This window comes from Aromatoleum anaerobium (assembly GCF_012910705.2).
GTDB classification, from domain to species: domain Bacteria; phylum Pseudomonadota; class Gammaproteobacteria; order Burkholderiales; family Rhodocyclaceae; genus Aromatoleum; species Aromatoleum anaerobium.
Genome location: NZ_WTVG02000038.1, coordinates 1 through 112749, shown reverse-complemented (window position 1 = coordinate 112749; position 112749 = coordinate 1). Strand labels below are relative to the sequence as shown.

Genomic DNA, 112749 nt, shown 5'->3' with positions numbered 1-112749 from the left:
TAGCGATTTCCCATGCGCTCGCTGCGCTGACGAGGATGGCGTTCGCGTCGTCCGCGATCGCCTCGCGTGCGGCCGGTGACAGTCGCGGGTCGTCGGTGAACCACCAAAGCAGAGCGTGGGTATCGAGCAGATACCTCATCGCCCTTCCCATGCGTCCAGTTCCCTGTCGGGCAGCGGCTCGAAGAATTCGTCCCCGATGCGCCCCGCAAGGCGTCCCGGCCGGCGGCCCGAAGTCGCCGGGGCCAAGGGCATCAGCCGCGCATACGGCTTTCCCGCCTTGGCCAGAATGATCTCCTGTCCCGCATGGGCCTGTTCGAGCAATCGGGAAAAGTGCGTCTTGGCTTCATGGACGTTGACGACAACCGGCATCGGGCGCTCCGTTTAATGGTTGAGCAGCTGGACTAAGTCTAGAGCCGAAAACGGGGTCAGACCACCTTTTTCTCCGTTTGCGTATCGGCCTGCTTGCGCGGCCGGCCCGAACGTCCCGGCGTTGCGCGGCGCCCGAGCGCCTCTTCAATCTGGGCAGTGAAACGAGGCTGCCCCAGCGCGAAGTTGCCGTTCGTCGCGACGCGGATCGCGTCCAGGATTCCGGGCTCGAGCAGATGCTGGAACAGTTCTTGGTACGCTCGGACGCGCTCGGCCTCGTCGCGTCCGAGGGCGTGGTACGCCGCATGCGCCATTAATAGCGGGTCGACGGATTTCGCATCCGCATTGCCGCGATAGCTGGACCACCGGTATTCGCCAGGGTGCGCGACCATCCCGGCGCGGACGGGATTCAGCTCGATGTAGCGGTGGCACACCAGCAGGTAAGTCTCGTTCTCGACCGGGCAGGACCGGAAACGACCTTCCCATAGGGTGCCGCTGCGCCGGTAGGTGCGATTGACATACTGCACATACCGTTGCCCGAGCGCCTTCATCATCTTCCCCGCGCTGTCGGCGCGCGACGGCGTCAGCAGCAGGTGCACGTGATTCGTCATCAGGCAGTAGGCGTGCACCGCACAGCCGTGCGCTTCCGCCTGTTCGGCCAGTTGATGGAGGTAATAGCGGAAGTCGTCCTCGCAGAAGAAGCAGGCGGAGCGATTGTTGCCGCGCTGGATCAAGTGCAGCGGCACACCAGGGATAAGAATTCGGGGGCGTCGTGGCATGGTCTGGCTGAAGGTGAACCGGGACGTTCGAACATACCACCAGATCGCCTGAAAATGCTGAAAGCATTATATGGGGCTTCGAGAAAAACGGGTCTGTCCCCGGTTTCCAAGAGAGGCGGAAAACGAAGAAGACCGCCTGGGCGGTCTTCTTCAGGCAAAGTACCTGCGGCACCACCCGTAAAGCCAGCTGCCGCTCCACCAACTGCACGGCAGCGCCAGGCTAAGGAATCGTTGGGCGGCGTGAATGTTGCTGCCCCAGCAGGCAGGGCGGTGCCAATCGGCGCATTCGGAGTAAAGGTAAGGGTTCCACCTCCAGCTGCAGCAGTCATGGTCACAGTGATCACGCCAGTGGCCGGGGTAATTGCAACACTTGTCACGTTGGCGGTAGCAGTCGGGCTCGTGTAGCCGGTGTTATAGCCCGTAGCCAAAGCTTGCGGGTTACCCGACGCCAGCACGTCGGCGACATTGATTTTTGCGGCCGACGCCGCGGCCAAGCCCTCGCTCACGCGCGCCCGAACCGTGTAATCCTGATACGCTGGTAGCGCTACCGCCGCCAAGATCCCAATGATCGCCACAACGATCATCAGTTCGATCAGCGTGAAACCCTGTTGTGCCTTTTTCATGATGTTCCCCTTTGAACAGCGGAAAGCCCGCTTGGCAGGGGTAACGCAACGGCCGTGCCAGAAGTCCTGAGGCCGGAATTACAGGGGCATGCCCCCGAAAAGCCGGGCCGGAGCGTCAAGGTGTGACGAGAGGGCGTGACGGATTGTCAAAAAATGACAGAGCAGGAATCGCCGCGCCGGAAGCCGGGGCACGAACCGCAAGTTGGAAGCGCTCCGCGTCCGACCCCTGCTCCTTGCCCCGCGCGGCGCAACCGGCACCTATAATTCCCACCATGCGACTCACCGACACTCAAGCCGCTGCGATTCGGCAATTGACTGCGGAACTGGCCGGGCCGTCTGCCAGCGTTCGCCTTTTCGGCTCGCGGCTCGACGACGCAGCGCGGGGGGGCGACGTCGATCTTTTTCTCGAGGTGCCGACACCGGTCGACGAACCGGCATTGCTCGCTGCAAGGCTTGCCGCCCGCGTGTCGCGCGCGCTGGACGATCGCCGCGTCGACGTGCTGATCGGCGCGCCGAACCTCGCTCGTTTGCCGATCCATGAACTCGCGTCTAAAACGGGGCGGAGGTTATGACGGTCGATGCTGGGCGTTTGCTTCGGCTGCAGTTTCTCGTCCGCGTGGTGCGCCGCGAATGTGCCCATCTCGCGACGACCGACCGTCGTCTTTTTGATCAGCCATTCACGCCGGACCGCGCACGGCAGCTCGCGACCGACCCGGACCTTGCGGAACGGGTGGATGCTTTCGTAGGACGCTTTGCCCGGCTTCAGGACACGCTCGGCGACAAGTTGCTGCCGCAGATTCTTGCCGCCCTCGAAGAAAAGCCGGGCGCCGCGATCGATAACCTGGATCGCGCGGAGCGTTTGGGTTTTATCGAGTCTACCAACGAATGGATCAGCATTCGAAAGCTCAGGAACCAGATGGTCCACGAGTACGTAGAGGACATGCTCGTCCTGTCGGACGCATTGCAGTCCGGCCACCGGTTCGTTCCGGTGTTGATCGGCGCAGCCGATGCGATGGAGGCTGAAGCGCAGCGTCGCGGGTGGATCTGATCGCGGAAAGTCAGAGGGTGAGCGATTGCGACCTACGCGTGTCGAGGCGTTCCGTCACTCCGGCTTCGCCGACGCAGCCAGCGCGTCGCGCGCCCGCAACCGCGCCACGTGCCGGCCATGCAGCACATAAAACACGGGCATGCCCAGGACGGCGAGCGCTGCCATGCTGCCGTAGAGGCTGCGGTAGCCTATTTCCGAGATCGCCAGGCCAAGGAGGTAAGGGCCGAAGCCCAGGCTCGCATCCATCGAGATATAGAAAGTCGAGGTCGCCAGCCCCATGCGCTGGGGCGCCACCACTTTGACGGCGACGGCATAGAGCGCCGATTGCAGGTTGCCGAATCCAATGCCGATCAATACCGCCGCCACCAGCAACCCCATGCCGGTCTGGACATTGGCGAGCACGACCAGGCCGAGCGCGAGGAACAGGCAGGACGGGAAGACCACCGTGTTCGAGCCTTTCCGGTCCAGCAGCCGTCCCGTCAGGGGGCGCGACAAAAGCACGACTGCCGAGTACACGATGAAGAAGAAACTCGCGGCCGTGACCAGGTTGAGTTCGACGGCGTAACCATTGATGAAGGCCAGCACGCTCGCATAGCACAAGCCGTACAGGAACGTGACCACGGAGATCGGAATCGCGCGGGCCTCGACCAGATTGGCCAACGAGAACTGGAATCCCCTGAGGCCTGCATGCGATGCCCCTTCCGGCACCTGCGCCCACATCGCAGCAAGCAGCCCGAGGGTCGCGACGGCCACGCAAGCGGCGAATATCCAGTTGAAGTTGGTGTGCTGCAGCAGCCACACTCCGAGGAACGGGCCGATTGCCGCAGACAGCGTCGTGCTGAGGCTGTAGTAGCTGATGCCCTCGGCCCTGCGGTCGCGGGGGATGATATGGGCCACGGCAGTGCCGGCGGCCGTGCTGCTGACGCCGAGCGCGAGGCCGTGTACGAAACGCACGGCAATCAGCGTGGCTATGGAATCACTGAGGAAATACAGGCCGCTGGCGATCGTGAAGGCGATCATGCCGATGACCATCGTTTTCTTCCGGCCCAATGCGTCGACGAACTGGCCGATGATCAGCCGCCCCAGCAAGGTGCCGATGACGAAAATCCCGGCGACCAGTCCTGCCTGGCTCAGCGAGGAACCGTATTCCTGCATCGCATGCGCGCCGATCACGACGATCAGCATGTAAAACACCAGGGCCAGAAAAAAATTGACCGCAAAAACGATCACGAAGTCGCGGGTCCAGAGTTTTGTCGGTTGCATGATGAGCCCGGGGGAACGCTATTTGAGGTTGCCGAGCAACTGCTGGAACACCGTCACTGTCTGTTCCAGTTGCTCGGTGGCGATGCCGGCGGTGGCGCGTCGCTCCAGCGCCGTGATCTGCTGGCGGCACTCCGAGTAGATGCGCTGCCCTTCGGCAGTCAGGGCAATCGATTTCTCGCGACGGTCATTGCCGGGCGCACTCGTCAGATACCCCAGCTCCTCCAGACGCTGCACGCGACGGGTGATGCCGGGCTTTTCGATGCCGTAATAAGCGGAAATTTCCACCAGCGAAGCCTGCTCGTGCTCGTGCAGATAGAACATGACCTGCCACAGTGAATAGGACAATTCATAGGGATGGAGCAGCTGATTCAGGGCCTGGATCATAGGCCGATACAGTGACAGGTAGTATCTGAAAAAGCCCTGCATGGCGCAGATGGTTGCCTTGAGTAATAGTAAACTAAGGCAACTATATTTGAGCGGCAATTCTGCTGTCAATCGCCCGGCGCAGGAGGCACGCTATCGCTCTTTTGAAACTGCAGGGTCGACGGAGGGCAGAGGTCGGATAATGAAAACAGGACCTGCACGTCTTGCAGGGAAAACTTGGAGAGCGGGAACGCATCCCCGCGAAGGTCGGGAGCCATGATGCCGAGTACTGAAGCCGGGCGCCCCGAGGTGCCGGACGAGCACGGAGCGCGAGAGGCGCGGCCGGTTTTCACCGAGGGCTGGCTCGCGGACGCCGAGCGCTGCGAGTCGCCGAATTTCGATGCGCGGCCCGAAGGCTGCGACGTGCGGCTCGTCGTCGTGCATGCGATCAGCCTGCCGCCGGACGAGTTCGGCGGGCCGGGCGTTTCGCAGCTGTTCACGAACGCGCTCGACCCGGCGGCGCACCCGTATTACGCGACGATCCGCGACCTGCGCGTGTCGGCGCATTTCTTCATCGCGCGCGACGGCCGGCTGATGCAGTTCGTGGCGGCGGACAGGCGCGCGTGGCACGCGGGGGCGTCGAGCTGGCGCGGGCGCGAGCGGTGCAACGATTTTTCGATCGGCATCGAGCTCGAAGGCTGCGACACGTTGCCGTTCGAGGCGGCGCAGTACGAACGGCTCGCGGCGCTCGTGCGCACGCTCTGTGCGCATTACCCGATCGAGGAGGTCGTCGGGCACTCGGACGTCGCGCCGGAGCGCAAGACCGATCCGGGGCCGTTTTTCGATTGGGAGCGGTTGGGCGGGCTGCTCGCGGTGCCGCCCCTTCTTGCCGATGGAGTCCCGAACGCAAAGTGAGGTCAGGGATGACTCGTTCTCGTGGGCGCCCGCCTCAGCTTTCTCGCAGCCATTCATCGATGCACCTGCTCGCCCACGTCAGGATGACTGCGAGCCGCGCATCCAGTTCGTTGCGTGTCATCGTCGAGACGATTTCGTCGTCATAGCGGAATTCGACTGCGAAGGGGTTGAGGACGCGCAGTTCATCGAGCGACACGGGCAGTGCGTCCCCCGCGTCGAGAATAGCCTGGCCCAAGGCGGCGAGGTCATGGGTCCGTCGGACCTCGATGCCGTGCAAGGTGCAGACGGCCTTGAGGGCTTTTTCAATGGATTGCTGGGCATGAAAACCCAACGCCGCGACGCTTGCCCTCGACAAAGGCATCAACAGTTCGAAAGTCTCGCGGTCGCGGCGAGCCAGACGCAGGAGCCTGGAGGCTTCTTCAAGCGCTGGCGTCATACAGAAGCTTGCCTTCCCTGGCCGCCCAGTAAGGGAGCGTTCCCGGCACTTGGCTGCGCCGGGCGAATTCCTCTTGCGAAAAAATAAGGACATCCACGCCGACGCCGAGCGAGCCAATGGCTCGGTGAAGCCTCAGGTACTCGCTGGCCTTGTCCGGCACTTCGCTTTCGATCACGAGCAAATCCAGATCCGATCCCTCGTCGGCATCACCGCGCGCATAGGAACCGAAAACGACCACTCGGGCCGGACTGCTTGCCGCGGCCGCCGCCCGCCGGGCCGCGTCGAGAATGGATTGCGGAGCTAGCATCGTAGAGCTCCTTGAGAAGAGCTGTCGGAGGGGAGGTCGATTGTAGCTCAGCGGATCGGGATGACGATCGGCGGGACGCTGACGCCGATGACGATCGCGGGGTCGCGCGAATATACCGGTGCCGGCGGCACGTAGTACGACGGGCGCTCGTAGTAGCGGTATTCCCGCACCACCGGGCGGCGCTCGACGATGCGTTCGCGGATCACGACGCGCTCGTGATCGTGCTTCCAGTGCTTCTTGTAGTGGCCGTGGCGATGGCCGCGGTCGTCATCGCGCCATTCGCGGTCATGACGGCGCCAATCCCGGTCATGGTCACGCCATTCGCGGTCGTGGCCGCGCCATTCGCGGTCGCCGCGGTCGGCGTGTGCGGGTAACGCGGTGAGCATTGCGCCGCCGGCGACGAGTGCGGCGAGCAGTTTGAGCGTGTGCGATTTCATGGCTGTCTCCTTGTTGGGCCGGATACGAGCAGCCGGCGCGTGTCGCACCGGGATCCTCTTGCCGATTAAACGCGAGCCGGAGACGAAAGGTTGGCGCGGAGTTGTAAGTGAATATGGGTACGGCTCAGCCGACGAGGATCACATGCACGCGACGCGGGCCATGGGCGCCGAGCTGGATCGTCTGCTCGACGTCAGCGGTGCGCGACGGACCGGAGATGATGTTCGTCGCCCGCGGCATGCCTTGCGGGCGGGCGCGCAGCAGGTCCCACGCGTCCTCGAAGTGGTCGACGATGCGGGTGGCTTCGAGCACGACGACGTGGTCGTCGGGAACGAAGTTGTGCGTCGTCGGGCTGTCGGGGCCCGACGCGAGCATCAGGCTGCCGGTTTCGGCGATGCCACACAGCGCCGGCGACACCGCGAGCGCTTCGGTGATGCCGGCTGCTTCATGATGGATCAGCCAACCTTCGGGCCACGCGAGATCCTTCAGCGCGGCGCCGACGGCGGCGCGTTGCGGCAGGCGGTGCGCGAGCCGATAGGCTTCGACCGCGGCGGGAAGTGCGTCGCGCGAGGCGACACGCTCGACCGTCCCGGCGCGGCTTTCGAACTTGCGCATGAAGCGCGTGACGAGGTCTTCGTCGTGCGCGGGGCGGGTGTGCCGCGGCACGCGCGCGTCGAGCGCGGCGACCTGCGTCGCGTCGAGGGGATCGCGGCGCAGCGCGTCGCGGACGGATTTCAGGATCGCATCCCGGGCATTGCCGCTTGCGTTTGCTGGTGCGTTCATTGCTGGCCTCGCTTGCCTTGCCACAGTTCGAGAAAAGTGCGTCCGGTCGGCGCCGGCAGGTCGCGCGAATCGGTCCAGCCGCCGGCGAACGGGAGGCGCCGGATGCGCCCGCGCCGCGCGATGCCCGACAGCGCGCGGGCGGCGATCTGCTCGAGCGCGTGGTAGAGCTTCGGCCGCGTCGCGACCCACCGCCACACGCCGAGCGCGCGCTTTTGCATCACCGGCGTGATGTTCTGCTGGTGCTGCAGGTGGCGCAGCTCGCGCAGCAATTCCGGCAGCGGGATCTTGACCGGGCACACCGACTGGCAGCGGCCGTTCAGCGTGCAGGCGTTCGGCAAGTCGTAGGCGGCGTCGAGGCCCTTGATCAGCGGCGTCAGCACCGAGCCCATCGGGCCGGGATAGACCCAGCCGTAGGCGTGACCGCCGACCGCGCCATACACCGGGCAGTGGTTCATGCACGCGCCGCAGCGGATGCAGCGCAGCATGTCGCGGAAGCGCCCGGCGAGCATCTTCGAGCGGCCGTTGTCGACGAGCACGACGTGGTATTCCTCGGGCCCGTCGAGGTCGTCGGCGCGGCGCGGGCCGGTCGAAATCGTCGTGTAGGTCTCGGTCTCCTGGCCGGTCGCGCTGCGCGCGAGGAGGCGCAGGAACAGCGTCGCGTCGTCCAACGTCGGCACGACGCGCTCGATGCCGGAGGTGACGATGTGCACCTTCGCCAGCGTCTGCGTCAGGTCGCCATTGCCTTCGTTGGTGACGATGATCGACGAGCCGGTCTCGGCGACGAGGAAGTTGCCGCCGGTGATGCCGACGTCGGCGCGGAAGTACTTGTCGCGCAGCACGCGGCGCGCTTCATCGACGAGCTCGGGGATCTGCGTCTTGCGCGGGCCGCCGTGCGCCGCTTCGAAGAGGTCCGACACCTGGTCCTTCGTCTTGTGCACAGCCGGCGCGATGATGTGCGACGGTGGCTCGTGCGCGAGCTGGATGATGTATTCGCCCAGATCGGTCTCGACGACTTCCATGCCGTGCTCGATCAGCGCGTCGTTGAGATCGATCTCCTCGGACACCATCGACTTGCCTTTCGTGACCGTCCTGGCACCGACCCGCTTGCAGATGCCGAGGATGATCTCGCGCGCTTCGGCCGCGTCGCGCGCCCAGTGCACGCGCCCGCCGGCCGCCGTGACCGCCTGTTCGTAACGCTCGAGATAGTGGTCGAGGTGGTCGAGGACGTGGTTCTTGAGGTTCTTCGCCTCCTCGCGCAACTGCTCGAATTCCGGCAGCTCGGCGACCTGCAGCGCGCGCTTGCCGACGAAGCCGTAGCGCGCGCGCCCGAGCGCGGTCTGCAGGTTCGCGTCGTGGATCGCGAAGACCGAGCGCTCCTTGAATTCGTTCGAACGGATTTCCATCAGCGCGACTCCTTCGGCGCGTCGGCGAGACCTGGCCCGTCGGCGAAGCCGGCGAGCACTTCGGCGGCGTGGTACACCTTGACCGGGGCGTTGATGCGCTTCAGGCGCCCGGCGATGTTCATCAGGCAGCCCAGATCGCCGCCGAGCAGCGTGTCGGCGCCGGTGGCGAGGATGTTGCGCACTTTGTCATCAACCATTTTCTCGGAAATTTCCGGGTATTTGACGCAGAACGTGCCGCCGAAGCCGCAACACACTTCACTGTCTTCCATCTCCTTGACCTTGAGTCCGTCGACTTCGCCGAGCAGCGCGCGCGGCTGGCCCTTGATGCCGAGCCCGCGCAGGCCCGAACACGAGTCGTGGTAAGTCGCGGTGCCCGCGTAGCGCGCATCGACCGTGACTGCCGCGCCGCGCACGTCGGCGAGGAACGACAGCAATTCGAAGCTCTTCCTCGACAACGCCTCGGCGCGCGGCAGCCACTGCGCGTCGCCGGCGAACAGCGCCGGATAGTCGTGGCGGATCGTCGCCATGCACGAGCCGGACGGCCCCACGACGTAATCGAAATGCTCGAACGCCTCGATGACCTGCCGTGCCAGCGCGCGCGCCGCGTCATAGTCGCCGCTGTTGTAGCCGGGCTGGCCGCAGCAGGTCTGGCTCGCCGGCACCTCGACGCTGCATCCCGCGTCTTCGAGCAGCTTGACCGCGGAAAAACCGACATTCGGCCGGAACAGGTTCATCAGGCAGGTGGCGAACAGTCCGACGCGTGGCCCGGCGGTGGGCGATGGGGTCATGGGGCGGTCTCCGGTTTTTTGTTCGGGATGGGGTGAGCGATGAGGGCAAAGCGATGGTAGCAAGCGCCGCCGCGATGCAGGGCGAGGGATTTTCAGGCCGGCGATGAGCGCGTTTCATGCCAGCGGCAGCATAGCAGAGGCCCGGGGCGGCGACGGGCCGCCGGTCGTGGCACACGGCGCCGGTCGCGCCGGCCGGATCGTCCCCACTGGACGATTGCCGGCGGGGCGATGACAATCCCGCTGCGCGCCCGCACGTCCGGCGTCCGCCGTGGTTGCTGCGCGCGTTCACTGAACGAGAAGATAATCCCGCATGAAGCGTCTCCTGTGCCTTGCCTTGATATTGTCGGCGCTGTTGCCCCGCTTTGCGGCGGCTGCCGAATGGTCAGCCCGCCCGTTGTCCGAAGTCGCGGTGTATCCCGAATTCCGCGCCTCGGCGCACGTGGTGGCGGTCGACGAGGCGCGCATCGCCGCCGAAGTCTCCGGCCGCATCGAGAGCCTGCCGAAGCGCGTCGGGCAGGCGGTCGCGAAAGGCGCGGAGCTCGCGCGCATCGACGACGCCGCGTACCGCATCGAGGTGGAGCGCGCCGCGGCGCAGAGCCGGCTGATCGGCGATCGTGCCAAGCTCGCCGAGGCGCAGCTCGACCAGGCCCGCGCGCTCGCCAACCAGGGTTTCATCAGCGCGGATGCGCTCAGAGTTTGTGAATCTTTCGTTCGCAGGACCGATTAGACGCGCGAGCGGGGTTAACGCCGTTTTGCTGGGCGCGATAGGGTTTTTGCATCGTTTGTGCTGCTATCGACGGTTCATTTGACGTTTTTCCCCATTTTTCGCCCCTTAAACCCCGATTCCGGGAACTGCGGACGCACCTGTCCCTACCCCGAGCAATTCCGGTGCGAGGCTGACCATGCGCATCAGGTTGTGCGCCAAAGCAAAGATCAGCATCACACACTTGACCTTCGCCAGACCCCGCACCCGGAACTGCTGCAGGCCGCGGTTGCGGCTGTGCGCATTGACGCATTCGGCCGTTGCCGCTCGCCGCTTGTAAATGACCTTGGCCTCGTCCGTGCCCATCCGCTGCCGCCAGGCCGCCACCGCTTCGCTGTCGCCGGCCTTCGCCTGGTGCGGATCGACCGCCTTGTCCTTGGGTTGCGGCACCGGCCCATAAACGACGGTGCTCCGGCTCGCCTGCTCGATCTGCTCGTGCCCGACGTAGCCGCCATCGACCAGCCAAGCCTCCGGGGCCTGACCACAGCGCGCGGTGACCTGCTCGATCATCGGCACCATCTGCCCTTGGTCGCTGCCGACGGTGGCCACCTCGACCCCCACGATCACCAGCGAGTCGGCGTCGCTCGCCAGCTGCGGGTTGTACGCCGGCCGAAAGCCGCCGTCGCCCATCTTCATCACCGTCGCTTCGGCATCGGTCATCGACGCGCGCGCCTGGTCGGGGTTTTTGCCTTGCCGCTGCTTGATCGCTTCGATCTCGGGCAGCCGCGCCAGCGCTTTCTCAAGACGCGCTTCACGCTCTTTCGCCGCCCGTAGCCGGGCCGCTTCCCGCGCCCGTTCGGCCTGCGCCGGGTCCGCCTCCACCTCGGCTTTGAGCCGCGCCACGGCCGCGCGCGCCGCCTCCAGGTAGCCTTCGAGCTTCTCCTTGCGGCGAAACGAGCCCGCCCCGGCGCTGGCGCGCACCCGCATCCCGTCCTGCGCCACCTGTTTGAGCTTGACCACCCCGGCCGCCATCAGGCTGGCGATGCTCACACTCAACAACTCGTCCAGCCCTTCGCCCTGATCCTTGCGAAAGTCCGAAAGGGTGTGGTGATTGACCTGAACCCCGCCGCACAACCAGCGGTAGGCGTCATGCGATTCGAGCAGCCGTGACACCGCCCGCGCGCTGCCCACCCCGTCGAGCGTGGCGTACAACCACAGCGCCAGCAAAATCTCCGGCGCGATTGCCGAGCGGCCCACCCCGCCATCGACCGCACGAATCCCGGCGTAGAACCGTGACAGGTCCTGCCGCTCGACGTACGCCCACACCAGGCGCGCCCGATGCCCCTCCGGCAGCAGTGACTCCAGGTCACTTGCCCGAAACTCCATCTGCCCCCGGTTGGGCAGCAGCACCCGTGCTCGCATCTTCGTCATCGGCGCAAATCCAGACCTCGTAGCAAGACCTAATTATAACAACGGCATATAACTGGCCGGGGATTTTTCACAGCCTCTCAGAATCCGGGAAACCGAACTCGCAGTGCTGAAAAGCGAACTCGCCGCGACGCGCCAGGGGGTCGAGGCGGCGCGCCTGCAACTCGCACGTACGACGATCCGCGCACCGTTCGCCGGTGTCGTGCGCGAGCGCCTCGCAAGCGTCGGCGACCTCGCGGCGCCGGGCACGCCGCTGCTGGTGCTGTCGGCGACCGGCAACACCGAGCTGCGGGCGCGCGTGCCGACGGCGCAGATCGGCAGCCTGCGCGCGGCCGGCAAGTGGGAGCTCGCGGCCGGCGGCGCGACGCACCCGCTGCGCCTGCTGCGCGTGTCACCGGTCGTCGAGCCGGGCGGGCAGGCCCAGGAGGCGGTGTTCTCGTCGAACGCCGCGCTCGCGCCGGGGCTCGCCGGCGAGGTGCGCTGGCGCAGTTCGGTGCCACATCTCCCCCCGGCCTTCCTGCAGCAACGCACCGGTGTGCTCGGCGCCTACGTCGAGCGTGACGGCAAGCCGGTGTTCGTTCCGCTGCCGGACGCCGAGGCGGGGCGGCCGGTGGCGGTCGACTGGCCGGCCGACACCGCAGTCATCGACGAAGGGCGCTTCGCGCTCGGCCTGGCCGCGGCCGATGCGGCAGGAAACGGCAAATGAGCGGCTGGTATCGGCGGCTGATCGACAATCACCCGCTCGCGAACATCGCGTTCGCCCTGGTGCTGCTCGGCGGCATCGTCACTTACCTGACGATGCCGCGCGCGCAGGACCCGGAGATCAATTTCAACTGGGTCAACATCATCACGACGCTGCCGGGAGCCTCCGCCGAGGATATCGAGCGCGAACTCACCGGCCCGCTCGAAGACGCGATCAAGCAGGTCAAGGACATCAAGTTCGTGTCGTCGTCGAGCCGCGAAGGTGTGTCGTCGCTGCTGGTGCGTTTCGAGGAGATCGGCGAGCAGGAGTTCGACAAGCGCGTGAACGACTTGCGCCGCGAAGTGCAGAACAAGGCCGAAGCCGAACTGCCGCCGGAGGCGAACGAGCCGGCGATCGTCGAGATCACGACGTCGAACGGCTTCCCGACGGCGGTGCTGGTGCTTTACGGTGCCGGCGGCGGCGAGACGCTGCGCAGCGCGGCGTTCGGCATCAAGAAGGATCTGGAGCGGCTCGCCGACGTCGACCAGGTCATCGCGGTCGGTTTCGACGAGCCGGAGCTGCACGTCGACTTCGACCCGGACCGGGTCGCCGCGGCGGGCCTGTCGCCGGTGCAGGTGTCGGACAGCGTCGCGGCGTGGTTCCGCAACACGCTCGGCGGGCGCGTGCGCGTGCAGGACCGCGAGTGGCTGGTGCGTCTCGAAGGCAAGACGCCGGACCCCGAAGTGCTCGCGCAGACGGCGATCGTCACGCCCGAAGGACGGATTGCGCTTGGCGAAGTCGCGCGGGTGGCGCGCGGCCACGAGCGCACCGGCCAGCTCGTCAGCTACAACGGCCAGCCGGCGGTGATGATGTCGATCACGAAGCAGGCCGGCAGCAACACGCTCGAGCTCGTCGACCGGTTGAAGCGCTTTGCCGCCGAGCGCAATCCGTTGTTGCTCGGCGAAGGCGTGCAACTGGTGATGGTCGACGACCAGACGCACATGACGCGCGACGCGATCGGCGTCATGGAGTCGAACGCGCTGTTCGGCCTGATGCTGGTACTCGGGCTGTGCTGGCTGTTCCTCGGCCCGCGGCTCGCGCTGCTGGTCGGGCTCGGCGTGCCGTTCGCGCTCGCCGGCACGTTCCTGCTCGTCGATCTGATCGGCTCGACGCTGAACCTCACGGTGCTGCTCGGCGTCGTCATTGCGCTCGGCATGCTCGTCGACGATGCAGTGGTGATCGTCGAGGCGATCTATTACCGGCTGCAGCGCGGCGAGGCCACGGAGGTTGCTGTCGTCGAAGGGGTGCGCGAAGTCGCGCTGCCGGTGATCTCGTCGGTGCTGACGACGATCGCCGCGTTCCTGCCGCTGATGCTGCTGCCCGGCATCCTCGGCAAGTTCATGTTCCTCGTGCCGTTCGTCGTCACCGCGGGCCTGACGGTCAGTCTCGTCGAGGCGTTCTGGATGATCCCCGCGCACATCCTCGCGCTGCGCCCGGATTTCATGCAGCGCCGCAGCCGCATGCAGGCGCGGCGCGAGCGCTTCACGCACTGGCTGCGCGTGAAGTACTCGCGCCTGCTGGTGCGCGTTTTCCGCCGGCCGAAGACCGCGCTCGCGGTGCTGGTGCTGGTGATGGCCGGCGCGGTCGGGGCGCTGGCGGGAGGGCTCGTGAAGATCCAGTTTTTCGCCTTCGACCCGGTGCGCCTGTTCTATGTCAGTCTGGACATGCCGGCCGGGGTCACGCTGCAGCGCACGCTGGCCGAGGCCGAGCGGGCGGCGCAGGTCGTGCAGCAGACGCTCGACCCGGCCGAAGTGCGTTCGGTGACCGCGTATGCCGGTATCAAGTTCACCGACACCGAACCGCTGTACGGCGACCAGTACGGCCAGGTGATCGTGTCGCTGAATCCGCGCCGGGGCGAACTGCGCGACACCGCCGAGGTGATCGCCGCGGTGCGCGAGCCGGTGCTGGCGCTGCAGGGCGAGGGGAAGTTCTCGTTTCTCGAACTGAAAGGGGGCCCGCCGACGGCGCGGCCGATCAGTGTCAAGGTCAAGGCCGACAACTACGAGGAACTGCGTGCCGCCGCCGACGCGCTGTTCGCCGAAGTCGCGAAGATCCCCGGCGTGAAGGACCTCACCGACGACGACGTGGCGGGCCGCGCCGAACTGCGGCTGGTGTTGAACCGCGAGAAGCTTGCGCGGGCCGGGGTCGCGCCGGGCGAAGTCGCGCGGCTGCTGCGCCTGTATGGCGAAGGCGAGGTGGTTGCGACGACGCGCGACGAGGGCGAGAAAGTCGAAGTCGTCGTGCGCGCGCGCCCCGAGACGCTGACCGATGTCAGCGAACTGTTGCAGCGGCCGGTGCCGCTGCCACGCGACGCAGGGGACGTGCGGCGCAGCGTGCAGCTCGGTTCGCTCGTCGACGCGGAAACGCGCATCTCGAAGGGCTACATACGGCACTACCAGCTGACGCGCGCGATCACCATCGAGGCCGGCCTCGACCCGGGCCGGATCGACACGCTGGAGGCGAACAACCGGCTCAAGGAAGCCTGGGCCGCGCTGCAACCGCGCTTTCCGAACGTCGAACTCGATTTTTCCGGCGAACTCGACGACATCCAGGAGAGTCTCGATTCGATGACTGCGCTGTTCGCCGTCGGCGTCGGCCTGATCTACCTGATCCTCGCAACGCAGTTCCGCAGCTATTGGCAGCCGCTGATGGTCCTCGTCACCGTGCCGCTCGCGTTCACCGGCGTGCTGCTCGGCCTTCTCGTATCGGGCAACCCGCTGTCGCTGTACACGATGTACGGCGTCATCGCGCTCGCCGGCATCGCGGTGAACTCGGCGATCGTGCTGATCGACGCGGCGAACGAGCGGCGCGCGGCCGGCATGACGGTGCAGCACGCGGCCATTTATGCGGCGAGGCGGCGCGTGGTGCCGATCCTGATCACCTCGACGACGACGATCGCCGGCCTGTTCTCGCTCGCCATCGGCCTCGGCGGCAAGTCGCTGATGTGGGGGCCGGTCGCGGCGAGCATCGTGTGGGGGCTGGGGTTCTCGACCTTGCTGACCTTGTTCGCGATCCCGCTGATCTACCGCCTGGTGATGGGAAGGAGACGGCCGGACCGCGGCGTTCCCGTCGCCCGCATTGCCGCGACCGGCTCGCCGCGGTGAGCGAGCGGGGCGGTCCTTGCCGGAGGAGCGGATGCTCGCGAGTTTCGCTGCCGATTTCGTCGTCCTGGTCCATTTCGCGTTCATCCTGTTCGTCGTCGCGGGCGGCGCGCTGGTGCTGCACTGGCCGCGCCTCGCGTGGCTGCACCTGCCGGTGGTCGCGTGGGGTGCGGGGATCGAGCTGATCGGCGGCGTGTGCCCGTTGACGCCGCTCGAAAACGCGTTGCGCCGCGCCGCGGGCGAGGCAGGCTACGGGGGAGGTTTCATCGAGCATTACCTGCTGCCGCTGATCTACCCCGCGGGGCTGACGCCGGCGATCGGCACGGTGCTCGGCGTTTTCGTGCTGGCCGTCAATGCCGTGTTCTACGGCGTGCTATGGCGCCGTCGCCGGCGAAGGGCCGGGCGAAGCGCATCGGACACCCGGCCGGGCGCCGGCGATTGAACCGAAGCGCGGCTCGGGGCGTCCCAGTACAATGCCCGCCACCATGCCTGCCGCTCCCGTCCCCAGCATTTTTGCCCGCGCCCGCCCCCGGCCAGCCCTGCCCCGTTCCTGCCGATGTCGCGCGCCGAGATGCGCGCGCTCGGCTGGGAGGAGTGCGATGTCGTCCTCGTCACCGGCGATGCGTACCTCGACCACCCGAGCTTCGGCATGGCGCTCATCGGGCGGCTGCTCGAAGCGCAGGGCTTTCGCGTCGGCATCATCAGCCAGCCGGACTGGAAGAGCGCCGAGCCGTTCCGTGCGCTGGGGCGCCCGCGACTGTTCTTCGGCATCACCGCGGGGAACATGGATTCGCTCATCAACCGCTACACCGCCGAGCGCAAGATCCGCTCGGAAGACGCCTATACGCCGGGCGCGCAGGCCGGCCGCCGGCCCGACCGCGCGGTGACCGTCTACGCCCAGCGTGCGCGCGAAGCCTTCCCCGGCGCGAATGTCGTCATCGGCAGCATCGAAGCGTCGCTGCGCCGCATCGCGCATTACGACTACTGGTCGGACAAGGTGCGTCGTTCGGTGCTCCCGGACTCGAAAGCCGACCTGCTGCTGTTCGGCAACGCCGAGCGCGCGCTGGTCGCACTCGCGCACCGCCTCGCCGACGGCGAGCCGATCGACGCGATCCGCGACCTGCGCGGCACGGCGTTCCTCGTCCGACCGGGCTGGCTGCCCGACGCTGACTGGACCGAGCAGGACTCGACCACGCTCGACCGCCCCGGCCGCGTCGAGCCCCATCCCGACCCGTACGCGATGGAGCCCGAAAAGCCGGCTACGGCCGGCGAAGGCGTTGCGCAGCCGGTGCGCATCGTCCCGGCGGCGGAACGCGCCGCGGCGCGGCGGCAGGCGCGCGGCAGGACCGTCGTGCGCCTGCCGTCGTATGAGACGGTCGTCGCCGACCCGGTGATGTACGCGCACGCTTCGCGCGTGTTCCACCTCGAATCGAACCCCGGCAACGCCCGGGCGCTGGTCCAGGCGCACGGCGACGGGCCGGGGCGGCGCGACGTGTGGCTCAACCCGCCGCCGCTGCCGCTCTCCACCCCCGAGATGGATTTCGTCTTCGGCCTGCCGTACGCGCGCCGGCCGCATCCGTCGTACGGCGACGCGCGCATCCCGGCGTGGGACATGATCAAGTTCTCGATCAACATCATGCGTGGCTGTTTCGGTGGCTGCACGTTCTGCTCGATCACCGAGCACGAAGGCCGCATCATCCAGAGCCGTTCGGAAGAATCGATCCTGCACGAGATCGAGGAGATCCGCGACCGGACGCCGGACTTCAAGGGGCACATCACCGACCTCGGCGGCCCGACCGCGAACATGTACCGCATGGCGTGCAAGGACAAGCAGATCGAGTCCTCGTGCCGGCGGCTGTCGTGCGTCTATCCCGGCATCTGCGAGAACCTGAAAACCGACCACGCGCCGCTGATCTCGCTGTACCGCAAGGCGCGCGCGATTCCGGGCGTCAAGCGCGTGACGATCGGCTCGGGGCTGCGCTACGACCTCGCGGTGCGCTCGCCGGAGTACGTGAAGGAACTCGTCACGCACCACGTCAGCGGCCTCTTGAAGATCGCGCCCGAGCATACCGAGGCAGGGCCGCTGTCGAAGATGATGAAGCCGGGCATCGGCACCTACGAGAAGTTCGCCGGGATGTTCGAGAAATACTCGCGCGAGGCCGGCAAGAAGCAGCACCTCGTGCCGTATTTCATCGCCGCGCACCCGGGCACGACCGACGAGGACATGCTGAACCTCGCGCTGTGGCTGAAGAAGAACGGCTTTCGGCCCGACCAGGTGCAGACCTTCATGCCGACGCCGATGGCGATGGCAACGACGATGTACCACAGCCGCCGCAATCCGCTGCGCAAGGTGTCGGCCGACTCGGAGATCGTCGAGACCGCGCGCGCCGGCAAGCTCAGGAAGTTGCACAAGGCGCTGCTGCGCTGGCACGACCCGGAGAACTGGCCGCTGATCCGCGAAGCGCTGCTCGGCATGGGCCGCGCGGACCTGATCGGCAGCGGACCGAACTGCCTCGTGCCGCGCCATCAGCCGGGCGTGCCGCTCGTCGCCGAGCGCTCGAAGCCTTCACGGCAACGGTCCCCGCGCCGGAAATCCCTTACCCCCCTGTAACAGGAGTCGTTATGAACACCCGTCCCGCCTTCCTCCGTCTCGTTTCCGCCCTCGGGCTGGTCGCCGCCTTCGCGGGCGGCCCCGTCTTCGCGGCCGGCGAGGAAGTCGTCATGTACAAGGATCCGAATTGCGGCTGCTGTGGCAAGTGGGCCGAGCACATGCGCGCGAGCGGCTTCGCCGTCAAAGAGGTCCGCAGCACCGCGATGAGCGCGGTCAAGCGCGACGCTGGCGTGCCGCAGGCGCTCGCTTCGTGCCACACGGCGAAGATCGGCGGCTACGTCGTCGAAGGCCACGTGCCTGCGGCGGATGTGCGGCGCCTGCTCGCCGAAAAGCCGAAAGTGGCCGGCATCGCGGCGCCCGGAATGCCGGCGGGTTCGCCGGGCATGGAAGGGGCGTATCCTTCCGAGCGTTACGAAGTCGTCAGCTTCGATGCGGACGGCAAGCACCGGCCGTTCGCGTCGCACTGACGCGGGTGCCGGGAGTTGACCAGGGAGTCAGTCATGAAAAAACTGTTCATCGCGAGCCTGGCGGCGGGCTTTCTTTCGTGGTCGTCGGCGCCGGCGTTCGCCCAGGCCGATGACGCCGTGCTCGGTGACCGCGGGAGCGACATGATCGTCGATCTTGTCCTCGTGCGGCCGCTGACCTTCGTCGGTTCGGTGGTCGGGGTTGCGGCCTTCCTCGTTTCCCTGCCGTTCACCGCGCCGAGCGGCTCCGCTTCCGATGCCGCGCGCGAGCTGGTCGGCAAGCCGCTCGAGTACACCTTCAACCGCCCGCTCGGCGATTTCCGCAACTGCGGCGCGGACCGCCACCCCTGCGGCGGGCGGTGACCGAGCCGCGGGGGCAGCGGTCCCGCGTCACGCGAGCAGGAAGTTCTCGTCGGGGACAGGCACCGGCGGCGGCTCTTCGCCGAGCATCTCGCGCAGGCTCGCGTTGACGCCAGCGACGAGCGCGTCGAGCGCGAGATCGTTCGCCATCGTGCCGAAAGGCTCCTCGATCTCGTCGCTGAGCGCTTCGAGCGCGAAGAACGTGTAGGACACGAAGCTCACGACCAGCGGCGTCATGAGGCCGATCGAATCGACCAGCCCGAAAGGCAGCAGCGCGCAATAAACATAGGCGCTGCGGTGCAGGATCACCGTATAGGTGAAGGGCAACGGTGTATTGGCGATGCGCTCGCAGCCGCCGAGCGACGACGACAGCCCGTTCAGCGACTGCTCCATCTGCTGCGCGAGCATCGTGTCAAGTTGTCCCGCTTCGCGGCGCTCGCGCAGCCATTGACCGAGCCACAGCAACACCAGCGCCGGCGCCGAGCGGGCGACGCGGGCGCGCTCGATGACGACAGCGGGAAGCAGACCGAGCAGATCGGCGTCGCGCGGCTGGTGGCGCAGCTGGTTGCGCATCGCCGCGGCGAAGCCGATGAGGCCGAGCACGAAAGGGCGGCTCTCGACGTTGCGTGTCGTCAGCGTCAGGGCCTGCCGCGCGAGGTTGCGCGTCTCGACGAGGACGTCGCCCCACAGCTTGCGCGCTTCCCAGTAGCGGTCATAGCTCGCGTTGATGCGAAAGCCGAGGAAGATTGCGAGCGCGACCCCCATCAGCGAGAACGGGTTCGCGTTGAGCGTCACCTTGAAGTGGAAAAGCTGGCCGTGCATCAGCACGACGCCGCACGACAGCGCGAGGATGAACAGCTGCTGCGGCAGGATGCGGGAAACGAGCGACCCGCGGCGAACGAACAGCAAATGCATCCAGTGCGGACGAGGGCGGACGATCACGGCTGGGAGAAGGGGGTCGGGCGGGGCGGGGTGCGATTTTCTCAGGTTTTGGCGGCGATGCTGCATTGCAAGAAAAAATCCGTGCCTACCCCGCCAGCCAGGCGAGCGTGCCGGTCAGGGCGAGCCCGGCGCTCGCGAGCAGCGTGAGCCTCCGCCGCGAGCCGTGCAGCCGCCCCCACAGCCAGAAGCCCGACAGGCCGAGGAACGCGAGGCCGAGCGCGGCGGCGTCGGATAGCAGGATCCACGCCGGCCCGGTACCGATCGACATGTGCAGGCGTGCCAGGTACAGCCACAGGTTCGGCTTCGTGCGCTTCACCTCGGCCTGGCGGCTGCCGAGCCAGTATTCGACCTGCACTGTCTCGGAAGGCGTATCGGCGCGCAGCGTCCAGCGCTCCGGCTGGCGTAGTTCGCCGTCACCCCAGCTCACGGCACGCGAAGGCTCGATGCGCGGCTTCAGCGCCCCGGCCTCGACGCCGAGCGCCGGAGCGAGCGCCGCGGCGAGCGCCTGCGGATCGGCGGGTCCGGCTTCGAGCGGCAGTATCTGCGTCACCTCGCTGCGGTCGAGCGCGGGAATCTTCATCACCGCGCGGTGGTTCAGCAGGAAGCCGGTCACCGCGAACAGCAGCAGCATCGCCGCGATCGCGAGGCCGAACCACGCATGAATGCGGCGCAGCCACTTTTGCACGTTGCCGCGCTGCGCAGCCGGGCGGGGATGAAGGTGGATCACGAAAGGCTCTCTGGCAACAGGGACCGGTCAGGAGGGATCAGAACGAGAGTTTCGCCGACAGCCGCAGCGTGCGCGGCATGCCGACTGCGAGCAACGGAGAGTTCGAGTTCACCCGGCTGTCGCCGGCCGCAGCCCAGTAGCGCTTGTCGGTCGCGTTCTCGAGGTTCGCGACGAGGTCGAGCTGGTTCGTGCCGAGCTTCGTCCGATAGCGCGCGCCTAGGTCGTAACGGGTGTAGCCGGCCACGGTCGCCTGGTTCAGCGGGTCGACTTCGCGCTCGCCGGTGTAATACGCGCCCGCCGACAGCGCGAGGCCGCGGATCGCCGCGAGCCGGTGCTCGATGAACAGGCTCGCGGTGAACTCGGGCGTGTTCGCCGGCCGGTTGCCGACGAGGCGCGGATCGTTCTCGGCGTCGGTGAACTCGGCATCGAGCCACTGCGCGGACGCGAACACGCTCCAGCGTGGCGCGAACGGACCGCCCGCGGACAGCTCGACGCCGCGCAGGCGCGCCTCGCCCATGCGCTGAAAGACACGATCCACCTCGCCGTTCATCGGCCGCTCGATCTGGAACAGTGCCGCATTCGTCTGCAGGCCCATCCATTCGCTCTTGATGCCGGCCTCCCATTGCTCGCTCACCAGCGGCTCGAGGGATGTCCCCGCATTGACCGCTTCCGGCCGCGCAATGCCGCCGTCCTCGAGACCTTCGAGGTATCCGGCATAAACGTTCGTCGCCGGCGTGAGCTTGTAGACCGCGGCAATCGTCGGTGTCACCTTGCTCTTGCTGTAGTTCTGCGCCGGGCTCGTCGCGTGCTCGAACTCGAACTTGCTGCCGCGCGCGCCGGCCATGACGAGCCAGTCACCGAAGCCGATGCGGTCGAAGGCGTACCAGCCCTTGTCGTAGGTGCGCGAGTGCGGAGCACTTGCCGGATAGGTGACGGCTGTCTCCGGGATGTCGCGCGGATCGAAGAGGTTCTGGCGCACCACCACGGTGCGCGTCGCGCCGACCGTTTGGCGCAGCGTGTTCTGCGCATAGCCGAAAGTCGCGTCGTGCGTGACGGCGCCGGTCTCCACCAGGCCGGCGATTTCGGTGCGGGCATTGCGGTTCTCGTATTCCTGGCCCTTCGAACGCGAGATGCGCAAGTCGCCTTCGCCGGTCGCGAGATCGTAGTTCTGCATCTGCGAGAAGTTGCGGTCGCGCTCGAGCCATGCGCGGCCGGCTTCGACGGTCCAGATCCACGCGTCGTTGATCGCGAAGTCGCTGCGCACCTGCACGTTGCGCGCGCGCGCATCGTAGTTCGCCCAGTCCGGCGCGATCAGCTTCTCCGGGTCGGGGATGCGCGGCAGCGGGATCTTCCCGTTGACGGCGGGCAGCGCCAGGATGCTCGACTGCTCGACGACGTCCTTGGCGATGTCCTCGACGTCGAGCTTCAGCAGCCAGCGGTCGGTCACGTTCCAGTCGAACGCGCCGGCGACGAGATGGCGGTCGCCGTCGGCGCCTTCGACCGCGCTCTGGAGCTCGCCGCCGACGACGTTCACGCGTGCGCCGAACTCGCCGTTCGCGCCGAAGCGCCGGCCGACGTCGAGGCCGGCGACCGCCGTGCCGTTGTCATCGGTCGAGAGCTGGATCGCCGTGACCGGCGTGCTGCCGGCGCGCTTCGTGACCAGGTTGATGATTCCGGACGGCGGCACGAAGCCGTAGTACAGGCCGCCGACGCCTTTGAGCACCTCCACGCGCTCCTTGTTCTCCAGCGGCAGATCGATGAGGTTGACGATCGGCAGGCCGCCGTTCAGGCGGTAGTTCGAGCGGTTCTCGACGAGCAGGCCGCGGATCGACAGGTTGTCGTATGCGGTCGCACCGAGCTGGGCGCGCGTGACGCCGGCGGTGTTCTTCAGCGCCTCGTACAGGCCGTTGGCCTGCTGCGCGTCGAGCAGATCGCGGTCGATGACGTTGATCGTCATCGGCACGTCCTTCGCCGGCGTGTCGCGGAACGTGCCGACGCCGACGCTGCCGGCGCGCCAGCCGGAATCGGTGGCGAAGACTTCGACCGCTTCGAGCTGCTGGTCGGCGGCGAGGAGGGGGCCGTGCGCGGCGAGCAGCGCGGCGGCGGGAATCAGGCGGGCGAGGGTTTTGAGTCGCATGTCTGGATATTGGGTCGATGGAAAGGGAAGGTCGGAAAGCGGTCGGCAGCGCCCGCCGGCGCAGTAACGCCGGCGGCGCGGCAGGGCGGAAATCAGAAGCGGTAGGTCGCAGTCGCCTGCAGCGTGCGCGGGGCGCCCGGCTGGTTCAGGCCGTTGACGCTGCCGTGCGCGGACGCCCAGTACTCGCGATCGAAGACGTTCTTCAGGTTGAACGCGAGATCGTAGGCGCGGCTGCGATACAGCAGCGCGGCGTCGAACACCGCGAAGCCGGGCAGGCGCACGAGGTTGTCCGGTGACGCGAATTGCGACGACTGCGCGCGTACCCCGCCGCCGAGGCGCCAGCCGAGGCCGAGCTCGCGCATCACCCACAGCGACGCGCTGTGGCGCGGCGTCAGCGCCGCGTCCTTGCCTTCGAACGGCACCGTGACGCGGGTCGTGCCGAAGTTCGCGCCGCCGGTCGCGGTCGATTTGACGATCTCGGTGTCGAGGAGCGCGTAGCCGGCGTGAACCTGCCAGCCGGCGGCCGGACGGCCGGAGAGCGACAGCTCGAGGCCGTTCGTGCGCTGCTCGCCGGCATTGATCGTCAGGCGCGACACCGGCTCGGTGATCTTCATGTCGGTGCGTACGAGCTGGAACACCGACGCCCCCGCAGACAGCGCGCCGCCGAGGAGATCCCACTTCGCGCCGATCTCGTAGTTCGTCGAGATTTCCGGCTCGCTGTCGACGTTCGACGCATTGAGCTGGAACTGTTCGCCGGACGGCTGGAACGAGCGCGACACCGACACGTAGTACGACTGCATCGCGTCCGGTTGCCACACGAGCCCGGCGCGCGGGCTCCATTCGCGGTCGGTGCGTTCGAAGTCCGGTTTGCCGGGCTCGGTGGTTTCCTGCCGGTAGTCGTCGTAGCGCACGCCGACGAGCGCCTTCCAGTGCTCGCCGAACGCGATCTGGTCCTGCACGTACACGCCGGCACTGTCCTGCGTCGTGACGTTGTCGATCGTGCGCGAGTTCGGTGCGACGCTCCTGTAGGGCGGGATCGCGCCGCCGGGGTTGAACAGCGGGACCGTGTCGATGCCGATCCAGTTGTCGATGTCGAGCCGCTTCTCCTGGCTGCCGAGCTCGAGGCCGTACAGCAGCGTGTGGCGCAGGCCGCCGAGCGCGAGTTGCTGGGTCAGCTCGAACTGGTTGAACCAGCCGTCCTCGTCGCGCATGACGTGGCCGTGCGTGCGCTGCATGAAGAGCTCGCCATTGACGAGCGTGTAGGCACTGCCCGAGCGGTACAGCGTGTTGTTCCGGTCGAGCTTGAAGTCGTAGTAGCGCAGCACGTTGCGCAGCGACCAGTCGGTGTTGATGCGGTGCGCGAGCGTCGCCGTCGCGGTATTCATCGTCGCGCTCGTTTCGTCGTCGCGCTCGGCGTTGCCGGAGCCGTAATACGTGTCGTGATCGACGTCGAGCGGGCGGCCGTTGTTGTCGGGAATGCCGAAATCGGTCGGGCGCCGGTCGCGGTTGTGCGCGACCTGCAGCAGCAGTCGCGTGTCCTCGCCGAGCTTGAGGTCGAGCGACGGGGCGATCGCCTCGCGCTTCAGGAAGGATTCGTCGCGAAAGCCGGTCGAGTCCTCGAACGCGCCGGTCAGCCGGAAGCTGTGGCCGGCTTCGCCGAGTCCGCCGCCCAGGTCGAAGCTCGCGCGCCGCTCGCCTTCGCTGTCGAGCTGGACGGTGATGTCGCGGATCGCTTGCGTCGTCGGCATCTTGCTGACGCGATTGATGATGCCGCCCGACGAGCCGCGCCCGTACAGCACCGCCGCCGGGCCCTTGATGACTTCGATGCGTTCGGTGTTCGACAGGTCGCGAAAATACAGCGCGTCGTCGCGCACGCCGTCGAGGAAGTTGTCGCCGATCGCGGTGAAGCCGCGGATCGCGACCTGGTCGCGCTGGCCGTCGCCCATGTTCAGCGTCACGCCGGGCACGTTCTGCAGCGCCTCGGTCAGCGAGCGCACGCCCTGGTCGGCGATCAGCTCCGGGCCGACGACGTTGACCGTCTGCGGGATGTCGCGCAGCGGCGCGGTGCCTTTCGTCGCCGAGGAGGACACCAGCGGATTGTAGGACGGAGCGCTGGCCGTGTCGCCGGTGACGGTGACGGTTGGCAGCGTGACCTGGGGGGTGGTCTGGGCGGTCGCGAGCGCAGGCAGCGCGGCCGCGATCGCCACGCCGAGGGTGCGAAGATGCATCGGAACTCCGGTCGGAAGCGTTGGTGGCTGGCGATCCGGCCGGAGAGGGCGGAGTGGCTGGCTGGAATGTGGCGGGATTGTATTTCTATATATGAATGCGAATCAATCTTATTGTTACGGGTGCCCGGCGCAGGATTTCCGCGCCAAGGCGAACCCGCGGCGGCCGGGAGCGCGGCACCGCGCCCCCGTTGCGACCGTCAACCGCCGTGCCGCGAAGCGGCTTTAAAGTCCCGCGTCGGCACGCAGCGCCGCGGCCTTGTCGGTCGCTTCCCACGTGAATTCGGGCTCGTCGCGGCCGAAGTGGCCGTACGCGGCGGTCTTGCCGTAGATCGGGCGCAGCAGGTTGAGCTCCTGGATGATCGCCTTCGGGCGCAGGTCGAAGTGCTTCGCGACGAGTTCGGCAATGCGCTCGTCGCTGACCTTGCCGGTGCCGAAGGTCTCGACCATCATCGACACCGGCCTGGCGACGCCGATCGCGTACGCGACCTGCACTTCGCAGCGCTCGGCGAGCCCGGCCGCGACGATGTTCTTCGCGACCCAGCGCCCGGCGTACGCGGCCGAGCGGTCGACTTTCGACGGATCCTTGCCGGAGAACGCGCCGCCGCCGTGGTGTGCCGCGCCGCCGTAAGTGTCGACGATGATCTTGCGCCCGGTCAGGCCGCAGTCGCCGTGCGGGCCGCCGATGACGAAGCGCCCGGTCGGGTTGATCAGGTAGCGCACTTCGCCCTGCATCAGCTCTTTCGGCAGCACCGGCTTGATGATCTCCTCGATGACGAGTTCGGTGATCTGCGCGTGCGAGACTTCCGGGCTGTGCTGCGTCGACACCACCACGGTGTCGATCGCGACCGGCTTGCCGTCGACATAGCGGACCGTCAGCTGGCTCTTCGCGTCCGGGCGCAGCCAGTTGAGCCGGCCGTCCTTCCTCAGCTCGGACTGGCGCTGCATGATGCGATGTGCATAGTAGATCGGCAACGGCATCAGCGACGGCGTCTCGTTGCACGCGTAGCCGAACATCAGCCCCTGGTCGCCGGCGCCCTGGTCGAGGTCGAGGCCTTCGCCTTCATTGACGCCTTGCGCGATGTCGGACGACTGGCGGTTGATCGCGGTGAGGATCGCGCACGACCTGTAGTCGAAACCGATCGCCGAGTCGTCGTAGCCGATGCGACGGATCACGTCCTGCGCGATCTCCTTGTAGTTCGGGTGCGCGCTCGTCGTGATCTCGCCGGAGATGACCACCAGGCCCGTCGAAACCAGGGTTTCGCATGCGACGCGCGCATGGGGGTCGTCGGCGAGGATCGCGTCGAGGACGCCATCGGAGACTTGGTCGGCAACCTTGTCGGGATGGCCTTCGGACACCGATTCCGAGGTGAAGAGGTATTCCCTGCTCATGCGCTGCTCCTGAAAACGAAAAATCCCCAGAGTTTTCCGGCGTGGCCGGCTCCGGGGATTTCGTCGAGCAGGCGACGCTTTAGCAGTACTTGTGTGCCGTGACCGGTTAGGTGCGTTCGCGGCGCCGCCCTGCAAGTTGTCGTATTAACTCGGCGGCTGGGCGATAATTATATGCTTTGTGATCCGGCGGTCAAATGTGCGGGATCCGGAGCGGGCGAGCGGGCCTGGGTCCGGGCCTGTGCCGATTCCACCGGTGCCGATGCCCTCCTCGATGTGACCTCTTCGCGTGACCTTCCTCGTCAATCTGTCATTCCGCATTCTCGCCGGCTTGCCGCTGTCGTGGCTGCATCGGCTCGGCGGCTGGGCCGGCTGGGCCATCTGGCGCTTGTCGCCGTCATACCGGCGGCGCCTCGAGGACAATCTCGCGCAGGCGACAGGTCGCCGCGACGCCGCGCTACGCGACGCCGCGGTCGCCGAAGCGGGGCGGCAGGCGCTCGAACTGCCGTTCGTGTGGCTGCGTCCGCAGGACGAAGTGTTGGCGCGCATCGTGCGGGTCGAAGGGCAGGAACTGATCGCCCGGGCGCAGGCCGAGGGCGCCAGCGTGCTGCTGCTGACGGCGCACCTCGGCTGCTTCGAGATGTGCGCGCAGTATTGTTCGACGCACGGACCGATCACGGTGCTGTTCCGCCCGCCGCGCAAGCCCGCGCTGCAGCCGCTGATGGAAGCCGGGCGCGCGCGCGGCGCGATCCGCGTCGCCCCGGCCGACGTGTCCGGCGTGCGCCGGCTCGTGAAGGCGCTGCGCAGCGGCGAGATGGTCGGCATGCTGCCGGACCAGGCGCCGGCCGAAGGCGAAGGCGTGTGGGCGCCGTTCTTTGGCCGGCCGGCGTGGACGATGACGCTCGCGGCGCGCCTGTCCGAAGTGAAAGGCGTCAAGGTGGTGATGGTATGGACCGAGCGGCTGCCGCACGGCGCGGGCTATGTGCTGCGGCTTTCCGAACCCGTGGAGCCGATCGCGGGCTCGCTCGAAGAGCGCTGCGCCGCGATCAACCGTGAAATCGAACGCCTCGTGCTCGCGTGCCCGGCGCAGTACCTGTGGGGCTACAACCGCTACAAGCGTCCTTCGGGCGTGCCGCCCCCGCCGGGTGAAGCGCGATGCTGAGCCGCGCCCTGAGCCGCATTGCGAGTCACGCCGCGGTCGCGGTGTTCTGGCTGCTGCACTGGCTGCCGCTGCCGGTGCTGGCCTTCCTCGGCCAGGTGGTCGGCGAGGCGCTGTACTGGCTGGCACGCTCGCGGCGCCATATCGTCGCCGTCAACCTCGGGTTGTGCTTCCCCGAACTCGACGACGCGGCGAGGCGCCGGCTCGCGCGGGCGCACTTTCGCGCGGTTGGCCGCAGCCTGCTCGAGCGCGGCCTGCTGTGGTGGGCGAGCCAGCGGCGGCTGATGAACCTCATCCGGCTCGACGGTGCCGAGCGGGTCAGGGCGCTGCTCGACCAGGGGCGGCCGGTGATCCTGCTCGCGCCGCACTTCGTCGGCCTCGACACCGGCGGCTCGCGCGTCGCAATGGATTTTGATTCGGTCAGCATCTACGCGCAGCAGAACAACCCGGTGTTCGACCGCTGGCTGTTCCACGGCCGCAGCCGCTTCGGCGACCAGCGCCTGCTGTCGCGCCAGGACGGCGTGCGCGGCACGGTCAAGGCGATGAAGGCCGGGCGCCCCTTCTACTATCTGCCCGACATGGACTATGGCCGCAAGGACGCGGTGTTCGTGCCATTCTTCGGCGTGCCGGCGGCGACGATCACCGGCCTGCCGCGGCTCGCGCGGCTCGCCGGCGCGGCGGTCGTGCCGTGCGTGACGCGGATGCTGCCCCGCGGGCGCGGCTACGTCGTCGAGTTCGGCGAGCCGTGGCAGGACTTCCCGACGACGGACGCGGAAGCGGATACCGCGGCGATGAACCGCTGGATCGAAGCCGTGGTGCGGACGATGCCGGAGCAGTATTACTGGGTGCATCGGCGCTTCAAGACGCGTCCGCCGGGCGAGGCGCGGCCGTACTGAGAATGCGTACAGCGTGCTGTCGCTGGACCTTCCCCCGCGGCTGGGCCAGAATTCGGCGAGCCACCGCTTCCCTTACCCTCCACCTGAGCTGCGATTCCCCATGCGTCTGCGCTTCACGAAAATGCACGGCCTCGGCAACGATTTCGTCGTCATCGACGCCGTCCGCCAGTCCGTCGACCTGACGCCGGAGCGGGTCCGCCGTCTTGCCGACCGTCATTTCGGCATCGGCTGCGACCAACTGCTGGTGGTCGAGGAAGCGACCCGCCCGGACGTCGATTTCCGCTACCGGATCTTCAACGCCGATGGCGGCGAAGTCGAGCAGTGCGGCAACGGCGCGCGCTGCTTCGTGCGTTTCGTGCACGAGCAGGGGCTGACCGCGAAGCGCGAGATCCGCGTCGAGACGCGCTCCGGGATCATCGCGCCGCGGCTCGAAGACGATGGGCTCGTGACGGTCGATATGGGCGTGCCGGTGCTCGAAGCCGCGCGCGTGCCGTTCGTGTCGGATTCGGACGCTGTCGTCCAGCCGCTGCAGGTCGGCGACGCGAGCGTCGCGATCACCGCGGTGTCGATGGGCAACCCGCACGCCGTGCAGGTCGTCGCCGATGTCGACGCCGCCCCCGTCGCGGCGCAGGGTGCGCTGATCGAACGCCATCCGCGCTTTCCCGCACGCGTCAATGCCGGCTTCGTGCAGCTCGTTGATGCCCACCGCATCCGCCTGCGCGTGTTCGAGCGCGGCGCGGGAGAAACGCTTGCTTGCGGCACCGGCGCCTGCGCCGCGGTCGTGACCGTGATCCTGCGCGAACTCGCACAGTCGCCGGTGCGCGTCGAGACGCGTGGCGGAGAACTCGACATCGCGTGGGGAGGGCCGGGGCAGCCGGTGCTGATGACCGGCCCGGCGGTGACTGTTTTTGCGGGCGAAATCGACATCGACTGAGCACTCTTCAGTGAGCGCCCTCGAGCGAGCCGTTTCGCCGATTGCAACGAATACGAGGAGGCGCGCACGCGCCTGACGGGGAGCAGCTTTTCCATGAATGCCGCCGATGTCGCACGCTATCTGAAGGAACATCCGGACTTTCTTGCCGAACACGGCGAGCTGTTCACGCAGCTGACCGTTCCGCACCCGCACGGCGGGCAGGCCATCTCGCTGGCCGAGCGGCAGCTTCATGCGCTGCGCGACAAGATCCGGCAGCTCGAAAGCAAGCTCGCCGAACTGATTCGCTACGGCGAAGAAAACGACGAGATCGGCGAAAAAGTCCATCGCCTGACGCTCGCGCTGGTCGAAGCCGAAGACTACGATGCGCTGCGTTTTGCGCTGCTCGAAAATGTGCGCGACAACTTTTCGGTGCCGAACGTCGCGCTGCGCGTGTGGGCCGACGCGCAGCCTCGCGAAGGCGAGGATTTTTCGCCGGTGACCGAAGAGCTGCGCTTTTTCGCCACAGACCTGAGCCACCCATATTGCGGTGCGCCGGCGAATCTCGAAGTAATCAACTGGTTCGGTCCCGCCGCTTGTCATATTCGTTCGGTGGCGCTGGTACCGCTGCGCCGGGACGACCAGGTGCTCGGCCTGCTCGCGCTCGGCAGCGAAGAGGCCGAGCGCTTCTACCCCGGGATGGGAACGCTCTACCTCGCGCGCATCGGTGACCTGGTCGCGGCGGCGCTGCGACGGCAACTGGGCTGAAGGTGAGCGCCGCGGGTCGGGAGGCCGCGGCGCCGCGAGTATTTGCAGCACACCGGTCCCTACGCACCCCGACTTCCTGCATCTGGCCAAGGTGCACGACGCGGCGCACCCCCGCGCAAGGAAGCGCTGAACCGACGACGGGGCGAACGGACCGTCCCGGAGGCCGCAATGGGTGTCGCATGCCCTGGATCAACGGTCGTTCGTGACTTTTTACCCAAACCGGGCAGCAAGATCTCAAGTCGCTTGCGGCCATTCAGCTATCCTGAAACATCTCTTAACAAATCTTCCCTCGGGTCCAGCGCCGCAGACTGTGGGAGCAAGGCAGCAATGCCAGACATTCCTGATCCTGAAACTCCTGGCGCCGATGCGCCCGACAGCCCCGACGCCGGGCCCGGGCAGGGTCGGGCTCGCGGGCTGCGCAATGCGGCGGTCCTGCTCGCCCGCTACCAGGTTCGCAGTCTGAGGCGCCTGTTCGAGGAGTTCGAGCGGGAATCCTCCTGCCGATCCTGCTCGGCGAGATCGCGCTGCACAACATCGGCGCGCTCGAACATGGCGACGAAAGCGATCGCCTCGCGGCGGACGAAGCCGAGAGCGACTCCGACGAGGTGCATATGTCCCGGCTGCGGCCGTGCAACGCTTATTCGATTGCCGCGGCAACCGGCTTGCCGCGCGAGACGGTCCGGCGCAAGATCGGGCGCCTCGTCGATCTGGGCTGGATCCGCAAGGAGCAGAACGGCCACCTGTATCTCACGCCGCGGGCGTTGAAGCATTTCGGCACGCTGCTGTGCTCGCGCGATCTGCCGGAGTTCCTCGAAACCGCGGATCGCGTGCGGAATCTGCGGCACGACTGAGGCCGGGCCGATCGCGACAAGGCGTGCGCTGCGGCGACGGTGCTGGTGAGCGGGCGCCGCGCGCCTTACACTCTCGCGCCTGACTTTTCTCGTTGCGGTCCGCCTCCCGATGTCCAAGCTCGTTCTCCATCCCGGCAAGGAACGTTCGCTCCTGCGCCGTCATCCCTGGGTCTTCGCCGGTTCGGTGGCCCGCCTCGAAGGGCGCGCGCGTCCCGGCGACACCGTCGAGGTCGTCGCCGATGATGGCCGCTTCCTCGGCCGTGCCGCGTGGTCGCCGGAATCGCAGATCCGCGCGCGGATGTGGTCGTTCGCCGCCGACGTCACGATCGACCACGCATTCTTCAAGCGCCGCGTCGCCGAGTCGGTCGCGCGCCGCGCCGCACACCCGCTGCTCGCGGGCGAGAGCGGCCTGCGGCTGATCCATGGCGAGTCGGACGGCCTGCCCGGCGTCATCGCGGACCGCTTCGGCGACGTCGTGGTCGTGCAGCTGACGAGCGCCGGCGCCGAGAAATGGCGCGAGGCGATCGTCGCCGGGCTGGTGCAGGCGAGCGGCTGCACGGCGGTGTACGAGCGCTCCGATTCCGACGTGCGCGGCCTCGAAGGGCTCGGGCCGAAGACCGGCTGCGTGCATGGCGAGCTGCCGAAGGACGTGCTGACGATCGTCGAGAACGGCGTGCGCATGGAAGTCGACGTCATCAGTGGCCACAAGACCGGCTTCTACCTCGACCAGCGCGACAACCGCCGCCTGACGGGCCTGCTCGCGGCCGGGCGCAGCGTGCTGAACTGCTTCTGCTACACGGGCGGGTTCTCGCTGCAGGCGCTCGCCGGGGGCGCGACGTCGGTGCTGTCGATCGATTCGTCCGCGCCGGCGCTCGACGGCGCGCGGCGCAATCTCGCGATGAATCCGCAACTGGACGCGAGCCGCGCCGAATGGCTGCAGGCCGACGTGTTCGAGGCCTTGCGGGCACTGAAAGGCGAGGGGCGGTGTTTCGACCTGATCGTGCTCGATCCGCCGAAGTTCGCACCGTCCGCCGCGCACGCCGACCGGGCGTCGCGTGCGTACAAGGACATCAACCTGTTCGGCTTCCGCCTGCTCAATCCCGGCGGCATCCTGATGACGTATTCCTGTTCCGGCGGCATCGGCCTCGAACTGTTCCAGAAGATCGTCGCCGGCGCGGCGAGCGATGCCGGCGTCGATGCGCGCATTCTGCACCGGCTGTCGGCGGCGGCCGATCACCCGATCGGCCTTGCGGTGCCCGAAGGCGAATATCTGAAAGGGCTCGCGCTTCAGGTCGGCTGAACGCCTTCGCTCGCCGGCGCACGCCAGTCCGGGTTCGGCCCGCGCTCGCCGATCGTGAAGGCAGTGCTGGCGAGACCCAGCGCGAGCAGGATCAGCAGGAAATAGCGCAGCTGCCAGCGGGGCGGCGCGGCCCGGCCGTCGCCGCGCCCGGCTTGCCGGCCGGCCATCAGGCCGAGCGCGGCGACGACGACGAGGCCGGCGCCGAGCAGCCGCGACGACAGTCCGCCGAGAAGCACGCCGTGGGACGGATCGAAGCGATCAGGCCAGAAGAACGCCGGCCCCTGCAGCAGGTGGATCGCGCCGAACACGCACAGCACGATCGCCAGGGCCTGGAACGTGCGCATCGCGGCCGATCAGGGTGTGGAGAACAGTTCCGCGCCTTCGTCGCCGGCGCGCCGCGGCAGGGCGAGGCCAAAATGCTGCCAGATCGAGGCGCTCGCGATGCGCCCGCGCGGCGTGCGCTGCAGGTAACCCTGCTGGATCAGGTACGGTTCGAGCACGTCCTCGATCGTGTCGGACGACTCGCCGATTGCCGCCGCGAGGTTGTCCAGGCCGACCGGACCGCCGCCGAACTTCTCGAGCATCGCGCCGAGCAGCTTGCGGTCCATCAGGTCGAGGCCGAGGTGATCGACGTCGAGCATCAGCAGCGCGGCATCGGCGACGGCGGCAGTGATGTCGCCGTCGGCTTTGACCTGCGCATAGTCGCGCACGCGGCGCAGCAGCCGGTTCGCGATCCGCGGTGTGCCGCGGGCGCGCCGCGCGATCTCGACCGCCCCCGCGTCGTCGATCGCGACATCGAGCAGGCCGGCGGAGCGCCCGACGATGTATGCGAGCTCCTGCGGCGTGTAGAACTCGAGCCGCGCCGCGATGCCGAAACGGTCGCGCAGCGGGTTCGTCAGCATTCCGGCGCGCGTCGTCGCACCGACCAGCGTGAAGGGCGGCAGGTCGAGCTTGACCGAGCGCGCCGCCGGGCCTTCGCCGATCATGATGTCTATCTGGAAGTCCTCGAGCGCCGGGTAGAGGATCTCCTCGACGACCGGCGACAGGCGGTGGATCTCGTCGATGAACAGCACGTCGTGCGGTTCGAGATTCGTCAGCAGCGCAGCAAGGTCGCCCGCCCGCTCGAGCACCGGCCCCGAAGTCTGGCGCAGGTTCACGCCCATCTCGGCGGCGACGATATGCGCGAGCGTCGTCTTGCCCAGTCCCGGCGGACCGAACAGCAGCACGTGGTCGAGCGCCTCGTTGCGGTTGCGCGCGGCCTGGATGAAGATCTCGAGCTGTTCGCGGATCTTCGCCTGGCCGACGTATTCGGCCAGGCGCTTCGGACGCAGCGCGCGCTCGACGGCGTCTTCCTGGCGGTCGGCGGTCTGCGCGGAAATCACGCGTGGCGCCTGCAGTTTGTCGGTTTCGATCATCGCGAGAGTTTAGCCTGAGCGGCGCGTACGGCGGAACTCGCTTGCCTCGCCGCCTCAGGCTTTCGACAGCAGCTTCAGCGCCTGGCGGATGCCGTCGGAGACGCCCGCCTCCGGCGGGATCGCCTTCAGCGCCGATTGCGCTTCCTTGTCGTTGTAGCCGAGCGCGAGCAACGCATTGAGGATGTCGCTGCGGCTGTCCGCGGGCTGCGCCGTAGCGCCCGGAACAATGCTTGCGCCGAGCCCGGGCAGCGCCCTGCCGAGCTTGTCGCGCAGTTCGAGCAGCAGGCGCTCGGCGGTTTTCTTGCCGATGCCGGGGATTTTCACGAGGCGGCCGGTTTCCTGCAGCGCGACCGCCTGCGCGAGGTCGCCGACCGACAGGCCCGAGAGCACCGACAGCGCGGTGCGCGCGCCGATGCCGGACACCTTCAGCAACTGGCGGAACGCGGCGCGTTCGTCGGCGGTCGCGAAGCCGTACAGGAAATGGCCGTCTTCGCGGATCGCCAGATGCGTGAACAGCGACAGCGACTGGCCGGTCGCGGGCAGGCCGTAGAACGTGCTCATCGGCACGTCGATTTCGTAGCCGACGCCGTGCGTGTCGACGACGATCTGCGGCGGGTTCTTTTCCAGCAGGATGCCGGTGATGCGTCCGATCATGGGTGGTGGTCCGGAAGTATGGGTTTGCCCGGTCAGCTGTGCGCGCCGAACGCGAGCGTCGCCGCGAGCACCAGGCCGTGCAGGTTCGTTGCGGCGATCGTCAGCCTGATCGCAGGCGCGAGTTCGGACGGTTCACCGGCGTGCTCGCGCAACTGCCGCGCAGCGTGAAATGAGAGGACCAGCGTCAGCGCCGCGGCGGCGCACGCCTGGGGCAGGTTGTTGCGGCCGATCTGCAGCACGAGCCAGCCGTAGGCGACCAGCGCGATGCCGAAATAGCCCCATTTCGCGGTGTCGGCGCCGAGGCGCACGACGAGCGTGCGCTTGCCTGCTGCGGCGTCGGCGGCGCGGTCGGGGAACTGGTTGATGTAGAGGAGGTTCGCGACGAGCAGCGCAAACGACAGTCCGGCCGCGACCGGCGTCCATGCGAACGCGCCGCGCTGGACGAAATCGGCCCCGACCGCGACGAGCAGCCAGCACGCCGCGACGGCAAATTCGCCCAGCCCGCGGCTCGCGAGCTGCAGCGGCGGCGCCGAATATGCCCAGCCGAGCACCAGTCCGGCGAATCCGATTGCGATCAGGCCGGCCCCCGCGCCGAGCGCGAGCCACAGCCCGGCCGGGATCACCAGCGCGAACAGTGCGTAGCCGAATGCCGCCGTCTCGCGCAGCGTGAGCACGCCGTTCTGGATGAAGCGGCTGCCGCCGGTGAACGGATAGATGCGCTCCGAGTTCGCGGCGTCGGCGCCGCTCGCCGCATCATGGTAGTCGTTGAGCACGTTCGCGCCGGCATGCGCGAGCAGCGCGAACAGCACCGTGATCACCGCCCGCACGCCATCCAGCGCGACGCCGTCCGCGTGCGCCGCGGCGAGTCCGATCAGGCAGCCGGCGAGCGTGACGCTGAGGAACGCCGGGCGCGTCGCCGCGAAATAGCGCCGCGACGCGCTCGCGTAGCGTTGCGGCGTCGGCTCGGCGGGGCTCACCGCAGTATGATGTCGAATAGATAGTGAGTGCCGTACATTATTCTTGCAATATCAATATGTTGCGACGCATGCACGCCTCTTGATCTGTCGCCAGCTACCCATCTGGCCACCCGCAAGCTGCGGGCTCCCGATGGACCGTCTGCGACGGTTTGAGTCGAACCCAGCATTCAGGGCAGTTTGCGGTTCCCTGAGGACATTACCCTCTTTATTACATCCTTTCACGCTAATTACCTCTTCTTTGCCAAAGCGCACCGGGGCCTCGGCCGATGCAGTCGACCGACTGCCCCTTCTGCGTATTGAGCACCCGCCGGATCATGTCGCGGCTCACCCCCGGGCAGGCACGCTCCAGGTCGGCCAGGGAAAACGTTCCCGGCATCTTGGCGATCGCCTCCAGCACCATCTGGGTTTTCGATCCCCGCGGCTCCGAGGTTTCCCCAACGCGCTCGACGAATTCGCGATAAGCGCTCTTGAGAATGAACAGCACGTAATTGATGTAGGGCCATGGGTCGTGCTTGCCCTCGTGCCAGCGCTGCGAGCTCAGTTCCAGGATCTCGTAGTAACGCTCCTTGTTCTGCTCGACCAGGCGCTCAAGGCTGATGTAGCGGCCGACCTCGAAACCCAGTTGGTAGCTCTGCAACAGCCAGAGCAGTCGGGACACCCGGCCATTGCCATCGCGGAACGGATGGATGCACAGGAAGTCGAGATTGAACGCGGCCAGCGCGATCAGCGGCGGAACCCAGCGCTCTTCGAGGCAGGCCTGCCAGTCGCCGACCAACCGGGCCATGGCTGCCGGCGTTTCCTTGGCCGGTACGGTGCGAAAGCGCAGCCGCTCGCGCCCATCGGGATGGCGCTCGATGATGTCGCCATCCTTCTCCTTGTACAGACCGGCATCCCAGATCTCTCCCCGCGTCATCGCGTGGAGGCGCTGGATGGTTTCATTGGCAACCGGGAGGCGCTGGGCATCCTGGTGAATCCAGGTCAGGGCGTCGCGGTAGCCGCGCACTTCTTCCTCGTCGCGATCCCGGAACAGCGGTCTGGGCGATACGAGCACATCGCGCACCCGCGACGGCTCGACGGAAACACCCTCGATGCGGTTCGACGAGACGGCGCTTTCGATCAGCGCATGTTCGCGCAAGGCTTTGAGGCGCTGCGGCGACTGCCGGGTGTAAAGCTCCTGCTTACCGCGGAATTCGCCGAGGTCGGAGAGATACCAGGCCGTGGCGGGAGGTATAGACGATCTTCCAGCGGCAAACAGTTTCAGCGTACTCGTCATGGCTTATCCTCTTCTGCCGATTCGACAGACAGGTTGAAGAGGAATAAATGAACAGTGACCTCATGCCCATCGTCCTCGGGAGAGCGAAAAAGCATTCGCCACTCCCCTTGGGCAGAATCACTCGATATGTTTTGCAGAAACAACTTCCTTGTTTTATTGGCGTTTCCGGGTGGAAAGTGAGACGTGGTGAGACGCCATGAAACCTCACAGCAGAACAATGTCGAACTGTTCCTGCGAGTAGCTCGCTTCCGGATGCAGCGAGATCTTCTTGCCGATGAAGTCCGACAGCATCGCGAGCGACTGGGATTCCTCGTCGAGGAAGAGGTCGATGACGTTCGGCGCGGCGAGCACGCGGAACTCGCGGGCGTTGAACTGGCGCGCCTCGCGCAGCAGTTCGCGCAGGATCTCGTAGCACACGGTGCGCGCGGTCTTGACTTCGCCGCGGCCGTCGCAGGTCGGGCAGGGTTCGCACAAGAGATGGGCGAGCGACTCGCGCGTGCGCTTCCGCGTCATTTCGACGAGGCCGAGCGCAGTGAAGCCGTTGACGGTCATCTTGGTGTGGTCGCGCGCGAGCGCCTTCTTGAACTCGTCGAGCACCATGTCGCGGTGCTCGACGTTTTCCATGTCGATGAAGTCGATGATGATGATGCCGCCGAGGTTCCTCAGGCGCAATTGGCGGGCGATCGTCTGCGCCGCTTCGAGGTTGGTCTTGAAGATCGTGTCGTCGAAGTTGCGCGCGCCGACAAAGCCGCCGGTGTTGACGTCGACGGTCGTCATTGCTTCGGTCTGGTCGATGATCAGGTAGCCGCCGGATTTGAGGCTGACGCGGCGCGCGAGCGCTTTCTGGATCTCGTCTTCGACGTTGTGCAGGTCGAACAGCGGCCGCTCGCCGCTGTAGTGCTCGAGCAGCGGCAGCACCTTGGGGCTGTACTCAGCGGCGAAGGCGGCGAGTTTCTGGTGGTTCTCGCGCGAATCGACGAGGATGCGCGAGGTGTCGTCATCGACGAGGTCGCGCAGCACGCGCTGGCCGAGGCCCAGGTCTTCGTACAGCAGGCTGGGCGGAAAGCGCCCGGTCGCGCTGTTGCGGATCTCGTTCCACAGCTTGCGCAGGTAGGCGATGTCGGCGGCGAGTTCGTCGTCGGAGGCGGATTCGGCCATCGTGCGGACGATGAAGCCGCCGGCTTCGTCTTCCGGCACCAGCCGCGTCAGCCGTTCGCGCAGCGCCTCGCGCTCGGATTCGTCCTCGATGCGCTGCGAGATGCCGATGTGCTTTTCCTGGGGCAGGTAGACGAGCAGCCGCCCGGCGATGCTGATCTGCGTCGACAGGCGCGCGCCTTTCGTGCCGATCGGATCCTTCAGCACCTGCACCGTGAGGTTCTGGCCTTCGGCGAGGATGCGCTCGATCGGCCGGCCGGCGTCGCCGTTGTGGCGATCGCTCCAGATGTCGGCGACATGGAGGAAGGCGGTGCGCTCGAGGCCGATGTCGATGAACGCCGACTGCATGCCGGGCAGCACCCGGACGACGCGGCCGAGGTAGATGTTGCCGACGATGCCGCGGCTGGCAGTGCGCTCGACGTGCAGTTCCTGTACCACGCCCTGCTCGACGATCGCGACGCGCGTCTCCTGCGGCGTGAAGTTGATGAGAAATTCGATGCTCATTGGAAAACCGGTAATGGGAAATGCGCAATCGATGACATCGCGGTCATCGATTGCGCATTGCCCATCGCGCCTCGCGGACGAGCTGCCGCTGGCGGCTACAGAGGATAGCCGAAGCTTTCGAGCAACTGGGCGGTTTCGAACAGCGGCAGGCCCATGATCCCGGTGTAGCTGCCGCGGATCTCATCGATGAACAGCGCCGCTCGCCCCTGGATGCCATATGCGCCGGCCTTGTCCAGGGGTTCGCCGGTGGCGACGTAGTGGCGGATCTCGGCGTCGTCGAGAGGACGAAAACGCACTTCGCTGATGTTCGTCCGGCTGCGCGTGCGACTGCCGTCGCTCAGCGCGACCGCGGTCAGCACGCGGTGCGTGCGTCCCGATAGCCGCCGCAGGATCGCCGCGGCATCGGGGCCGTCGACCGGCTTGCCGATGATCTGGCCGTCGAGTTCGAGCGTCGTGTCGGCGGCCAGCACCGGCTGATGCGGCAGCGAGCGCCACTGCAGGCGCCGACACCCCGCTTCGGCCTTGGTCAGCGCGAGACGCTCGACGTAACGCTCGACGGGCTCGCCCGCCTGCGGGGTTTCGTCGACATCCGCATCCTCGCCGCGCTCGCCGCCGCGGAACACGAGCAGTTCGAATTGAACGCCGATCTGGCGCAGCAGTTCGCGCCGGCGCGGGCTGCGCGATGCGAGGTAGATGCGGGCTTGCAGGGTCGTCATGGGGCGAAGGGCGGCAGGGCGCCGAGTGGCTGCAGACCCGGCGAGTTTACCGCGTGCGGGTTGTGCTACTCGCGATGATAGGGATGATTTTTCAGCACGCTCCACGCGCGGTAGAGCGCTTCGGCGAGCAGCGGGCGGACCAGTGCGTGAGGCAGCGTCAGGCTCGACAGGCGCAGGCGTTCGTGCGCCGTCGCCTTGAGCGCCGGCGACAGTCCGTCCGGGCCGCCGACGATCAGCGCGAGGTCCTCGCCGCCGCTCTGCCAGGCTTCGAGGCGACGTGCGAGGCCCATCGTCGTCAGGTCTGCGCCGTGCTCGTCGAGGATCACGCGCCGGCAGCGCGCCGGCAGCGCCGCTTCGATGCGCGTTGCTTCGGCCGCCATCATCGCGTCGACGGTCTTGCCGGTCGTGCGTGGCTCGGCCTTCACTTCGACGAGCTGCAGCGGCAATTCGCGCGGCATTCGTCGCGCGAACTCGTCGAAGCCGGCCTCGACCCACGCCGGCATGCGCGTGCCGACGGCGACGATCAGCAGCTTCATCGGCGACGGCGGCCGCGGCAGCCGGTGGTGTCGCGCCGCGGGCCGCGGTTCATTCGGGCGCCAGGTGAGCCGTGCCCGCGGCGACGCGCGAGCGCTTCGGCGTCGTTGCCCACAGTTCCTCGAGGTTGTAATAGTCGCGGGTGGCCGGCTGCATGATATGCACGACGATGTCGCCGAGATCGACCAGCACCCATTCGCCGGTCTCCTCGCCTTCGACGCTGACGACGTGGCCGCCGGCTTCCCTGACCTTGTCCTGCACGTTGCGCGACAGCGCCCGTGTCTGCCGGTTCGAGTCGCCGCTGGCGACGACGATGCGGTCGAACAGCGACGTGAGCTTGGTGGTGTTGATGACCTCGATGTCCTTGGCCTTGATGTCTTCGAGGGCGTCGACGACGGTTTTCTGCAGTTTGCGTATGTCCATCAGGTTCCGCGATAAAGGTGATGCCGCTCGATATAGTCGAGGACCGGATCGGGCAGCAGATAGCGGGCACTGTGTCCCGCCTGGATCAGACTGCGCACCTGCGATGCAGAGATCGCGAGCGGCGTCATGTCGAAGGGAACGATCCGGCCGGCGGGTGACTCGCGCACGGCTCCCGGATCGTTGCCCATGTGATCGCTGCAGACGGCGTCGAGTTCCGGCGACAATGCGCCCGGGCGGCGATGGCCCTGCGGCGCATAGCCCGGGCGGTTCGCCACGGCGATATGCGCGAGTTGCAGGATGTCGCGCCAGCGGTGCCATGTCGGCAGGCCCTGGAACGCATCGGCGCCGAGGATCAGCACCAGCGAGCGCTGCGGGCCGAGCGCCGCGCGCAGGCGCTCGAGCGTCAGGGCGGTGTAGCTCTTGCCTTGCGCAAACACTTCGCTGTCATCGACCGTGAAGGCCGGATTGCCGGCGGTCGCCAGCCGCACCATCGCCAGCCGGTCGGCGGCGCGGGAACGCGGCGCGCCGCGGTGAGGCGGCTGGCCGGCGGGAACGAAGCTGACATGGCTGAGCCGCAGTGCTTCGTGCGCCTCCTGCGCGAGGCGCAGGTGACCGATATGGATCGGGTCGAAGGTGCCGCCGAAGATGCCGAGCGGCCCGGGCTCAGGGCTCGCGGCGCTCATCGAGGGCGTCACGGAAGACGTCGCGGGCGTTGGCATAGAAGCTCGCGAACACGATCGGGATCAGCAGCACCGGCAGCGGCACCGAAAACAGCGTCGCGAGCGTCGGCGAGACGAGCCCCAGCATGCCGATGACGAGGCCCGGCAGGAGCACGCAGAAGACCATCAGCGCGACCGAATAGGCCAGGAACGGGCGCCAGTTGCGCAGACACGCGATGAAGCTGAAGAACATCGCCTTCTGCGGCGGAATGTTCCACCAGCCGGCGAGGATCGGCGCGAACCAGTAGGCCATCATCACCGGCGTCGACAGCGCGATCGCGATCAGCAGCGCGAACGTGAAGCCGGGCGCGACGGCCGCCGCTTCGGGATCGACTTTCTCGCCGCCGGTCATGATCTGCAGCAGCGTGCCGCCATCGGCGATCGAGGTCAGGAACAGCACCAGCAGGCTGCCGGCAAGGTACAGCGCGCCGATCGTGACGAGCCCGCGCAGGTTCTGCTGGAAGCCGGAGAACAGCACGTCGGGCCCGGCCTTGCGGCCCGCGTCGATCTCGCGGCAGGTGTTGAGCACGCCGAGCGAGAACACCGGCATCAGCAGCGATGCGAGCGGCTGACCGATCAGCGGCACGACGCTGAGCAGGACCAGCATCAGCAGGTAGCCGAGCGAGGCGAAGGTCAGCAGCGCCGGGTTGCGGCGCCAGATCACGAGGCCTTCCCCGAGCCAGGCGAAGCCGCGGGCGAGCGGCAGTTGTCGTACTTGCATGCGGTCTATGACTCGTGGTCGAGGTCGGGCGCCGGACTGCGGTCCGGTGCGGAGGTGAGGCGGGGGCGGTAGCGCGGGGCGCTCGGCAAACGTGTCCTGCCAGGCGGCGTAGAGCGCGCCGGCGAGCACCAGGACGAGGATCAGCATGCCCAGTCCGGCAGGAAGCATCGCGACCCACGTCAGGACATACAGGATGACGCCGAGGACGACGAAAGTCAGCAGGTTCGACAGGCAGGCCTGCGCCGACAGCTTCATCGCGTCGAGCGGCGACACGTCCTGCAGCATCACCAGCGCCGGCGCGAACCACAGCGCCATCACGAGCAGTACCCACAGCACGGTGAACACGACGACCGCCAGCATCATGCCGCCGGCGGCCAGCCCCATGCCGGCGAATGCGCCGACGAGCATGCCGGTGAGCGCCGCGCTGCCGCCGACTGCCGCGGCGATGAGCGCCGCAAGCAGCGCGCCGAACAGATGGAAGGCGCCGATCATCAGCAGGTTGCCGGCGTGGCGGCGCAGCCCGTCGAAGAGATGGTCGATGCGCAGGGCCTGGCCGCGGTCCACCGCCTGAGCGCCGGCGAGCATGCCGGCGACCAGCACCGGGAAGGCCAGCGGCGCCACCGCCCAGCCGAGAAACGGCACGAAGCCGAGCGCGCTGAGGATGACGATCAGGATCACGGTCTGGATCATCCATACGCCGGGCCGGGCGGTGAACATCCGCCAGCCGGCGGCGAGCCACTGCAGCGTCTGCGCCGGCGTGACATGGCCCGGTTCGGGTAGCGGATGGCGTCGCCGCGAAGCGCAAGCGCCGGGATGCGGATCGGTCATCGTTCAGATGGGGAGGGAGTGGGGGGCGGCAATGTGCCGCCGCAAGATGTCGCGGTATTCGGCGGGCGGCTTGACGAGCACCATCTCGCCCGCTTTCGGCAGATGGAAGTCCTCGGCGCGCGACAGCCAGAACCGCAACGCCGCGCCGCGCAGCATCGCCGGCCAGCCGTCGCGCTCCGCGGCTTCGAACGGCCGCTCGGCGTGGTAGGCGGCGAGCAGCGCTCCGGCGCGGGACGTGTCGAGTTCGCCGCCAGGTGTTGTGCACCAGTCATTGGCGGTGACTGCGACATCGAACAGCAGCGCGTCATGGCCGGCGAAGTAGAAATCGATGACGCCGCCGATATGGCCGTCGTCCCACAGCACGTTGTCGCGGAAGAGATCCGCGTGGATCACGCCCTGCGGCAGCCGGTCGTAGGCGACGCGCGCCTGGAATGCGAGCTCGGCGTCGAGCAGCGCCTGTTCGTCGGCCGGCAGGAAGGGACGCACGCGTGCCGCCGCGGCATCGCGCCAGGCGGCACCCCGCGGGTTGTCCTGCCTGCGGCCGTAAGACAGGCCCGCCAGGTGCAGCCCGGCGAGCATCGCGCCGACGCGTGCGCAGTGGCTCGCGCCGGGAGTCATCTCGGAACGGCCGGAGAGCCTCCTGACGAGTGCGGCGGGCCGGCCGCTAAGAGTGCCGAGGTATTCGTTGTCGCGGTCGGCGATCGGCGCCGGCACCGGCAGGCCGTGACGCGCGAGGTGCGCCATCAGGTGCAGGTAGAACGGCAGCTCGGCGCGCGGAATCGCTTCGAACAGCGTCAGCACGTAGCGGCCGAGCGTCGTCGTAACGAAGAAGTTGCTGTTCTGCACGCCCCCCGAAATGCCCTGCAGTCCGACCAGCCGGCCGACCGCATAGCGATCAAGCCACGCGGACAGCTCCTCGGTCGAGACGGGGGTGAAGACGGACATGGGCTGGTGGCGGGCCGGTTCAGCGCACGTGCGTCACCAGGACTTGATGACCCACATCGGCACCGACAGCGTCGGCATGACGTCCTGGCGCGCCATGACGCCGTTGCCTTCGTGGTCGACGAGGTAGTAGGGCACGCCGTGCGGCGGCGTCACCTTGATCATGTAGAGGCGCCCGCGGATGCGGTATTCCTGCACCGTGTCTTCGCCGCTTTTCTTGATCGTGACTTCCGGTTCGAGCGATTCGTCGCTCATGCCGGGCGGAATCGGCGGCGGTTCGGGAATCGGTTCGAGTTGCGGCGGCTGCTGGGCGGCAACCGGGGCGGCGATGGCCATCAGCAGGACGATCAGGGTGCGGCGCATGGGGCTCTCCTTGGATGACGGCGATTCTAGCAGAGGCGCGCCGAAACGCCCGTGGCCCAAGGCGCTCGCGCCGGCGCAGGCCTCGCATGGCATGCCGCAGGCAAGGGCGCGCCTGCGGCGCCGGCGCGGGATTCTCTCGTCGCCCGTCTGCCCGGGCGGACGGACGCTCACAGGTTCAGCATCAGCTCGTGCTCTTCGGGCAGCGGCAGGAAGCCGCGGGTTTCGTAATGCTTGAAGATCGCCTCGACGACGTCTTCGGGCTTGTCGATCAGCTGGATGAGGTCGAGGTCCGCCGGGTTGATCATGCGTTCGGCAATGAGGCGGTCGCGGAACCAGTCGAGCAGCCCTCTCCAGAACGGTTCATGAACGAGGATGATCGGGATGTTGCGGCTTTTTCCCGTCTGGATCAGCGTCATCGCTTCCATCAGCTCATCGAGCGTGCCGAAGCCGCCCGGCATCACGACGTAGGCCGACGCGAACTTGACGAACATGAACTTGCGCGCGAAGAAGTGCTGGAAGGTCTGCGAGATGTCCTGGTACGGATTCGCTGCCTGTTCCAGCGGCAGCTGGATGTTGAGCCCGATCGACGGGCTCTTGCCGAAATATGCGCCCTTGTTCGCGGCTTCCATGATGCCGGGGCCGCCGCCGGAAATGACGGCGAAGCCGGCGTCCGACAGCAGCCGGCTGATGCGCTCGGTGAGCATGTAGTACATGTGGTCGGGCGGCGTGCGCGCGCTGCCGAAGATCGACACTGCCGGGCGGATCGCGTTGAGGCGTTCGGTCGCCTCGACGAACTCTGCCATAATTCCGAAGATTCGCCACGACTCGCGCGCATTGAAGCGCGGGGTCGTGCTGCTCGGGGCGCTGAGGGGGATTTTTTCTTTCGCCGTCATGTTGTTCTCGATTCTCGTCTCACGGGATCCGCCCGGGTATCGGTTTGATTCCCGCCGCATCGGCCCCGTTCTCCGAAGGATGTTTTTCCGATGCCCGTGCTGCTGCTTGTCGATGGTTCCAGCTACCTTTACCGCGCGTTCCATGCCTTGCCGGACCTGCGGACGTCGAAAGGGGAGCCGACGGGGGCGATTCGCGGTGTGCTGTCGATGCTACGTCGCCTCGAAAGCGACTACAAGGCGGAGTTCCGCGCCTGCGTGTTCGATGCGAAAGGCAAGACTTTCCGCGACGACTGGTATCCGCAATACAAGGCGCACCGGCCGTCGATGCCGGACGACTTGCGCGCCCAGGTCGAACCGCTGCACGAGGCGGTCAAGGCCGAAGGCTGGCCGCTGCTGTGCGTCGACGGCGTCGAGGCGGACGACGTCATCGGCACGCTGACGCGCCGCGCGCTCGAGCGCGGCTGGGAAGTCGTGATCTCGACCGGCGACAAGGACCTCACGCAGCTCGTGCGCCCCGGCGTGCGGTGGGTCAACACGATGAGCGACGAAGTGCTCGACGAAGCCGGCGTCACCGCGAAGTTCGGCGTGCCGCCGACGCGCATCGTCGACTACCTCGCGCTCGTCGGCGACACCGTCGACAACATCCCGGGCGTCGAGAAATGCGGTCCGAAGACGGCGGTGAAATGGCTCACCGAATACGGCACGCTCGACAACCTCGTCGCGAACGCGGACAAGGTCGGCGGCAAGGTCGGCGAGAACCTCAGGAAGCATCTCGAATTCCTGCCGCTCGGCAAGCGGCTCGTGACCGTCGCGACCGACCTCGCGCTGCCGATCCAGCTCGAGGACCTGCCGGCGCGCGACGACGACAAGGTCGCGCTGCGCGCGCTGTACGAGCGCTTTGAATTCCGCGGCTGGCTGCAGGCAATCGACGCCGCGGCGAAATCGGACGCTGGTGCCGATTTCGCGGAAAACAACGATGGCCCGTCCCCTGTTGCCGAGCCCGGTGCGCACCGCGCCGGCTACGAGAGCATCTTCGACTGGCCGACGTTCGACCGCTGGCTGGCGAAGCTCGAAGCCGCCGACCTCGTCGCGTTCGACACCGAGACGACCAGCCTCGACCAGATGGCCGCGCAGCTCGTCGGCATGTCGTTCGCGATCGTCGCGGGCGAAGCCGCATACCTGCCGCTCGCGCACACTTATCCGGCGGCGCCGGCGCAGCTGCCGCTCGCCGAAGTGCTCGCGAAGCTCAAGCCGTGGCTCGAGTCCGACACGCACCCGAAGCTCGGCCAGAACCTCAAGTACGACGCCCACGTGCTGGCGAACCACGGCCTGCGGCTCGGCGGCATCGCGCACGACACGCTGCTGCAGTCCTACGTGCTCGAGAGCGACAGGCCGCACGACATGGATTCGCTCGCGAAACGCCACCTCGGCCTCGACACGATTCCCTACACCGCGGTGTGCGGCAAGGGCGTCGGCCAGATCTGCTTCGACCAGGTCGCGATCGAGCGTGCGACCGAATATGCCGCCGAGGACGCCGACATCACGTTGCGGCTGCATCGCAAGCTGTGGCCGCAGCTGGAGGCGGCGCCGGCGCTCGCCGCGCTGTACCGCGACATCGAAATGCCGGCGATGGCCGTGCTGTTCGACATGGAGCGCACCGGCGTGCTGATCGACGCGTTCCTGCTCGCGCAGCAGAGCGAGGAGCTCGGCCGCCGGCTGATGACGCTCGAACGCGAGGCCCACGACCTCGCCGGCCAGCCGTTCAATCTCGGTTCGCCGAAACAGCTCGGCGAGATCCTGTTCGGCAAGCTCGGGCTGCCGGTCGTCAAGAAGACTGCCACCGGCCAGCCGTCGACCGACGAGGAAGTGCTCGCCCAGCTCGCCGACGACTACCCGCTGCCGAAGCTGCTGCTCGAGCACCGGGGATTTTCGAAGCTGAAAAGTACCTACACCGACAAGCTGCCGCGCATGGTCAATGCGAAGACCGGCCGCGTGCACACGAGCTTCTCGCAGGCCGTCGCGGTCACCGGCCGGCTCGCGAGCTCGGAACCGAACCTGCAGAACATCCCGATCCGCACTGCGGAAGGACGCCGCATCCGCGCCGCGTTCATCGCGCCGCGCGACCACGTCATCGTATCGGCCGACTATTCGCAGATCGAGCTGCGCATCATGGCACACCTGTCGAACGACGCGCGGCTGCTGCAGTCGTTCGCCGAAGGGGAGGACGTGCACCGCGCGACCGCCGCCGAGATCTTCGGCACGACGCCCGGCGAGGTCACCAGCGAGCAGCGGCGCTACGCGAAAGTCATCAACTTCGGCCTGATCTACGGCATGAGCGCGCACGGACTGGCGAAGAACCTGGGTCTCGAACGCGCTGCGGCAGCGGCCTACATCGACCGCTACTTCGCGCGCTACCCCGGCGTCGCCGCGTACATGGAACGGACTCGCAGCGAGGCGCGGGCGCGCGGCTACGTCGAGACGGTGTACGGCCGCCGGCTGTATCTGCCGGAGATCCGCGCGAGCCAGGCCGGGCGCCGGCAGGCCGCCGAGCGCGCCGCGATCAACGCGCCGATGCAGGGCACGGCCGCCGACCTGATCAAGAAGGCGATGATCGCGACGCGGCGCTGGCTCGCCGACGCGCAGCTGCGTTCGCGGCTCGTGCTGCAGGTGCATGACGAGCTCGTGCTCGAAGTGCCGCGCGACGAACTCGAAACGGTGAAGGCAACGCTGCCCGGCGTGATGACCGGTGTCGCCGACCTGTCGGTGCCGCTGCTCGTCGAAGTCGGCCACGGCGAGAACTGGGACGAGGCGCACTGAAGGTCGAAGGCGAGCAACGGGCGCGCGGGGGAGAAAGCCGTCGTTCGCCCGTTTTTCCCCCGCTTCCCCCGAGGCAGGCCGGAAACACGCGTTCGGCGATCCGCGTCCGCAAGGTATACTTACGCGTTTCGTCCGCCTGTACATTGCCGTTTCCCGATCCGCATCGGTGATTCGTATCTTGAGGCCTCTTCCTTGGCTCTGACCCTACTCGGATTGTCCGGCGCGCTGACCCACGACCCTTCGGCGGCGCTCTATATCGGCGGCCAGCTCGTCGCTGCAGCCGAAGAAGAGCGCTTCGTGCGCGACAAGCACGCGAAGAACCGGATGCCGTACGAAGCGGCGAAGTTCTGCCTCGAGTTCGCCGGCATCGGGCCGGACGACGTCGACGCGGTCGCGATCCCGTTCGCGCCGATCAGCATCATGGAGCCGGCGCGCTGGCACTACGCGAAGCGCTACTGGTACGCGCCCGATCGCGGCCTCGACGCCATCCTGACCGGCAACCGCCGCTTCCACCGCTACAGAAAGCGCATCGAATGGTGCCTGCAGCAGCTCGGCTTCGATCCGAAGAAGACGAAGATCGTGCCGGTCGAGCACCACCTCGCGCACGCATCGAGCGCGTACCACTGCTCCGGTTTCAAGGAGAAGACCGCGATCCTCGGCATCGACGGCAAAGGCGAATACGCGACGACGTTCTTCGGCTACGGCGAGAACGGCCGCATCCACAAGATCAAGGAATTTTACGACCCGGATTCGCTCGGCGGCCTGTACGGCGCGATCACCGAGTACCTCGGCTTCGAGATGCTCGACGGCGAATACAAGGTCATGGGCATGGCACCGTACGGCGACCCGGGCAAATACGACTTTTCGCGACTCGCGAAATTCGTCGACGGCGAACTCGTCATCGACACCGACTACGCGAACGTGATCGGCTTCCGGCGCTACAAGGAAAACGGCAAGGGCTACTACTTCTCGCCGAAGCTCATCGACTGGCTCGGGCCGAAGCGCGCCGGCGACATCGCCGACGAGCCGTACATCCATTACGCCGCGAGCATGCAGAAGCTGTTCGAGGACCTCGCGCTGCAGATGATCGACTATTACCTCGGCGACATTCTGCGCGACACCGGCCGCCTCGCGTTCTCCGGCGGCGGCGCGTTGAACGTCAAGCTGAACCAGAAAATCATCGCGCGCCCCGACGTGCGCGAACTGTTCGTGCAGCCGGCGTCCGGCGATTCGGGCACCGCAATCGGCGCCGCATCGTATGTATCGGTCGCGCGTGGCGTCCCGGTCGAGAAAATGGAACACGTCTATCTCGGCCCGCGCTACACGAACGAGGAGGTCATCGCCGCGTGCGCGAAGCACCCGTCGCAGCCGCGGTGGCAGAAGATCGCCAACGGCGACGCCGAGGTGCCTGCCCGCATCGCGCAGATCCTCGCCGACGGCAACCCGGTCGCGTGGTTCCAGGGGCGCATGGAGTTCGGCCCGCGCGCGCTCGGCGGGCGCTCGATCCTCGGCTGCCCGAGCGCCGCCGGCGTCGCCGACCGCATCAACGAGCAGATCAAGTTCCGCGAGCGCTGGCGCCCGTTCTGCCCGAGCATGCTCGACACCGTCGGCCCGCGGATGCTGCAGACCGACCACCCCGCGCCGTTCATGACCTTCACGTTCGAAGTCGCCGACGAGTGGAAGGCGCGCGTGCCCGAAGTCGTGCACGAGGACGGCACGTCACGCGCCCAGGTCCTGAAGCGTGAATTCAACCCGCGCTACTACGACCTGATGCTCGAACTCGAGAAGCTCACCGGCAACGGCGTCGTGCTGAACACATCGCTGAACCGCCGCGGCGAGCCGATGATCTGCTCGCCGACGGATGCGCTGAACATGTTCTACGGGTCGGACCTGGAGTACCTGGTGATGGAGGATGTGCTGGTCGTTAAGGGAATGGGCGGGCCGGACGCGGCAGAGGATCACGGATGAAGCCGTTACGGCTTCACTGGGCGAGTTCGAAGCCGAATTTCGGCGACGTGCTTTCTCCGCTGATCTGCGCCCGTGTGGCAGGGCGTTCCGTCGTCTGGGCGCCTGCCGGGGAGTGCGACCTGGTTGCCCTTGGCAGCCTGATGCAGCGCGTGAAGGAGCGCTTCTGGAACAAGCGCATCAGTGTCTGGGGGGCGGGATTCATCGCCGCCGAAAAACCTCATCGCAGCAGGCATCGCCTGTGCGCCCTGCGAGGCAAGCTCTCGGCGGCCATCGTCGGAGCAGGCGACGAGGTGGCGCTGGGCGATCCAGGCCTGCTGGCATCGTTGCTGATCGAACATGAACCCCCGCCCGCCACGCGCCGGGGTTGCCTGATCATCCCTCACTACAAGGATCGCGACTGCCCTGAACTGCTCGCCGCTGTCCGCGACTTGGCCGGGGTCGAACTGGTCGACGTATTCTCACCACCTCTCGAAATCCTCCGCCGGATTCGCGCGGCTGAAGTCGTGCTGTCTTCCGCAATGCACGGACTGATTGCCGCAGACAGTCTCGGGGTGCCGAACGCTTGGCTGAAGGTGTCGGACGCCCTGCGCGGCGGGGATTTCAAGTTCCGTGACTACTACAGCGTCTTCGGCATCGAGCCGCCCCAAATCGGGCTGAACGCCAACCTGCTGCATGATGCTTCCGTAATTGTCGACACGTACCGTCGCCCCGGCATCGAGATGATTAAGGACGGGTTGTTGCGCAGCTTTCCGCCTGATCTCGCAGGAGCCCCGGGCCGTCCACAGCGGGGATGACGGGGTGAGTCTTCTCGTGCAATATGTCTTCCGGCTATGCAGGCGGATAGATCCGGCTCCGGCAGCGTTCATCATCAGCCTCGCGTTGTCGGCGATCGCCGTGGGAGGCAGTAGCGAGCTAAACCGGGATGGAATGCTGTACGTCGATACCGCTCGAGTGCTCACGCTCGGCGGACTCGACAGTGGCCTGGCCCGTTTCGATTGGATCGTCCTTCCCGCGCTGATCGCGGGTTTGTCCACGCTCACCGGGCTCGGGTTCGAGAGCGCGGGCTATCTGCTCATGGCGTTGTTGATGGCGGGGACGTGCGCGATGCTGGTTCAGTGTCCGCGACGCCTTTTCCCCGAAACGGCGTGGGCAGCCTGCCTGGTTGCGCTGGCCCTGCCGGCGTTCAACGAATACCGCGACCATATTCTGCGTGAATTCGGTTTCTGGTTTTTCTCGCTCGTGGCGTTCTGGCTGGCCCTGCGCTGGGTTGACCGGCCACGCTGGTCGTTGGCTCTGGCGGAGCAACTGGCTGTCGCCGGTGCAATGGCGTTCCGGCTGGAGGCGGCTATCCTGTACCCAGCGCTGTGGTGGTGGCAGTTCCGGACGGCCCAAAGGGACAACGTGGCCAGCCCGCTTGCCTTTTCTTCAGGGCGACACGCGCTCATGCTCGGAGTCGTTCCGGGTCTGGTCCTGCTGATGTGGATGTTGACATACATGTCCGGTCTTTTCGAACTGAGCGGCCGTGCTGCCAGCTATCTCCATTCGGTGAACGTCGGGGCGAAGATGGAGCTGTTCACACAGCAAGCTGCGCGTCTGGCCGATGTCGTCCTCAACGATCTCTCGCGCGATGAGGCGACATACATCCTGTTCTTCGGCCTGCTGTCGATGATTCCGGTGAAATTTGCCGCAATGTCCGGGATTTTTCTCGTGCCGCTGGTATTCGGATTCTTGCATCGCTCCCCGGCCGCGCTGCTGGCTCGCTGGCAGCCTTTCGGCTGGGCCTTTGCCGCATATCTTCTTATTTTGGCTGCATTCGTCACGGATCGTTTTTTCGTAACCGGCCGGTATGCGAGTTTTCTCAACATGCTTGCCGTGCCGCTTTTCGCAGCGGGACTCGTCTGCATGATGGAACGCTGGCCGCGGTGGCGCCCGTGGCTGGTCGCCATTGCCGCGGTTTCCATGCTTGCCAATGTGATCTCGCTGTCGCCGGCGAAGAGGCAGTACGCCGAGGCCGGCGCCTGGTTGAAGGCCCGCCAGCCGGATGCCGCGCGGGTGTATATCGAGAGCCGGCGGGTGTCGTATTACGCGGGGAGGGGGTTCCTGCGGACGCCCATGGAACGCGCCGTCGCGCTGGAAGACTTGGCCGGAGAGCGTTTCGATCTGTTTGTCCTGGAGCACGAAGCCGCCGACGAGGCGGCGCTGGGGTCCTTTGTGCAAGGGCATCAGCTCATTTTGGTGACGAAGTTCGAGGGGCCTGGAATCGATGTGCTCGTTCTTGCCCCGCGTCGAGCCAACTCGCCGTCGCCAACCAGGTAGCGCGTTGCGGTTCCAGGTTCCAGGTCTTCAGCTGTCTGGCCGGCCTGCCGGCAGGCAACTGCGCAGCGACGACAGTGTGAAGACTCCCGGTGCATGGCCGAGATAGCCCCCGATGAGCGCACTTCCGCCGTCGCAAAGCAGCCACGCACGATCTTCGGCATAGCGAAACATGTGGCGGAAGTTGCGCCGGCGCTTCAGCCTTGAAAGAGGAGCGCGATGCACTTTCAGGTCGGCGATGTCGATCAGGCCGAAGGCGCCGCTTTCTCCGATGACGACGTTGCCCAAGTGGAGCGAGCGGAAGTAGATGCCTTGGCTATGCAACTCGGCGATGAAGGCCCCCAGCCGCACGCGCAACCGCGCTGAACGTTCGGGGTCTGGGGAGGAACGAATAAGCTGGCGCAGCGTCTGGCCGTGCAGCGGCCGATAGTGCACGGCGTCGCGGTCGATGCTCGGGAAGCGGAACACGCCAATCACTTGCGGACAGGGAATGTCGTGGCGTGCAAGAGCAGCGGCGTTGTCTGCGAAGCGCTGCGCGTACGGATGCCAGGCTGCGGACGACAACAGGCGCTTGCGGCGGAAAAGCTTGAGATAGGTGCCGTCGGGCAGTAGGAGCACTTTTTCTCCGTGCCGGTCGGACTCGATCACGGTGGCGCCAGCGCGCAGTGCACGATAGGCGTCTTGGCTCGACGGTGTCACGAAGGCTCCTGCTCGGGCAAAGTGCGAATCTTAATCGCGCGAGCAGTGAAATGTCCCCCAAAACGCCCGTGGTACCATCCAGCGATCCGCCGACATCCCGAATTTCATGCCCCCAGTTGCTGTCCCAGTTGTCTCCAGCATCCGTATCTATTTACGCCTGCTGAGCTACGTCCGGCCCTATGTCGGACTGTTCGCCATCAGCATCCTCGGCTACGTCATCTTCGCGTCCTCGCAGCCGATGCTCGCCGGGGTGCTGAAGTATTTCGTCGATGGCCTGACGCATCCCGACGCGGCGCTGGTCAGCGGAGTGCCGCTGCTCGACGGTATGGAGCTGATGCACGGCGTGCCGCTGATGATCGTGCTGATCGCGGCGTGGCAGGGGCTGGGCGGCTACCTCGGCAATTATTTCCTCGCGAGAGTTTCGCTGGGACTCGTCCAGGATCTGCGCCAGGCGCTGTTCGACAGCCTGCTGCGCCTGCCGAACAGCTATTTCGACCAGCACAGCTCCGGGCACCTGATCTCGCGCATCACGTTCAACGTGACGATGGTCACCGGCGCGGCGACCGATGCGATCAAGATCGTGATCCGCGAGGGGCTCACCGTCGTGTTCCTCTTCGCGTACCTGCTGTGGATGAACTGGCGGCTCACGCTGGTGATGGTCGCGATCCTGCCGTTGATCAGCCTGATGGTCCGGAACGCGAGCGGCAAGTTCCGCAAGCAGAGCAGGAAGATCCAGGTCGCAATGGGGGACGTGACCCACGTCGCGTCCGAAACGATTCAGGGTTACCGGGTTGTGCGCAGCTTCGGCGGCGAGCACTACGAGCGGGAGCGTTTTCGCGCTGCGAGCGAGGACAACACGCGCAAGCAGCTGAAAATGGTCAAGACTTCGGCGGTCTATACGCCGACCTTGCAGCTCGTCACGTACAGCGCGATGGCGGTGGTGCTGTTTCTCGTGCTGCGGCTGCGCGGCGAGGCGTCGGTAGGTGATCTCGTCGCCTACATTACCGCCGCCGGGCTGCTGCCCAAACCGATTCGCCAGCTCTCCGAAGTCAGTTCGACGATCCAGCGCGGCGTCGCTGGCGCCGAGAGTATTTTTGAACAACTCGACGAGAAACCGGAAGGGGACCACGGGCACGTCGAACGCGAACGTGTCAGCGGACGCATCGAGGTGCGCGAGCTGTCGTTCCGTTATCCCGGCGCCGACCGCGAGGTGCTCGACAACGTGAGCTTCACGGTCGAGCCGGGGCAGATGGTCGCACTGGTCGGCCGTTCCGGGAGCGGAAAATCGACGCTCGCGAACCTGATTCCGCGTTTCTATCACCACGACCACGGCCAGATCCTCATCGACGGTGTCGATGTCGAGGACTACACGCTGAAGAACCTGCGCCGCCACATAGCGCTGGTGACGCAGCAGGTGACCCTGTTCAACGACACGGTGGCGAACAACATCGCTTACGGTGACCTGGCCGGCCTCCCGCGCGCCGCTGTCGAAACCGCGGCGGAAGCAGGGTATGCGAAAGAGTTCATCGACCGGCTGCCGCAGGGCTTCGACACGCTGATCGGGGAAAACGGCGTGACGCTGTCGGGCGGCCAGCGCCAGCGCCTCGCGATCGCCCGCGCGCTGCTGAAAGATGCGCCGATCCTGATCCTCGACGAAGCGACGAGCGCGCTCGACACCGAATCGGAACGGCATATCCAGGCGGCGCTCCACCGCGTGATGCAAGCGCGTACGACGCTCGTGATCGCGCACCGGCTGTCCACCATCGAACAGGCGGACGTCATCATGGTGATGGACCACGGGCGCATCGTCGAACGTGGCAGCCATGCTGAACTCCTCGCCGCGGGCGGTCATTACGCACGATTGCACGCGATGCAGTTCCGCGAGGAGGTGACGGTCGCTGAGGATCGCTAGTTTGCGGGAGGAAGGTTCGCGTCGAGCCAGCCGCGCAGCGCACAGCCCTCCGGCCAGTTACGCAGCAGCCGGGCGCGGTCCTTGCGCCACGCCTTGGCGTGGGCGGCAGCGCTGGCGTGCTGGCGCATTGCGTCGAGGTCGATCAGTTTCACCGTTCCCTGGTCCCACAGCAGGTTCGTCGCCTTGAGGTCGCCATGGCTGATGCGCTCGCGATGCAGGGCGGCGAAAAGCTCGCGCAACGCTCGCGCCTCGGCAGGCGGCGGTTCGCGTCCGGCGTCGAGATGCTGCAGCAGGTGGGGCCCGTCGCAGGAATCGGTGACGAGCCACGCACGGCCGCGCAATGGCCCGAAGCGGCGCTCGATCAGCGCCAGCGGCTGCGGCGTTGCGATGCCGAGAAAAGCGAGGCGGTGCCCCTCGATCCACGAGTGCCAGGCGCGGCTCGGCCGCCACAAGCGCGACAGCGCGTGTGCGGTGCCCTTGATGTTGTAGCGCTTGATGACGCGCTTGCGGGCGCCGATGTCGATCCGCGCGACGGTGCTGCTGCCGCCGTCCTTCAGCAGGCTTCCGGCGGCGAGGAAGAGGTCGGGATCGGCGACGACGGGAGCGAGCCGCCCGGCCTCATGGCGGACGACCGAAACGAAGCGGTCGCGGCGCTGCTCGACGTGGAACAGGCTGCAGTCGCGCAGCGTCTTCGCGAGGTAGTCGCGCAGCCGCCAGCTCCGCACGCGGATGATTTCCTGGCGAAGCAATGCGGGATCGAAGGCCATGTCCGGATTTCCCGCATGGTAGCCGGCCAGCAGGTCCGGCAGTCGCGCATCGGCTTCGTGCGGCAACTGCGCGAGCAGGATCGCAAGGTTGCGCAGGGCGTCGCCGGCACCGAGAGGGAGACCGGGGCGGCGCGCACGGATCGCATCGCCGTCGATCGCATAGAGCACCCCGCGATGGCGCAGGAAATTGCCCAGATGCAGATCGGACTGCGCGAGCCCGCGCGCATGCATGCGGCCGAGCGTCTCGAGCGCGGGAGCGAGCACGGCGAGGGCGGCGCCGATGTCGTCGGGGTGCGCGGCGAGCGCTGCGTGCCAGCCATCGGCGAGATCCTCGGCCTCGTCGAGGAACTCGGTCAGCAGGTAATGTCCGCCGTCGAGCGGGCCGGCACCGAGCAGCCGCGGCGTCGCGATCGCCTGCGCCGCAAGGGCCGCGAGTCCGTCCCGTTCCTGCTCGAAGTGCCGCGCGCAGCCTCGGCGGGCGATGAAAAACTTCGCCAGCACCGCGTGCCCGCCGACTTCCGCTTCGCCCACCAGACGCTTGCCGGGCAACACGCGCAGCAGGCGCTTGACGGTCGCGACCCGTCCGCCGTCGAGCGCGATGCGAAACGGCACGGCCGGATGCCGGCCGGCCCGGCGCAGCGTCGCGGGAGTTTCGAGCGGAAGGTTCATTGATGTTTGCATATTCCGGAGCAGTCCGGCCTGCCGCGCGTTGAAGCGTCGCTCAACGCGCGGCCTGCGGAGCGTATTTGCGCAGATAGCGGGCGTGCAGGCGCCCTGCTTTCGCTTCAAGGCGGGCAAGCAGGGCCGCTTCGTCGCGCAGCACCTCGCGCAGGGCTCGGCCGAAGTATCGCCGCACGAAGCGAAGCTTGTCGCGCCGGGTCAGACCGATATCGAGCGCCGAAAAATACAGCCCCGCGAGGTCCTTGTCGCGCCAGCGCCGCGGCGTGCGGGGGCGGATCTGCGAGCGGTGCAGGTCGATCAGCGACAGGCGCAGCGCGCTCGGCGTGGGGGCCGGCTCGAGGTGCAGCAGGAAATGGCAGATGTAGAGGTCGCGGTGGTTCATGCCGCCTTCGTGCATCCGCCGCACCATGTCGGCGACCCGGTCGATCAGCGCATGCTTGAGCGCGCTGTCGGGCGGGAGCCGTCGCCAGTCGCGGCAGAAATCCTCGAGACTGACCGTCGGGGCGAGCTCCTCGGTGACGATGAACGAATGCTGCCGGGCCGGGTTGCACCCGCGCTCGCCGTAGGCAACCGCCTTCATCGTCGCGACGCCGAGCTCGTCGAGCCGCCGTATCGCCTGCCATTCGTTGCGCGCGCCGAGCACCGGGAGCCGCGCCGACAGCAGGTTCTTGAAGATTTCGCGCCAGCCGATGCCGCGGTGGATCTTGACGAAATAGCCGCGTCCGCCGGCTTCGGTGCGCAGCGTGCGGCGTCCCTCGAGTTCGCGGAACACTTCGCCCTGCAGCGCCTCGACCATGTCGAACGGATCCCGTCCGGCCCACAGCGAGCGGAACGGCTCGGCGACGAAAAGCGTTGCCGGCGTGCTCACCCGCGCCCCCGCAGGATCACGTCCGCGGCGCGCTCGGGCAGGCTGTAGAGGTCGGCGCTAGCGGCGAAAGCGAGCCCGTTTTCACTCCATCGTCTGCGCGCCGGCAGGTCGGCGAGCATGCGGGACAGGGCCTGATCGCAGGCAGCCTGCTCGAACGGCTCGGGAAGCACGATGCCGCAGTCCGCGTCCTCGATATGGTGCGCGAAACCGCACACCGAAGTCGTCAGCACTGGCAGTCCGGCGACGAGCGCTTCGAGCAGGACGATGCCGCCGGCCTCGTGGTAGGCCGGATGGATCATCAGATCGGCGCCGAGCAGGAAGCGCGGGATGTCGTCGCGTCCGCCGAGGATGCGCACCCGGTCGCCGAGGCCGAGCGTGTGCAACTGCACGAGGAACGGCTTGGGGTCGTCCTGTCCGATGGCGATCAGGCGCGTGCGCCCTTTCAGCATTTCCGGCAGCGCGGCCAGCGCCCGCAGGCTGCGGTCAAGGCCTTTGGTCTTGAAGCCGGAGCCGATCTGCACGACCAGGAGATCGTCCTCTCCGAGGCTGAACTCGCGCCGGAAGGCGGCACGGATCTGCGCGGCGTCGGGCGGAGCGCGCCGGTCGGGGGCGATACCGGGCGGCAGCAGGTGGAAACGGCGCGCCGGGGTGCCGTAGTGCGTCATGAAAAGCGGCTGCTGCGCGGCCGAGATCAGCAGGATCTCGGTGTGGACTTCAGGCGCGAACACCGCCCGCTCGTACGCCGAAAAGTGCCGATAGCGCCCGCTGATGCGGTACAGCGGGTTGCGCAGCGTGCGCGCCTTGTCCTCGAAGCACGGATCGGCGGCGTAATAGACGTCGAGCCCGGGCATCTTGTTGAAGCCGACGACCCGGTCGGCGGGGCGGCGCGCGAGGTCCTGCTGCACCCATGCGGTGAATTTCTCGTTGCGGCGCGGGTTCGTGATCGCCCGCACCGGGACCCGCAGCACTTCGAACCCGGCCGGGATTTCGCCGTGCCATCCGAGCGTGTAGACGCGGATCGCGTGGCCGCGCGCCTGGCACGCCAGCGCGATGCGCAGGAAGTCGCGCTGCAGGCCGCCGAACGGGAAGTACTTGTACAGGCAGAACGCGAGCTGCATCAGCCGGAGGCCTTGCGGTCGAACATCGTGTGGACGAGCGGCCCAGGCGACGGGTCGAAGCCGCCGGGCGCGCCGTCGGCGGCGAGCGGGTGGACGGCCGGCGCCCCCTCCGCGGACGTCTTGCCGTCGAGGATGCGCTGCAGTGCGCTCCACACCTGCTCCGGGCCGATGCGGGTGAAGCACAGCGGCTGTTCGGCGACGAGATCGAAGCGCGCGCGCTCGTCGGCAGTCGGCATGTGCGTACAGCGCCGCTGCAGGCAGGGGGCGCACGGCATGTTCGACGCGAGGTGGAACTGGTTCGGGCCCCAGGCGCCGGTGAAGCCGGGATTTGTCGGGCCGAACAGCGACAGCGTCGGCACGCCGAACGCGGCGGCGAGGTGGCCCAGCCCGGTGTCGACGGCGACGCACGCGCGTGCGCCGGCAATCTCGGCGGCGATGCCGGCGAGCTTCAGCTGCGGCAGCACCGTGACGGCCGGCTGGTCGGCGGCGAGCCGCTGCGCACGCGCCTCTTCGCCGGCGTTGCCCCACGGCAGACGGATCGCCCAGCCCGCCGCGGTCGCCAGCGCGATCAGCCGCTGCCAGTAGAGCTCCGGCCAGTGCTTGGTCACCCAGGTCGTGCCATGCAGCAGCAGCAGGTACGGTTCGGGGTTGTCCGCGCCGGCGAGCCGGTGCCGGTCGAGTCCGTACGTGACCGGCCCTTCCGGCAGCGGATAACCAAGCGCTTTTGCGAACAGTTCACGCACCCGCTCGACGGCGTGGCGGCCGACCGGCACCGCGTGCGCGTGCGTGTAGAAGCGGCTTGCGATCGGCTCGCGAGCGGAGTCCTCGTCGAGGCCATGCACCGGCTTGCTGCCGTAGCGCGTCAGCAGCGCGCTCTTCAGCAGGCCTTGCGCGTCGATCGTCACATCGTAGCGGGTCGCAGCGACCGCGCGCTTGAAGCGGCGCCACTCGCCGCTGACCAGCGCCTTCACTGGCGCCTTGCGCCAGCGCCGCACCGCGACCGGAATCACGCGGTCGACCGCCGGATGCCAGGACGGGATTTCGGTGAAGGCTTCCTCGACGACCCAGTCGAAGCGGATCCCGGGGATCGCGCGGGCGGCGTCGGTCAGCGCGGGAAGCGTGTGGATGACGTCGCCGAGCGAGGACGTCTTGACGATCAGCACGCGCATCAGGCCGTTCCAGCGGACCGGGCGAGGCGGAGCGGCGTGCCGAGGGCGAGGCTGTCCAGCGCGTTCAGCACGCTCTCGGGCGTGACCTCCGTGAGGCAGCGCGTGTGGCCGAGCGGGCACACCCGCGCGAAGCACGGCGAGCATTCGAGCCGCAGATAGCGCACCACGACACGGTCGGCGAGCGGCGGCGTGTGGTCCGGCGTCGACGAGCCATACACCGCGACCAGCGGCCGGTCGAGCGCCGCGGCGACGTGCATCAGGCCGGAGTCGTTGCTGACCGCGGCTTCGCTCATCGCGAGGAGATCGACCGCGTCGGCGAGCTGGGTGCGGCCGCACAGATTGACGACGCCCTCGCCGGCCGCTGCGACGATCTCGTCACCGGCCGGCGCGTCCTTCGCCGAACCGAGCACCCACACCTGCTGGCCGCGGGCGACGAGCGCGCGCGCCAGCGCGGCGAAATGCGGCAGCGGCCATTGCTTGGCCGGGCCGTATTCGGCGCCCGGCATGAAGCTGATCGCCGGCCGGTCCGCCGCGAGCCCGTGCGCGGCGCGCAGCCGGGCCTGGTTTGCGGGGTCGGCGACGAGGCGCGGGCGCGGCAGCGGCCGGGGCAAGGCGGCGCCCGCCGGCAGGCCGAGCGCGACGAAGCGCTGCACCGTCATCGGCAGCGCTGCCTTGTCGAGCGCGCGCATGTCATTGATCAGGCCGTAACGCATCTCGCCGCGGAACGCGGTGCGCTGCGCGATGCCGGCGAAGAACGGCACGAGCGCGGATTTCAGCGAGCCGGGAAGGACGATCGCCTGGTCGTAGCGGGCCTGGGCGAGTTCGCGGCCGAGGCGCCAGCGCATGCCGAGGCCGAACTGGCCGTGGCCGAGCGGCATCGCGATGCCGCGCCGCACTTCGGGCATGCGTTCGAGGATCGGCAGCGACCAGCCCGGCGCGAGCACATCGATCGCGCACGGGCCTTCGGCCTGCAGCGTCATGAAGAGGCTCTGCGCCATCACCATGTCCCCGACCCACGACGGCCCGACGACGAGAATCCGGCGAGTCGGCATCAGTCGCGCAGCGCGAGCCATTCCAGGTAGCGCGGCACGCCGACTTCGACCGGCATGAACTCGCCCTCGTAGCCCGCCTGGCGCAGCGCCGTGATGTCGGCCTGCGTGTAGCTCTGGTAGCGGCCTCTCAGGTGTTCCGGGAACGCGATGTAGTCGATGCCGCCGCCGGCGGTGCTGCCCTTGTGCCAGCTCAGCGCGGCGTGGGCGACTTCGTTGAAGCTCTGTGCGCGGCCGGTGCCGACGTTGAAGATGCCGCGCACCCCGGGGTTGTCGAGCAGCCACAGGTTCACCGCGACGACGTCGTCGACGTGGATGAAGTCGCGCTGCTGCTCGCCCGGGCCGTAGCCGTCGGCGCCTTCGAACAGGCGCAGGCGGCCGCTGTCGTTCAACTGGTTGTGAAAATGGTACGCGACGCTCGCCATGCTGCCCTTGTGCTGCTCGCGCGGCCCATAGACGTTGAAGTAGCGCAGGCCGGCGACCTGGCTGTCGATGCCCGGCGCGAACCTGCGCAGATGGCAGTCGAACAGGAACTTCGAATACGCGTACATGTTCAGCGGCCGCTCGAACTCGCGCGATTCGCGGAACGTCGGACCCATGCCATACACCGACGCCGACGACGCGTACAGCAGCGGCACTTTCCGCGCCACTGCCCAGGCGAGCAACGACTTCGTGTATTCGTAGTTCACCGCCATCACGAAGCGGCCGTCCCACTCGGTCGTCGAGGAGCACGCGCCTTCGTGGAAGATCGCCTCGACCGGTCCGAAGTCCTCGTCGGCGCGGATGCGCTGCAGGAATTCATCCTTGTCCATGTAGTCGCGGATGTCGGCGTCGGCGAGGTTCAGGCACTTGTGCCCGTCGGTGAGGTCGTCGACGACCAGGATGTCCGTGATGCCGCGGGCGTTGAGCCCCTGCACGATGTTGCTGCCGATGAAGCCGGCACCGCCTGTGACGATGATCATGTTTTCTCCTGAATGCACCCGCTCAGCCTGGCATGGCGGCGGGGCGGCCGGCTGCGATCGCCGCGCGCAGCGCGAGGTCGAGCTCGGCGATGCTGACCGTCGCCGTGCCGAGCTTGCCGACGACGACGCCGGCGGCGAGGTTCGCGAACGCGGTCGCGTCCGCGAGGGACAGGCCGCACGCCAGCCCGGCGCCGAGCACCGCGACGACGGTGTCGCCGGCGCCGGTCACGTCGAACACGTCGCGCGCCTGCGTCGGCAAATTCAGCGGCGCGGTGTCTTTCTGCAGCAGCGTCATGCCGCGTTCGCTGCGCGTGATCAGCAATGCGTCGAGGCCGAGGCTGTCGCGCAGCGCCTCGCCGCGCGACACGAGAGTCGCCTCGTCCGCACACGGTCCGACCACTGCTTCGAACTCGCTGAGATTCGGCGTGATGACGGTCGCGCCGGCGTAACGGCCGAAATCCGTGCCTTTCGGGTCGACCACGATCGCGACCGCATGTTCGCGCGCGACGCGGATCAGCTGGCCGACCTGGGCGAGCGTGCCTTTGCCGTAGTCCGACAGCACGACCGCCGCGCTGGCGTCGAGCGCGTCCTCGAACGCCTGCTCGATGCCGGCGCTCTCGAGCACCGCGAAGCTGTCCTCGAAATCGAGCCGGATCAGCTGCTGGTGGCGGCTGATGACGCGTAGTTTGGTGATCGTCGGGTGCTGCGGCGCGTCGAGCAGGCGGCACACGACGCCGCCGCCTGCGAGCCGTTCGCGCAACAGCCGCGCCGCCTCGTCGCAGCCGACGAGCCCGACGAGTTCGGCCCGGGCGCCGAGCGATGCAACGTTCAGCGCCACGTTGCCCGCGCCCCCGGCGCGGAACTCGTCCCCTTCGACCTTGACGATCGGCACCGGCGCTTCCGGCGAGATGCGCGTCGTCGAACCGTGCCAGTAGCGGTCGAGCATCACGTCGCCGGCGACGAGGATGCGGCCTTGGGAGAAGTCCGGCAGGGTGGGCGGCATGAGGCGGTAGGCGTCGAGAGCGTGTCGAAAAGTCCGCAATTATCCCACGAACGGCGGCGTCCAGCGTGTGCACGGGGCGGGCAGCGTCGTCGGGCGGGGAGCGAGGCCGGGCGAAAATGCTGTCCGGATCGTCGCGCCGGCGCGGCCGCAGCGGCTCCCGTTGCCGCGCCGGCGTTCCGGTTTCAGCGGTTGAACCACTTCAGCACGACGCCCCAGTCCTCGATGTCGAGCCGCGTCGCGTGGCCGCAGGCGAAGTCGAGCGCGAGCCAGCGCTGCGGCGGCAGGCCGAGCAGGTGGCCGGCGATCGCGCGCAGCGGCCCGCCGTGCGCGACGACGACGACCGGATCGGCGGCGCGGGTCGCGATGATCTCGTCGAGCCATTGCAGCACGCGCGTCGACATGTCGCGCGCCGACTCGCCGCCGGGGGCGCAGAAGCCGAGCGGGTCCGTCACCCACACGTCGATCGCGTCGCCGAGCTCGGCGTACGGTCGCAGCTCCCACGCGCCGAAGTGCATTTCCCTGAGCCGGTCGTCGAATGCCGGTGTGCCGAGTTCGAGCGCGAGCAGGCGGGCGCGCGCGAGCGGGCTCGCATGCAGCGCGTAGCGCGGCGGCAGCAGCGGCCGCAGGCGGGCGGCGACCGTTGCGGGGCATTCGGCGAGGCCGACGTCGGACTGGCCGTAGCACACCCCCGCCGCGACGTCCGGCCGCGGGTGGCGGATCAGATGAAGTTCCATGCGGCAAGGATCCCGAGATAGCACGCGAGTTCGCTGCCCTGCTGCGCAGCGCCGAGGCAGTCGCCGGTGTAGCCGCCGAGGCGGCGGGCGAACACGCGTGCCGCCCAGAGGGTTGCCGCCGCCGTCGCGGTCAGCGCGGCGAGCGCTTCGGCCGGGGCGAGCAGCGCCAGCGGTGCGAGGCCGAACACCGCCGCGACGGCGAGTTCGGTCGCGGACAGGCGGCGCGCAAGCGGCTTCGATTTCGCGCTCTCGTCCTCGCGCACGTACTGCATCGTGTGGATCAGGCTCGTCGAGGCCAGGCGCGACAGCGGGTGGGCGGCGATCAGCGCCAATGCGACCTGCAGATTGCCATGCGCGGCCAGTTCGACGAGCGCCGCGGCCTTCGCGAGCAGCATCAGCACGAGGCCGGCCGTGCCGTAGCTGCCGATGCGGGAATCCTTCATGATCGTCAGCACCTGCAACCGGTCCCACCCGCCGCCGAGCCCGTCGCAGGCATCGGCCCAGCCGTCCTCGTGGAACGCGCCGGTCGCGCGGATCGTCACCGCCATCGACAGCAGCACCGCGAGCGCAGGCGGCAGCAGCTGCACGAACGCGAGGTAGCTTGCCGCGCCGATCGTGCCGACGATCCCGCCGACGAGCGGGAAAAAGCGCGCGGCGTGATTGAGCCGCTCCGGCGACCACGGCACCCACGCCGGCACCGGCAGGCGCGTGAAGAAGCCGAGCGCGGTGAAGAACAGTTCGAACTGGTAGCGCATCGTGGTCATGTACGTTCTGGCTTCATGGGAGCTGTAGAATTATGATGCGCATAGGTGATGCGCAATTTACGTGGAGGTTCGAGATGCAGACTCATGCGGTTTCTTCCAAGAAAGCGACCAATCTAAGCCTTTCTGCCGATGTCCTGGCGGAAGCCAAAAGCCTGGGTATCAACATTTCCAAAGCCTGTGACGAATGCCTGCGTGAGCTCGTGCGGCGCGAGCGCGCCCGACGCTGGAAGGAGGAGTACGCGGAATTCATCGAAGCGTACAACCGCATCGTGGAGGCCGAAGGCGTGCCGCTGGCCGAATGGAGAAGCTTCTGACATGGCGCGCTTCGATGTTTACCGGAATCCTTCGGCGGGCGCCGCGGATACGCCCTATCTGCTCGATGTCCAGGCCGACCTGCTCGCTGAGCTCGAGACCCGCGTCGTGATCCCATTGCGGCGCCGCGACCGGTTTTCGGCGGTCCGGTTGCCTTCGGACCTGATTCCCTGTGTCGACGTCGAAGGCCAGTCCTGCCAGATCGAAACCCCGAAACTTGCGGCCATCCCGCTCCGTGTATTGAAGCCGCCGATCTGTTCGCTCGCGGACCGCCGGGACGACATCATCCGGGCCCTCGATTTCCTGTTCCAGGGCTACTGAACCCGCTCACACCATGTCGTCGACGCCAGCCGAATCGAAGCTCGCCATGTCGTTGAGGAAGTTCGCCGCCGCCTGCACCAGCGGGAACGCGAGCGCGGCGCCGGTGCCTTCGCCGAGGCGCAGGTCGAGCTCCATCAGCGGGTCGACGCGCAGGTGGGCGAGCTGGGTGGTGTGTCCCGGCTCCTTCGAGCGGTGCGCGAACACGCAGTAAGGCAGGATCGTCGGCGCAATCGCCTGCGCGACGAGCAGCGCGGAGGTCACGATGAAGCCGTCGATCAGCAGCGTCATGCGTTTTTCGGCCGCGCCGAGCATCGCTCCGGCCATCATCGCGATCTCGAAGCCGCCGTATTCGGCGAGCGCGCCAAGCGGGTCGGCAGGACGACCGCCGCGGGCGATGGCCTGCGCGAGCAGCCCGTGCTTGCGCGCGAGGCCGGCGTCGTCGAGGCCGGTGCCGCGGCCGGTCACGATGGCGAGGTCGATGCCGGTAATGCAGTGCGTCAGCAAGGATGCCGACGCGGTGTTGCCGATGCCCATCTCGCCGAAACCGACCAGGTTGCAGCCATTCGCGGCGAGCGCGTGCGCGAGTTCGCGGCCGCGCGCGAGGGCCGCGTCGCGCTGCTCCGCGCTCATCGCGGGCGTCTCGAGGTAGTTCGCGGTGCCGGAGGCGATTTTCGCGTCGACCAGTCCGTCGCGGCGGCCGAAATCGTGGTTCACGCCGCTGTCGATGACGGTCAGCGCGAGCTCCATCTGCCGGCAGAACACGTTGATCGCGGCGCCGCCGGCGAGAAAATTCTCGACCATCTGCCACGTCACGTCCTGCGGAAATGCGGAGATCCCGGCGCGCGCGGCGCCGTGGTCGCCGGCGAACACCAGGATGTGCGGCTGGCGGAGCCGCGGCGCCGCGCTCTGCTGGATCAGGCCCAGTTGCAGCGCGAGCGCTTCGATCCGGCCGAGCGCGCCGAGCGGCTTGGTCTTGCGGTCGATGCGGTGCTGTATCGCCGCAGTGAGGCCGGGGTCGGGCAGGGAAATCGCGAAGTCCATGATGGTCGTGACAATGTCCTGAGGGGGGCCGATCTTAGCACGGGGGCGAGGCGAGTCCGGCGGGGCTGTCGCGGTCTCCGTCACGCCGCCGAAGCCGTCGGGTCCGCCTGCCGGGGAGGCAGGTCCTTGCCACGCTTGGCACGGCGCATCAGCCTGCCGGCGTGGCGCAGCAGCCCGTCGGCGTCGGTCCCGCCGTCCGGATAGATCGCGCAGCCGATCGAAGCGCTGAGGGTGACCGCGTGGCCGCGCGCCTCGAATTCCTGCGAAAGCGCGGTGGCGGCCGCGCTCGCGACGCGCTGCACGTCCTGCGCGTCGAATACCTCTTCGAGCACGATGACGAACTCGTCACCGCCGGGGCGCGCGACCGTGTCCTGCTCGCGCACCAGGCCGCGCAGCCGTGCTCCGACGGCCTTCAGCACTTCGTCGCCGACCGCTTCGCCGAACGCCGCGTTGACGCGCCTGAAGTCGTCGATGTTGACCAGCACGACAGCGGTGCGGCAGTTGTGCCGCTTCGAGCGCGTGATGCCCTGTGCGATGCGGTCGCCGAGCAGCAGGCGGTTCGCGAGCCCGGTCAGCGGATCGTTGTGCGCGGCGTATTGCAGGCGATGCTCGGTTTCCTGCAGGCGCCGGGTCGCCGCTTCGAGTTCCTGGCTGCGCTGGGCGAGACCCTGGGTCAGCGCCTGCTCGGATGCCTGCAACGTCCGGATCAGCTGGTCGCGGCTCGCGAGGGCCTCGGCCTGGAGGCGCGCCTGTTCGCGCGCGAGCGACCGCCGGCGCACGATGAGCGCGATCGACAGCAACAGCACCGCGAGCGCGCCGGCATGGAACGCGAGGCCGAGGTGAGCCGCTTCGAGGCACTCGACAAGCCGTGCCGCGGGTTCGGCCGCGCGCGCGTCGGGCGGGGCCGCGAGCACGACGACCGCCGTGATGGCGACGCCGCTTCGCCCCGGCACCCGGGGCGCCCGGATGTCCGAGTTGCTTTTCAGTCGTGCCGCACGCTCCCGCATCATCCCTCCCGGCAAACAAATTGTTACACGACCTTTATTGTATGAGGCGTTGTGCGCAGTGCCGTGTGAAAAGGCGCAGCTCGGGCAAAAATCGATCGCGCGCGAGTGCGAGAGCGGCGCGACGCGTTGCAGGGCAGGGGTTCAGGGCGGGGGTTAAGGGCAGGGGTTCAGCGCTTCAACGCCAGCGGCAGGCCGGCGGCGACGAAAGTCACGCGCCCGCACAGCGCGGCGACGGACTGGTTGAGCCGTCCGGCCTCATCGCGAAAGAGCCGCCCGAGCGGCGTCTCGGGCACCAGCCCGAGGCCGAGCTCGTTGGCGACGAGCAGCACATCGCCGCGCAAGCCGGGCAGGCAGTCGAGCAGTGCGGCGCGTTCGGCGCGCAGTCGCGGCAGGGCGTCGGCATCGAGCGCAGATGCCAGCGTGTCGGCGTCCGCCATCAGGTTCATCAGCCACAGCGTCAGGCAATCGACGATGACGCAGCGCCCGGGCTGCGCTTCGCGGCGCAGCGCGTCGGCGAGCGCCAGCGGCGTCTCGACGGTACGCCACGCGTGCGGGCGGTCCTGCTGGTGGCGGCGGATACGGGACGCCATTTCGTCGTCGAGCGCTTCGGCGGTGACGATCACGGTGACCGGCAGCCCGGTCCCGAGCGCGAGGGTTTCGGCGTACCGGCTCTTGCCGGAGCGGGCGCCGCCGAGGATCAGGTGTGCGGGCATGTCGCGGATGGCGCAGCCTGCGCTGCGTGAAGTCGTGGAACGCGCTATTATCCGCCCCGCATCCGGTTTCCGGATGCGACGTGTTTCAGGTGCCCGAAGGCGAACCTCGCCGGAAGGTTAAACGGGAAACAGGTGCGCGAACGCTCGTCCGACAGGGCCTTCGCCATGCCTGTGCTGCCCCCGCAACGGTAAGTGGACGCAAGGCGCATCCAACCGCCACTGGACGATCAGTCCGGGAAGGCGATGCGACCGGTCCGGCATTCCCCGACGGGACGCCGGTCAGCCCACGAGCCCGGATACCGGCCCGAACGCGCTATGGCTGAAGTGCCGCGGGGTGGCGGCGACGGGCGCGGTCTTCTGCGGCTCTCGACGTATTCCCTGTAGCGGCGCTTCCTCGTGAAACATGCCACGGTGAGCGGGGACGCTACCGATGGCGCAGGGAGAATCCCGATGAATATCCGCTTGTCCGCGACGGCCGTCGCGGTTGCTGCCGCTTTTCCGTTTGTTGTTCCGGTTCCGGCCTCGGCTGCTGCCGAAGGCGAGACCGTCGTGGTGACGGCGACGCGAACGCCGACGCCGGTCAATGAACTGTTGAGTGACCTGATGGTGCTGGAACGCGACGTCATCGAGCAGGCGGGCCAGTCGACGCTCGCGGAATTGTTGGCGAGCCAGGCCGGCGTCCAGTTTTCGCAGGCGGGAGGCCCCGGTACGCAGACGGGTATCTACCTGCGCGGCGGCGCTGCGGGACATACGCTGATCCTGATCGACGGCATGCGCACCGGCTCTGCGACGCTCGGTGAGCCGTCGCCGCAGAACATCCCCCTCAGCCAGATCGAACGCATCGAAATCCTGCGCGGACCGGCGAGCGCGCTGTATGGCAGCGACGCGATCGGCGGCGTCATCCAGATCTTCACGCGACGCGGCGAACCCGGTCCGGTCCGCCCGAATGCGTTCGTCGGCGTCGGCAGCTACGGCCTGCGCGAGACGTCGGTTGGCCTCTCAGGCGGCGACGAGCGATGGATCTACAGTGTTTCGGGCGGGTACGCGGAGTCGGACGGATTCAGCGCACGGAGGAAGGCGGTCGCCGACCCCGACGACGATGGGCACCGCAACAGCAATTTCGCGGGCAGCGTCGCGTTCCGGCCGGCGTCGGGCCACGAACTGGGAGCATCGATGCTCTACAGCGATACCCGCACCTGGTACGACAACAGTTTTTCACCGGCGCCGGCGGATATCCACAGCAACAGCGAGATCGCGACCCTCAACGTATATAGCCGCAACCGCCTGACGACCAGCTGGGAATCGACGCTGCGGCATGGTCGATCGGTCGACAAGGGGACGGACCACTTCTCGGCGTTCTCCCCCGAATCGCATTTCGAGACGATTCAGGACCAGAGCGTCTGGCAGAACGACATCCGGCTTCCGATCGGACGCCTGTTGCTCGGATACGAGCATCTGAAGCAGCAGGTGGATACCGATCAGGTCCTTGAGGTGGACGAGCGCACGACCAATTCCGCCCTCGTGGGTTGGCAGGGCAGCTTTGGAAAGCATCGGCTGCAGGCGAACGCGCGCCACGACGACCACTCCGACTTCGACGACAAGGCGACCGGGTCGATCGCATACGGTTACCAGCTCACCGAGCAGCTGCGGGTGCACGCGTCCTACGGCACCTCATTCTCGGCGCCGACGTTCAATGATCTCTACTGGCCCGAGGACGTTTGCCCGGCTGCGATCTGCGGCGAGACTTTCATCACGCGCGGAAATCCCGACATCAAGCCGGAGGAAGGGCGGAATCGCGAGTTCGCGGTGCACTGGGAGGTCGAGTCGACGACGGCGTCGGTGACGTACTTCAACAACAAGGTGCGCAACCTGATCGATTGGCAATCCACGCAGCCTGCCCCCGGGGTGAACCTGCTGATGCCGGCCAACGTCAGTGCCGCGAAGCTGGAGGGCGTCAGCATGAGCGCGACGACCGAAGCGGGCGCGTGGCGCGCCTCTGCGACCCTGGACTTCCTGCGGGCGCGCGACGAGGAAACCGGAGATCACCTGCAGCGTCGGGCCGACCGTACTGCCACTTTCCGGTTGGCGCGCTCCTTCGGAGCCCTGTCGGTCGGCGGCGAAGTGCTGGCCAGCAGCTATCGCTACAGCAAGAACGCGAACGTCGAGCGGCTGAGCGGCTACGCGATCGCGAACGTCTTCGCGCGCTACGCGATCGATCGGGACTGGTCGCTCGAGGGGCGCGTGAACAACGTGTTCGACAAGGACTACGAGCTGATCAAGGACTACAACACGCCGCGCGCGAACGCTTTCGTCGGCGTGCGCTACGCACCGAAGTAAGCTCGCAGGGGTACATGCGCGGATAACCGCTGATGCTCCGATCGCTTCCGGCCCTTCGCACGATAGCTGCCTTGCTGCTGGCTGGCGCGCTCGCGCTCGTCTGGGCGCTCTCCGCCGGCGACCTGCCGATCCCGTTCTCCGACGTCGTCGGCGCGCTGTTCGGCGGCGCCGACGGCATGGCCGCGAGCGTCGTGCGCGAGCTGCGCCTGCCGCGCGCGGTCGCGGTGTTCGCGTGCGGCGGCCTGCTCGCGATTGCCGGTGCGCTGATGCAGGTGCTGCTCAGGAATCCGCTCGCCGACCCGTACGTGCTCGGCATCTCGGGGGGCGCGGCGGTCGGTGCGCTGGGGGCGATGCTGCTGGGCCTCGCGCCGTGGCTCGTCGATGCGGCAGCATTCGCCGGTGCGCTCGGGGCGATGCTGCTGGTGTTCGGGCTGGCGCACGGCGACGGTTCGTGGACGCAGACGCGCCTGCTGCTGACCGGCGTCATCGTCGCTGCGGGCTGCGGCGCGGCGGTGACGCTGATGCTGTCGCTCGCGACCGACACGCGGCTGCAGTCGATGCTGTTCTGGCTGATGGGTGACGCGTCGGGTGCCTCCCGGCCGTGGCCGGCGCTGGTGCTGATGGTCGTGGGGCTGGTCGCGGTGCTGCCGTTCGCGCGCGACCTCAACGTGCTCGCGCGCGGCGAGCTGTCGGCGCGTGCGCTCGGCGTGCGCGTCGAGCGGCTGCGCTATCTGCTGTATGTGCTTGCGTCGCTGCTGACCGCGGTGGCGGTGACGCTGATCGGTTCGGTCGGTTTCGTCGGCCTGATCGTCCCGCATCTGGTGCGCTTCGTCATCGGCAACGACCAGCGCGTGCTGCTGCCCGCCGCGATGCTCGCCGGCGGCACGCTGTTGACCCTCGCCGACACGGCAGCACGCACCGTGATCGCGCCGATGCAGCTGCCGGTCGGCGTGCTGACGGCGCTGATCGGCGTGCCGGTGTTCCTGTTCCTGCTGTCGCGCCACCCGCGATGAACGCTGCTGCCGAATTCCTCCTCGAAGCGGACCGCCTCGCACTGAAAGTCGGCGAGCGCTGGCTGTGCTGCGAATTCAGCCTGCGGCTGGCTGCCGGCGAATGCCTCGTGCTGCTCGGCCCGAACGGCGCCGGCAAGACGACGCTGCTGCATACGCTCGCCGGATTGCGCCCGCCGTCGGTCGGCGAAGTGCGGCTCGGCGGACGGCCGTATGCCCAGTGGGACGCGCTCGCCGCGGCGCGGTTTCGCGGGCTGCTGCCGCAACAGCAGCCGGACCATTTTTCCGCGACGGTGCTGCAGACTGCGCTCGTCGGCCGCCATCCGCATCTCGGGCGCTGGGGCTGGGAAAGCGACGACGACGTCGCCCTTGCACGTGCCGCGCTCGCCGAAGTCGGGCTCGCCGACATCGCGGAGCGCGACATCCTGAACCTGTCCGGCGGCGAGCGGCAGCGCGTGTCGATCGCGGCGCTGCTGACGCAGGCGCCGCGGCTTTTCCTGCTCGACGAGCCGACGAATCACCTCGACCTGCACTACCAGGTCGCGACACTCGAACTCTTCGCCCGGCTCGCCCGCGGCGGGCGTGGCGTCGTGATGGTGCTGCACGACATCAACCTCGCCGCGCGCTTTGCCGATCACGTGATCCTGCTCGACGGCCGCGGCGGCGTCGCTGCCGGGAGCCGCGACGAGGTGCTGCAGGCGGACCGCCTGAGCCACGCCTACAACCATCCGATCCGGCGTGTCTGCGGCGACGGCCGCAGGGTGTTTCTTCCGGACTGACAAAATGAACGAATCGACCCGATCGACCGGCCAGAACGGCTACCACGGCCCCAACAGGCGTCGCAGGAAGGCGGTGAGCGAGAAAAAAATCGCCGCTGCGCGGCTCCAACGCGGCGTGCTGTCGGGCGTAGAGTACTGACACCGCAAACCACTGCGAGACATCCCATGCCCATACCCGACATCGCGCATCCCCGGCCCGGCCCGACGGCGGGCCATGTCTATCTCGTCGGCGCGGGGCCCGGCGATCCCGAACTGCTGACCCTGCGCGGCGCGCGCCTTGTCGCCGGCGCCGACGCGGTGGTGTTCGACAATCTCGTCAGCCCGGCGATCGTCGACCTCGCCCCGGCCGGCGCCGAGCGCCATTACGTCGGCAAGAAGGCATCCGACCACACGCTGCCGCAGGAGGAAATCAACCGCCTCCTCGTGCGCCTCGCCCAGGCCGGCAAATGCGTCGTGCGACTGAAAGGCGGTGACCCGTTCATCTTCGGCCGCGGCGGCGAGGAGATGGAGGCGCTCCTCGAAGCCGGCATTACCGTCGAAGTCGTGCCGGGCGTCACCGCGGCGGCCGGCGTCGCGGCGTTTGCCGGCATCCCGCTGACGCATCGCGAACATGCGCGCTCGGTGGTCTTCACGACCGGCTTCCTGAAGGGCGGCGCGCTCGACCTCGACTGGCCGATGCTCGCCCGTCCCGGCCAGACGCTGGTGATCTACATGGGCATCTCGCGGCTCGCCGAGATCTGCCGCCAGCTCGTCGCGCACGGCCTGCCGCCCGCCACGCCCGCGTGCGTCGTCGAACGCGGCACGACGCAGGCGCAGCGGGTCGCCCCCGGCACGCTCGCGACGCTCGCGGACGTCGTGCGCGAGGCCGACATCCGGCCGCCGGCGCTGACGATCGTCGGCGACGTGGTCAGCCTGTATCCGCGGCTCGCGTGGTTTTTGCCGGCTGCGCCGGACGACATTCCGCATCCCCCGCATGTCGGCTGCACGGCAGTCCATCCGGATAAATCGCGGCCGGGGCCGATTGCATGAAAATCGCGGACGAGCCGATCCTCAATCGGAAGACCGGCCGCGAAACATCCGGCAGCCGCCTGGACCGCGGCGCCTCCACTGTTTCCACAAAGGGGAATATCCATGAGCAGTCCGATGCAGGCAAAGCAGGACCAACCTTCGTTCAGCGACGACGAGCGTGCCGCCGTCTATCGTGCGATCTACACGCGGCGCGACGTGCGCGGCCAGTTCACGCCGGAGCCGGTGCCGGACGCGGTGCTCGCGCGCATCCTCAATGCCGCGCACCACGCGCCGTCGGTGGGTTTCATGCAGCCGTGGGACTTCGTCGTCGTGCGGTCGCCCGAGGTCAAGCAGCGGGTGCATGACGCGTTCTGCACCGCCCACGCCGAGGCCGCGCTGATGTTCGAAGGCGACAAGCGGGACACCTACCGCAGCCTCAAGCTCGAAGGCATCCTCGAAGCGCCGGTCAACCTGTGCATCACCTGCGATCGCAGCCGCAACGGCCCGGTCGTCGTCGGCCGCACGCATATCAAGACGATGGACGTCTACAGTTCGGTGTGCGCGGTGCAGAACCTGTGGCTCGCCGCACGTGCCGAAGGCCTCGGCGTCGGCTGGGTCAGCATCTTCCACCAGAAGGCGCTGCGCGAGGCGCTCGGCATCCCGTCCGGCATCGTCCCGGTAGCCTATCTGTGCATCGGCCACGTGAGCCATTTTTACCAGAAGCCGGAACTGGAGTCCGCCGGCTGGCTGGCGCGCCAGCCGCTCGAAGCGTTGCTGCATTTCGACCGCTGGCAGGGGGCGGCGGACGATTCGGCCGCCGCGCTCATGGAGTCCGTTCGCGAAACGCAGGCGTCCGTCGGCGCCGCCAGCCGCTGATGCGGCGCGGGTGGCGATGACGGCGCACGCTGTCGAATCTGGTGCGCGCGCTGATGCCGGCTTCCGGCATGTCCATCAACTTCCGTCAGGCAGGGCCACGGATCGAGGTCGAGCTCGAGGTTCGGGTCGGCCGTCGGTGCTCGACAGCAGCCCGCGCATTCCGGCATATGCGTAATGCGTGACATATGATCTTTACGGCCTGCAAGGTCGCCTGTTACAGTTTCCCCGGCTGTAGTCCATCGGGCCCCAGACCCCCGCCCCGCTGTGCTTGTCATCATCAGCCTTGCCGGTGCTTCGCGTGGCGCCGAGGCGGCTGATGTCCGCGCGGGTTCTGGCCGGAGCGGCACGGAGCAGGTTGAAGAAAATTCGATGCTTTCCCTTACGTGTCGCACCGGACCGATGACATGACGCTCAGACGCACGTTCTTCACGCTGCTCGGCGCCTTCGCCGTGCTGTCGGCGACCGCCGGCCTGTGGCAGCTCGCCGACAGCCGCCAGAAGGCCGCCGCCGCCGAATGGATCGAGCTGACCGCACGCATGGGCGACGCCGCCCAGCGCGCGAGCGCCCAGCTCGCAATGGAGCGCGGGCTCACGGCGGTGATGCTGCCCCGTTCCGGCCAGGCCGACGAGATGCTGAAGGTCGAACTGCGGCAGCGGCGGGCGGCGGTCGATGAATCTCACGCGCAGCTTGCGGCGCTCGCCGACGAGCTCGCGCGGCGCGCGCCGGATCATCCGGTGGCGGCGGTGCTGGCTCAGGTGCGGCAGGATCGCGCCGAGATCGAGCGCCGGCGGGCGCAGCTCGATGTGCAGCTGCAAGGCGCCGCTGGCGCGCCGGCGGCCGCCGAGCGGTGGGTGGCCCTGACAACCGGCGCGATCGAGAATCTGGAAGGCCTGATCACGATCGGCATGCTGCCGCTGCGCGACAACATCTACACCTATGCGTCGTTGCCGGTGACCAAGGACCTGCTGTTTACGCTGGCCGAACATGTCGGACGCGAGCGCGCCGTGCTTGGCGTTGCAATCGCACAGGGGGCGCCACTCGGCGAACGGGACCAGGTACTGCTCGGGAACTATCGTGTGGTGGCGACTCACGCCCGGCGGCGCGTCGAGGTCATCCTCGAGCATCTGCCGGCGAGCCCGGAACTGAGCCGGGCGCGCGAGGTGTTCGAGCAGGACCTGCTGCAGCGCTACGAGGCGGTGCGCGCAGGCGTCTATCGGAGCGGCATCGAAGGGCTCGCGTATCCGCTGAGCGGGGAGGAGTGGTACCGCGAAGCGAGCCGCGGCATCGATGCCGTCATTGGCGTGTCGGAGGCCGTCGGTGCGCAGTTCGCGCGCGACATCGAGCGGCTGCGCCGCAACGCGCGGCACACCTTGGGGCTGGTAGTGCTCACCGTCGTCGTCCTGAGCGCGCTGTTCGGGTTCGCCGTGCGCACGCTGTGGCGGCGCGTGCTCGAACCGCTGAAAACCCTCGACGACGCCGCCCGGCGCATCTCGGGCGGGGATCTCGCGCAGCCGCTGGCGGGCGGCCGCGACGACGAATTCGGCCACCTCGCGCGCACCTTCGAGCAGATGCGCCAGGCCCTGCTCGACGACATCGCCCGGCGCGAGGCCGACGCCCGCGAGCTGCGCAAGCTCAACACCGTCGTCGAGCGCAGCGCGAGCGCGGTGGCCGTCACCGACGGTCAGGGCATCATCCAATACACCAACCCGCGCTTCCGCGCGGTTACCGGCTACACGAACAGCGAAGCGCTGGGGCGCAAGGCGGGATTCTGGCGCTCCGGGCTGAACTCGCCGGCGCAGTACCGCGACATGTGGGAGACGATCCTCAAAGGCCAGGTCTGGGAGGGCGAGCTCATCAACCGACGCAAGGACGGGAGCCTGTACTGGGCCGCGGTCCACGTCAGCCCGGTCGTCGACGACAGCGGTGCCCTGACGAATTTCGTCGCCGTGCAGCACGACATCAGCGAGCACCGGCAGCTCAAGAACCGGCTCGCCTTCCTCGCCAGCTACGATGAACTGACCGAATTGCCGAACCAGAACCTGCTGCGGGAACGCTTCGCGCAGGCCGCCGCGCAAGCGCACAACGACGGTTCGTGGATCGCGCTGGTGTCGCTGGGGCTCGGGCGCTTCAAGCAGATCAACGACAGCCTCGGCCGCAAGGCGGGCGACGATCTGCTCAGGATCATCGCCCGCCGCCTGAGCCAATGCATTCGCGAGCAGGATGCCGTCTCGCGCCAGGAGGGCACCGAATTCATCCTGATGCTCACGGGGCTCGGGCAGGCGCGTGAAGTGCAAGCGCTGCTCGAGCGCATCATCGACATCGTCCGCACGCCGGCCGTGGTCAAGGGCGAAAAGCTGCAGCCTTCGGCGGCAGCGGGCGTGAGTCTGTTGTCGGACGACGGCGACACCTTCGAAGCGCTGCTGCACAAGGCGACGATCGCGCTGCACCACGCCGAAGCGCAGGGTCTGAAGTATTGCGTGTTCAGCGAAGAACTGGACCGCGAAACCCGCGAGCGCATGTCGATGGAAAGCGCGCTGCGCCTTTCCCTCGCCGCCAACGCGCTGGAGCTCCACTACCAGCCCAAGGTCGATCTCGCAACCGGTCGCGTGGTTGCCGTCGAGGCGCTCGCACGCTGGCGCCACCCGGTCAGCGGCGAATACATCTCGCCGGCCCGCTTCATCCCGATTGCCGAGGAAAGCGGCCTGATCCAGCAGCTCGGCGCCTGGGCGCTGGGCGAGGCTTGTCGTCAGAACAAGGCCTGGCAGGATGCCGGCCTGCCGGTCATCATCGTCGCCGTCAATCTCTCCGCCGCCCAGCTGCATCAGCCCGATCTGGTCGAAATCGTTGCTGATGTGCTGGCCCGCAGCGAGCTCGACCCCGCCCTGCTCGAACTGGAACTCACCGAAAGCGCACTGATGGAGGACCCTCGTCAAGCCAATCTCACGCTAACCCGCCTCAAGCAGCTCGGCCTTCAGCTGGCTATCGACGATTTCGGTACCGGCTACTCCAGTCTGACTTATCTGAGCGAATTCCCCATCGATCAGCTCAAGATCGACCGGAGCTTCGTCATGGATCTACTCGTCAAACCCGCAGCAGCAGCGATTTCAAGCTCCGTGATTGCCCTCGCCCACAGGATGGGGCTGAAGGTCGTTGCCGAAGGAGTCGAAACTGCGGAGCAGCTCACCTTCCTGGAGCGCCACCATTGCGACGAAATGCAGGGTTACTATTTCAGCAAGCCCCTGCCGGCGGACGAGCTTGCTGCATTGTTGCGCAGCGGCCGCCGCCTCGCCAGTCCGGCTCACGCGAGCGGGCGCACAGTGCTCGTTGTCGATGACGAGAACTGCGAAATGAAGGCTCCCCCGCATGTCCTCCCGCATGCGGCCGCTTCGTCGCCGCACGTGATGCAGGACCCTGCCTGACGTCGCCCGCCCCGCGCTCGGCTCGGTGGTGACTGGCGGCGCCGTCAGGCTGGCGGGCAATCCGGTGAGCCTTCGGTGAGCTGTCGTAGCGGTCAACCGGAAGGCGGATGGGGATCCCGGCTCCGCGCGCTGTCCGCTGCGCCCAAACGCCAGGGATTGAACGGTACAATCGAACTCTGCCGCACCCTCCGCAGCGCCGATCCTGGCGTCCGCGTGTTCCGTGCGCACGTCCCCGTCGATGATCCACAAGGGCTTTGCTCAAGACTGGTGCCATTGGTGTCCGACTCCGATCTCGACCCCGATCTCGATGACCATCCGGTCGAGCGCTTTTGCCCTGATGCGGTCGCACGACTTGCCGGGGACGGTGGACGATGAGCAGCGTCGTGCGCCGCGTCCCGCCGATGCATGCGCTGGCCGCATTCGAAGCCGCGGCGCGGCTCGGCGGTTTCGCGCAGGCGGCCGACGAGCTGTGCGTGACGCCGAGCGCCGTCAGCCACCGCATCCGCCAGCTCGAAGCGATGCTCGGCACGCCGTTGTTCGAACGCACGCCGGCCGGGGTGCGCCCGACCACGGTGGGGCGGCTGTACCTCGAGAGCGTGCGCGAGGCATTCGACAAGCTCGCGCAGGCGGGCGCCGTGCTGCAGCCCGAGCGCGAGCGGCTGCGCGTGTCGCTGCCGCCGACTTTCGCGCGGCAATTGCTGATGGCGCGCCTGCCCGAATACCTGCGCTCGCACCCGGAAGTCGAAGTCGAGATGCATCTGTCGATCCCGCTGCAGGACGTCACGGCCGAGACCGCGGACGTCGAGGTGCGCTGGGGGCGTGGCGATTATCCGGAGCGCACCGTGTGCAAGCTGTTCGACGACGTCGTCATGCCGCTCGCCGCGCCGTCGTGGGTGGCGGCGCGCGCGCTGCGCGGCATCGCCGATCTCGGCCGCGCCGAACTGCTGCGTTCGCCCCTGCTGCCGTGGCGGCCGTGTTTCGCCGCGGCCGGGCTCGACTGGCCGGAGCCCGAGCGCGGCGCCGTGTTCAATGATCTCGGCATGCTGTTCGAGGTCGCTGCGGCCGGGCTCGGCGCCGCCGTCGGCACCCGCAGGCTGTCGGCAGCATGGGTCGACACCGGCCGGCTGGTGCCGCTGTTCGGCGTGACCGCGCCGGCGCCCTTCACCTATTACGCCGTGGCGACGCCGGCGCAGCACAAGCGGGCGGTGGTGCGGGATTTCATCGCCTGGCTCGCCGGCATCTTTGCATGAGCCTGTCCGACGATGAACTTCCTTGCGCATGCCTATCTCGCTGGTGACTCGCCGGCGGACCGGCTCGGCGGCCTGATCGGCGACTTCGTCAAGGGGCCGCTGCCCGCCGGTCTGCCGCCGGAGGTCGCCGCGGGGGTGCGGCTGCATCGGCAGATCGACGTCTTCGCCGATACGCATCCGGCCTTCGTCCGCAGCCGCTCGCGGGTGTCGAGCGCGCGCCGGCGGGTCGGTGGCGTGATGGTCGATATGTTCTACGATCACTTCCTCGCCCGTCACTGGGACGAGTTCCACGATATTCCGCTCGAGGACTTTGCAGCGCAGATGTACCGGCTGATGGACGAGCATGCCGCGCTGCTGCCGCCGCGCCTGCTCGATATCCTGCCGCGCATGCGCGAAGCGGACTGGCTCACGTCGTATCGATCTGCGCCTGCGACGGCGCAGGCGCTCGACCGCATCGCGCTGCGCCTGCGGCGCGCAAACCCGCTTGCGGGCAGCGGTGCCGAACTGGCCTCGGACTATGCCGGCTTCGAGGCGGATTTCTTCGAGTTCATCGCCGCGGCCCGCTCGTTCACCGCACGCTATCGCAGCGACAGGGATCGGAGCGCGGGCGGCGGCGCAAGCCCGCACTGACGACTTTCGTCGAGAGATTCGTGCGCCGTGCCGGTCGCGGTCTGGTGCCGATTCGGCGCCCCGCGGCCCCGGATCGGCCTGTCGCAACACTTCCTCACAATCGGACGGAAGCTTGCAGCCACGTGACGTAAGTCGCAAAACGTCGCTTGCAGACGACGATTACACGATCCCCCGGATTGACAATACCTGCGAACAAAAATAAATTGCGGACGTTGTTGCGTCGCAGCAAGCGTTTGATTTCATTCTATCCACCGGTGCGGCGCCGGTTTCCAGCTCATTGGAAACGGCGCATTCGACATGGCCGCTCGCACCGCGGGGCACCCCGTCAGGTTGCGGCGGAGTGCCTGAACGACCACTGACAACCGCCGGATTCCACCCCGAACATGGCGTCCCTGCCGTGTCCGGTTCCGTTGCCCGATGTCACGAAGGGCGCCTCCCGCATGCCTTCAGGGAGCGGGAAGTGGAAGCTTGCGGCCACAGAACGGAGGAACCATGGTTCACGCAACTGATGCCGGCAAAAGCACAAGCAAGGCCGGCGACCTGGTAGTTCATCTGACTCACGCCAAGCTTTTCACCGTCGGACTCGTCGCGGCGGCCTGGCTGGGGAGCACTTACCTGCAGCATGATCCGGTGGTGTTCGCGGACACCGGAATCATGGACGTCCGCGACGTCGCGCTGGAACAGGCGGTTGCGGTTCCGGTTCCGGTTTCCGTCGTCAAGGCGGTGCCGATAAGGAAGGATGTCGATGTGCTGTCGGACGAGATGGAGCGCGTGCGTGATTATGTCGCACGCCGCTACCGTGTATCGAGCGTGGCGCTGGAACCGGTGCTCGCCGCGGCCGAACATCGCGGGCGCAGCTCGGGCATCGATCCGCTGCTGATCGTCGCCGTGATGGCGATCGAGTCGAGCTTCAACCCGCTGGCTGTCAGCAGCATGGGGGCGCAGGGCTTGATGCAGGTGATTCCGCGTTTCCACATGGACAAGATCGGCGACAACCGGCGGAAAGACGCGCTGTTCGATCCGCTGCTCAACGTGCGTGTCGGCACCGAAGTGCTGGTCGAGGGACTGCGCCGTTTCGGCAGCCTGCAGACCGCGCTGCAATACTACGGCGGCGCGCTCAGCGACCCGAACGCCTCGTATGCGAACAAGGTGCTGGCGATGAAGAAGCGTCTCGTCGTCGCAGCCGGGCGGGGTACGGGCACCGACGTCTGACGCCTGCCGGCACGCCTCGCGGCGGCACGGGTTTTCCTTGCGCGGGGGACGTGCGGAATTCAGGCGGCTCAGGCGGCTGAAACGGCTGAAATGAAAAAAGCGCCGACGGATCGGCGCTTTTTCACGGGCTGCCGGAGCGGGGCCGGCAGCGGGCGTTACACCGCGAGCGTCAGTTCGAAGAGTTCGCGCTTGAGTACGAGTTCGCGCGGCAGGCGATCCTGCAGCTTGTCGAACCACTCCTTGTGCAGCGCGAGTTCCTTCTTCCATGCGTCGGCGTCGACCGTCGTCAGCGCTTCGAACTGCTCGCGCGTGACATCGGCGCCGGTCCAGTCGATGTCCTCGAACTTCGGCATCCAGCCCAGACCGGTTTCCTTGCCGCCGACGCGGCCGCGCACGCGATCGACGATCCACTTCAGCACGCGCATGTTCTCGCCGAAGCCGGGCCACATGAATTCGCCACGCTCGTTCATGCGGAACCAGTTCACGCAGAAGATCTTCGGCGTGTCTTCGACGACGTGGCCCATGCGCAGCCAGTGGTTGAAGTAGTCGCCCATGTGGTAGCCGCAGAACGGCAGCATCGCGAACGGGTCGCGGCGCACGACGCCCTGCGCGCCGAACGCGGCGGCAGTGGTCTCGGAGCCCAGCGTGGCGGCCATATACACGCCGAAATTCCAGTTGAACGCCTCATACACCAGCGGCACGGTGGTCGCGCGGCGCCCGCCGAAGATGAACGCCGAGATCGGCACGCCCTGCGGGTCTTCCCACATAGGATCGACCGACGGGCATTGCGCGGCCGGCGCGGTGAAGCGCGAGTTCGGGTGCGCCGCCTTGCGCCCGGTTTCCTTCGCGATCTCGGGCGTCCAGTCGTTGCCCTGCCAGTCGATCAGGTGCGCCGGCACGTCCTTGCTCATGCCTTCCCACCATACGTCGCCGTCGTCGGTCAGCGCGACGTTGGTGAAGATGATGTTTTCCTTCAGCGTCGCCATCGCGTTGAAGTTCGTCTTCTCGGAGGTGCCCGGCGCGACGCCGAAGAAGCCGGATTCGGGGTTGATCGCGTAGAACTTGCCGTCCTTGCCCGGCTTGATCCACGCGATGTCGTCGCCGATCGTCGTGATCTTCCAGCCGTCGAAGCTCTTCGGCGGGATCAGCATCGCGAAGTTCGTCTTGCCGCAGGCCGACGGGAACGCCGCGGCGACGTAGGTCTTTTCGCCTTCGGGCGACTCGACGCCGAGGATCAGCATGTGCTCGGCGAGCCAGCCTTCGTCACGCGCCATCGTCGAGGCGATGCGCAGCGCGAAGCACTTCTTGCCGAGCAGCGCGTTGCCGCCGTAGCCCGAACCGTAGGACCAGATCTCGCGCGTCTCGGGATAATGGACGATGTATTTGGTGTCGGGGTTGCACGGCCAGCGGCTGTCCTGCTCGCCGTCGGCGAGCGGCGCGCCGACCGAGTGCACGCAGGGGACGAATTCGCCATCGGCTCCGAGCACGTCGAACACCGCGCGGCCCATGCGGGTCATCGTGCGCATGTTGGTGACGACGTACGGGCTGTCGGAGATCTCGATGCCGATGTGTGCGATCGGCGAGCCGAGCGGACCCATCGAGAACGGGATCACGTACATCGTGCGCCCGCGCATGCAGCCGGCGAACAGGCCGTTGAGCGTCTCGCGCATCTTGGCCGGGTCTTCCCAGTTGTTCGTCGGGCCGGCGTCGCCCTTGTCTTTCGAGCAGATGTAGGTGCGGTCCTCGACGCGCGCGACGTCGGACGGGTCGGACCAGGCGAGGTAGGAATTCTTGCGCTTTTCCGGGTTCAGCTTGATCAGCATGCCCGCGTCGACCATTTCGGCGCACAGGCGGTCGTATTCTTCCTCCGAACCATCGCACCACACGACCCGCTCGGGCTCGGTCAGGGCCGCGATGCCGGCGACCCATTTCTTCAGGCCTTCGTGACGGACATAGGTGGGGGTGGCGGCCAGGGCGGCCTCGGAAAAGCGGTGATTCATGGCGACGAGCTCTCCAGATTACAGAAGCGGAACCGGTCCCGTCGGTCGAGCCTGTAGCCTTGCGGCCGGCGGGGACGAGGGGTCGTGGTGACCGCCCCGTTTCCCGAACTGTGGAAACTACTAGGGTTAACCGCAGTCGGCGAAAGCCTAATATTATGCCACGGGCCGGCAGATGCCCGAAACGGCATTGAAAGCTTTTCTTTCGCCACCGCTGGGTGTGGAGCCCGTCGCCGTACGACGTGGCGAAGCTGCCGCAGCATGGGCCGTGGACACGTGTCCGACCGCCGTGCACAACGACATGAGACAACCGAAGGGACCGTCATGGATGAACTGATTCGCAGCGCCGCTCTCGACTATCACCGCTACCCGCAGCCCGGCAAGATTTCGGTCACGCCGACCAAGGTCCTGTCGAACCAGCGCGACCTGTCGCTGGCGTACTCCCCCGGTGTCGCCGCGGCGTGCGATGCGATCGTCGCGGATCCGGCCGAAGCGGCGAACCTGACGGCGCGCAGCAACCTGATCGGGGTGGTCACCAATGGCACCGCGGTGCTTGGTCTCGGCAACATCGGCCCGCTCGCGGCCAAGCCGGTGATGGAAGGCAAGGGCGTGCTGTTCAAGAAGTTCGCCGGCATCGATGTCTTCGACCTCGAGATCGCCGAGAGCGACCCCGACAAGCTGATCGACATGATCGCCGCGCTCGAACCCACGTTCGGCGGCATCAACCTCGAAGACATCAAGGCCCCCGAGTGCTTCTACATCGAGTCGAAGCTGCGCGAGCGGATGAAGATCCCGGTGTTCCACGACGACCAGCACGGCACCGCGATCGTCGTCGGCGCCGCGGTGCTCAACGGCCTGCATCTGCTCGGCAAGGATCTGAAGACGGTCAAGCTCGTGACCTCCGGCGCGGGCGCCGCCGCGCTCGCCTGCCTGCGGCTGCTCGAGAAGCTCGGCATCCCGGTCGAGAACATCTGGGTCACCGACCTCGAGGGCGTCGTCTATGAAGGGCGCACCGTCCTGATGGACCCGATCAAGGCGCGCTACGCGAAGCCGACCTCGGCGCGCACGCTCAGCGAAGTCATTGAGGGCGCCGACGTGCTGCTCGGGTTGTCCGCGGGCGGCGTGGTCAAGCGCGAGATGGTCGCGAAAATGGCGGCGAAACCGCTGATTCTCGCGCTCGCGAACCCGACGCCGGAGATCCTGCCCGAAGAAGTGAAGGCGGTGCGCGACGACGCGATCATCGCGACCGGCCGCTCGGACTACCCGAACCAGGTCAACAACGTGCTGTGCTTCCCGTTCATCTTCCGCGGCGCGCTTGACGTCGGCGCGACGACGATCACCGACGAGATGCAGCTCGCCGCCGTCAAGGCGATCGCCGAGCTCGCGCGCGCCGAGCAGAGCGACATCGTCGCGGCGGCGTACGGCGAAAAAGTGTCCGGCTTCGGGCCGGAGTACATCATCCCGCGGCCGTTCGACCCTCGCCTGATCGTCAAGATCGCCCCGGCCGTCGCCATCGCCGGCATGGCCTCGGGCGTGGCGACGCGGCCGATCAGCGACTGGGAAGCGTACCGCAGCCAGCTCAACAATTTCGTCTGGCACTCCGGCATGATCATGAAGCCGGTGTTTGCCGCGGCGCGCGGCACGGCCAAGCGCATCATCTTCGCCGAGGGCGAATCCGAGCGCGTGCTGCGCGCCGTGCAGACGGTCGTCGACGAGAATCTCGCGCGCCCGATCCTGATCGGCCGCCCGGAAATCGTCGTCGCCAACGTCGAGCGTTTCGGTCTGCGCATCCGCGCCGAGCAGGACTTCGAGCTGGTGAACCCGGATTCCGATCCGCGCTTCAAGGAGCTGTGGACCGATTTCCACCAGATCATGGAGCGGCGCGGCGTGTCGGTCGATTACGCGAAGAAGGAAGTGCGCCGGCGCACCACGCTGATCGGCTCGCTGCTGTTGAAGCACGGCTACGGCGACGGCCTGATCTGCGGCACCTACGGCATGCACGCCCTGCACCTGAAGTTCATCGAGAGCGTCATCGGCCGCAAGCCGGGCGTGAAGAACTGCTACGCGCTGAACGTCGTCAACCTGCCCGGGCGCACGGTGTTCCTCGCCGATACCTATGTCAATTACGACCCGTCGCCGGAACAGATCGTCGAGATGACGCTGCTCGCGGCCGAGGAGATGTCGCGCTTCGGCCTGACGCCCAAAGTCGCGCTGCTGTCGCATTCGTCGTTCGGCTCGGCCGACTCGCCGACCTCCGAGAAGATGCGCGCGGCGCTGCGCCTGATGCACGAGCGCCATCCGGAGATCGAGGTCGAAGGCGAGATGCACGGCGACGCGGCGCTCGACGCCGAGCTGCGCCTGCGCATCTTCCCGAACGCGCGCATGCGCGAGCCGGCCAACCTGCTGATCTTCCCCACGCTCGATGCCGCCAACATCGCCTTCAACCTGCTCAAGACGGCGGCCGGCGAAGGCATGACGATCGGGCCGATCCTGCTCGGCGCGGCCAAGCCCGTGCATATCCTGACCCCCTCGGCGACGGTGCGCCGCATCGTCAACATGACCGCACTGACGGCGGTCGAGGCGGCGCAGGGCCAGTCCTGATGCCGCAGGCGGCGTGATTGCGGGGGTGCCGGCCGCAGCCACCCGCACGCCCGTGGCATCATTCCCCCGCAGGTTTGCGATCGACGCGGGGGGCGCATGACGGAAGGGAAGGCGGCGCTGGTATTGACGGGGGGCGGCGCACGCGCGGCCTACCAGGTCGGTGTGCTCGCCGCGATCCGCAAGATCAGGGGGCGGCAGCCGGGAAATCCGTTCCCGATCCTGTGCGGCACGTCGGCGGGCGGCATCAACGCCGCGGCGCTCGCGGTGTTTTCGTCCGACTTCAATGCCGGCGTGCGCAAGCTGGCGTGGATCTGGCGCAATTTCCACGTCGAGCAGGTGTACCGGGCCGACGCCGCGGCGCTGATGGGCACCGGATTGCGCTGGGGCGGCGCGCTGATGTTCGGCTGGGCGGTACGCCAGACGCCGCGCTCGCTGCTCGACAACAGCCCGCTGCGCGCGCTGCTCGAGCGCGTGCTCGACTTCTCGGCGATCCGCCGCGCGATCGAGGCGGGACATCTCCATGCGGTCAGCGTTGCCGCATCCGGTTACTCGTCCGGCGAGAACCTCGCATTTTTCGAAGCGGCCCCGGAAGTGCTGCCGTGGCGCCGCGCGCAGCGCGTCGGCATGCCGACGCGCCTCGGCATCGAGCATCTGCTCGCGTCGAGCGCGATTCCGTTCGTGTTTCCGGCGGTCAAGATCAATCGTGAATATTTCGGCGACGGCTCGATGCGCCAGCTCGCCCCGATCAGCCCGGCGATCCACATGGGGGCCGAGCGCATCCTGGTGATCGGTTCGGGCCGGCTCGCCGAAGAGGGGCGTCAGCGCACCGAAGACTATCCGCCGCTCGCGCAGATCGCCGGCCACGCGCTGTCGAGCATCTTCCTCGACGGGCTTGCCGTCGACCTGGAGCGCATGGAGCGCATCAACACGACGCTGAACGCCTTCACCGCGGCCGAGCGCGACGCGGCAGGCCTCGCGTTGCGGCCGATCGAAACCTTGGTGATCTCGCCGTCAAAACGGCTCGACGCGATCGCCGGCCGTCATCGCGACACGCTGCCGCTGGCATTGCGAACGCTGCTGCGCGGCGTCGGCGCGATGCGTCGCGAGGGTTCGACGCTGCTGTCCTACCTCCTGTTCGAGCCCGCCTTCACCCGCGCGCTGATGGAGATGGGCTTCCAGGACACCCTCGCGCGCCGTGACGAGGTGGCGGTTTTTCTGCGGTTATGAACTTTTTTTCAGGCAGGCATGTAAGCGCCCACCCATCCCTTCATGTTGATGTAACAATGTGTCTGAGGTCTTTTTGAATCCACTTCAAAAAAACTTGATATCTGCTTAATTTGATTAAAAATAAAAGTGTCGTCCCGCGCACTTTCCGGCTCGCCTACCATGACTTTCCGCCATCTTGTCATTGCCCTGCTGAGTCTTGCCCTGCTGCAGACCGGAGGGATCGAACCCGCTGCCGCCGCGACCGGGCAGGAGCGGGTCCGAACGGCCAAACCGACCGCGACCAAAAAGGCGCCGGTCCGCTACACGATACGCAAAAAAACCGCCAAGGCGACGACGCTGCGCAAGGCCGCGGTGCGCAAGCCGGCGTTGCGCAAGGTGTCCGCTCGCCGCTCGCTGGTCGCCCCCGTCGCGCCGATGGCACCGGTCCAGGTCCGGCCCGAAGTGGACCGGCTGGGTAACCCGCAGCTGCGCTCTGCGGCCTTCGTCGTCGTCAACCAGGCGACCGGCGAAGTGATCCTCGAGAAGAAGAGCGACTCGATACTGCCGATCGCATCGATCACGAAGCTGATGACCGCGATGGTGGTCCTCGACGGCGGGCAGAGCCTGTCCGAAGAGATCGTCATCACCGAGGACGACCTCGACACGATCAAGGGGACTGGGTCGCGCCTCGCGCTCGGAACCCGGCTCACGCGCGAGCAGTTGCTGCACCTGGCGCTGATGTCGTCGGAAAACCGCGCCGCTTCGGCGCTCGGCCGCAGCTACCCGGGCGGCATCGCTGCGTTCGTCCAGGCGATGAACGTCAAGGCCCGGCTGGTCGGGCTCGGCGACACGCATTTCAACGACAGCACCGGTCTCGATCCGGCCAATGTCTCGAGTCCGCGCGATCTCGTCCGCATGGTGTCGGCGGCGTCCACCTATCCGCTGATCCGCCGCTTTTCGACGAGCAGCGAAGACCATGTCGAGATCCGCGGCCGGATGCATCGCTTCGGCAACACCAATTCGCTCGTCCGCAGTCCCGAATGGGATATTGACGTGTCGAAGACCGGCTACATCCGCGAGGCGGGCCGCTGCCTCGTGATGCAGGCCCGGCTGCTCGACCAGCCGGTGATCATCGTGCTGATGGATTCCGATGGGCGCTACACGCGCACTGCGGATGCGGTGCGGATCAAGAAGTGGCTCGAGGCGGTGGGCGCCCAGCGCGTCGCGGGGCTCGTCCCCGGCGGGAACGGCTAGGCGCCCCGGGCTGCTCGCCGTCCGTCAGTGGGAGTTGCGGCTCGGGACGTAACCGAGCGCACGGGAGATTTCGTCGGCGGCTTCGCGCACGAGGGGGGCGCGGTCGGGATTGAAGCGCTCCGAAGGGGTCGACAGCGACAGGCCGGCGATCAGTTCGCCGGAATCGTCGCGGATGCCGGCAGCGATGCAGCGCACGCCATTTTCGACCTCGTCGAGGTCGAACGCGACGCCGTGCCGGCGGACCTTGTCGAGTTCCTTTTCCAGCGCGGCGGGGTCGGTGATGGAACCTGGCGTAGAGGCCGGCAGACCGGTGCGGCGCGCGTACTCGCGCACGCACTCCAGGCCGTCCTCTACGAGGAAGAGCTTGCCGGTGGCAGTGGTGTGCAGCGGGGCCCGTGCGCCGACGATATGCACGACGCGGACGGCCGAGCGGCCGCTCGACGTGCGGTCGACATAGACGATCTCGTCGCCGTCGCGAATGCCCAGATTGATGCTCTCGCCGGTTGCCGCGTGGAGCTTCAGCATCGCCGGCATCGCCGTCTCGCGCAGCGAGATGCGCGACTTTACCAGGCTCCCCAGTTCCAGCAGGCGGATGCCGAGACGGTAGGTGCCGCCATCGCCCCGCTCGACGAAACCGCTTTGCGACATCGCGCCGAGGATGCGGTGGGCGGTGGAGGGATGAAGCCCCGTCTCCTGTGCGATCTGCTTCAGCGGCGCGGGATCGGGGTGATGGGCGAGGACGTCGAGCAGCTTCATCATGCGCTCGACGACCTGGATCGGATTCTTGGTTTCGGGGGGAGAGGTCACGCGGGTCACTGCGGGTTTTCCTTAACTTGTACAGTTTACTCGGGCGTCGTAATTTCGCCTAGTGAAATGAAATGGCGTTTGTCGGAATGACGGAAGAGAAAATGCGCGTCGGCCTGTTCGTGACATGCCTGGTGGATCTGATGCGCCCGCGCATCGGTTTCGCCGCCCTGCGACTGCTCGAAGCGGCGGGCTGCGAGGTCGTCGTGCCCTCCACCCAGACATGCTGCGGACAACCGGCCTTCAACTCCGGCGACACCCGCGTCGCGCGCGCGCTGGCGCTGAAGCTGATCGCCGAATTCGATGGGCTCGACTACGTGGTCGTTCCGTCCGGGTCGTGCGGCGGGATGATCCGGGCCCATTATCCGCAGCTGTTCGACGACGATCCGGCCGCCGCGGCGCGTGCCCGGGCGCTGGCGGCGCGCACGTTCGAACTGACGGATTTTCTCGTCTCCGTGCTCGGCGTAGGCGGCGTGCCAGGCGACTTCGAAGGCACTGTGACCTACCACGACAGTTGCTCGGGGCTGCGCGAACTAGGCGTGAAGGCGCAGCCGCGCGCGCTGCTCGCGCACATGCCGGGCGTCGAGCTGAAGGAGATGGCCGCGAGCGAGGAGTGCTGCGGCTTCGGCGGCCTGTTCTCGGTGAAGTTCGGCGACATCTCGACGCGCATCGTCGATCGCAAGTGCGACAACATCCGGGCGACGGGAGCCGACGCGGTGGTGCTCGGGGATCTGGGCTGCATGCTGAACATCGAGGGCCGGCTGCGTCGCCGCGGCGACGAGCGCACGCGCGTGCTGCATGTCGCCGAGGTGCTGGCCGGGGAAGACTGATGCGCTCGCAGGCAATGTTCTTCAAGGCGCGGGCCGGCGACAAGCTCGCGGACCGCCAGCTGCAGGCGAACCTCGGCAAGGCCAAGAGCCGCTTCGTCGAGGGGCGGGCGCAGGCGGTGGCCGACTACGATGCCGCTCCCGGCGCCGACTTCGAGGCGCTGCGGGACGCGGCGAGCGCGATCCGCGACCGCGTGCTGGGCAACCTCGACGTCTGGCTCGAGACGTTCGAGGACAAGGCCCGCGCCCGCGGCGCCGAGGTGCTGTACGCGCGTGACGGGGCCGAGATCTGCCGGCTCGTCGTGGACATCGCGCGCCGCCATGGCGTGACGAAAGCCGCGAAGTCGAAATCGATGCTGTCGGAAGAGGCCGGCCTCAACGAGGCGCTCGCCGCCGCCGGAATCGAGCCGGTCGAGACCGACCTGGGCGAATACATCCTGCAGATCAACGACAACGAGCCGCCTTCGCACATCATCGCGCCGGTCTTCCACAAGTCGAAGGAGGAAGTGGCCGAACTTTTCGCCCGCACCCACCACACGCCGAAAAAGGACGACATCGCCGGCATGGCGCGCGAGGCGCGCGAAGTGCTGCGCGAGCATTTCATGAGCGCCGAAATGGGCATCAGCGGCGCGAACTTCCTCATCGCCGAGACTGGTTCGGTGGCACTCGTGACGAACGAGGGCAATGGGCGGATGGTGACGACGCTGCCGAAAGTGCATGTCGTCGTGACGGGGATCGAGAAGCTCGTCCCGACGCTCGAGGACTTCTCGACGCTGATGCGGCTCTTGCCGCGCTCGGCGACCGGCCAGCGCATCTCGAATTACGTGTCGGTGCTGACCGGCGTGAAGGGCGAGGACGATCTCGACGGCCCCGAACACCTCTACGTCATCCTCGTCGACAACGGCCGCGCGAGCCTCGTCGGCACCGAGTTCGAGCCGATGCTGCGTTGCATCCGCTGCGGCGCGTGCATGAACCACTGCCCGGTGTATCAGAGCGTCGGCGGGCACGCGTACGGCTGGGTTTATCCGGGGCCGATGGGCTCGGTGCTGACGCCGCTCTATACCGGCATCGAGAACGCGCTCGACCTGCCGCACGCCTCGACGCTGTGCAACCAGTGCGGCGTCGTCTGTCCGGTGAAGATTCCGCTGCCGGAGCTGCTGCGCAAGCTGCGCGAGAAGCAGGTCGAGCTGAAGCTGCGCCCGTGGCGCGAACGGCTCGCGCTGCGACTGTGGGGCTGGGTCGCGAGCCGCCCGGCGCTGTACGGATTCGCGGCGCGCACCGCGGTGCGGTACCTGAACCGGCTCGCCGGCGGCACGGACCGCATCCGGGCGCTGCGCGCCGCACCGGAGTGGACGGCAGGCCGCGATCTGGCCGCGCCGGAAGGGCGGACGTTCCGCGAGCTGTATGCCGAACGGGTTCGGCATGAGGGGAGGACGACGCGATGAGGTGCAGCGCGCTGCTCGAACACGGCGCGGCCGGTGCGCAATTGCGCCGCCCGCGGTCCTTCGCGGATGCCACCGGAGGCGAAGAATGAACGCGCGTGACGATATCCTGGGGCGCGTCCGCGCCGCACTGGGTCGCACCGAGCGCAGCCGGGAGGCGGCGCGGGCCGATGTGAAAACAGCGTTCAATGCGCCCGCCGCCGGCCCGCGCCCGCTGTTCGACGCCGATCTCGCGGCCCGCTTCCGGTGCGAGGCGGAGCGCATGTCGAGCACGATCGACGAGGTCGCGGCGCTCGCCGACGTGCCGGCCGCCGTTGCCCGCTATCTCGATGCCCGCGCGCTCGGTCGCCGTGGCGTCGTGTGGCCTTCGCTCGCCGGGCTGGACTGGGCGGCGGCGGGCCTGGCGATGGAGGCGCGCGCCGCCGGCGACGCGGATCTCGTCGGCGTCACCGGGTGTTTCTGCGCGATCGCCGAGACCGGCACGCTGATGACCTGTTCCGGCCCCCGCACCCCGGCGGCGACGAGCCTGCTGCCCGAGACTCATGTCGCGGTGGTGCCGATGTCGCGCATCGTCCCGGCGATGGAAGAGGCCTGGGCGCTCGCGCGCAGCGAAATCGGCGAACTGCCGCGCGCGGTGAATTTCATTTCCGGCCCGTCGCGCACCGGCGACATCGAAATGACGATCGTGCTCGGGGCGCACGGCCCGTACCGCGTGCATCTGGTCCTCGTGCGCGGCGAATAGCGCCTTTTGCGGCGGAAACGCGGCGCCCGACCGCCTATAATCGGGCGCTTCCGGTTTTTTGATGATGGCAAGGTCCTGAATGAATCCCTCGATGCTCGAAGTGGTCGGCACCGGCTTGTTCGCGGTGGCGGTCGCCCATACGTTCCTGACCAAGTACTTCGAGCATCTCGCTCACCTCCAGCCCAATCACGCCGGCATCTGGCACCTGCTCGGCGAAGTGGAAGTCGTGTTCGGCTTCTGGGCGTTCGTGCTGCTCATTTTCATGGCCGTGACCGGCGGTGCGAGCGCCCCGACGACGTATCTCGAAGGGCTGAACTACACCGAACCGGCGTTCGTGTTCATCATCATGGTGGTTGCCGCGAGCCGGCCGATTCTCGAGCTGTGCAAGATCGGCGCGCGTGCGCTGGCCCGTTACATTCCGCTCCATGACAGCGTCGCGTTCTACTTCGTGTGCCTGGCGGTGCTGCCGCTGCTCGGGTCCTTCATCACCGAACCGGCGGCGATGACGCTGGCCGCGCTGATGCTGCGCGACAACTTCTACGCGAAAGGGATCTCGCACCGGCTCAAGTACGTCACGCTCGGCGCGCTGTTCGTGAACGTGTCGATCGGCGGCACGCTGACGCATTTTGCCGCGCCGCCGGTGCTGATGGTGGCCGCGAAGTGGAACTGGGACATGTGGTACATGCTCGGCCATTTCGGCTGGAAAGCAGCGCTCGCCGTGTTCGTCAACGCCGGCATCGCGACCTTCCTGTTCGCGCGGGAACTGAAGGCGCTGAAGGTCGACGCGCGGAGCAAGGATCGCACCGTGCCGTGGGCGCTGATCACCGCGCACGTCGCGTTTCTCGTCGGCATCGTCTATTTTGCCCATCACCCGATCGTGTTCGTCGGCCTGTTCCTGCTGTTTCTTGGCGTCGCCGAAGGCTACCGGCATTACCACGACCGACTGATGCTGCGCGAAGGCCTGATGGTCGGCTTCTTCCTCGCCGGGCTGGTGACGCTCGGGGCGCTGCAGCAGTGGTGGCTGCAGGACATCCTTGCGGGCATGGACACGACCGCGCTTTATTTCGGCGCCACGGCGCTGACCGCGATCACCGACAATGCCGCACTGACGTATCTCGGCTCGCTCGTCGAAGGCACGGATGAGGCATTCAAGTATTCGCTGGTCGCCGGTGCGGTCACCGGAGGCGGCCTGACCGTGATCGCGAACGCGCCGAACCCGGCGGGCTTCGCGATCCTGCGCGGCAATTTCGACGACGAGGCGATCAACCCGCTGGGCCTGCTGGTCACCGCGCTGCCGCCGACCTTCGTCGCGATCCTCGCGTTCCAGTTGCTGTAAGGGAGCAGGGCGGCCGGACCGGGTTCGACGGGCGCAGCGAAGAATCGCCCCGGGAAGACAGACCGCGGCCGCCGCCGCGCGTATGATTCGGCACCGGCCCCGCGCGGCCGACTTTTTCTGATTGCAGGTTTCCATGAAACGCTCCCCCACCGCCGGAGATACCGGCCGGCCCGCCGCCGAGACGGACGACACGACAACCAAGCCTTCCCGCAGCGTTGCCCGCGACGAGGCCGCAACCGGCACCCGCCGCACGACCCTCGGCGTCAAGCCGGCTGAGGCCGCCGATGCGGTGGCCGCCGGCAACGACGTGCCCGCGAGAAAATCCGGATTGCGCACGCGCTTCCTGCCGTCGGCCGATCGCCGCGGCACGGGAAAGCCTCCCGAGCACCAGGCTGCAGCCCCATCGAAAGACTCCAATCGCAAGCCCGGGGGGCCGCGCAAGAATCCCCCTCATCCTCACCCCCCCGCTTCCGCAGCCGGCGAGGGTCCCGCGCGCAGGACCGCGAAGGCTCCCGCTGCCGGACGCACTTCGGACCGTCCGCGGCCACGGGCTCCCGATACTGTGCGTCCCCGGCCCGTCGCGCCGTCCGTTCCCGCGCCGGCGCTGGCCCAGAGCGACGCGCCGGAAGGGGTGCGGCTGTCGAAAATCATGTCCGAACGCGGCCTGTGTTCGCGTCGCGAGGCCGACGAGATCATCGAGCGCGGCTGGGTGTTCGTCGACGGGCAGCGGGTCAGCGAACTGGGCATCCGCATCGACCCGAACGCCGAGATCACGCTCGCCGCGCAGGCGAAGCGCCGTCAGATGGAGCAGGTCACGATCCTGCTGCACAAGCCGGTCGGCTACGTGTCCGGCCAGCCCGAGCCGGGCTTCGAGCCGGCGGTGTCGCTGATCGGGCCGGACAACCAGTTCGACCGCGCCGACGCGCAGCGCTTTCATCCCTCGCACCTGAAAGGGATCGCGCCTGCGGGGCGGCTCGACATCGACTCGACCGGCCTCCTGGTGCTGACGCAGGACGGACGGATCGCGCGCCAGCTGATCGGCGACGATTCGAAGGTCGAGAAGGAATACCTGGTGCGGGTCGAAGGCAGACTGGACGAACGCGGCCTCGCGCTGCTCAACCACGGCCTCGAACTCGACGGCCGGACGCTGCGTCCGGCGAAAGTCGAGTGGCTCAACGAGGATCAGCTGCGCTTCGTGCTGCGCGAAGGCCGCAAGCGCCAGATCCGGCGGATGTGCGAACTGGTCGGACTGAAGGTCGTCGGCCTCAAGCGCGTCCGCATCGGGCGCGTCAAGCTCGGCGACCTGCCGCTCGGGCAGTGGCGCTTCCTACGAGAAGACGAACGCTTCTGAACGTGGCTGCGCCTCGTCGCCGAGCCGGGTGCCGCGGACTTTCGGGCTTCGCGGCGGCGGCGCCCGCCGGCAGGGCAAGCTTGCCGGATCGGTGACGCCGGATTGTTCGGTGAAGATGCCTTTCAGCGGGCAGTCGAAGCCGGGCGGGCAACTGTGCTCGCACGCACATTCCTGCTGGGTTTCGTCCAGCAGCACCAGCTCCCGTACGGCCTCGCAGCGGCCGACGGGCGAGTCGAAGAAACACATGACAACCTCCATGTTGCAGTTGCGCGAAGAGTGAATCCGTCGATTCACTGTAGTCGCCGTGGACGGCGGTCGCCGCAGCCGATCGCAGACGTTTGATCTGCCGCAATGAAACTGCCGTGGACAAGCGCTTCGCCTGCGCTTCAGCTGTTCCGCTGTTCCGCTGTTTCTATTCGGCGCGCAGCGCTTGGACCGGATCGAGCCGCGCCGCCTTGCGCGCCGGCAGCACCCCGGCGAGCAGGCCGATGGCGATCGCCAGCACTTCGGCGACGACGACGAAATGCCACGGCGTGCGCACTGGCAGCGCCGGCACGAGCAGCCCGACGAGCTGCGCGAGCCCGGCCCCGGCGAGGAGGCCGAGCGCGCCGCCGATCGCAGCCAGCGCGACGGCTTCGCCGAGGAACAGGCCGAGTATCGTCGCGCGCCGTGCACCGAGCGCGACGAGCAGGCCGATCTCGTTGGTGCGTTCGGTCACCGCGATCGTCATGATCGTGACGATGCCGACGCCGCCGACGGCGAGCGAGATGCCGCCGAGCGCTCCAACTGCCGCAGTGAGAATGCCGAGGATGTTCGACAGCCGCGCGAGCATGTCTTCCTGCGTCGTCAGCGTCACGTCGTCCTGGCCGTGGCGCGCGGTCAGCAGTGTGCGGATCGCCTCCGCCACGGCCGCGGCCGGCGTCGTTTCCGCGTACGTGACGTCGATCTCCATCAGCCCTTCGCGGTTGTACAGCGCGAGCGCGCGCGCCGTCGGGATATAGGCGGTGTCGTCGAGATCGACGCCGAGGAACTGGCCTTTCTCCGCCATGACGCCGATGACGCGGTAGCGCTCGCCGCCGATGCGCAGCCGTTCGCCGAGCGCGTTCGCATTGCCGAACAGTTCGCGCTTGAGCTTCGCGCCGAGCACGACGAATGCGCGCGCGCCGGCCGGGTCGTCCGGCGGCAGGAAGCGGCCGATGCCGACCCGCATCGAAAAGAGCCGGTCCATCTCGGCGCCGACGCCGTAGACGCTGGTGCGCCGCACCCGCCCGGCCGCGGAGACCTCCGAGTTGCCGTGCACGATCGGCGTCATGCCGGTGACGAGCGGCAGCCGCGCGATCGCGGCGGCGTCGTCGAGCGTGAGCTCGCGCGTCGTGCTCGGCAGCCCCGGCGGGCCGCCGCGCGCGCCCTGCCGGCCCGGCGTGACCTGGATGATGTTGGTGCCGAACTGCGTGAATTCCTTGAGCACGAACTGGTGCAGGCCTTCGCCGATCGAGGTCAGCAGGATCACCGCGGCGATGCCGACGCCGATGCCGAGCAGCGTCAGGAAGCTGCGCAGCCGGTGCGCGACGAGCGAGCGCAGCGCGAGCTGGAGGAAGTCCGCGAGGCTCATCGCTTCGCCAGCGCCTGCACCGGGTCGAGGCGCGCGGCGCGCCGCGCCGGCATCACGCCGAACAGCACGCCGGTCACGATTGCCGTGCCGAGCCCGGCGTACACGGCCCAGTCCGGCGGCCAGGCCGGCAGCACCGGGAACGCGAGCCGCAGCCCCCACGCGCCGAGATGCCCGAGCGCGAGGCCGGCGAGCGCACCGGCGAGCGACAGCAGCGCCGCTTCGGCGAGAAAGGCGAGGCGGATGTTGCGACCGGTCGCGCCGAGCGCCTTCAGCAGGCCGATCTCCGCGGTGCGCTGCGTGACCGCGACCAGCATCACGTTCATCACGAGGATGCCGGCGACCGCCAGGCTGATCGCGGCGATGCCGGCGACCGCGAACGTCAGCGCGCCGAGGATGCGGTCGAAGGTGCCGAGCACCGCGTCCTGCGTGATCACGGTGATGTCGAGTTCGCCGTCGCGGCGCGTGCGCATGATGTCTTCGACCTGGCGCTGGGCCGAGGCGAGCGCGTCGCGGCTGCGCGCCTCGACCATCACGCGGAACAGGGTGTTGGTGTTGAACATCGCCTGCGCCGTTGCGACCGGCACGACGACCAACTCGTCGGTGTTCATGCCCAGGCCCTGGCCGGACTTCTCGAGCACGCCGATGACCCGCAGCCGCCGGTCGCCGACGCGGATCATGCGCCCGACCGCGGGCTCGATGCCGAACAGTTCGTCGCGCAGCGTCGCGCCGAGCACCGCGACGGACGACGCGCGTTCGAGATCCTCGCGCGGCAGGAAACGCCCCAGCGCCATGCGGTAGCCGCGGATGCCGAGGTAGTCCGCGCTGGTGCCGAGCACGAGCACTTCGCGCAGCCGTCCGCCGTACGCGATTTCGGAATTGCCGAGGGTCAGCGGGGTGATGCGCTGCACGTCGGGCGCGCGCAGCAGCGCCGCGGCGTCGCGCACCGTGAGATCGCGCGGCGTGCTCGTGAACAGGCTGCCGAGCCCGACGCCGCCGGTTTCCGAACGCCCGGGCAAAACGATGATGAGGTTGCTGCCGAGCGCGGAAAACTCGTTGACGACGTAACGGCGCGCGCCGTCGCCGAGCGCCGTCAGCACCACGACCGCAGCGACGCCGATCGACATCGCGAGGATCATCAGCGCGGTGCGCAGCGGGTAGCCGGTGGCCGCGCGCGTCGCGAAGCGCAGGGTGTCGGCGGGCGTCATTCAGGCGGTGGAAGCGGCGTCCGCACGCAGGTCGCCGACGAGCGCGCCGTCTTCCATCATCAGCCGGCGCCGCGCCCGCCCGCCCATCACCGGGTCGTGGGTGACGACGATCAGCGTCACGCCGGAGGCGTTCAGGCTCTCGAGCAATGCGGTGACGTCCTGGCCGGTCGCGCGGTCGAGGTTGCCGGTCGGCTCGTCGGCGAGGATCAGCGCCGGGCGCATGATCGTCGCGCGCGCGATCGCGACGCGCTGGCGCTGGCCGCCAGAGAGTTCGTCCGGGCGATGATTGGCGCGGGTGTCGAGACCGAAGTTCTTCAGCGCCTCGGCGACGCGCGGGCCGCGCTCGACGGGCGGTACGCCGGCGAGCATCAGCGGCAGCGCGATGTTCTCGGCGGCGGTGAGCCGCGGCACGAGATGGAAGCTCTGGAACACGAAACCGATACGGTTGCGGCGGACTTCGGCCTGCTCGTCGGCGGTGAGCGTCGTCACGTCGCGCCCTTCGAGCCGGTAGGTGCCGGCGTTCGGGCGGTCGAGCAGGCCGAGCAGGTTCAGCAAGGTGGATTTGCCGGAACCGGACGGCCCCATCACGGCGACGTATTCGCCGGCCTCGATCGCGACCGTCACGGCGTGCAGCGCATGGACTTCGCTGTCGCCGAGCGTGAAGACGCGTTCGATGCCGGAGAGTTCGATCTGCGCCATGGGTGTTTCAGCGCGCCGCGCGTCGGTCGTTTTCCGGCTCGACCCGCGCGCCGGGCTTGACGCCCTCGCGTTCGAGCGAGCTGACGATGCGGTCCCCCACGGCGAGCCCGTCGAGCACTTCCGTGTAGTCCCAGTTCGCCACCCCGGGCTTGATCTCGCGCGCTTCGAGCGTGCCATCCGATTCGCGATAAAGCAGCACCTGGTTGCCTTCCTGCAGCGTCGCGGTCGGGATGCGCAGCACGTTCTCGCGCACCTCGAGCACGATCTCGGCGTCGGCGCTGTAGCCGACAAGGAGGCCGCGCGCTTCAATCGGCCGGACGAAGTCGAGGTCGACATCCACCGTGCGCGCCTGCTTCTCGACGGCGGTGATATAGGGCGCGATGCGCTTGACCGTCGCGTCGAACACTTTTCCCGGCAGCGCGTCGAGAGTCACGCGGGCGCGCTGGCCGGGATGGATTTTCGGTGCGTCGATCTCGTCCATCGGCGCCTTGACGTACAGGCAGCTGTCGTCGATCAGGTCGATCGCCGGCGGCGTCGGCACGCCGGGCGGGGACGGCGTCGAATATTCGCCGAGCTCGCCGGTGATCTTCGCGACCGTGCCGGCAAACGGCGCGATCAGCACGGTGCGCTGCCGGTCGGTGGCGGTCGCCTCGATCTGCGCTTCGGCGGTGCGCGTGTCGGCGCGCGCGGTTTCGCAGGCGGCCCGGCGCGCCCGGGCTTCAGTGCGGGCCTGCTCCTCGCGCGACGCCGAAATGAATTTGCGCTGGAAGAGTTCCGTCTGGCGCGCCGCTTCGCGTTCGGCATTGTCGGCTTGCGTGCAGGCTTCCTGCACGCGTTTGCGCGCTGTCTCGAGTTGCGCGCGGTTGACGGCGAGCCGGGCGTCCTGGTCGGCGTTCCACAGGCGCATCAGCACCTGCCCGGCTTCGACCCGGTCGCCTTCCTCGACGCCGAGAAAATCGATGCGCCCGCCGATGATCGTCGACAGCCGGGTGCGCTGGCAGGCCTCGATCTCGCCGGCGCGCGTATTCGACAGCGTCGCCTCGACGACGCCATGCCCGACTTCGACGAGCAGCACCGGGACCGGTTTGGGGCGGGTGAACCACCAGATGGCGGTGATGACGAGGGCAAGGACGAGGAGGGTGACGAGAACCGCGCGGACGCGGCGAAAGAGGGGAGTCATCGGCTTTCAATCGGCATTTTTCGCCGATGATCCGCCGATGCCCGCGGCGGCGCAACCGCGGCGCGGGCTGCCGCGGCCGGACGTCCCGGCGGCCGTGCGGAGCCGCTCCCGGACCAAGCCGCTTATCCTTTGGTCTTGCTCCACGAATCCTTCAGCGTCACGGTGCGGTTGAAGACCGGTGCTCCGGCGGTCGAATCGATGCGGTCGGCGACGAAGTAACCGTGGCGCTCGAACTGGAAATGGTCTTCCGGCCGGGCGTTCGCGAGCGCCGGTTCGAGCTGCGCGCGGATCGTCAGCTTCGACGTGTCGTTGAGATCGTCGATGTAGCTGCGCTCGAAATCCTCCGGATCGCCTTCGCGCCGGTTGCCGGGGTAGGGATGGGCGAACAGCCGGTCGTAGAGCCGCACCTGGGCTTCGTACGCGTGCGCGACGGACACCCAGTGCAGGTTGCCCTTGACCTTGACGCTGTCGGCGCCCGGCGTGCCGGATTTCGTGTCGGGCAGATACTCGCACAGCACCGCGGTGACGTTGCCGTCGGCATCCTTCTCGCAGCCGGTGCATCTGACGACGTAGCCGTAACGCAGCCGCGCCATGTTGCCGGGGTAGAGGCGGTGGAAGCCCTTGGCCGGGGTTTCCATGAAGTCCTCGCGCTCGATCCACAGCTCGCCCGAGAACGGCATCGCGCGCTTGCCCAACTCGGGTTTGAGCGGATGGTTCGGCGCCTCGCACTGCTCGCTGTGGCCGGCCGGGTAGTTCGTGATGACGAGCTTCAACGGGTCGAGCACCGCGACGCGGCGCTCGGCGGCGAGGTTGAGATCCTCGCGCATGCATTCCTCGAGCACGCTGAGGTCGATCCACGTATCCGACTTCGTCACGCCGATGCGTTCGGCGAAGAGACGGAAGCCTGCTGCCGTGAAGCCGCGGCGGCGCGCGCCGGCGAGCGTCGGCAGGCGCGGGTCGTCCCAGCCGTCGACATGGTGTTCATCGACGAGCTGGATCAGCTTGCGCTTCGAGAGCACGACGTAGGTCAGGTTCAGCCGTGCGAATTCGATCTGCTGCGGCAGCGGCCGCGGGAAGAAGCCGCCGGTCGCGAGCGCGTCGAGCAGCCAGTCGTAGAACGGGCGCTGGTCCTCGAACTCGAGCGTGCACAGCGAATGCGTGATGCCTTCGATCGCGTCCTCGATCGGATGGGCGAAGGTGTACATCGGGTAGATGCACCAGGCGTCGCCGGTGCGGTGGTGAGTCGCGCGGCGGATGCGGTAGATCGCCGGGTCGCGCAGATTCAGGTTCGGCGAGGCCATGTCGATCTTCGCCCGCAGCACGTGCGCGCCGTCGTGAAACTCGCCGGCGCGCATGCGGCGGAAGAGGTCGAGGTTCTCGTCGACGCTGCGGCTGCGGTACGGGCTCTCGCGCCCGGCTTCGGTCAGCGTGCCGCGATACGCGCGCATCTCCTCGGCCGACAGCGATTCGACGTAGGCGCGGCCGGAGCTGATCAGGTATTCGGCGCACGCATACATGCGATCGAAATAATCCGAGGCGAAATACAGGTGCTCGCCCCAGTCGAAGCCGAGCCAATGCACCGCCTCGATGATCGAATCGACATATTCCTGCTCTTCCTTTTCGGGATTGGTGTCGTCGAAGCGCAGATGGCAGGCGCCGCCGTAGCTCTGCGCGAGGCCGAAGTTCAGGCAGATCGACTTCGCGTGGCCGTAGTGCAGGTAGCCGTTCGGTTCGGGCGGAAAGCGCGTTTCGACGCGGCCGCCCCATTTCCCGCTCCGGTTGTCCTCGTCGATGAGGTTGCGGATGAAGTTGCTCGCAGGGGGCGCAATGGCGCCGGATTTCGGAGTGTCGGACACGGGGTGAAGCCTCGAAGAATGGGTGCAATGCCCGGAAGCCGGCGATTCTACCGCTGCCCCCGGTTGAAATCGAACGCCGCGGCAGGTGGCAGGGCGTTGCGCCGGTCGCGTCCGGTAGAATGCCGGCGGTTTCGCACGTACAGGAAATGGTATGGACGCCTCCCGCCCCCCGTGAGCGCTGAACACGAGTTACCCACCGCGCCGGTCGCCTGCGGTGATAGAGGGACCTGCGGCGCCCGGCGCCGTGGATAACTCTGCGGGGGTGGTCGATCGAGAGGTGGACCCTCACGGGCCGACGGCATCAAAGTGCCAAGGTGGAAGATACGAAGATCTTCACAGGCAAACCGGAGGGTCCGAGATGAATGATAGCAAAACGGTCGTCGGCATCGACATTGCCAAGCGGGTGTTCCAGTTGCACTGGATCGACATGGAGACGGGAGAGATCGTGAGTTTGCCGCTCAAGCGCGAGAAGTTTCTCGAGCACTTCGCCAACCGGCAGCCCTGCCTGATCGGCATGGAGGCCTGCGGCGGCGCGCAGCACTGGGCGCGGAGCCTCACGGCGCTGGGGCACCAGGTCAAGCTGCTTCCTGGCAAGGCGGTCAAGCCCTTCGTGACGGGCAACAAGAATGACCGCCACGATGCGCGGGCGATCTGGACGGCGGTACAGCAGCCGCACGTCAAGGCCGTCGCCATCAAGAGCGAGGAACAGCAAGCGATCCTGGCGCTGCATCGCATGCGCAGCCAGCTGGTCAAGTTCCGCACCGCCCAGATCAACGGCCTGCGGGGATTGCTCACCGAATACGGCGAAGTCATGGCGCAGGGAAAAGCCGCCATCCGGAAGGGCATCACGCAAGCCCTGGCACGACTGTCGGATCGCCTGCCGGCGATCGTCATCGACACCCTGCGCGAGCAGTGGGCGCGCATCGAGAAGATGGATGCCGAGATCGCCACTATCGAGCGGCGCATCAAAGACTGGCTCAAGCAAGACGCTGCCTGCCGGCGCATTGCCGAGATTCCTGGCGTCGGGCCGCTGACCGCGACCGCCGCCGTCGCCATCATGGGCGATGCCAAGACCTTCAAGTCCGGGCGGGAGTTTGCCGCTTTCGCCGGACTGGTGCCACGACAGACCGGCACGGGCGGGCGAGTCAAATTGCTTGGCATCAGCAAGCGCGGCGACACCTACCTTCGAACGCTGCTCATCCACGGCGCCCGGGCGGTTCTTACGAACGCGAAGGATCCGGGCCCGTGGGTGACTGCATTACGCCAGCGCCGACCGCTCAACGTCGCGGTGGTGGCCTTGGCCAACAAGATGGCGCGGACGATCTGGGCGATTCTCGCTCATGAACGGACGTACCAAAGGGAGTTTGTGACTCAACCCGCGCAGGGCTGAAGCACAACGTCAATCAACCACTTTGAAGAAAGGAGTGGCCGCCGTAAAGGTTGCGAAGGTACGAAAACGTGTGATGGCAAACAGGTCAGACCGTGACCCGCCAAGCCTGTATGACGTTCCGGACTTCGAGTCCACCAAAGGAAATGAGGCGCGGGTCAGCGGATTCCATCAGGGCCAGCAGGCATCGGCCTGCACCACAGGCCGGATATAAAACTGCAGCCTATCTGTCCCAACACACCAAATCGTCCTTGCAAACGGGAGGCGTCCATATAAATGTCATGGCAGGTGAGCCGATCGAGCCGGTACCGATCTCCCGGACGTCCGTTCCGACGGGCGAAGAGGCGATGCGGGATGGATGGGTGCGATGACGTCGCCGGTGACGGTGTCGGCGTTCGTCGCGGTCGGTGCCGGCGCGGCGGTGGGCGCCTGGCTGCGCTGGGGGCTCGGATTGCTGCTCAATCCGCTGTTTCTCGCCATTCCGTTCGGCACCCTCGCGGCGAACCTGCTCGGTGGCCTGCTGATGGGCGGCACGCTGGCGTGGATTCACGCGGTGCCCGAGATGCCGCCGGCGCTCAGGCTGCTGCTGACGACCGGCTTCCTCGGCGGGCTGACGACTTTTTCGACGTTCGCTGCCGAGTCCCTGCATCTGATGCAGCGCGGCGAATGGGGCTGGCTCGCGCTGCACACGCTCGTCCATGTCGCCGGTTCGCTGCTGATGGCGTGGGTCGGCTACACCGCGTTCAACGTTTGGCGCGGCTGAGCGCGGAACACCCTACTTTCGCGTCGCGCTCGCCAGCCATGCGCTTGCGCCCAAGCCTGCGGCGCGTCCCGTCGCAAAGCAGCCGGTCAGCAGGTAGCCGCCGGTCGGCGCCTCCCAGTCGAGCATCTCGCCGCAGCAGAACATCCCCGGGAGCTTGCGGATCATCAGGCCTTCGTCGAGCTCCTCGAACACCACGCCGCCTGCGGTGCTGATCGCTTCGTCGAGCGGGCGGGGCGCAACCAGTTTGAGCGGCAGCGCATGGATCGCCGCGGCAAGCCGGGCGGGCGATGCGAATGCATCCGGAGCCACGCACTCGCGCAGCAGCCCGGCCTTGACGCCGGTGATGCCTGCCTTGCTCTGCAGGTGGCTCGACATCGAACGCGCACCGCGCGGTCGCGACAGCTCTTCGGTGAGCCGTTCGAGCGTGCGGCCGGGCGCGAGATCGATCGAAAGTTCGACCGTGCCGTTCGCCGCGAGCGTGTCGCGCAGCGGCGCCGACAGCGCGTAGATCAGGCTGCCTTCGAGCCCGGTTGCGGAAATCATGCATTCGCCGGCGCGGTGATGCGTCTCGCCGTGCGCGTCGGCGAAGCTCAGCGCGACGGATTTCAGCGGCTGGCCGGCGAAACGCGCGCGGAAATGCTCGCTCCAGCCGGTGCCGGTCGCACCACGACGGGATTCTTGCGCGGCGACATCGAAGCCGCAGTTCGCAGCTTTCAGCGCGGCGATCGTGACCTTGCGCCCGCCCAGCCACGGCACCCACGCGCCGTCCGAGCCGAGTCTCGCCCAGCTCGCGCCGCCGAGTGCGAGCACGACTGCCTCGGCGTCGACGAGGCGCTCGCCGGCGGGCGTCGCGAAGCGCAATCCGTGCGTCGCCAGGGCGTCGCCCGGCTGCCAGCCCGTCCAGCGGTGGCGCACGTGAAACCGCACGCCCGCCCCGCGCAGCCGGTGCAGCCACGCGCGCAGCAGCGGCGCCGCCTTCATTCCGACTGGAAACACGCGCCCGGAACTGCCGACGAAAGTCTCGATGCCGAGTCCGTGTGCCCAATCGCGCAGCGCGGCCGCGCCGAACGTCGCGAGCAGCCGTTCGAATTCGGGCCTTCGCTCGCGATAGCGCGAAGCAAAGGCGTCAGGCGCTTCCGAATGCGTCAGGTTCAGGCCGCCGATGCCGGCGAGGAGAAACTTGCGTCCGAGCGAAGGCATCGCATCGAAGACGTCGACGGCGTGGCCGCGCGCCGAAAGCATCTCGGCCGCCATCAATCCTGCCGGCCCGCCGCCGATGACGGCGACCCGGCGTTCCCCGCCGCCGCTCATCGCGCGATTTCCCGCCACGCCGCGAGCTTCGCCGCATACGGGATCGACGCATTTGCCGGGCTCGTCGACGGCAGCCGCCGAACGTCGAATTCGAAGCGCGCTCCGACCGCGGGCAGGACGTGGCGGCGGAAGCATTGTTCGGCCGTCGTGCCGTTGCAGAACACCCGATCGATCGCCGGGTGGGTGGCGAAGAAGGCCGCGAAATCATTCACCTCGATCGAGTCGTTCTCGATGTTCGAATCGAGGCTGCCGTGCCGGCGACACGCGCCGAGCACGTCCCACAGCGCGTAGCCGGCATCGGCCAGGCGTTGCGTGCGCTCCGCATAAGGCAGCGCCGGATCGATGCCGAGCACTTCGCCGAGGATCGGCCAGAAGAGATTGCGGCGGTGCGCGTAATACTCGAGCGCCGCCAGCGAGGCGGCACCCGGCATGCTGCCGAGGATCAGGGTGTGGGCGCCGGGAGCGGCGACCGGCGGAAAGCCTTCGAGTCGGGACATGGGGGAGCGGGGGAGTCGGCCGGAAGGCGCGCGAGGACAGCGCGCAAGCGACGCAAGGTACCGAGCGATTCCGTCGTCGGCAAGTCCCGTGGCGGCAGGCGCGGGTCCGGCCGGGGTTTTTCCGGGTGTCTACAATGAGAACGAAGCGGGACTTTTCGCCGCCCTGAACGGTCGAATTGCAGTCTCGTCACGTGAACCGAGGAGGTCGGCGATGAACACGCACAATCTTCCGAAAATGTTCTATTCGTACCGGGAGGGCTGGCAGTACCTGATCGAGATCCATCCCGGCGTGAGGAAGCTTTTCACGACGTTCGTGCTGCCGATGTCGCTGATCCCTCCGGTGATGTTGCTGTATGCGTTGCTGGTCATGCCGGGAGGCGTGTTTCCGGAGCTGGTGCCGGCGATCACGGTCGGCGAAGCGCTCGCCGCGGCCGTCGCGTTCTTTCTCGCCGAACTGGCGATGGTCGCGCTGATGGCGTCGATCATCCAGCAGATGGGTGACGTCGTCGATGCGACGCCGACCTACCAGGACGCGTTCCTGCTCGCAGCCGTGGCGCCGACACCGCTGTGGATTTCGGCGCTCGCGCTGTTCGTCCCGATCACGTGGTTCAACGCACTCGTCGTTGCAGTCGCGTGGGTTGCCTCGGCGGCGCTGATCTACCACGGCGTCTATCCGCTGTTCAGGCTCGAGGACAAGAGCAAGGCGCGGGTCATGGGCACTTTCGTGCTGATGGCCGGCATCATCGCGTGGATGGCATTGCTGGTCGTTCTGGCGCTCGCGATGAGCATGATCATCGGCCTGCGCGGCTGATCGCGCCGCCGACGGCGAGGGGCGGAAGATTCCGTCCCTCGCTCCGGTCGGCACTCCACGCCATGCGGCGGCCCCGCCGCGTTCTGGCATAATCCCGCCTCGCCACCGGAAAGGCCGTCCTCGCCGGCTCGTCCGGAACGATTTCCCTCTTCCGGCGTCGGACGCGCTTATTGTCCGGCGACACCGATATTGAAAACCATAGACACGCTTTCCGCCCACGCCGGCGAACGGCAATCCTTCGCCGACTGCCTGAGCGCCGACCGCCCGCGACTGCAGCGCCTCGCCCGCGACCTCGGACGAGCCCAGGGCGCCCGGCGGGAGCGCGCGCAAGCTGATCTCGAGGCGCTGCTGACGCGCTCGCGCGCGGCCCTCGCCGAACGAAAGTCGGCGCTGCCGCGCCCCGACTTCCCGCCGGAGCTGCCGGTCACGCAGAAGCGCGCCGAGATCGCCGCCGCCATCGCCGCGCATCAGGTCGTCATCGTCAGCGGCGAAACCGGCTCGGGCAAAACGACTCAGCTGCCGAAGATCTGCCTCGCGCTCGGCCGCGGCGCCGCGGGGCTCATCGGCCATACCCAGCCACGCCGCCTCGCCGCGCGCGCGACCGCGACGCGCATCGCGCAGGAGCTGAAATCCGAGCTCGGCCAGGCGGTCGGCTACAAGATCCGTTTCACCGACCGCATCGGCGCGGCGACCCACATCAAGCTGATGACCGACGGCATCCTGCTCGCCGAGACTCAGGGCGACCCGCTGCTCGCCGCGTACGACACGCTGATCATCGACGAGGCGCACGAACGCAGCCTCAACATCGACTTCCTGCTCGGCTACCTGAGGACGCTGCTGCCGCGCCGTCCCGACCTGAAAGTGATCGTCACGTCGGCGACACTCGACGCGGAGCGCTTCGCGCGCCATTTCGGCACGCCCGGAAAGCCGGCGCCGGTGATCGAGGTGTCGGGGCGGCTGTATCCGATCGAGATGCGCTACCGGCCGGTCGAGGACGACGACGAGCCTGCGACGGACCAGCGTCGTGAGGCTGCGCGCCGCGACAAGGGACAGGGGCGGGATCTCTTCGACGCGATCGTCGATGCGGTCGACGAGGCGCATCGCAGCGGGCCGGGCGACGTGCTGGTGTTCCTGCCCGGAGAGCGCGAAATCCGCGAGGCGGCCGAGGCGCTGCGCAAGGCGCACCACGCCGGCAGCACCGAGGTTCTGCCGCTCTTCGCGCGCCAGTCGGCGCAGGAGCAGTCGCGCGTGTTCGCGCCGGGGCGCGGGCGGCGCGTCGTGCTCGCGACGAACGTCGCCGAGACGTCGCTGACGGTGCCGGGCATCCGCTACGTCGTCGATACCGGCCTCGCGCGCGTCAAGCGCTACTCGCACCGCAACAAGGTCGAGCAGCTGCAGATCGAGAAGATCGCGCAGTCGGCCGCGAAGCAGCGCGCCGGGCGCTGCGGCCGGGTCATGGACGGGATCTGCTTCCGGCTGTACGACGAGACGGATTTCGACAAACGCCCGGCGCACACCGACCCGGAGATCCTGCGCTCGTCGCTCGCCGGCGTGATCCTGCGCATGAAATCGCTGCACCTGGGCGAAGTCGAGGATTTCCCCTTCCTCGACGCGCCGCTGCCGCGCATGATCGCCGACGGCTACCAGCTGCTGATCGAACTCGGCGCCCTGAACGAGCCATCCCGCGACGGCGAAGTCCGCGAGCTTACGCCGATCGGCCGCGAGCTCGCGAAGCTGCCGCTCGACCCGAAGATCGGCCGCATGATCCTCGCCGCACGCGATCGGGGCTGCCTGGCTGAAGTGCTCGTGATCGCCGCCGCGCTGTCGGTGCAGGACCCGCGCGAGCGCTCGCCGGAGAGCCCCGGCGCGGCCGACCAGGCGCACGCGAAATTCCGCGGCGGCGAACAGGACCAGCGCTCGGAATTCCTGTGGTACTGGAACCTGTGGAAAGCCTGGGACGAAGTGCTGCGGCACGAGTCCGGAGCCAAGCAGAAAGCGTGGGCGAAGCGCCATCATCTGTCCTACATGCGGCTGCGCGAATGGCGCGACGTGCATAGCCAGCTGCTGACGCTGTGCGCCGAGCACGGCTGGAGGGAAAACCAGCAGCCGGCGCAGTACGAACCGCTCCACAAGGCGCTGCTGACCGGCCTGCTGGGTCACGTCGGCAGCAAGATCGAGGATGCGAGCGGCCCGCAGGCGGGCAGTTATCTCGGCGCGCGCGGCATCCGCTTCTGGCCGCATCCCGGTTCGGCGCTGGCGAAAAAGGCCGGCAAGTGGATCGTCTGCGCCGAACTCGTCGAGACCTCAAGGCTCTTCGGCCGTTGCCTCGCGAAGATCGAGCCGGAATGGCTGGAAGAAATCGGCGCTCATCTCGTCAAGCGTCAGGTCTTCGAGCCGCACTGGTCGAAGGCGTCGGGAGCGGTGCGCGCGTGGGAGCGCGGCACGCTGCACGGACTCGTGCTCTACCCGCGGCGCGGGGTCGGCTACCGCGACACCGATCCGGCGCTGTGCCGCGAACTCTTCATCCGCGAAGGTCTCGTGCAGGGCGAAATCGCCGAGGGGCCGGCGCGCGGCATGGCTTTCCTGCAGCACAACCGGCGGCTCGTCGCCGAGATCGAACGGCTCGAACACAAGTCGCGGCGGCCGGACGTGCTCGTCGATGAGGAGCTGATCTTTGCCTTCTACGACGCGAAACTGCCGCCCGACGTCATGGATGTCGCGAGCTTCGAGCGCTGGCGCAAGACGGCCGAGCAGGCCGAGCCGAAGCTGCTGTACCTGACGCGCGACCAGCTGATGCGCCACGAGGCCGAAGGCATCACGACCGACCGCTTCCCGTCGACCTTCGACGTGCTCGGGCAGAAGCTGAAGCTGACCTATCTTCACCAGCCCGGCGAGCCCGACGACGGCGTCACGCTGACCGTGCCGCTCGCGATGCTGAACCAGGTGCCGGCGAATCGCTGCGAGTGGCTCGTGCCCGGCCTGCTCGGGGAAAAGGCCGCCGCGCTGCTGCGCACCGTGCCGCAGCGGCATCGCCACCGGCTGCAGCCGGTCGCTGACAGCGCCGCTGCTTTCGTCGAACAGTTCGAGGCGGGCGAGTTCAATGGCGACGAAGCGCTGCTGCGCGCGCTGCAACGCTTCGTCGAGGAGCGCGTGTCGCTGAAGCTGCCGATGGAGTCCTTCCGCCCTGAAAACCTCAATCCGCATTTCTTCATGAATTTCCGCGTCGTCGACGAGCATGGCCGCGTGCTCGGCCAGTCGCGCAACCTGGCGGAATTGCGCACGAGGCTGCGCGACCAGGTCGCCGAGCGCTTCCGCGCGGCGCGCATCGCGTTGCCGGAACACGAAGCGGCGAAGCAGTCCGACACTTTGCCTCGCGGAGCAACGTCTCCCGCGAGCCGCGTCGCGCGCGCAAAAGCCGGCGCCACGGCTGGTGCGGAGCACCAGTCACCGTCATCTCCCGCATCCCCAGCTCTGGAGGGCTTCACGGCTTGGACTTTCGGCCCGCTGCCCGAACTGCTCGAAGTAAAAGTCGCCGGGCGTGACGTCATCGGCTATCCGGCGCTGCACGATGACGGCGACAGCGTCTCGCTGCGCCCCTACGACACGCCCGAGGAAGCGGCGAAAGTCCATCGCAAGGGGCTCGCGCGGCTCTTCACGCTCGTGCTCAAGGACCAGGTCAGGGCGATCGAGAAGCTGCCCGGCCTGCGCGATCTGGCGCTCGCGTTCATCCCGTTCGGCACCGAGGCCGAACTCAAGGCGCAACTCGTCGCCGCAACCCTCGCGCGCACTTGCCTGCTCGATCCGCTGCCACCCGACGCCGCAAGCTTCGAGCGCCGCTGCGCGGAGGCCAAGCCGCGCGTCACGCTCGTCGCGCAGGAATTCATGCGCCTCGCCGCCGCGTTGATCGCCGAGCACGCGGCGCTGCAGAAACGGCTGACCGGGCTGCGCGCGTTTCCCGAGGTCGCCGCCGATATCCAGTCGCAAGTGCGCGAACTGCTGCCGAAGAACTTCCTGCTCGCGTTCCCGTGGGAGCGCCTGGCGGAATTTTCCCGCTACCTGAAGGCGGCCGGCGTGCGGCTCGACAAGCTGCGCAACAATCCGGCGCGCGACGCCCAGCTCGCCGCCGACTGGCGCTCTCTCGCGCAGCCGTTCGAGCGCGAGCTGCTCGCGAAACGCAAGGCGGGCGTCACCGATCCGGCGCTCGAGGAATTCCGCTGGCTGCTCGAGGAGTTGCGCGTCGGGCTGTTCGCCCAGGAACTGAAGACGCCGATGCCGATGTCGCTCAAGCGGCTGCAGAAGATCTGGGATGCGCGACCGCGTTGAGGATGATGCGAGGCCGGATGGCGGCCGGATCCAGGGCAATCGCATCAAAATGCGGATGCCATTGTCGTTGACCCACTGAAAAAACCGTTAACAGTCAATGGATTACGCCGGGGCTGTTCACAGGATCTTGATTTGTGTAGTTTTCTGTCTTTTTGGGGTGACTCATGGAGACGGGAAATCGGGGAACTGGAAGCGAGAAGTTGTCGCTGGTGGAGGCGTTTTCTGGCCTTCCTGATCCGCGTGTGGCGGGACGGTCGAAACACGACTTGGTGGAGATACTGGTGATCACGGTCTGCGCCCTGGTGTGCGGGATCGACGACTTTGTCGGCGTTGAAGACTGGTCCAAGGAGCGCCTTGACTGGTTGCGGCGCTTCTTGAAGCTGGAGAACGGGATTCCGTCGCACGACACTATTGGCCGTCTGTTCGGGCTGCTGGACAAGAAAGCGCTGGAGGCAGGGTTCCGCCGCTGGGTCGGCGGCGTGCTGCCGGCGCTGGCCGAAGGCACGGTCGTGGCGATCGACGGCAAAGCGAGTCGGCGCAGTCGTCAGGCGGGCAAGCAGGCATTGCACATGGTCAGTGCGTTCGCCGCCGAGGCCGGATTGGTGTTGGGGCAGGAAGCCTGTGCCGAGAAGTCCAACGAACTGACCGCGATTCCCGTCCTGCTGGAAGCCCTGATGCTCAAGGGTGTCATCGTCACCATCGATGCCATGGGTACCCACGCCAACATCGCCCAATCGATTCGGGACAAGGAAGCCGATTACGTCCTGTCCGTGAAGGACAACCAGCCGACCCTGGCTGAATCGATCACGACCTTCTTCGAGATCGGCCAGTCCGAGGGCTGGAAAGCGACCAGGCACACCTACGTCGAGTCGGTCGAGAAGGATCACGGCCGTCTGGAAGTGCGCCGCTGCTGGGCCTTCGATCAACTGGCGTGTTTGGCCAATCCGCAGCAATGGCCGGACCTCATGATGTTCGGGGTGATTGAGGCAGAACGGACGATCAACGGCAAGACCAGCTGCGAGCGTCGCCTCTATATCGGCAGCATTGCCGCCGATGCCGCAACGCTGGCGAATGCGGTTCGCAGTCATTGGGGCATAGAAAATCGTGTTCATTGGTGCCTCGATGTCGCCTTGAACGACGACCAGATGCGTGCCCGCGTAAAGAACGCCGGCGCCAACCTCGCCATCATTCGTCGTCTTGTCCTCAATCTCTTTCGCCTCGACTCTTCTCGAAAAACCGGCATCCACACTCGACGCATCATCGCCGCCTCTTCCGACTCCTACCGCGAAACTATCTTGGGACTACAGGGGATTTGATGCGATTGCCCTGCGGCCGGATCGTGCTTTTTGATTCCCTGCGCCTTTCCTGCTATCCTGCCCGGCTTTCCCTTGCTCCACCGGTCCGCATGCCGGGGAGCTGACATCAAACCGCAAGGAGTCTGCATGCGACATTATGAAGTTGTATTCATCGTCCACCCGGACCAGTCGGAACAGGTCCCGGCGATGATCGAGCGCTACAAGGCGATCGTCACCGCGCGCAATGGCCAGATCCATCGCCTCGAAGACTGGGGCCGCCGCCAGATGGCTTACCCGATCCAGAAGGTGCACAAGGCCCACTACGTGCTCATGAACATCGAGTGCGACGGCGAAGCCCTCGGCGAACTCGAGCATGCGTTCAAGTTCAACGACGCCGTGCTGCGTCACCTGGTCGTCAAGACGAAGGCCGCCGTGACCACTCCGTCGCCGATGATGAAGGAAGAGAAGTCGCGTTCGCTGACCGCCGCACCGGCCACCGACGAAGCGAAGCCGGCCGAGGCCGAATCCGCCTGAGGTGGCTGAACCCGGGGCGAACGAACTGCGCCTCGATGCACGGATAGCCGAGATGCTGCCGTTGCGTCGAACCCCGGCAGGAGTGCCGATCGCCGCTTGCGGCCTCGCGCACGAATCGAAACAGGACGAGGGTGGCATCGCCCGCGACGTTTCGGTGGAACTGCAGGCGGTCGCGGTCGGCGAGTTGGCCAGCGTGCTGGCCGGCGCCTCTCCCGGCATGAGGATACGGGCCACCGGCTTTCTCGCAGCGAAGAGTCTTCGCAGCCGGATGCCGGTGCTGCACCTGAGCAAGATCGAATTTCTGGAAGGAAATGAAAATGGCTTTCAAGCCCAAGTCGAAGTTCAAGAAAAAGGATGATCGCGGCAACCGCGGTCTGTTCAAGCGTCGCAAGTTCTGCCGCTTCACCGCGGAGAAGATCGAGGAAGTCGACTACAAGGATGTCGATATCCTGAAGGACTTCGTCACCGAAAACAGCAAGATCATGCCGGCCCGCATTACCGGCACGAAGGCCGGCTACCAGCGTCAGCTGTCGACCGCGATCAAGCGCGCACGCTTCCTCGCGCTGCTGCCCTACACCGATCTGCACAAGTAAGAGGAGAGATCGGACATGCAAATCATTCTGCTCGAAAAAGTCGCCAACCTCGGCGTGCTCGGCGACGTCGTCAAGGTCAAGGACGGCTACGCGCGCAACTACCTGATCCCGCAAGGCAAGGCCAAGCGCGCGACGCAATCGAACATGGCCCAGTTCGAGGCCCTGCGCGCCGAACTCGAACGCGCTCACGCCGAGAAGGTGGCAGAGGCCCAGGCGATCGCCACCAAGCTCGAAGGCCTGATGGTGCAGATTACCCGCAAGGCCGGCATGGACGGACGCCTGTTCGGTTCGGTCAGCAACATCGACATCGTCGACGCGCTTGAAAAGCAGGGCTTCAAGATCGAGCGCAGCGCCGTGCGCATGCCGGAAGGCCCGATCAAGCAGGTCGGCGATTCCCAAATCGATGTCGCGCTGCACTCTGATATCGTTGTGCCGATCACCGTTTCGGTGCTGGGCGAACAGCAGTAAGCTGCGCAGGAAGTCTAATCCTGAAGGGGCTGCTTCGGCAGCCCCTTTGCTTTTCAGCGTCGTCTTTTCAGTCCTGTTCCCGCTTCGCTAGAATTTCTCCCCTTTTCGCAAGGACCCGTGCCCCGATGGCCACTTCAAAGCGACGCTTTTCCGATAGCTCGAGCGATCCGCAGATTTCCGCAATCAAGCTCCCGCCACATTCGCTCGAGGCCGAACAGTCGCTGATCGGCGGCATCCTGCTCGATAACGCCGCGTGGGAGCGAATCGCGGATCTCGTCAATGAGGTGGATTTCTACCGGGACGACCATCGCCGCATCTACCGTCACATCTCCCGACTGATCGACCTGGGGAAACCCGCGGACGTCGTGACGGTCTTCGAGTCGCTCGAAAAGAACGGCGAAGCCGAGCAGGCGGGCGGGCTCGCATACCTCGCGGAAGTCGCGAACAACACCCCGTCTGCGGCAAACATCCGCCGCTACGCGGAAATCGTCCGCGAGCGGGCGATCCTGCGCAAGATGGTCGCCGTGGGCGATGAGATCGCCGCCAGCGCGCTGAGCGCGTCCGGCAAGGACGCGAAGACGCTGCTCGACGAGGCCGAAGCCAAGGTCTTCGAGATCGCCGAGGCCGGCGCGCGCCACGCGAGCGGCTTCGTGTCGATCCAGCCGATCCTGAAGCAGGTCGTTGATCGCGTCCAGGAACTGTACGACCGCGACAACCCGCTCGAGGTGACCGGAGTGCCTACCGGCCTCATCGACCTCGACGAGAAGACTTCCGGCCTGCAGCCGTCCGACATGATCATCGTCGCGGGCCGACCCGCGATGGGCAAGACAACTTTCGCGCTGAACGTCGCCGAGCATGTCGCCGTCGATTGTCGTTTGCCGGTGGCGATTTTCTCGATGGAAATGCCGGGCACGCAGCTCGCGACACGTTTCATCTCGTCAGTGGGGCGAATCGACCAGCAGAAGATCCGTACCGGTCGTCTCGGCGACGAGGATTGGCAGCGGCTCACGGCGGCGATGGGCAAGCTCTACGACGCGCCGTTGTTCATCGATGAGACGCCGGGCCTCAACCCGATCGATCTTCGCGCGCGTGCGCGCCGTTTGTCGCGCCAGTGCGGCAAGCTCGGCCTGATCGTCATCGACTACATCCAGCTGATGACCGGCACGAAGGACACGGACAATCGCGCCTCCGAGCTCTCCGAAATTTCGCGTTCGATCAAGTCGCTCGCGAAGGAACTGCACGTACCGATCATCGCGCTGTCGCAGCTCAACCGCAGCCTGGAGCAGCGCCCGAACAAACGTCCGGTGATGTCCGACCTGCGTGAATCGGGTGCTATCGAGCAGGATGCCGACATCATCATGTTCATCTACCGCGACGAGGTCTACAATCCGGACTCCCCGGACAAGGGCTCGGCCGAGCTGATCATCGGCAAGCATCGTAACGGGCCCACCGGAACGGTCCGGATGACGTTTATTGGCGAATGCACGCGGTTCGAGAATTATGCGGGAGGCTCGGCCGGGTATTGATGGGGCGTTTTCAAATCGCTTCAGGAAGGGGTTGACGGCCTGTTGGATGTG

General features: G+C 67.4%; 105 protein-coding genes, 2 pseudogenes and 1 riboswitch (1 of these 108 only partly in view). Of the genes and pseudogenes, 52 read left to right on the top strand and 55 right to left on the bottom strand.

From position 1 onward, the window contains the following. From GO606_RS09435 to GO606_RS22105, 4 genes and pseudogenes are all read right to left on the bottom strand, one after another. Positions 1 to 139: the 5' portion of a type II toxin-antitoxin system VapC family toxin gene (locus GO606_RS09435; protein ID WP_169118092.1), read on the bottom strand. The gene continues 248 nt to the left of window position 1, outside the view; 139 of the gene's 387 nt are visible here — the first part of the coding sequence; the start codon lies at positions 137 to 139; its stop codon lies beyond the left edge, outside the window. Further along, positions 136 to 369 carry a type II toxin-antitoxin system Phd/YefM family antitoxin gene (locus tag GO606_RS09430; RefSeq protein WP_169118042.1) on the bottom strand — a complete coding sequence of 78 codons (234 nt, stop codon included), beginning with the start codon at positions 367 to 369 and terminating at the stop codon, positions 136 to 138. Before GO606_RS09430 ends, GO606_RS09435 begins: the two co-directional genes overlap by 4 nt. A gap of 56 nt (positions 370 to 425) precedes the next feature. Next, entirely contained in the window at positions 426 to 1112 is a 687-nt protein-coding gene (locus tag GO606_RS09425) for a transposase (protein WP_246979470.1), read from the bottom strand. 290 nt (positions 1113 to 1402) lie between these two features. Then, positions 1403 to 1768 (bottom strand): annotated as a pseudogene (locus tag GO606_RS22105) (pilin); the annotation flags it as partial. A gap of 272 nt (positions 1769 to 2040) precedes the next feature. Here GO606_RS22105 and GO606_RS09415 point away from each other — a divergent pair. Then, positions 2041 to 2340 carry a nucleotidyltransferase family protein gene (locus GO606_RS09415; RefSeq protein WP_169118091.1) on the top strand — a complete coding sequence of 100 codons (300 nt, stop codon included), beginning with the start codon at positions 2041 to 2043 and terminating at the stop codon, positions 2338 to 2340. Further along, on the top strand, positions 2337 to 2816 hold the full coding sequence (locus GO606_RS09410; protein WP_169118039.1) for a hypothetical protein: 480 nt from the start codon (positions 2337 to 2339) through the stop codon (positions 2814 to 2816). Before GO606_RS09415 ends, GO606_RS09410 begins: the two co-directional genes overlap by 4 nt. 54 nt (positions 2817 to 2870) lie before the next feature. Here GO606_RS09410 and GO606_RS09405 read toward each other — a convergent pair whose 3' ends face one another. Both GO606_RS09405 and GO606_RS09400 read right to left on the bottom strand, forming a co-directional pair. Continuing rightward, positions 2871 to 4079, bottom strand: coding sequence for an MFS transporter (locus GO606_RS09405; RefSeq protein ID WP_211166584.1), 1209 nt, complete (start codon positions 4077 to 4079; stop codon positions 2871 to 2873). 18 nt (positions 4080 to 4097) lie between these two features. Beyond that, positions 4098 to 4463, bottom strand: a complete 366-nt coding sequence (locus GO606_RS09400; RefSeq protein ID WP_246979467.1) for a MarR family winged helix-turn-helix transcriptional regulator — start codon at positions 4461 to 4463, stop codon at positions 4098 to 4100. A 255-nt stretch (positions 4464 to 4718) separates the two neighbouring features. Here GO606_RS09400 and ampD point away from each other — a divergent pair, with 255 nt between their 5' ends. Then, positions 4719 to 5357 carry a 1,6-anhydro-N-acetylmuramyl-L-alanine amidase AmpD gene (gene ampD / locus GO606_RS09395; protein ID WP_169118037.1) on the top strand — a complete coding sequence of 213 codons (639 nt, stop codon included), beginning with the start codon at positions 4719 to 4721 and terminating at the stop codon, positions 5355 to 5357. Between the two features lie 34 nt (positions 5358 to 5391). Here ampD and GO606_RS09390 read toward each other — a convergent pair whose 3' ends face one another. The 6 genes from GO606_RS09390 to GO606_RS09365 form a co-directional block, all read right to left on the bottom strand. Further along, positions 5392 to 5793: a HEPN domain-containing protein gene (locus tag GO606_RS09390; protein ID WP_169118036.1), complete on the bottom strand. Its 402-nt coding sequence runs from the start codon at positions 5791 to 5793 to the stop codon at positions 5392 to 5394. Next, positions 5777 to 6100, bottom strand: coding sequence for a nucleotidyltransferase domain-containing protein (locus GO606_RS09385; protein ID WP_169118035.1), 324 nt, complete (start codon positions 6098 to 6100; stop codon positions 5777 to 5779). The genes GO606_RS09390 and GO606_RS09385 overlap by 17 nt, the downstream gene beginning before the upstream one ends. Before the next feature lie 47 nt (positions 6101 to 6147). After that, positions 6148 to 6537 carry a hypothetical protein gene (locus GO606_RS09380; RefSeq protein ID WP_169118034.1) on the bottom strand — a complete coding sequence of 130 codons (390 nt, stop codon included), beginning with the start codon at positions 6535 to 6537 and terminating at the stop codon, positions 6148 to 6150. Between the two features lie 124 nt (positions 6538 to 6661). Beyond that, positions 6662 to 7318: a LutC/YkgG family protein gene (locus GO606_RS09375; protein ID WP_169118033.1), complete on the bottom strand. Its 657-nt coding sequence runs from the start codon at positions 7316 to 7318 to the stop codon at positions 6662 to 6664. After that, positions 7315 to 8721 carry a LutB/LldF family L-lactate oxidation iron-sulfur protein gene (locus tag GO606_RS09370; protein WP_169118032.1) on the bottom strand — a complete coding sequence of 469 codons (1407 nt, stop codon included), beginning with the start codon at positions 8719 to 8721 and terminating at the stop codon, positions 7315 to 7317. The genes GO606_RS09375 and GO606_RS09370 overlap by 4 nt, the downstream gene beginning before the upstream one ends. Beyond that, positions 8721 to 9509 carry a (Fe-S)-binding protein gene (locus GO606_RS09365; protein ID WP_169118031.1) on the bottom strand — a complete coding sequence of 263 codons (789 nt, stop codon included), beginning with the start codon at positions 9507 to 9509 and terminating at the stop codon, positions 8721 to 8723. The genes GO606_RS09370 and GO606_RS09365 overlap by 1 nt, the downstream gene beginning before the upstream one ends. Before the next feature lie 310 nt (positions 9510 to 9819). Between GO606_RS09365 and GO606_RS09360 the strand changes: the two genes are divergently transcribed. Beyond that, entirely contained in the window at positions 9820 to 10236 is a 417-nt protein-coding gene (locus GO606_RS09360) for an efflux RND transporter periplasmic adaptor subunit (RefSeq protein WP_246979466.1), read from the top strand. Positions 10237 to 10341: 105 nt separating this feature from the next. Here GO606_RS09360 and GO606_RS09355 read toward each other — a convergent pair whose 3' ends face one another. Further along, a complete protein-coding gene (locus GO606_RS09355) occupies positions 10342 to 11643 on the bottom strand; it encodes an IS1182 family transposase (protein ID WP_246979332.1) in 1302 nt (433 codons plus the stop codon). 103 nt (positions 11644 to 11746) lie between these two features. Between GO606_RS09355 and GO606_RS09350 the strand changes: the two genes are divergently transcribed. From GO606_RS09350 to GO606_RS09325, 6 genes are all read left to right on the top strand, one after another. Continuing rightward, positions 11747 to 12346 (top strand): efflux RND transporter periplasmic adaptor subunit, encoded by a 600-nt coding sequence (locus tag GO606_RS09350; protein WP_246979465.1) that lies wholly within the window; start codon positions 11747 to 11749, stop codon positions 12344 to 12346. Continuing rightward, positions 12343 to 15486 (top strand): efflux RND transporter permease subunit, encoded by a 3144-nt coding sequence (locus GO606_RS09345; protein WP_169120718.1) that lies wholly within the window; start codon positions 12343 to 12345, stop codon positions 15484 to 15486. Before GO606_RS09350 ends, GO606_RS09345 begins: the two co-directional genes overlap by 4 nt. A 31-nt stretch (positions 15487 to 15517) precedes the next feature. Further along, the gene (locus GO606_RS09340; protein WP_169120716.1) at positions 15518 to 15925 is read left to right on the top strand and encodes a DUF2784 domain-containing protein; all 408 of its coding nucleotides are present in this window, start codon (positions 15518 to 15520) and stop codon (positions 15923 to 15925) included. A gap of 114 nt (positions 15926 to 16039) precedes the next feature. Continuing rightward, complete coding sequence (locus GO606_RS09335; RefSeq protein ID WP_169120766.1) at positions 16040 to 18094, top strand: YgiQ family radical SAM protein; 2055 nt, start codon at positions 16040 to 16042, stop codon at positions 18092 to 18094. An 11-nt stretch (positions 18095 to 18105) separates the two neighbouring features. After that, positions 18106 to 18561, top strand: a complete 456-nt coding sequence (locus GO606_RS09330; RefSeq protein WP_169120764.1) for a DUF411 domain-containing protein — start codon at positions 18106 to 18108, stop codon at positions 18559 to 18561. A 33-nt stretch (positions 18562 to 18594) separates the two neighbouring features. Further along, complete coding sequence (locus GO606_RS09325) at positions 18595 to 18921, top strand: hypothetical protein (RefSeq protein WP_169120762.1); 327 nt, start codon at positions 18595 to 18597, stop codon at positions 18919 to 18921. A gap of 27 nt (positions 18922 to 18948) precedes the next feature. Here GO606_RS09325 and GO606_RS09320 read toward each other — a convergent pair whose 3' ends face one another. The 5 genes from GO606_RS09320 to metK all read right to left on the bottom strand — a co-directional run bounded on the left by GO606_RS09320 (position 18949) and on the right by metK (position 26341). Continuing rightward, a complete protein-coding gene (locus tag GO606_RS09320) occupies positions 18949 to 19860 on the bottom strand; it encodes a bestrophin family protein (RefSeq protein ID WP_169120760.1) in 912 nt (303 codons plus the stop codon). A gap of 85 nt (positions 19861 to 19945) precedes the next feature. Continuing rightward, positions 19946 to 20587, bottom strand: coding sequence for a PepSY-associated TM helix domain-containing protein (locus GO606_RS09315; RefSeq protein WP_169119588.1), 642 nt, complete (start codon positions 20585 to 20587; stop codon positions 19946 to 19948). A 37-nt stretch (positions 20588 to 20624) separates the two neighbouring features. Further along, complete coding sequence (locus GO606_RS09310) at positions 20625 to 22724, bottom strand: TonB-dependent siderophore receptor (protein ID WP_169119589.1); 2100 nt, start codon at positions 22722 to 22724, stop codon at positions 20625 to 20627. 92 nt (positions 22725 to 22816) lie between these two features. Then, complete coding sequence (locus GO606_RS09305) at positions 22817 to 24952, bottom strand: TonB-dependent receptor (protein ID WP_169119590.1); 2136 nt, start codon at positions 24950 to 24952, stop codon at positions 22817 to 22819. Positions 24953 to 25174: 222 nt separating this feature from the next. After that, complete coding sequence (gene metK, locus GO606_RS09300; RefSeq protein WP_169119591.1) at positions 25175 to 26341, bottom strand: methionine adenosyltransferase; 1167 nt, start codon at positions 26339 to 26341, stop codon at positions 25175 to 25177. A gap of 286 nt (positions 26342 to 26627) precedes the next feature. Here metK and GO606_RS09295 point away from each other — a divergent pair, with 286 nt between their 5' ends. From GO606_RS09295 to GO606_RS09265, 7 genes and pseudogenes are all read left to right on the top strand, one after another. Next, positions 26628 to 27500: a lysophospholipid acyltransferase family protein gene (locus tag GO606_RS09295; RefSeq protein ID WP_169119592.1), complete on the top strand. Its 873-nt coding sequence runs from the start codon at positions 26628 to 26630 to the stop codon at positions 27498 to 27500. Further along, a complete protein-coding gene (locus tag GO606_RS09290) occupies positions 27494 to 28393 on the top strand; it encodes a lysophospholipid acyltransferase family protein (RefSeq protein ID WP_169119593.1) in 900 nt (299 codons plus the stop codon). Before GO606_RS09295 ends, GO606_RS09290 begins: the two co-directional genes overlap by 7 nt. A gap of 100 nt (positions 28394 to 28493) precedes the next feature. Continuing rightward, entirely contained in the window at positions 28494 to 29327 is an 834-nt protein-coding gene (gene dapF, locus GO606_RS09285) for a diaminopimelate epimerase (RefSeq protein ID WP_169119594.1), read from the top strand. A gap of 93 nt (positions 29328 to 29420) precedes the next feature. Next, positions 29421 to 30071, top strand: coding sequence for a DUF484 family protein (locus GO606_RS09280; protein WP_169119595.1), 651 nt, complete (start codon positions 29421 to 29423; stop codon positions 30069 to 30071). 28 nt (positions 30072 to 30099) lie between these two features. Continuing rightward, a pseudogene (xerC, locus tag GO606_RS09275) lies at positions 30100 to 30201 on the top strand (tyrosine recombinase XerC); the annotation flags it as partial. A gap of 481 nt (positions 30202 to 30682) precedes the next feature. Further along, positions 30683 to 30922, top strand: coding sequence for an IclR family transcriptional regulator (locus tag GO606_RS21995; protein WP_343316189.1), 240 nt, complete (start codon positions 30683 to 30685; stop codon positions 30920 to 30922). A 109-nt stretch (positions 30923 to 31031) separates the two neighbouring features. Then, positions 31032 to 32222, top strand: a complete 1191-nt coding sequence (locus tag GO606_RS09265) for a class I SAM-dependent rRNA methyltransferase (protein ID WP_169119596.1) — start codon at positions 31032 to 31034, stop codon at positions 32220 to 32222. Here GO606_RS09265 and GO606_RS09260 read toward each other — a convergent pair. The 14 genes from GO606_RS09260 to GO606_RS09190 all read right to left on the bottom strand — a co-directional run bounded on the left by GO606_RS09260 (position 32210) and on the right by GO606_RS09190 (position 44339). After that, entirely contained in the window at positions 32210 to 32566 is a 357-nt protein-coding gene (locus GO606_RS09260; RefSeq protein ID WP_169119597.1) for a hypothetical protein, read from the bottom strand. The two genes, GO606_RS09265 and GO606_RS09260, sit on opposite strands and share 13 nt — an antisense overlap. A gap of 9 nt (positions 32567 to 32575) precedes the next feature. Then, on the bottom strand, positions 32576 to 33637 hold the full coding sequence (gene ruvB, locus GO606_RS09255) for a Holliday junction branch migration DNA helicase RuvB (RefSeq protein ID WP_169119598.1): 1062 nt from the start codon (positions 33635 to 33637) through the stop codon (positions 32576 to 32578). 54 nt (positions 33638 to 33691) lie between these two features. Further along, a complete protein-coding gene (ruvA, locus tag GO606_RS09250) occupies positions 33692 to 34291 on the bottom strand; it encodes a Holliday junction branch migration protein RuvA (protein ID WP_169119599.1) in 600 nt (199 codons plus the stop codon). Positions 34292 to 34323: 32 nt separating this feature from the next. Continuing rightward, entirely contained in the window at positions 34324 to 35268 is a 945-nt protein-coding gene (locus tag GO606_RS09245; protein WP_169119600.1) for a prenyltransferase, read from the bottom strand. A gap of 223 nt (positions 35269 to 35491) precedes the next feature. Continuing rightward, positions 35492 to 36541, bottom strand: coding sequence for a Fic family protein (locus GO606_RS09240; protein WP_169119601.1), 1050 nt, complete (start codon positions 36539 to 36541; stop codon positions 35492 to 35494). 204 nt (positions 36542 to 36745) lie between these two features. Then, complete coding sequence (rng, locus tag GO606_RS09235) at positions 36746 to 38200, bottom strand: ribonuclease G (RefSeq protein WP_169119602.1); 1455 nt, start codon at positions 38198 to 38200, stop codon at positions 36746 to 36748. A gap of 95 nt (positions 38201 to 38295) precedes the next feature. Beyond that, positions 38296 to 38916: a Maf family protein gene (locus GO606_RS09230; protein WP_169119603.1), complete on the bottom strand. Its 621-nt coding sequence runs from the start codon at positions 38914 to 38916 to the stop codon at positions 38296 to 38298. Positions 38917 to 38981: 65 nt separating this feature from the next. Next, entirely contained in the window at positions 38982 to 39452 is a 471-nt protein-coding gene (rlmH, locus tag GO606_RS09225; protein ID WP_169119604.1) for a 23S rRNA (pseudouridine(1915)-N(3))-methyltransferase RlmH, read from the bottom strand. Positions 39453 to 39501: 49 nt separating this feature from the next. After that, entirely contained in the window at positions 39502 to 39873 is a 372-nt protein-coding gene (rsfS, locus tag GO606_RS09220; protein ID WP_169119605.1) for a ribosome silencing factor, read from the bottom strand. Beyond that, entirely contained in the window at positions 39873 to 40556 is a 684-nt protein-coding gene (nadD, locus tag GO606_RS09215) for a nicotinate-nucleotide adenylyltransferase (protein WP_169119606.1), read from the bottom strand. The genes rsfS and nadD overlap by 1 nt, the downstream gene beginning before the upstream one ends. Then, positions 40537 to 42141 carry a BPSS1780 family membrane protein gene (locus GO606_RS21990; RefSeq protein ID WP_343316188.1) on the bottom strand — a complete coding sequence of 535 codons (1605 nt, stop codon included), beginning with the start codon at positions 42139 to 42141 and terminating at the stop codon, positions 40537 to 40539. The genes nadD and GO606_RS21990 overlap by 20 nt, the downstream gene beginning before the upstream one ends. Positions 42142 to 42144: 3 nt before the next feature. Beyond that, the gene (locus GO606_RS09200; protein WP_169119428.1) at positions 42145 to 43086 is read right to left on the bottom strand and encodes a homoserine kinase; all 942 of its coding nucleotides are present in this window, start codon (positions 43084 to 43086) and stop codon (positions 42145 to 42147) included. 33 nt (positions 43087 to 43119) lie between these two features. Next, positions 43120 to 43446, bottom strand: a complete 327-nt coding sequence (locus tag GO606_RS09195; protein WP_169119429.1) for a DUF2782 domain-containing protein — start codon at positions 43444 to 43446, stop codon at positions 43120 to 43122. Between the two features lie 167 nt (positions 43447 to 43613). Beyond that, positions 43614 to 44339 (bottom strand): LOG family protein, encoded by a 726-nt coding sequence (locus tag GO606_RS09190; protein WP_169119430.1) that lies wholly within the window; start codon positions 44337 to 44339, stop codon positions 43614 to 43616. Positions 44340 to 44429: 90 nt separating this feature from the next. Between GO606_RS09190 and polA the strand changes: the two genes are divergently transcribed. From polA to GO606_RS09170, 4 genes are all read left to right on the top strand, one after another. Then, entirely contained in the window at positions 44430 to 47156 is a 2727-nt protein-coding gene (gene polA / locus GO606_RS09185) for a DNA polymerase I (protein WP_169119431.1), read from the top strand. Between the two features lie 192 nt (positions 47157 to 47348). After that, entirely contained in the window at positions 47349 to 49124 is a 1776-nt protein-coding gene (locus GO606_RS09180; protein WP_169119432.1) for a carbamoyltransferase family protein, read from the top strand. Beyond that, positions 49121 to 49918: a polysaccharide pyruvyl transferase family protein gene (locus tag GO606_RS09175; RefSeq protein ID WP_169119433.1), complete on the top strand. Its 798-nt coding sequence runs from the start codon at positions 49121 to 49123 to the stop codon at positions 49916 to 49918. The genes GO606_RS09180 and GO606_RS09175 overlap by 4 nt, the downstream gene beginning before the upstream one ends. A gap of 4 nt (positions 49919 to 49922) precedes the next feature. After that, positions 49923 to 51440, top strand: a complete 1518-nt coding sequence (locus tag GO606_RS09170) for a hypothetical protein (protein WP_169119434.1) — start codon at positions 49923 to 49925, stop codon at positions 51438 to 51440. 27 nt (positions 51441 to 51467) lie between these two features. Here the strand turns inward: GO606_RS09170 and GO606_RS09165 are convergent, their stop codons facing one another. Further along, on the bottom strand, positions 51468 to 52085 hold the full coding sequence (locus tag GO606_RS09165) for a phosphotransferase (RefSeq protein ID WP_211166722.1): 618 nt from the start codon (positions 52083 to 52085) through the stop codon (positions 51468 to 51470). Between the two features lie 157 nt (positions 52086 to 52242). On the opposite strand from GO606_RS09165, the gene msbA reads away from it, so the two are divergent. Then, complete coding sequence (gene msbA, locus GO606_RS09160; protein WP_169119435.1) at positions 52243 to 54048, top strand: lipid A export permease/ATP-binding protein MsbA; 1806 nt, start codon at positions 52243 to 52245, stop codon at positions 54046 to 54048. On the opposite strand, the gene GO606_RS09155 is transcribed toward msbA, so the two are convergent. From GO606_RS09155 to GO606_RS09115, 9 genes are all read right to left on the bottom strand, one after another. Continuing rightward, positions 54045 to 55484: a lipopolysaccharide kinase InaA family protein gene (locus GO606_RS09155; RefSeq protein WP_246979464.1), complete on the bottom strand. Its 1440-nt coding sequence runs from the start codon at positions 55482 to 55484 to the stop codon at positions 54045 to 54047. The genes msbA and GO606_RS09155 overlap by 4 nt on opposite strands. 52 nt (positions 55485 to 55536) lie before the next feature. Beyond that, a complete protein-coding gene (rfaP, locus tag GO606_RS09150; protein ID WP_169119437.1) occupies positions 55537 to 56364 on the bottom strand; it encodes a lipopolysaccharide core heptose(I) kinase RfaP in 828 nt (275 codons plus the stop codon). Continuing rightward, positions 56361 to 57482 carry a glycosyltransferase family 4 protein gene (locus GO606_RS09145; protein ID WP_169119438.1) on the bottom strand — a complete coding sequence of 374 codons (1122 nt, stop codon included), beginning with the start codon at positions 57480 to 57482 and terminating at the stop codon, positions 56361 to 56363. Before GO606_RS09145 ends, rfaP begins: the two co-directional genes overlap by 4 nt. After that, on the bottom strand, positions 57482 to 58651 hold the full coding sequence (gene waaC / locus GO606_RS09140) for a lipopolysaccharide heptosyltransferase I (protein WP_169119439.1): 1170 nt from the start codon (positions 58649 to 58651) through the stop codon (positions 57482 to 57484). Before waaC ends, GO606_RS09145 begins: the two co-directional genes overlap by 1 nt. After that, complete coding sequence (waaF, locus tag GO606_RS09135; protein ID WP_169119440.1) at positions 58651 to 59703, bottom strand: lipopolysaccharide heptosyltransferase II; 1053 nt, start codon at positions 59701 to 59703, stop codon at positions 58651 to 58653. Before waaF ends, waaC begins: the two co-directional genes overlap by 1 nt. Beyond that, positions 59703 to 60662: an ADP-glyceromanno-heptose 6-epimerase gene (rfaD, locus tag GO606_RS09130; protein WP_169119441.1), complete on the bottom strand. Its 960-nt coding sequence runs from the start codon at positions 60660 to 60662 to the stop codon at positions 59703 to 59705. Before rfaD ends, waaF begins: the two co-directional genes overlap by 1 nt. A 22-nt stretch (positions 60663 to 60684) precedes the next feature. Continuing rightward, positions 60685 to 61665, bottom strand: a complete 981-nt coding sequence (gene rfaE1, locus GO606_RS09125) for a D-glycero-beta-D-manno-heptose-7-phosphate kinase (protein WP_169119442.1) — start codon at positions 61663 to 61665, stop codon at positions 60685 to 60687. A gap of 182 nt (positions 61666 to 61847) precedes the next feature. Beyond that, a complete protein-coding gene (cobC, locus tag GO606_RS09120; protein WP_169119443.1) occupies positions 61848 to 62399 on the bottom strand; it encodes an alpha-ribazole phosphatase family protein in 552 nt (183 codons plus the stop codon). After that, positions 62384 to 63154 carry an adenosylcobinamide-GDP ribazoletransferase gene (locus GO606_RS09115; protein WP_169119447.1) on the bottom strand — a complete coding sequence of 257 codons (771 nt, stop codon included), beginning with the start codon at positions 63152 to 63154 and terminating at the stop codon, positions 62384 to 62386. Before GO606_RS09115 ends, cobC begins: the two co-directional genes overlap by 16 nt. An 83-nt stretch (positions 63155 to 63237) precedes the next feature. Here GO606_RS09115 and GO606_RS09110 point away from each other — a divergent pair, with 83 nt between their 5' ends. Both GO606_RS09110 and GO606_RS09105 read left to right on the top strand, forming a co-directional pair. Further along, on the top strand, positions 63238 to 63477 hold the full coding sequence (locus GO606_RS09110) for a type II toxin-antitoxin system CcdA family antitoxin (protein WP_246979463.1): 240 nt from the start codon (positions 63238 to 63240) through the stop codon (positions 63475 to 63477). 1 nt (position 63478) lies between these two features. After that, positions 63479 to 63796, top strand: a complete 318-nt coding sequence (locus GO606_RS09105) for a CcdB family protein (protein ID WP_169119444.1) — start codon at positions 63479 to 63481, stop codon at positions 63794 to 63796. A 6-nt stretch (positions 63797 to 63802) separates the two neighbouring features. On the opposite strand, the gene cobT is transcribed toward GO606_RS09105, so the two are convergent. The 3 genes from cobT to cobU all read right to left on the bottom strand — a co-directional run bounded on the left by cobT (position 63803) and on the right by cobU (position 66557). Further along, positions 63803 to 64837: a nicotinate-nucleotide--dimethylbenzimidazole phosphoribosyltransferase gene (cobT, locus tag GO606_RS09100; protein WP_169119445.1), complete on the bottom strand. Its 1035-nt coding sequence runs from the start codon at positions 64835 to 64837 to the stop codon at positions 63803 to 63805. 80 nt (positions 64838 to 64917) lie between these two features. Next, positions 64918 to 65847, bottom strand: coding sequence for a GGDEF domain-containing protein (locus GO606_RS09095; protein ID WP_246979462.1), 930 nt, complete (start codon positions 65845 to 65847; stop codon positions 64918 to 64920). A gap of 164 nt (positions 65848 to 66011) precedes the next feature. Beyond that, entirely contained in the window at positions 66012 to 66557 is a 546-nt protein-coding gene (cobU, locus tag GO606_RS09090) for a bifunctional adenosylcobinamide kinase/adenosylcobinamide-phosphate guanylyltransferase (protein WP_169119086.1), read from the bottom strand. A gap of 70 nt (positions 66558 to 66627) precedes the next feature. After that, positions 66628 to 66879: riboswitch (cobalamin riboswitch) on the top strand. Between the two features lie 128 nt (positions 66880 to 67007). Here cobU and GO606_RS09085 point away from each other — a divergent pair. The 10 genes from GO606_RS09085 (at position 67008) to GO606_RS09045 (ending at position 79078) form a co-directional block, all read left to right on the top strand. Beyond that, positions 67008 to 68894, top strand: a complete 1887-nt coding sequence (locus GO606_RS09085) for a TonB-dependent receptor domain-containing protein (RefSeq protein ID WP_169119085.1) — start codon at positions 67008 to 67010, stop codon at positions 68892 to 68894. A gap of 32 nt (positions 68895 to 68926) precedes the next feature. Further along, positions 68927 to 69907 carry a FecCD family ABC transporter permease gene (locus GO606_RS09080; protein WP_169119084.1) on the top strand — a complete coding sequence of 327 codons (981 nt, stop codon included), beginning with the start codon at positions 68927 to 68929 and terminating at the stop codon, positions 69905 to 69907. Continuing rightward, positions 69904 to 70683, top strand: a complete 780-nt coding sequence (locus GO606_RS09075) for an ABC transporter ATP-binding protein (RefSeq protein ID WP_169119083.1) — start codon at positions 69904 to 69906, stop codon at positions 70681 to 70683. The genes GO606_RS09080 and GO606_RS09075 overlap by 4 nt, the downstream gene beginning before the upstream one ends. 4 nt (positions 70684 to 70687) lie before the next feature. Further along, a complete protein-coding gene (locus tag GO606_RS21925; RefSeq protein ID WP_281503917.1) occupies positions 70688 to 70822 on the top strand; it encodes a hypothetical protein in 135 nt (44 codons plus the stop codon). Positions 70823 to 70848: 26 nt separating this feature from the next. Beyond that, on the top strand, positions 70849 to 71712 hold the full coding sequence (gene cobA / locus GO606_RS09070; protein ID WP_169119082.1) for a uroporphyrinogen-III C-methyltransferase: 864 nt from the start codon (positions 70849 to 70851) through the stop codon (positions 71710 to 71712). A 102-nt stretch (positions 71713 to 71814) separates the two neighbouring features. Continuing rightward, the gene (gene bluB, locus GO606_RS09065; RefSeq protein ID WP_169119081.1) at positions 71815 to 72567 is read left to right on the top strand and encodes a 5,6-dimethylbenzimidazole synthase; all 753 of its coding nucleotides are present in this window, start codon (positions 71815 to 71817) and stop codon (positions 72565 to 72567) included. 404 nt (positions 72568 to 72971) lie between these two features. Beyond that, a complete protein-coding gene (locus tag GO606_RS09060) occupies positions 72972 to 75986 on the top strand; it encodes an EAL domain-containing protein (protein ID WP_169119080.1) in 3015 nt (1004 codons plus the stop codon). A gap of 371 nt (positions 75987 to 76357) precedes the next feature. Beyond that, positions 76358 to 77236, top strand: a complete 879-nt coding sequence (locus GO606_RS09055; protein ID WP_169119079.1) for a LysR substrate-binding domain-containing protein — start codon at positions 76358 to 76360, stop codon at positions 77234 to 77236. Positions 77237 to 77248: 12 nt separating this feature from the next. Continuing rightward, a complete protein-coding gene (locus GO606_RS09050; RefSeq protein ID WP_169119078.1) occupies positions 77249 to 77866 on the top strand; it encodes an acyl carrier protein phosphodiesterase in 618 nt (205 codons plus the stop codon). 492 nt (positions 77867 to 78358) lie between these two features. Continuing rightward, complete coding sequence (locus GO606_RS09045) at positions 78359 to 79078, top strand: transglycosylase SLT domain-containing protein (protein ID WP_169119077.1); 720 nt, start codon at positions 78359 to 78361, stop codon at positions 79076 to 79078. A 155-nt stretch (positions 79079 to 79233) separates the two neighbouring features. Here GO606_RS09045 and GO606_RS09040 read toward each other — a convergent pair whose 3' ends face one another. Then, positions 79234 to 81078, bottom strand: coding sequence for a phosphoenolpyruvate carboxykinase (GTP) (locus tag GO606_RS09040; RefSeq protein WP_169119076.1), 1845 nt, complete (start codon positions 81076 to 81078; stop codon positions 79234 to 79236). A 321-nt stretch (positions 81079 to 81399) separates the two neighbouring features. On the opposite strand from GO606_RS09040, the gene GO606_RS09035 reads away from it, so the two are divergent. From GO606_RS09035 to GO606_RS09025, 3 genes are all read left to right on the top strand, one after another. Next, the gene (locus GO606_RS09035) at positions 81400 to 83676 is read left to right on the top strand and encodes an NADP-dependent malic enzyme (RefSeq protein WP_169119075.1); all 2277 of its coding nucleotides are present in this window, start codon (positions 81400 to 81402) and stop codon (positions 83674 to 83676) included. A gap of 96 nt (positions 83677 to 83772) precedes the next feature. Continuing rightward, complete coding sequence (locus GO606_RS09030; protein WP_169119074.1) at positions 83773 to 84903, top strand: patatin-like phospholipase family protein; 1131 nt, start codon at positions 83773 to 83775, stop codon at positions 84901 to 84903. A 159-nt stretch (positions 84904 to 85062) separates the two neighbouring features. Beyond that, the gene (locus GO606_RS09025) at positions 85063 to 86136 is read left to right on the top strand and encodes a serine hydrolase (RefSeq protein WP_169119073.1); all 1074 of its coding nucleotides are present in this window, start codon (positions 85063 to 85065) and stop codon (positions 86134 to 86136) included. Positions 86137 to 86160: 24 nt separating this feature from the next. Here GO606_RS09025 and GO606_RS09020 read toward each other — a convergent pair whose 3' ends face one another. Beyond that, the gene (locus tag GO606_RS09020) at positions 86161 to 86895 is read right to left on the bottom strand and encodes an IclR family transcriptional regulator (protein ID WP_211161481.1); all 735 of its coding nucleotides are present in this window, start codon (positions 86893 to 86895) and stop codon (positions 86161 to 86163) included. 134 nt (positions 86896 to 87029) lie between these two features. On the opposite strand from GO606_RS09020, the gene GO606_RS09015 reads away from it, so the two are divergent. From GO606_RS09015 to GO606_RS08995, 5 genes are all read left to right on the top strand, one after another. Then, positions 87030 to 87770 carry a (Fe-S)-binding protein gene (locus GO606_RS09015; protein ID WP_211166693.1) on the top strand — a complete coding sequence of 247 codons (741 nt, stop codon included), beginning with the start codon at positions 87030 to 87032 and terminating at the stop codon, positions 87768 to 87770. Then, complete coding sequence (locus GO606_RS09010; protein ID WP_169119071.1) at positions 87770 to 89212, top strand: LutB/LldF family L-lactate oxidation iron-sulfur protein; 1443 nt, start codon at positions 87770 to 87772, stop codon at positions 89210 to 89212. Before GO606_RS09015 ends, GO606_RS09010 begins: the two co-directional genes overlap by 1 nt. 85 nt (positions 89213 to 89297) lie before the next feature. Then, positions 89298 to 89951 carry a LutC/YkgG family protein gene (locus GO606_RS09005; protein WP_169119070.1) on the top strand — a complete coding sequence of 218 codons (654 nt, stop codon included), beginning with the start codon at positions 89298 to 89300 and terminating at the stop codon, positions 89949 to 89951. A gap of 79 nt (positions 89952 to 90030) precedes the next feature. Beyond that, entirely contained in the window at positions 90031 to 91287 is a 1257-nt protein-coding gene (locus tag GO606_RS09000; protein ID WP_169119069.1) for a putative Na+/H+ antiporter, read from the top strand. 133 nt (positions 91288 to 91420) lie between these two features. Beyond that, positions 91421 to 92638: a pseudouridine synthase gene (locus tag GO606_RS08995; protein ID WP_246979461.1), complete on the top strand. Its 1218-nt coding sequence runs from the start codon at positions 91421 to 91423 to the stop codon at positions 92636 to 92638. On the opposite strand, the gene GO606_RS08990 is transcribed toward GO606_RS08995, so the two are convergent. The 6 genes from GO606_RS08990 to GO606_RS08965 all read right to left on the bottom strand — a co-directional run bounded on the left by GO606_RS08990 (position 92615) and on the right by GO606_RS08965 (position 99190). Beyond that, on the bottom strand, positions 92615 to 92884 hold the full coding sequence (locus tag GO606_RS08990; protein WP_169119068.1) for a hypothetical protein: 270 nt from the start codon (positions 92882 to 92884) through the stop codon (positions 92615 to 92617). The two genes, GO606_RS08995 and GO606_RS08990, sit on opposite strands and share 24 nt — an antisense overlap. A 166-nt stretch (positions 92885 to 93050) precedes the next feature. Next, on the bottom strand, positions 93051 to 94250 hold the full coding sequence (locus GO606_RS08985; protein WP_169119067.1) for an ABC transporter permease: 1200 nt from the start codon (positions 94248 to 94250) through the stop codon (positions 93051 to 93053). Next, positions 94247 to 95455: an ABC transporter permease gene (locus GO606_RS08980; RefSeq protein ID WP_169119066.1), complete on the bottom strand. Its 1209-nt coding sequence runs from the start codon at positions 95453 to 95455 to the stop codon at positions 94247 to 94249. The genes GO606_RS08985 and GO606_RS08980 overlap by 4 nt, the downstream gene beginning before the upstream one ends. Beyond that, positions 95456 to 96154: an ABC transporter ATP-binding protein gene (locus GO606_RS08975; protein WP_169119065.1), complete on the bottom strand. Its 699-nt coding sequence runs from the start codon at positions 96152 to 96154 to the stop codon at positions 95456 to 95458. It lies immediately after the preceding gene. Between the two features lie 7 nt (positions 96155 to 96161). Beyond that, positions 96162 to 97334 (bottom strand): efflux RND transporter periplasmic adaptor subunit, encoded by a 1173-nt coding sequence (locus GO606_RS08970; protein WP_169119064.1) that lies wholly within the window; start codon positions 97332 to 97334, stop codon positions 96162 to 96164. Positions 97335 to 97456: 122 nt separating this feature from the next. After that, on the bottom strand, positions 97457 to 99190 hold the full coding sequence (locus GO606_RS08965; protein ID WP_169119063.1) for a glutamine--tRNA ligase/YqeY domain fusion protein: 1734 nt from the start codon (positions 99188 to 99190) through the stop codon (positions 97457 to 97459). Between the two features lie 358 nt (positions 99191 to 99548). Between GO606_RS08965 and GO606_RS08960 the strand changes: the two genes are divergently transcribed. Continuing rightward, positions 99549 to 100580, top strand: a complete 1032-nt coding sequence (locus GO606_RS08960) for an IS110 family RNA-guided transposase (protein ID WP_169120919.1) — start codon at positions 99549 to 99551, stop codon at positions 100578 to 100580. A 355-nt stretch (positions 100581 to 100935) separates the two neighbouring features. Continuing rightward, positions 100936 to 101340 carry a fluoride efflux transporter CrcB gene (crcB, locus tag GO606_RS08955; protein WP_425532205.1) on the top strand — a complete coding sequence of 135 codons (405 nt, stop codon included), beginning with the start codon at positions 100936 to 100938 and terminating at the stop codon, positions 101338 to 101340. A 12-nt stretch (positions 101341 to 101352) separates the two neighbouring features. Here crcB and GO606_RS08950 read toward each other — a convergent pair whose 3' ends face one another. Both GO606_RS08950 and GO606_RS08945 read right to left on the bottom strand, forming a co-directional pair. After that, positions 101353 to 102651 (bottom strand): TIGR03862 family flavoprotein, encoded by a 1299-nt coding sequence (locus GO606_RS08950; RefSeq protein WP_169120489.1) that lies wholly within the window; start codon positions 102649 to 102651, stop codon positions 101353 to 101355. Beyond that, positions 102648 to 103148, bottom strand: coding sequence for a DNA-deoxyinosine glycosylase (locus tag GO606_RS08945; protein WP_169120491.1), 501 nt, complete (start codon positions 103146 to 103148; stop codon positions 102648 to 102650). Before GO606_RS08945 ends, GO606_RS08950 begins: the two co-directional genes overlap by 4 nt. Positions 103149 to 103359: 211 nt before the next feature. Here GO606_RS08945 and GO606_RS08940 point away from each other — a divergent pair, with 211 nt between their 5' ends. The 8 genes from GO606_RS08940 (at position 103360) to dnaB (ending at position 112698) form a co-directional block, all read left to right on the top strand. Further along, positions 103360 to 103959 (top strand): Yip1 family protein, encoded by a 600-nt coding sequence (locus tag GO606_RS08940; RefSeq protein ID WP_169120493.1) that lies wholly within the window; start codon positions 103360 to 103362, stop codon positions 103957 to 103959. Positions 103960 to 104208: 249 nt separating this feature from the next. Continuing rightward, the gene (hrpA, locus tag GO606_RS08935; protein ID WP_169120497.1) at positions 104209 to 108282 is read left to right on the top strand and encodes an ATP-dependent RNA helicase HrpA; all 4074 of its coding nucleotides are present in this window, start codon (positions 104209 to 104211) and stop codon (positions 108280 to 108282) included. A 164-nt stretch (positions 108283 to 108446) separates the two neighbouring features. Continuing rightward, the gene (locus GO606_RS08930) at positions 108447 to 109598 is read left to right on the top strand and encodes an ISAs1 family transposase (protein ID WP_246979353.1); all 1152 of its coding nucleotides are present in this window, start codon (positions 108447 to 108449) and stop codon (positions 109596 to 109598) included. A 126-nt stretch (positions 109599 to 109724) separates the two neighbouring features. Further along, positions 109725 to 110111, top strand: coding sequence for a 30S ribosomal protein S6 (gene rpsF / locus GO606_RS08925; protein ID WP_011238126.1), 387 nt, complete (start codon positions 109725 to 109727; stop codon positions 110109 to 110111). Between the two features lies 1 nt (position 110112). Beyond that, complete coding sequence (gene priB / locus GO606_RS08920; protein ID WP_169120790.1) at positions 110113 to 110469, top strand: primosomal replication protein N; 357 nt, start codon at positions 110113 to 110115, stop codon at positions 110467 to 110469. Further along, positions 110429 to 110704 carry a 30S ribosomal protein S18 gene (gene rpsR, locus GO606_RS08915; RefSeq protein WP_053421062.1) on the top strand — a complete coding sequence of 92 codons (276 nt, stop codon included), beginning with the start codon at positions 110429 to 110431 and terminating at the stop codon, positions 110702 to 110704. The genes priB and rpsR overlap by 41 nt, the downstream gene beginning before the upstream one ends. Before the next feature lie 15 nt (positions 110705 to 110719). Then, complete coding sequence (gene rplI, locus GO606_RS08910; RefSeq protein ID WP_169120788.1) at positions 110720 to 111172, top strand: 50S ribosomal protein L9; 453 nt, start codon at positions 110720 to 110722, stop codon at positions 111170 to 111172. A 125-nt stretch (positions 111173 to 111297) separates the two neighbouring features. Beyond that, positions 111298 to 112698, top strand: a complete 1401-nt coding sequence (gene dnaB, locus GO606_RS08905; RefSeq protein WP_169120786.1) for a replicative DNA helicase — start codon at positions 111298 to 111300, stop codon at positions 112696 to 112698. The last annotated feature ends 51 nt before the right edge of the window (positions 112699 to 112749 follow it).

Bases quoted from the DNA above. Each gene is read 5' to 3' on its own strand.
- GO606_RS09430 (WP_169118042.1), bottom strand. From the start codon at position 369: ATGCCGGTTGTCGTCAACGTCCATGAAGCCAAGACGCACTTTTCCCGA.
- GO606_RS09415 (WP_169118091.1), top strand. From the start codon at position 2,041: ATGCGACTCACCGACACTCAAGCCGCTGCGATTCGGCAATTGACTGCG.
- GO606_RS09410 (WP_169118039.1), top strand. From the start codon at position 2,337: ATGACGGTCGATGCTGGGCGTTTGCTTCGGCTGCAGTTTCTCGTCCGC.
- GO606_RS09405 (WP_211166584.1), bottom strand. From the start codon at position 4,079: ATGCAACCGACAAAACTCTGGACCCGCGACTTCGTGATCGTTTTTGCG.
- GO606_RS09400 (WP_246979467.1), bottom strand. From the start codon at position 4,463: ATGATCCAGGCCCTGAATCAGCTGCTCCATCCCTATGAATTGTCCTAT.
- ampD (WP_169118037.1), top strand. From the start codon at position 4,719: ATGATGCCGAGTACTGAAGCCGGGCGCCCCGAGGTGCCGGACGAGCAC.
- GO606_RS09390 (WP_169118036.1), bottom strand. From the start codon at position 5,793: ATGACGCCAGCGCTTGAAGAAGCCTCCAGGCTCCTGCGTCTGGCTCGC.
- GO606_RS09385 (WP_169118035.1), bottom strand. From the start codon at position 6,100: ATGCTAGCTCCGCAATCCATTCTCGACGCGGCCCGGCGGGCGGCGGCC.
- GO606_RS09380 (WP_169118034.1), bottom strand. From the start codon at position 6,537: ATGAAATCGCACACGCTCAAACTGCTCGCCGCACTCGTCGCCGGCGGC.
- GO606_RS09375 (WP_169118033.1), bottom strand. From the start codon at position 7,318: ATGAACGCACCAGCAAACGCAAGCGGCAATGCCCGGGATGCGATCCTG.
- GO606_RS09370 (WP_169118032.1), bottom strand. From the start codon at position 8,721: ATGGAAATCCGTTCGAACGAATTCAAGGAGCGCTCGGTCTTCGCGATC.
- GO606_RS09365 (WP_169118031.1), bottom strand. From the start codon at position 9,509: ATGACCCCATCGCCCACCGCCGGGCCACGCGTCGGACTGTTCGCCACC.
- GO606_RS09360 (WP_246979466.1), top strand. From the start codon at position 9,820: ATGAAGCGTCTCCTGTGCCTTGCCTTGATATTGTCGGCGCTGTTGCCC.
- GO606_RS09355 (WP_246979332.1), bottom strand. From the start codon at position 11,643: ATGACGAAGATGCGAGCACGGGTGCTGCTGCCCAACCGGGGGCAGATG.
- GO606_RS09345 (WP_169120718.1), top strand. From the start codon at position 12,343: ATGAGCGGCTGGTATCGGCGGCTGATCGACAATCACCCGCTCGCGAAC.
- GO606_RS09340 (WP_169120716.1), top strand. From the start codon at position 15,518: ATGCTCGCGAGTTTCGCTGCCGATTTCGTCGTCCTGGTCCATTTCGCG.
- GO606_RS09335 (WP_169120766.1), top strand. From the start codon at position 16,040: ATGTCGCGCGCCGAGATGCGCGCGCTCGGCTGGGAGGAGTGCGATGTC.
- GO606_RS09330 (WP_169120764.1), top strand. From the start codon at position 18,106: ATGAACACCCGTCCCGCCTTCCTCCGTCTCGTTTCCGCCCTCGGGCTG.
- GO606_RS09325 (WP_169120762.1), top strand. From the start codon at position 18,595: ATGAAAAAACTGTTCATCGCGAGCCTGGCGGCGGGCTTTCTTTCGTGG.
- GO606_RS09310 (WP_169119589.1), bottom strand. From the start codon at position 22,724: ATGCGACTCAAAACCCTCGCCCGCCTGATTCCCGCCGCCGCGCTGCTC.
- GO606_RS09305 (WP_169119590.1), bottom strand. From the start codon at position 24,952: ATGCATCTTCGCACCCTCGGCGTGGCGATCGCGGCCGCGCTGCCTGCG.
- metK (WP_169119591.1), bottom strand. From the start codon at position 26,341: ATGAGCAGGGAATACCTCTTCACCTCGGAATCGGTGTCCGAAGGCCAT.
- GO606_RS09290 (WP_169119593.1), top strand. From the start codon at position 27,494: ATGCTGAGCCGCGCCCTGAGCCGCATTGCGAGTCACGCCGCGGTCGCG.
- dapF (WP_169119594.1), top strand. From the start codon at position 28,494: ATGCGTCTGCGCTTCACGAAAATGCACGGCCTCGGCAACGATTTCGTC.
- GO606_RS09280 (WP_169119595.1), top strand. From the start codon at position 29,421: ATGAATGCCGCCGATGTCGCACGCTATCTGAAGGAACATCCGGACTTT.
- GO606_RS21995 (WP_343316189.1), top strand. From the start codon at position 30,683: ATGTCCCGGCTGCGGCCGTGCAACGCTTATTCGATTGCCGCGGCAACC.
- GO606_RS09265 (WP_169119596.1), top strand. From the start codon at position 31,032: ATGTCCAAGCTCGTTCTCCATCCCGGCAAGGAACGTTCGCTCCTGCGC.
- GO606_RS09260 (WP_169119597.1), bottom strand. From the start codon at position 32,566: ATGCGCACGTTCCAGGCCCTGGCGATCGTGCTGTGCGTGTTCGGCGCG.
- ruvB (WP_169119598.1), bottom strand. From the start codon at position 33,637: ATGATCGAAACCGACAAACTGCAGGCGCCACGCGTGATTTCCGCGCAG.
- ruvA (WP_169119599.1), bottom strand. From the start codon at position 34,291: ATGATCGGACGCATCACCGGCATCCTGCTGGAAAAGAACCCGCCGCAG.
- GO606_RS09240 (WP_169119601.1), bottom strand. From the start codon at position 36,541: ATGACGAGTACGCTGAAACTGTTTGCCGCTGGAAGATCGTCTATACCT.
- rng (WP_169119602.1), bottom strand. From the start codon at position 38,200: ATGAGCATCGAATTTCTCATCAACTTCACGCCGCAGGAGACGCGCGTC.
- GO606_RS09230 (WP_169119603.1), bottom strand. From the start codon at position 38,916: ATGACGACCCTGCAAGCCCGCATCTACCTCGCATCGCGCAGCCCGCGC.
- rlmH (WP_169119604.1), bottom strand. From the start codon at position 39,452: ATGAAGCTGCTGATCGTCGCCGTCGGCACGCGCATGCCGGCGTGGGTC.
- rsfS (WP_169119605.1), bottom strand. From the start codon at position 39,873: ATGGACATACGCAAACTGCAGAAAACCGTCGTCGACGCCCTCGAAGAC.
- nadD (WP_169119606.1), bottom strand. From the start codon at position 40,556: ATGAGCGCCGCGAGCCCTGAGCCCGGGCCGCTCGGCATCTTCGGCGGC.
- GO606_RS21990 (WP_343316188.1), bottom strand. From the start codon at position 42,141: ATGACCGATCCGCATCCCGGCGCTTGCGCTTCGCGGCGACGCCATCCG.
- GO606_RS09200 (WP_169119428.1), bottom strand. From the start codon at position 43,086: ATGTCCGTCTTCACCCCCGTCTCGACCGAGGAGCTGTCCGCGTGGCTT.
- GO606_RS09195 (WP_169119429.1), bottom strand. From the start codon at position 43,446: ATGCGCCGCACCCTGATCGTCCTGCTGATGGCCATCGCCGCCCCGGTT.
- GO606_RS09190 (WP_169119430.1), bottom strand. From the start codon at position 44,339: ATGACGGCGAAAGAAAAAATCCCCCTCAGCGCCCCGAGCAGCACGACC.
- polA (WP_169119431.1), top strand. From the start codon at position 44,430: ATGCCCGTGCTGCTGCTTGTCGATGGTTCCAGCTACCTTTACCGCGCG.
- GO606_RS09175 (WP_169119433.1), top strand. From the start codon at position 49,121: ATGAAGCCGTTACGGCTTCACTGGGCGAGTTCGAAGCCGAATTTCGGC.
- msbA (WP_169119435.1), top strand. From the start codon at position 52,243: ATGCCCCCAGTTGCTGTCCCAGTTGTCTCCAGCATCCGTATCTATTTA.
- GO606_RS09155 (WP_246979464.1), bottom strand. From the start codon at position 55,484: ATGAACCTTCCGCTCGAAACTCCCGCGACGCTGCGCCGGGCCGGCCGG.
- GO606_RS09145 (WP_169119438.1), bottom strand. From the start codon at position 57,482: ATGCAGCTCGCGTTCTGCCTGTACAAGTACTTCCCGTTCGGCGGCCTG.
- waaC (WP_169119439.1), bottom strand. From the start codon at position 58,651: ATGCGCGTGCTGATCGTCAAGACGTCCTCGCTCGGCGACGTCATCCAC.
- waaF (WP_169119440.1), bottom strand. From the start codon at position 59,703: ATGCCGACTCGCCGGATTCTCGTCGTCGGGCCGTCGTGGGTCGGGGAC.
- rfaD (WP_169119441.1), bottom strand. From the start codon at position 60,662: ATGATCATCGTCACAGGCGGTGCCGGCTTCATCGGCAGCAACATCGTG.
- rfaE1 (WP_169119442.1), bottom strand. From the start codon at position 61,665: ATGCCGCCCACCCTGCCGGACTTCTCCCAAGGCCGCATCCTCGTCGCC.
- cobC (WP_169119443.1), bottom strand. From the start codon at position 62,399: ATGGAACTTCATCTGATCCGCCACCCGCGGCCGGACGTCGCGGCGGGG.
- GO606_RS09115 (WP_169119447.1), bottom strand. From the start codon at position 63,154: ATGCGCTACCAGTTCGAACTGTTCTTCACCGCGCTCGGCTTCTTCACG.
- GO606_RS09110 (WP_246979463.1), top strand. From the start codon at position 63,238: ATGCAGACTCATGCGGTTTCTTCCAAGAAAGCGACCAATCTAAGCCTT.
- GO606_RS09105 (WP_169119444.1), top strand. From the start codon at position 63,479: ATGGCGCGCTTCGATGTTTACCGGAATCCTTCGGCGGGCGCCGCGGAT.
- cobT (WP_169119445.1), bottom strand. From the start codon at position 64,837: ATGGACTTCGCGATTTCCCTGCCCGACCCCGGCCTCACTGCGGCGATA.
- GO606_RS09095 (WP_246979462.1), bottom strand. From the start codon at position 65,847: ATGATGCGGGAGCGTGCGGCACGACTGAAAAGCAACTCGGACATCCGG.
- cobU (WP_169119086.1), bottom strand. From the start codon at position 66,557: ATGCCCGCACACCTGATCCTCGGCGGCGCCCGCTCCGGCAAGAGCCGG.
- GO606_RS09085 (WP_169119085.1), top strand. From the start codon at position 67,008: ATGAATATCCGCTTGTCCGCGACGGCCGTCGCGGTTGCTGCCGCTTTT.
- GO606_RS09080 (WP_169119084.1), top strand. From the start codon at position 68,927: ATGCTCCGATCGCTTCCGGCCCTTCGCACGATAGCTGCCTTGCTGCTG.
- GO606_RS09075 (WP_169119083.1), top strand. From the start codon at position 69,904: ATGAACGCTGCTGCCGAATTCCTCCTCGAAGCGGACCGCCTCGCACTG.
- GO606_RS21925 (WP_281503917.1), top strand. From the start codon at position 70,688: ATGAACGAATCGACCCGATCGACCGGCCAGAACGGCTACCACGGCCCC.
- cobA (WP_169119082.1), top strand. From the start codon at position 70,849: ATGCCCATACCCGACATCGCGCATCCCCGGCCCGGCCCGACGGCGGGC.
- bluB (WP_169119081.1), top strand. From the start codon at position 71,815: ATGAGCAGTCCGATGCAGGCAAAGCAGGACCAACCTTCGTTCAGCGAC.
- GO606_RS09060 (WP_169119080.1), top strand. From the start codon at position 72,972: ATGACGCTCAGACGCACGTTCTTCACGCTGCTCGGCGCCTTCGCCGTG.
- GO606_RS09055 (WP_169119079.1), top strand. From the start codon at position 76,358: ATGAGCAGCGTCGTGCGCCGCGTCCCGCCGATGCATGCGCTGGCCGCA.
- GO606_RS09050 (WP_169119078.1), top strand. From the start codon at position 77,249: ATGAACTTCCTTGCGCATGCCTATCTCGCTGGTGACTCGCCGGCGGAC.
- GO606_RS09045 (WP_169119077.1), top strand. From the start codon at position 78,359: ATGGTTCACGCAACTGATGCCGGCAAAAGCACAAGCAAGGCCGGCGAC.
- GO606_RS09040 (WP_169119076.1), bottom strand. From the start codon at position 81,078: ATGAATCACCGCTTTTCCGAGGCCGCCCTGGCCGCCACCCCCACCTAT.
- GO606_RS09035 (WP_169119075.1), top strand. From the start codon at position 81,400: ATGGATGAACTGATTCGCAGCGCCGCTCTCGACTATCACCGCTACCCG.
- GO606_RS09030 (WP_169119074.1), top strand. From the start codon at position 83,773: ATGACGGAAGGGAAGGCGGCGCTGGTATTGACGGGGGGCGGCGCACGC.
- GO606_RS09025 (WP_169119073.1), top strand. From the start codon at position 85,063: ATGACTTTCCGCCATCTTGTCATTGCCCTGCTGAGTCTTGCCCTGCTG.
- GO606_RS09020 (WP_211161481.1), bottom strand. From the start codon at position 86,895: ATGATGAAGCTGCTCGACGTCCTCGCCCATCACCCCGATCCCGCGCCG.
- GO606_RS09015 (WP_211166693.1), top strand. From the start codon at position 87,030: ATGACGGAAGAGAAAATGCGCGTCGGCCTGTTCGTGACATGCCTGGTG.
- GO606_RS09010 (WP_169119071.1), top strand. From the start codon at position 87,770: ATGCGCTCGCAGGCAATGTTCTTCAAGGCGCGGGCCGGCGACAAGCTC.
- GO606_RS09005 (WP_169119070.1), top strand. From the start codon at position 89,298: ATGAACGCGCGTGACGATATCCTGGGGCGCGTCCGCGCCGCACTGGGT.
- GO606_RS09000 (WP_169119069.1), top strand. From the start codon at position 90,031: ATGAATCCCTCGATGCTCGAAGTGGTCGGCACCGGCTTGTTCGCGGTG.
- GO606_RS08995 (WP_246979461.1), top strand. From the start codon at position 91,421: ATGAAACGCTCCCCCACCGCCGGAGATACCGGCCGGCCCGCCGCCGAG.
- GO606_RS08990 (WP_169119068.1), bottom strand. From the start codon at position 92,884: ATGTGTTTCTTCGACTCGCCCGTCGGCCGCTGCGAGGCCGTACGGGAG.
- GO606_RS08985 (WP_169119067.1), bottom strand. From the start codon at position 94,250: ATGAGCCTCGCGGACTTCCTCCAGCTCGCGCTGCGCTCGCTCGTCGCG.
- GO606_RS08980 (WP_169119066.1), bottom strand. From the start codon at position 95,455: ATGACGCCCGCCGACACCCTGCGCTTCGCGACGCGCGCGGCCACCGGC.
- GO606_RS08975 (WP_169119065.1), bottom strand. From the start codon at position 96,154: ATGGCGCAGATCGAACTCTCCGGCATCGAACGCGTCTTCACGCTCGGC.
- GO606_RS08970 (WP_169119064.1), bottom strand. From the start codon at position 97,334: ATGACTCCCCTCTTTCGCCGCGTCCGCGCGGTTCTCGTCACCCTCCTC.
- GO606_RS08960 (WP_169120919.1), top strand. From the start codon at position 99,549: ATGAATGATAGCAAAACGGTCGTCGGCATCGACATTGCCAAGCGGGTG.
- crcB (WP_425532205.1), top strand. From the start codon at position 100,936: ATGGGTGCGATGACGTCGCCGGTGACGGTGTCGGCGTTCGTCGCGGTC.
- GO606_RS08950 (WP_169120489.1), bottom strand. From the start codon at position 102,651: ATGAGCGGCGGCGGGGAACGCCGGGTCGCCGTCATCGGCGGCGGGCCG.
- GO606_RS08945 (WP_169120491.1), bottom strand. From the start codon at position 103,148: ATGTCCCGACTCGAAGGCTTTCCGCCGGTCGCCGCTCCCGGCGCCCAC.
- GO606_RS08940 (WP_169120493.1), top strand. From the start codon at position 103,360: ATGAACACGCACAATCTTCCGAAAATGTTCTATTCGTACCGGGAGGGC.
- GO606_RS08930 (WP_246979353.1), top strand. From the start codon at position 108,447: ATGGAGACGGGAAATCGGGGAACTGGAAGCGAGAAGTTGTCGCTGGTG.
- rpsF (WP_011238126.1), top strand. From the start codon at position 109,725: ATGCGACATTATGAAGTTGTATTCATCGTCCACCCGGACCAGTCGGAA.
- rpsR (WP_053421062.1), top strand. From the start codon at position 110,429: ATGGCTTTCAAGCCCAAGTCGAAGTTCAAGAAAAAGGATGATCGCGGC.
- rplI (WP_169120788.1), top strand. From the start codon at position 110,720: ATGCAAATCATTCTGCTCGAAAAAGTCGCCAACCTCGGCGTGCTCGGC.
- dnaB (WP_169120786.1), top strand. From the start codon at position 111,298: ATGGCCACTTCAAAGCGACGCTTTTCCGATAGCTCGAGCGATCCGCAG.